The organism is Pseudomonas sp. 1D4, from assembly GCF_001728925.1.
GTDB lineage: Bacteria > Pseudomonadota > Gammaproteobacteria > Pseudomonadales > Pseudomonadaceae > Metapseudomonas > Metapseudomonas otitidis.
The window spans coordinates 1-107,917 of record NZ_LXJQ01000011.1 but is presented as its reverse complement, the minus strand read 5'-3'; the positions used below and the strand labels follow the sequence as shown (position 1 = coordinate 107,917).

General features: G+C 65.8%; 102 protein-coding genes and 1 pseudogene. 41 read left to right on the top strand and 62 right to left on the bottom strand.

What is annotated here, in order from left to right; all coding sequences use genetic code 11:
• Positions 1-292: 292 nt before the first annotated feature.
• From A7D27_RS08510 to eat, 6 genes are all read right to left on the bottom strand, one after another.
• Positions 293-760, bottom strand: a complete 468-nt coding sequence (locus A7D27_RS08510; RefSeq protein ID WP_069560838.1) for a hypothetical protein — start codon at positions 758-760, stop codon at positions 293-295.
• Between the two features lie 76 nt (positions 761-836).
• Complete coding sequence (locus tag A7D27_RS08505) at positions 837-1,214, bottom strand: response regulator (protein ID WP_069560837.1); 378 nt, start codon at positions 1,212-1,214, stop codon at positions 837-839.
• A 25-nt stretch (positions 1,215-1,239) separates the two neighbouring features.
• On the bottom strand, positions 1,240-2,673 hold the full coding sequence (locus A7D27_RS08500; protein WP_069560836.1) for an ATPase domain-containing protein: 1,434 nt from the start codon (positions 2,671-2,673) through the stop codon (positions 1,240-1,242).
• A 458-nt stretch (positions 2,674-3,131) separates the two neighbouring features.
• Positions 3,132-3,950, bottom strand: coding sequence for an ethanolamine ammonia-lyase subunit EutC (eutC, locus tag A7D27_RS08490; protein ID WP_069560834.1), 819 nt, complete (start codon positions 3,948-3,950; stop codon positions 3,132-3,134).
• Between the two features lie 11 nt (positions 3,951-3,961).
• A complete protein-coding gene (locus A7D27_RS08485) occupies positions 3,962-5,356 on the bottom strand; it encodes an ethanolamine ammonia-lyase subunit EutB (protein ID WP_069560833.1) in 1,395 nt (464 codons plus the stop codon).
• Between the two features lie 49 nt (positions 5,357-5,405).
• The gene (gene eat / locus A7D27_RS08480; protein ID WP_069560832.1) at positions 5,406-6,773 is read right to left on the bottom strand and encodes an ethanolamine permease; all 1,368 of its coding nucleotides are present in this window, start codon (positions 6,771-6,773) and stop codon (positions 5,406-5,408) included.
• 354 nt (positions 6,774-7,127) lie between these two features.
• Between eat and A7D27_RS08475 the strand changes: the two genes are divergently transcribed.
• The gene (locus tag A7D27_RS08475; RefSeq protein ID WP_069560831.1) at positions 7,128-8,180 is read left to right on the top strand and encodes an AraC family transcriptional regulator; all 1,053 of its coding nucleotides are present in this window, start codon (positions 7,128-7,130) and stop codon (positions 8,178-8,180) included.
• A 523-nt stretch (positions 8,181-8,703) separates the two neighbouring features.
• Here A7D27_RS08475 and A7D27_RS08470 read toward each other — a convergent pair.
• On the bottom strand, positions 8,704-10,224 hold the full coding sequence (locus A7D27_RS08470; RefSeq protein ID WP_069560830.1) for an aldehyde dehydrogenase family protein: 1,521 nt from the start codon (positions 10,222-10,224) through the stop codon (positions 8,704-8,706).
• A 323-nt stretch (positions 10,225-10,547) separates the two neighbouring features.
• Between A7D27_RS08470 and A7D27_RS08465 the strand changes: the two genes are divergently transcribed.
• Positions 10,548-12,452 (top strand): sigma-54-dependent Fis family transcriptional regulator, encoded by a 1,905-nt coding sequence (locus tag A7D27_RS08465; RefSeq protein WP_069560829.1) that lies wholly within the window; start codon positions 10,548-10,550, stop codon positions 12,450-12,452.
• 215 nt (positions 12,453-12,667) lie between these two features.
• Here A7D27_RS08465 and phnX read toward each other — a convergent pair whose 3' ends face one another.
• From phnX to A7D27_RS08450, 3 genes are all read right to left on the bottom strand, one after another.
• Complete coding sequence (phnX, locus tag A7D27_RS08460) at positions 12,668-13,495, bottom strand: phosphonoacetaldehyde hydrolase (RefSeq protein WP_069564607.1); 828 nt, start codon at positions 13,493-13,495, stop codon at positions 12,668-12,670.
• Between the two features lie 19 nt (positions 13,496-13,514).
• Positions 13,515-14,840, bottom strand: coding sequence for an MFS transporter (locus A7D27_RS08455; protein ID WP_069564606.1), 1,326 nt, complete (start codon positions 14,838-14,840; stop codon positions 13,515-13,517).
• Between the two features lie 188 nt (positions 14,841-15,028).
• A complete protein-coding gene (locus tag A7D27_RS08450; protein ID WP_069564605.1) occupies positions 15,029-16,198 on the bottom strand; it encodes a 2-aminoethylphosphonate--pyruvate transaminase in 1,170 nt (389 codons plus the stop codon).
• A 120-nt stretch (positions 16,199-16,318) separates the two neighbouring features.
• On the opposite strand from A7D27_RS08450, the gene A7D27_RS08445 reads away from it, so the two are divergent.
• From A7D27_RS08445 to A7D27_RS08410, 10 genes are all read left to right on the top strand, one after another.
• A complete protein-coding gene (locus A7D27_RS08445; RefSeq protein ID WP_069564604.1) occupies positions 16,319-17,185 on the top strand; it encodes a LysR substrate-binding domain-containing protein in 867 nt (288 codons plus the stop codon).
• Between the two features lie 49 nt (positions 17,186-17,234).
• Positions 17,235-17,753 carry a hypothetical protein gene (locus tag A7D27_RS27775; protein WP_139131116.1) on the top strand — a complete coding sequence of 173 codons (519 nt, stop codon included), beginning with the start codon at positions 17,235-17,237 and terminating at the stop codon, positions 17,751-17,753.
• Positions 17,750-17,992, top strand: coding sequence for a hypothetical protein (locus tag A7D27_RS08440; protein WP_069560824.1), 243 nt, complete (start codon positions 17,750-17,752; stop codon positions 17,990-17,992). The genes A7D27_RS27775 and A7D27_RS08440 overlap by 4 nt, the downstream gene beginning before the upstream one ends.
• Positions 17,993-18,264: 272 nt before the next feature.
• Entirely contained in the window at positions 18,265-19,077 is an 813-nt protein-coding gene (locus tag A7D27_RS27770; RefSeq protein WP_139131115.1) for a hypothetical protein, read from the top strand.
• Positions 19,078-19,092: 15 nt separating this feature from the next.
• Positions 19,093-19,413, top strand: coding sequence for a hypothetical protein (locus A7D27_RS08435; RefSeq protein ID WP_069560823.1), 321 nt, complete (start codon positions 19,093-19,095; stop codon positions 19,411-19,413).
• Positions 19,414-19,710: 297 nt separating this feature from the next.
• Positions 19,711-20,928 (top strand): glycosyltransferase family 4 protein, encoded by a 1,218-nt coding sequence (locus A7D27_RS08430; RefSeq protein ID WP_069560822.1) that lies wholly within the window; start codon positions 19,711-19,713, stop codon positions 20,926-20,928.
• 113 nt (positions 20,929-21,041) lie between these two features.
• Positions 21,042-26,945, top strand: a complete 5,904-nt coding sequence (locus A7D27_RS28295) for a calcium-binding protein (RefSeq protein WP_165679050.1) — start codon at positions 21,042-21,044, stop codon at positions 26,943-26,945.
• 179 nt (positions 26,946-27,124) lie between these two features.
• Positions 27,125-28,477 carry a UDP-N-acetylmuramate:L-alanyl-gamma-D-glutamyl-meso-diaminopimelate ligase gene (mpl, locus tag A7D27_RS08420; RefSeq protein WP_069560820.1) on the top strand — a complete coding sequence of 451 codons (1,353 nt, stop codon included), beginning with the start codon at positions 27,125-27,127 and terminating at the stop codon, positions 28,475-28,477.
• Between the two features lies 1 nt (position 28,478).
• Positions 28,479-29,108 (top strand): flavin prenyltransferase UbiX, encoded by a 630-nt coding sequence (gene ubiX, locus A7D27_RS08415; protein WP_044410813.1) that lies wholly within the window; start codon positions 28,479-28,481, stop codon positions 29,106-29,108.
• Positions 29,101-29,388 (top strand): YceK/YidQ family lipoprotein, encoded by a 288-nt coding sequence (locus A7D27_RS08410; RefSeq protein ID WP_069564602.1) that lies wholly within the window; start codon positions 29,101-29,103, stop codon positions 29,386-29,388. Before ubiX ends, A7D27_RS08410 begins: the two co-directional genes overlap by 8 nt.
• A 71-nt stretch (positions 29,389-29,459) precedes the next feature.
• Here A7D27_RS08410 and A7D27_RS08405 read toward each other — a convergent pair whose 3' ends face one another.
• From A7D27_RS08405 to A7D27_RS08375, 7 genes are all read right to left on the bottom strand, one after another.
• Positions 29,460-29,927, bottom strand: coding sequence for a YbaK/EbsC family protein (locus tag A7D27_RS08405; RefSeq protein WP_069564601.1), 468 nt, complete (start codon positions 29,925-29,927; stop codon positions 29,460-29,462).
• Between the two features lie 22 nt (positions 29,928-29,949).
• Entirely contained in the window at positions 29,950-30,816 is an 867-nt protein-coding gene (locus A7D27_RS08400; RefSeq protein ID WP_069564600.1) for an MBL fold metallo-hydrolase, read from the bottom strand.
• Positions 30,817-30,873: 57 nt separating this feature from the next.
• Positions 30,874-31,485, bottom strand: coding sequence for a class I SAM-dependent methyltransferase (locus A7D27_RS08395; RefSeq protein ID WP_069560816.1), 612 nt, complete (start codon positions 31,483-31,485; stop codon positions 30,874-30,876).
• Between the two features lie 91 nt (positions 31,486-31,576).
• Positions 31,577-32,218: an oxidoreductase gene (locus tag A7D27_RS08390; protein ID WP_069564599.1), complete on the bottom strand. Its 642-nt coding sequence runs from the start codon at positions 32,216-32,218 to the stop codon at positions 31,577-31,579.
• A 32-nt stretch (positions 32,219-32,250) separates the two neighbouring features.
• Positions 32,251-33,975: a C13 family peptidase gene (locus A7D27_RS08385; RefSeq protein ID WP_069560814.1), complete on the bottom strand. Its 1,725-nt coding sequence runs from the start codon at positions 33,973-33,975 to the stop codon at positions 32,251-32,253.
• Positions 33,976-34,060: 85 nt separating this feature from the next.
• Positions 34,061-34,273: a TM2 domain-containing protein gene (locus A7D27_RS08380; RefSeq protein WP_021221502.1), complete on the bottom strand. Its 213-nt coding sequence runs from the start codon at positions 34,271-34,273 to the stop codon at positions 34,061-34,063.
• Positions 34,274-34,393: 120 nt separating this feature from the next.
• Positions 34,394-34,849, bottom strand: a complete 456-nt coding sequence (locus A7D27_RS08375; RefSeq protein WP_044410793.1) for a MaoC family dehydratase — start codon at positions 34,847-34,849, stop codon at positions 34,394-34,396.
• 233 nt (positions 34,850-35,082) lie between these two features.
• Between A7D27_RS08375 and A7D27_RS08370 the strand changes: the two genes are divergently transcribed.
• Genes A7D27_RS08370 through A7D27_RS08360 form a run of 3 tightly spaced genes read left to right on the top strand, consistent with a single transcriptional unit; the run spans position 35,083 to position 36,762 of the window.
• Complete coding sequence (locus tag A7D27_RS08370) at positions 35,083-35,445, top strand: CidA/LrgA family protein (protein WP_069560813.1); 363 nt, start codon at positions 35,083-35,085, stop codon at positions 35,443-35,445.
• Positions 35,446-35,447: 2 nt separating this feature from the next.
• The gene (locus A7D27_RS08365; protein WP_139131117.1) at positions 35,448-36,158 is read left to right on the top strand and encodes an LrgB family protein; all 711 of its coding nucleotides are present in this window, start codon (positions 35,448-35,450) and stop codon (positions 36,156-36,158) included.
• A gap of 10 nt (positions 36,159-36,168) precedes the next feature.
• Entirely contained in the window at positions 36,169-36,762 is a 594-nt protein-coding gene (locus A7D27_RS08360; RefSeq protein ID WP_069560811.1) for an LON peptidase substrate-binding domain-containing protein, read from the top strand.
• Between the two features lie 44 nt (positions 36,763-36,806).
• On the opposite strand, the gene A7D27_RS08355 is transcribed toward A7D27_RS08360, so the two are convergent.
• A complete protein-coding gene (locus A7D27_RS08355) occupies positions 36,807-38,126 on the bottom strand; it encodes a bifunctional DedA family/phosphatase PAP2 family protein (protein ID WP_069564598.1) in 1,320 nt (439 codons plus the stop codon).
• Positions 38,123-38,833, bottom strand: coding sequence for a DNA-3-methyladenine glycosylase (locus A7D27_RS08350; RefSeq protein ID WP_069564597.1), 711 nt, complete (start codon positions 38,831-38,833; stop codon positions 38,123-38,125). The genes A7D27_RS08355 and A7D27_RS08350 overlap by 4 nt, the downstream gene beginning before the upstream one ends.
• 113 nt (positions 38,834-38,946) lie before the next feature.
• On the opposite strand from A7D27_RS08350, the gene A7D27_RS08345 reads away from it, so the two are divergent.
• The gene (locus A7D27_RS08345; protein WP_069564596.1) at positions 38,947-39,807 is read left to right on the top strand and encodes a class I SAM-dependent methyltransferase; all 861 of its coding nucleotides are present in this window, start codon (positions 38,947-38,949) and stop codon (positions 39,805-39,807) included.
• An 18-nt stretch (positions 39,808-39,825) separates the two neighbouring features.
• Here the strand turns inward: A7D27_RS08345 and A7D27_RS08340 are convergent, their stop codons facing one another.
• Complete coding sequence (locus A7D27_RS08340; protein ID WP_069564595.1) at positions 39,826-41,049, bottom strand: alpha/beta fold hydrolase; 1,224 nt, start codon at positions 41,047-41,049, stop codon at positions 39,826-39,828.
• 299 nt (positions 41,050-41,348) lie between these two features.
• Here A7D27_RS08340 and A7D27_RS08335 point away from each other — a divergent pair, with 299 nt between their 5' ends.
• The 11 genes from A7D27_RS08335 (at position 41,349) to lipB (ending at position 51,456) form a co-directional block, all read left to right on the top strand.
• Entirely contained in the window at positions 41,349-42,614 is a 1,266-nt protein-coding gene (locus tag A7D27_RS08335; protein ID WP_069564594.1) for a glutamate-5-semialdehyde dehydrogenase, read from the top strand.
• Positions 42,614-43,258, top strand: coding sequence for a nicotinate-nucleotide adenylyltransferase (gene nadD, locus A7D27_RS08330; RefSeq protein WP_069564593.1), 645 nt, complete (start codon positions 42,614-42,616; stop codon positions 43,256-43,258). The genes A7D27_RS08335 and nadD overlap by 1 nt, the downstream gene beginning before the upstream one ends.
• 22 nt (positions 43,259-43,280) lie before the next feature.
• Positions 43,281-43,634 (top strand): ribosome silencing factor, encoded by a 354-nt coding sequence (gene rsfS / locus A7D27_RS08325; RefSeq protein ID WP_044410769.1) that lies wholly within the window; start codon positions 43,281-43,283, stop codon positions 43,632-43,634.
• 12 nt (positions 43,635-43,646) lie between these two features.
• Positions 43,647-44,114: a 23S rRNA (pseudouridine(1915)-N(3))-methyltransferase RlmH gene (rlmH, locus tag A7D27_RS08320; RefSeq protein ID WP_044410767.1), complete on the top strand. Its 468-nt coding sequence runs from the start codon at positions 43,647-43,649 to the stop codon at positions 44,112-44,114.
• 9 nt (positions 44,115-44,123) lie between these two features.
• Positions 44,124-46,025, top strand: coding sequence for a penicillin-binding protein 2 (gene mrdA / locus A7D27_RS08315; protein WP_069560804.1), 1,902 nt, complete (start codon positions 44,124-44,126; stop codon positions 46,023-46,025).
• Between the two features lie 38 nt (positions 46,026-46,063).
• The gene (rodA, locus tag A7D27_RS08310) at positions 46,064-47,167 is read left to right on the top strand and encodes a rod shape-determining protein RodA (protein WP_170832283.1); all 1,104 of its coding nucleotides are present in this window, start codon (positions 46,064-46,066) and stop codon (positions 47,165-47,167) included.
• 14 nt (positions 47,168-47,181) lie between these two features.
• On the top strand, positions 47,182-48,192 hold the full coding sequence (mltB, locus tag A7D27_RS08305) for a lytic murein transglycosylase B (RefSeq protein WP_069560802.1): 1,011 nt from the start codon (positions 47,182-47,184) through the stop codon (positions 48,190-48,192).
• Between the two features lie 3 nt (positions 48,193-48,195).
• Positions 48,196-49,206: a septal ring lytic transglycosylase RlpA family protein gene (locus A7D27_RS08300; protein WP_069564592.1), complete on the top strand. Its 1,011-nt coding sequence runs from the start codon at positions 48,196-48,198 to the stop codon at positions 49,204-49,206.
• Positions 49,207-49,302: 96 nt separating this feature from the next.
• Positions 49,303-50,466: a D-alanyl-D-alanine carboxypeptidase family protein gene (locus tag A7D27_RS08295; RefSeq protein WP_069560800.1), complete on the top strand. Its 1,164-nt coding sequence runs from the start codon at positions 49,303-49,305 to the stop codon at positions 50,464-50,466.
• Between the two features lie 88 nt (positions 50,467-50,554).
• Positions 50,555-50,833: a DUF493 domain-containing protein gene (locus A7D27_RS08290; protein ID WP_069564591.1), complete on the top strand. Its 279-nt coding sequence runs from the start codon at positions 50,555-50,557 to the stop codon at positions 50,831-50,833.
• Positions 50,833-51,456: a lipoyl(octanoyl) transferase LipB gene (lipB, locus tag A7D27_RS08285; RefSeq protein WP_083265565.1), complete on the top strand. Its 624-nt coding sequence runs from the start codon at positions 50,833-50,835 to the stop codon at positions 51,454-51,456. The genes A7D27_RS08290 and lipB overlap by 1 nt, the downstream gene beginning before the upstream one ends.
• A gap of 67 nt (positions 51,457-51,523) precedes the next feature.
• On the opposite strand, the gene lipA is transcribed toward lipB, so the two are convergent.
• The 6 genes from lipA to leuS all read right to left on the bottom strand — a co-directional run bounded on the left by lipA (position 51,524) and on the right by leuS (position 58,681).
• The gene (gene lipA, locus A7D27_RS08280) at positions 51,524-52,576 is read right to left on the bottom strand and encodes a lipoyl synthase (protein WP_069560799.1); all 1,053 of its coding nucleotides are present in this window, start codon (positions 52,574-52,576) and stop codon (positions 51,524-51,526) included.
• Between the two features lie 124 nt (positions 52,577-52,700).
• A complete protein-coding gene (locus tag A7D27_RS08275) occupies positions 52,701-54,023 on the bottom strand; it encodes a lytic murein transglycosylase (RefSeq protein WP_069564590.1) in 1,323 nt (440 codons plus the stop codon).
• A 57-nt stretch (positions 54,024-54,080) separates the two neighbouring features.
• Positions 54,081-54,233, bottom strand: a complete 153-nt coding sequence (arfA, locus tag A7D27_RS08270; RefSeq protein ID WP_044410741.1) for an alternative ribosome rescue factor ArfA — start codon at positions 54,231-54,233, stop codon at positions 54,081-54,083.
• A 75-nt stretch (positions 54,234-54,308) separates the two neighbouring features.
• Positions 54,309-55,346: a DNA polymerase III subunit delta gene (gene holA, locus A7D27_RS08265; RefSeq protein ID WP_069560797.1), complete on the bottom strand. Its 1,038-nt coding sequence runs from the start codon at positions 55,344-55,346 to the stop codon at positions 54,309-54,311.
• 46 nt (positions 55,347-55,392) lie between these two features.
• Entirely contained in the window at positions 55,393-56,004 is a 612-nt protein-coding gene (lptE, locus tag A7D27_RS08260) for an LPS assembly lipoprotein LptE (protein WP_069560796.1), read from the bottom strand.
• A gap of 55 nt (positions 56,005-56,059) precedes the next feature.
• A complete protein-coding gene (gene leuS, locus A7D27_RS08255; RefSeq protein WP_069564589.1) occupies positions 56,060-58,681 on the bottom strand; it encodes a leucine--tRNA ligase in 2,622 nt (873 codons plus the stop codon).
• 231 nt (positions 58,682-58,912) lie between these two features.
• Here leuS and A7D27_RS08245 point away from each other — a divergent pair, with 231 nt between their 5' ends.
• Both A7D27_RS08245 and A7D27_RS08240 read left to right on the top strand, forming a co-directional pair.
• Complete coding sequence (locus A7D27_RS08245; protein ID WP_069560793.1) at positions 58,913-59,353, top strand: hypothetical protein; 441 nt, start codon at positions 58,913-58,915, stop codon at positions 59,351-59,353.
• Between the two features lie 25 nt (positions 59,354-59,378).
• A complete protein-coding gene (locus A7D27_RS08240) occupies positions 59,379-60,161 on the top strand; it encodes a YdcF family protein (RefSeq protein WP_069564587.1) in 783 nt (260 codons plus the stop codon).
• Between the two features lie 6 nt (positions 60,162-60,167).
• Here the strand turns inward: A7D27_RS08240 and lnt are convergent, their stop codons facing one another.
• The 5 genes from lnt to miaB form a co-directional block, all read right to left on the bottom strand.
• Positions 60,168-61,688: an apolipoprotein N-acyltransferase gene (lnt, locus tag A7D27_RS08235; protein WP_069564586.1), complete on the bottom strand. Its 1,521-nt coding sequence runs from the start codon at positions 61,686-61,688 to the stop codon at positions 60,168-60,170.
• A gap of 93 nt (positions 61,689-61,781) precedes the next feature.
• Positions 61,782-62,621: an HlyC/CorC family transporter gene (locus A7D27_RS08230; RefSeq protein WP_069560790.1), complete on the bottom strand. Its 840-nt coding sequence runs from the start codon at positions 62,619-62,621 to the stop codon at positions 61,782-61,784.
• A gap of 19 nt (positions 62,622-62,640) precedes the next feature.
• Positions 62,641-63,099 (bottom strand): rRNA maturation RNase YbeY, encoded by a 459-nt coding sequence (ybeY, locus tag A7D27_RS08225; protein ID WP_069560789.1) that lies wholly within the window; start codon positions 63,097-63,099, stop codon positions 62,641-62,643.
• Entirely contained in the window at positions 63,092-64,111 is a 1,020-nt protein-coding gene (locus A7D27_RS08220; protein ID WP_069564585.1) for a PhoH family protein, read from the bottom strand. The genes ybeY and A7D27_RS08220 overlap by 8 nt, the downstream gene beginning before the upstream one ends.
• Before the next feature lie 87 nt (positions 64,112-64,198).
• Entirely contained in the window at positions 64,199-65,539 is a 1,341-nt protein-coding gene (miaB, locus tag A7D27_RS08215; protein ID WP_044410879.1) for a tRNA (N6-isopentenyl adenosine(37)-C2)-methylthiotransferase MiaB, read from the bottom strand.
• A gap of 128 nt (positions 65,540-65,667) precedes the next feature.
• Between miaB and A7D27_RS08210 the strand changes: the two genes are divergently transcribed.
• Entirely contained in the window at positions 65,668-66,000 is a 333-nt protein-coding gene (locus A7D27_RS08210) for a DUF1820 family protein (protein WP_069564584.1), read from the top strand.
• Between the two features lie 12 nt (positions 66,001-66,012).
• Here A7D27_RS08210 and A7D27_RS08205 read toward each other — a convergent pair whose 3' ends face one another.
• From A7D27_RS08205 to A7D27_RS08190, 4 genes are all read right to left on the bottom strand, one after another.
• Positions 66,013-66,561: a tetratricopeptide repeat protein gene (locus tag A7D27_RS08205; protein ID WP_044410710.1), complete on the bottom strand. Its 549-nt coding sequence runs from the start codon at positions 66,559-66,561 to the stop codon at positions 66,013-66,015.
• 174 nt (positions 66,562-66,735) lie between these two features.
• The gene (gene hemL / locus A7D27_RS08200; protein WP_069564583.1) at positions 66,736-68,025 is read right to left on the bottom strand and encodes a glutamate-1-semialdehyde 2,1-aminomutase; all 1,290 of its coding nucleotides are present in this window, start codon (positions 68,023-68,025) and stop codon (positions 66,736-66,738) included.
• A gap of 32 nt (positions 68,026-68,057) precedes the next feature.
• Positions 68,058-68,687 (bottom strand): thiamine phosphate synthase, encoded by a 630-nt coding sequence (gene thiE / locus A7D27_RS08195; protein ID WP_069560785.1) that lies wholly within the window; start codon positions 68,685-68,687, stop codon positions 68,058-68,060.
• Positions 68,684-69,481 carry a hydroxymethylpyrimidine/phosphomethylpyrimidine kinase gene (locus A7D27_RS08190; RefSeq protein ID WP_069564582.1) on the bottom strand — a complete coding sequence of 266 codons (798 nt, stop codon included), beginning with the start codon at positions 69,479-69,481 and terminating at the stop codon, positions 68,684-68,686. The genes thiE and A7D27_RS08190 overlap by 4 nt, the downstream gene beginning before the upstream one ends.
• Before the next feature lie 264 nt (positions 69,482-69,745).
• On the opposite strand from A7D27_RS08190, the gene A7D27_RS08185 reads away from it, so the two are divergent.
• From A7D27_RS08185 to A7D27_RS08175, 3 genes are all read left to right on the top strand, one after another.
• On the top strand, positions 69,746-72,136 hold the full coding sequence (locus A7D27_RS08185; RefSeq protein WP_069564609.1) for a hybrid sensor histidine kinase/response regulator: 2,391 nt from the start codon (positions 69,746-69,748) through the stop codon (positions 72,134-72,136).
• A gap of 105 nt (positions 72,137-72,241) precedes the next feature.
• Positions 72,242-72,880 carry a TetR/AcrR family transcriptional regulator gene (locus tag A7D27_RS08180; RefSeq protein WP_069564581.1) on the top strand — a complete coding sequence of 213 codons (639 nt, stop codon included), beginning with the start codon at positions 72,242-72,244 and terminating at the stop codon, positions 72,878-72,880.
• A gap of 169 nt (positions 72,881-73,049) precedes the next feature.
• Positions 73,050-74,699 carry an acyl-CoA dehydrogenase family protein gene (locus tag A7D27_RS08175; protein ID WP_069564580.1) on the top strand — a complete coding sequence of 550 codons (1,650 nt, stop codon included), beginning with the start codon at positions 73,050-73,052 and terminating at the stop codon, positions 74,697-74,699.
• A gap of 263 nt (positions 74,700-74,962) precedes the next feature.
• Here A7D27_RS08175 and A7D27_RS08170 read toward each other — a convergent pair whose 3' ends face one another.
• The 3 genes from A7D27_RS08170 to A7D27_RS08165 form a co-directional block, all read right to left on the bottom strand.
• Positions 74,963-76,114: an MFS transporter gene (locus A7D27_RS08170; protein ID WP_069564579.1), complete on the bottom strand. Its 1,152-nt coding sequence runs from the start codon at positions 76,112-76,114 to the stop codon at positions 74,963-74,965.
• A 118-nt stretch (positions 76,115-76,232) separates the two neighbouring features.
• Complete coding sequence (locus A7D27_RS28290; RefSeq protein ID WP_165674844.1) at positions 76,233-76,376, bottom strand: hypothetical protein; 144 nt, start codon at positions 76,374-76,376, stop codon at positions 76,233-76,235.
• Positions 76,377-76,489: 113 nt separating this feature from the next.
• A complete protein-coding gene (locus tag A7D27_RS08165) occupies positions 76,490-77,218 on the bottom strand; it encodes a hypothetical protein (protein ID WP_069564578.1) in 729 nt (242 codons plus the stop codon).
• A gap of 123 nt (positions 77,219-77,341) precedes the next feature.
• Between A7D27_RS08165 and amn the strand changes: the two genes are divergently transcribed.
• On the top strand, positions 77,342-78,814 hold the full coding sequence (gene amn, locus A7D27_RS08160; RefSeq protein WP_371850559.1) for an AMP nucleosidase: 1,473 nt from the start codon (positions 77,342-77,344) through the stop codon (positions 78,812-78,814).
• A gap of 149 nt (positions 78,815-78,963) precedes the next feature.
• A complete protein-coding gene (locus tag A7D27_RS28915; RefSeq protein WP_069564577.1) occupies positions 78,964-79,773 on the top strand; it encodes a hypothetical protein in 810 nt (269 codons plus the stop codon).
• Between the two features lie 60 nt (positions 79,774-79,833).
• Here A7D27_RS28915 and A7D27_RS08150 read toward each other — a convergent pair whose 3' ends face one another.
• A complete protein-coding gene (locus A7D27_RS08150; RefSeq protein WP_069560769.1) occupies positions 79,834-80,916 on the bottom strand; it encodes an MBL fold metallo-hydrolase in 1,083 nt (360 codons plus the stop codon).
• Between the two features lie 145 nt (positions 80,917-81,061).
• On the opposite strand from A7D27_RS08150, the gene A7D27_RS08145 reads away from it, so the two are divergent.
• Complete coding sequence (locus A7D27_RS08145; protein WP_170832282.1) at positions 81,062-81,631, top strand: pseudouridine synthase; 570 nt, start codon at positions 81,062-81,064, stop codon at positions 81,629-81,631.
• A 32-nt stretch (positions 81,632-81,663) separates the two neighbouring features.
• Here A7D27_RS08145 and A7D27_RS08140 read toward each other — a convergent pair whose 3' ends face one another.
• From A7D27_RS08140 to A7D27_RS08115, 6 genes are all read right to left on the bottom strand, one after another.
• Entirely contained in the window at positions 81,664-82,056 is a 393-nt protein-coding gene (locus A7D27_RS08140) for a globin (protein WP_044410677.1), read from the bottom strand.
• A 78-nt stretch (positions 82,057-82,134) separates the two neighbouring features.
• Positions 82,135-82,338: a DUF2788 domain-containing protein gene (locus A7D27_RS08135; protein ID WP_069560767.1), complete on the bottom strand. Its 204-nt coding sequence runs from the start codon at positions 82,336-82,338 to the stop codon at positions 82,135-82,137.
• Positions 82,339-82,529: 191 nt separating this feature from the next.
• Positions 82,530-83,009, bottom strand: coding sequence for an Lrp/AsnC family transcriptional regulator (locus tag A7D27_RS08130; RefSeq protein ID WP_069560766.1), 480 nt, complete (start codon positions 83,007-83,009; stop codon positions 82,530-82,532).
• Between the two features lie 368 nt (positions 83,010-83,377).
• The gene (locus tag A7D27_RS08125; protein WP_069564575.1) at positions 83,378-84,265 is read right to left on the bottom strand and encodes a cation diffusion facilitator family transporter; all 888 of its coding nucleotides are present in this window, start codon (positions 84,263-84,265) and stop codon (positions 83,378-83,380) included.
• Positions 84,262-84,765: a DinB family protein gene (locus tag A7D27_RS08120; RefSeq protein WP_069564608.1), complete on the bottom strand. Its 504-nt coding sequence runs from the start codon at positions 84,763-84,765 to the stop codon at positions 84,262-84,264. Before A7D27_RS08120 ends, A7D27_RS08125 begins: the two co-directional genes overlap by 4 nt.
• A gap of 1 nt (position 84,766) precedes the next feature.
• Positions 84,767-85,186 carry a polyribonucleotide nucleotidyltransferase gene (locus tag A7D27_RS08115; RefSeq protein ID WP_069560764.1) on the bottom strand — a complete coding sequence of 140 codons (420 nt, stop codon included), beginning with the start codon at positions 85,184-85,186 and terminating at the stop codon, positions 84,767-84,769.
• A gap of 187 nt (positions 85,187-85,373) precedes the next feature.
• Between A7D27_RS08115 and hrpB the strand changes: the two genes are divergently transcribed.
• Together hrpB and A7D27_RS08105 are read left to right on the top strand one after the other, a co-directional pair.
• Positions 85,374-87,890 carry an ATP-dependent helicase HrpB gene (hrpB, locus tag A7D27_RS08110; RefSeq protein ID WP_069564574.1) on the top strand — a complete coding sequence of 839 codons (2,517 nt, stop codon included), beginning with the start codon at positions 85,374-85,376 and terminating at the stop codon, positions 87,888-87,890.
• Between the two features lie 264 nt (positions 87,891-88,154).
• Positions 88,155-88,916, top strand: coding sequence for an ABC transporter substrate-binding protein (locus A7D27_RS08105; RefSeq protein WP_069564573.1), 762 nt, complete (start codon positions 88,155-88,157; stop codon positions 88,914-88,916).
• Positions 88,917-88,920: 4 nt separating this feature from the next.
• Here A7D27_RS08105 and A7D27_RS08100 read toward each other — a convergent pair whose 3' ends face one another.
• The 4 genes from A7D27_RS08100 to A7D27_RS08085 form a co-directional block, all read right to left on the bottom strand.
• Entirely contained in the window at positions 88,921-89,340 is a 420-nt protein-coding gene (locus tag A7D27_RS08100; protein WP_069560761.1) for a VOC family protein, read from the bottom strand.
• Positions 89,341-89,514: 174 nt separating this feature from the next.
• Positions 89,515-90,177, bottom strand: coding sequence for a hypothetical protein (locus A7D27_RS08095; RefSeq protein WP_069564572.1), 663 nt, complete (start codon positions 90,175-90,177; stop codon positions 89,515-89,517).
• 57 nt (positions 90,178-90,234) lie between these two features.
• On the bottom strand, positions 90,235-90,750 hold the full coding sequence (locus A7D27_RS08090) for a metal-dependent hydrolase (protein ID WP_069564571.1): 516 nt from the start codon (positions 90,748-90,750) through the stop codon (positions 90,235-90,237).
• On the bottom strand, positions 90,747-91,301 hold the full coding sequence (locus tag A7D27_RS08085) for a cysteine hydrolase family protein (protein WP_069560758.1): 555 nt from the start codon (positions 91,299-91,301) through the stop codon (positions 90,747-90,749). The genes A7D27_RS08090 and A7D27_RS08085 overlap by 4 nt, the downstream gene beginning before the upstream one ends.
• A gap of 161 nt (positions 91,302-91,462) precedes the next feature.
• Here A7D27_RS08085 and A7D27_RS08080 point away from each other — a divergent pair, with 161 nt between their 5' ends.
• Positions 91,463-91,936 (top strand): NYN domain-containing protein, encoded by a 474-nt coding sequence (locus A7D27_RS08080; RefSeq protein ID WP_069560757.1) that lies wholly within the window; start codon positions 91,463-91,465, stop codon positions 91,934-91,936.
• On the opposite strand, the gene A7D27_RS08075 is transcribed toward A7D27_RS08080, so the two are convergent.
• A complete protein-coding gene (locus tag A7D27_RS08075) occupies positions 91,900-92,418 on the bottom strand; it encodes an Lrp/AsnC family transcriptional regulator (protein WP_069560756.1) in 519 nt (172 codons plus the stop codon). The two genes, A7D27_RS08080 and A7D27_RS08075, sit on opposite strands and share 37 nt — an antisense overlap.
• A 157-nt stretch (positions 92,419-92,575) precedes the next feature.
• Between A7D27_RS08075 and yedA the strand changes: the two genes are divergently transcribed.
• Together yedA and A7D27_RS08065 are read left to right on the top strand one after the other, a co-directional pair.
• On the top strand, positions 92,576-93,472 hold the full coding sequence (yedA, locus tag A7D27_RS08070; RefSeq protein WP_069560755.1) for a drug/metabolite exporter YedA: 897 nt from the start codon (positions 92,576-92,578) through the stop codon (positions 93,470-93,472).
• 89 nt (positions 93,473-93,561) lie between these two features.
• Entirely contained in the window at positions 93,562-94,878 is a 1,317-nt protein-coding gene (locus A7D27_RS08065) for a DEAD/DEAH box helicase (protein ID WP_069560754.1), read from the top strand.
• A 569-nt stretch (positions 94,879-95,447) separates the two neighbouring features.
• Here A7D27_RS08065 and A7D27_RS08060 read toward each other — a convergent pair.
• The 12 genes and pseudogenes from A7D27_RS08060 to A7D27_RS08035 all read right to left on the bottom strand — a co-directional run.
• A complete protein-coding gene (locus A7D27_RS08060) occupies positions 95,448-95,915 on the bottom strand; it encodes a PAS domain-containing protein (RefSeq protein ID WP_069560753.1) in 468 nt (155 codons plus the stop codon).
• A gap of 3 nt (positions 95,916-95,918) precedes the next feature.
• Complete coding sequence (locus A7D27_RS08055; RefSeq protein WP_069560752.1) at positions 95,919-96,926, bottom strand: response regulator; 1,008 nt, start codon at positions 96,924-96,926, stop codon at positions 95,919-95,921.
• 99 nt (positions 96,927-97,025) lie between these two features.
• On the bottom strand, positions 97,026-97,637 hold the full coding sequence (locus A7D27_RS08050; protein WP_069564570.1) for a GNAT family N-acetyltransferase: 612 nt from the start codon (positions 97,635-97,637) through the stop codon (positions 97,026-97,028).
• Positions 97,638-97,702: 65 nt separating this feature from the next.
• Positions 97,703-98,938: a TIGR03862 family flavoprotein gene (locus A7D27_RS08045; protein WP_069564569.1), complete on the bottom strand. Its 1,236-nt coding sequence runs from the start codon at positions 98,936-98,938 to the stop codon at positions 97,703-97,705.
• 308 nt (positions 98,939-99,246) lie between these two features.
• On the bottom strand, positions 99,247-99,654 hold the full coding sequence (locus tag A7D27_RS27030) for a lysozyme inhibitor LprI family protein (RefSeq protein ID WP_083265564.1): 408 nt from the start codon (positions 99,652-99,654) through the stop codon (positions 99,247-99,249).
• A gap of 23 nt (positions 99,655-99,677) precedes the next feature.
• Positions 99,678-100,619, bottom strand: coding sequence for a type IV pilus biogenesis/stability protein PilW (locus A7D27_RS27705; protein WP_139134067.1), 942 nt, complete (start codon positions 100,617-100,619; stop codon positions 99,678-99,680).
• Between the two features lie 114 nt (positions 100,620-100,733).
• Positions 100,734-101,270: a hypothetical protein gene (locus tag A7D27_RS27700; RefSeq protein ID WP_139134066.1), complete on the bottom strand. Its 537-nt coding sequence runs from the start codon at positions 101,268-101,270 to the stop codon at positions 100,734-100,736.
• A gap of 124 nt (positions 101,271-101,394) precedes the next feature.
• Positions 101,395-102,174: a hypothetical protein gene (locus tag A7D27_RS27695; RefSeq protein ID WP_139134065.1), complete on the bottom strand. Its 780-nt coding sequence runs from the start codon at positions 102,172-102,174 to the stop codon at positions 101,395-101,397.
• 961 nt (positions 102,175-103,135) lie between these two features.
• On the bottom strand, positions 103,136-103,843 hold the full coding sequence (locus A7D27_RS27690) for a hypothetical protein (protein WP_139131113.1): 708 nt from the start codon (positions 103,841-103,843) through the stop codon (positions 103,136-103,138).
• A gap of 142 nt (positions 103,844-103,985) precedes the next feature.
• Entirely contained in the window at positions 103,986-104,816 is an 831-nt protein-coding gene (locus A7D27_RS27025; protein ID WP_083265563.1) for a M48 family metallopeptidase, read from the bottom strand.
• A complete protein-coding gene (locus A7D27_RS28475; protein ID WP_069564568.1) occupies positions 104,800-107,502 on the bottom strand; it encodes a hypothetical protein in 2,703 nt (900 codons plus the stop codon). Before A7D27_RS28475 ends, A7D27_RS27025 begins: the two co-directional genes overlap by 17 nt.
• Positions 107,503-107,537: 35 nt before the next feature.
• Positions 107,538-107,917: pseudogene (locus A7D27_RS08035) on the bottom strand (DUF2345 domain-containing protein); the annotation flags it as partial.

Sequence of the window (107,917 nt, the reverse complement as noted above, 5' to 3'; positions counted from 1 at the left end):
TCCAGGGATGCGCCGTGGTCCCGGGCTGAAGCCCGGGCTACGTTCAGGTGCGGGGCCTTCGCGGTTGAAACCGCTCCCACGGGGGATGGACGCTGCGTGGGGTGGATGGTGCTTTTTCCATCCACCCGGGGGGCCGGTGGCGCCGCTGGTGGGCTTCATCTTCGCCACGGATCGATGCGGTTCGCCGAGCTCACCGCATCCTACGGTCCCGCTCCGTCCGTAGGATGGGCTGAGCTGTGCGAAGCCCATCGCTGGCCCAGGGATGCGCCGGGCGTTCCCGGAGGCAGGGGGGTCAGAACAGCGCGTCTTCGTCGCGGATCAGCACGCAGTGGTGGCCGTGGTCGTCTTCGAAGGCTTCGTAGAGGAAGTACATCTCCACCAGGCCGTCCGGGCGGGTTAGGGCGACCTGGTCGCCGGGTTCGGGGGTGAAGTACTGGCGGCTGGCGACGGGGGCCAGGCATTCGATGCGGGCCTGGACGAACAGGGCCGGGTCGCTGCCGTCGAAGTAGGCCTCGCGGTCGGCTTCGCTCCAGTCGGCGGGGATGACGAAGGGGCCGTCGATCAGCACGCGGGCGTCGCCCAGGTCTTCTTCCTCGGCGTCTTCGTCCTCCTCGTCGGCACGGTAGAGGGTGGCGTCCAGCGCGGCGGCATCGCCGAGCACGGCCTGGCGGGCGGTGAAGCGGGCCTGCGGGTCGAGGGCGGCGGCCTGGCAGCGGGCGAGCCAGGACGGGTCGCTGGCGAGTTCGGGGGATGTGGACACGGCGGGTCTCCGCTGGCAACTGGGAAAGCGCGCAGTTTCCGGGAGGCGGGCGACGCTGGCAATCGTGGCGTGGCGGTCAGCCGTGGCCGGGCTCGCCCGGGCCGATCAGCTCGGCCACCGTGGCCAGCACGGCGTGGATGTCGAAGGGCTTGTCGAACACGGCAACGAACAGGTCACCATGCTGGCGGCCGATGTTGCCCTGGGCGCCGCTCATGAGGATGACCGGCAGCTCGGCGTACTGGGGGCGCTCGCGGATGGCACGGGCGAATTCCAGGCCGTCCATCACCGGCATCATGAAGTCGGTGATCACCAGGGACGGTCGCTCGCGGTCGAGCACGTCCAGGCCTTTGCGGCCGTTGCCGGCCTTGACCACCATGTAGCCCTCGTCCTCCAGTGCGTAGGCGAGGATGTCGGCAATCAGATACTCGTCGTCGACTACCAGGATCGTTGTCATCAGCGGTTGGCCGGTTGTGTGCCCATCAGGCGCATGTCGCATTGCCGGAGAGCACGGAGGTCACCTGGCGGAAGTTCTTGTCCAGTCGCAGGCCGCTCGAGGTGAATTGCAGCTCCAGCAGGGCGGGGTCATACCCGCTGTCCCTCATCTTCAGAATGGCCATGGAGCGCTTGAGCTCAGCATTCACTTCCACGAACCGCATCAGCAGCAGGTTGTCCACGATGCTCGACAGCTCGGGCGCCGGGGCGTTGATGTCGGCGCTGTAGAGGTCGCGCATCTCCCAGGTGGCGACGATGGTCACGCCCATGGCCCGCAACTGGCCCAGCAGGGCGCCGAAGAACTCCACCAGCCGCGCCTGGCTGCTGGCCACCCGGGCCATGCCGCCGAAGCTGTCGATGAATAGGCGCTTGATGCCCAGTCGCTGCACCTCGGCGATCAGGTGGCCGCCCAGGGCGTCGAGCAGGCCTTCGGTGGGCGGTTGCCAGGCCAGGTGCAGGACGCCGGCCTTCTCCAGCGCTTCCAGGTCGAAGCCCAGGGCGCGGGCCTTGAGCCGCAGGCGCGCGGGGGATTCGTAGAAGCCAAAGTGCATGGCCGGCTCGTCGGCGCTGGCCTGGCCGAGAAAGCCCAGGCCGAGGCAGGTCTTGCCGACGCCGGCGGGACCCATGGCGAGGGTCACCGAGCCCACGGGCAGGCCGCCTTCGATCAGTGCGTCCAGGTCCGGCGTGCCGCTGGCGATGCGCCGTGGCGTGGCGTCCTCGGGCAGGGTCGGGCGGCTGTAGAGGGATTCCAGGCGCGGGTAGACCACCAGGCCGCTCTCGGTGATCTCGCATTCGTGCGGGCCGGACAGGGAGCCGCTGCCGCGGGTCTTGCGCAGGTGGATGCGACGCACCGAGCGGTTGCCCACCAGCTCCTCGCCCAGTTCGATGACGCCGTCGACCATGGTGTGCTCGGGGCTGCCGTCGTCGAGGCGGGCGCTGGTGAGGAAGAGCACGGTGCAGCCGGCAAAGGCGGCGTGGCCCTGCAGCTCGGAGATGAACTTCTTGGTGTCCATCGGCGTGTCCGCCTTGGAGCGGGCATTGAGCACGCCGTCGACGATCATCACCGTGGCCTTCTGCCGGCTGATCTCGCGGCGCAGCAGGCGTACCACTTCGTCGAGGCCTTCGTTCTCCAGGGTGTCGAAGGCGCTGACGAACTGGATCTCGTCACCGACCTTTGAGGCGTCGAAGAAGCTCAGGGTGGAGAGGAACTGGAACAGGCGCTCGTGGGTTTCCGCCAGGAGGGTGGCCACCAGCACACGGCCGCCGTTGCGCACGTGGTTGAAGCCGATCTGGTTGGCGAGGATGGTCTTGCCCGAGCCGGGACGGCCCTGGACGATGTAGGCCGCGCCGGCCACCAGGCCACCCTTCAACAGGGCGTCCAGGCCCTCGATCCCGCTGTGGAGGCGTTCTAGCTGTTCCAAGTTTCTGGCCTGCTTCTGTGCTGTTTCGCTCGTGGTAAGCCGCGCCGGCTGGCATGCCCCGTGTCCGGGGCGGGGGATTCTACGCGCCAGGGCGCCTGCCAGCGATAGAGTCGCCCGCCTCGGGCAAGTTCCGCCCATTTTCAGGGGGCCGGGCTGCCAGGCAGGCAGGTAGAGGGCGAGGGTGGCGCCCTGGCCCGGCAGGCTCTCCACGCGCAGGCTGCCGCCTTGCTGGCGGGTGAGGCCTCAGGCCTGGCTGAGGCCCAGGCCGGTGCCTTCGCCGAGGGGCTTGGTGGTGAAGAAGGGGGCGAAGATGCGCGGCGGGGCGGCTTCGCGGTCCTCGTCGGTGAACAGGTCCGCCAGGGGGCGGCCCAGCGCGTCGCCTGGTCGGGGTCAGCGGGCTCGCCGGCGCTGGGCGACGGGGAGGGCTCCATGGGCACCGGGCTCGTGTGAGGGCGGTGTCAGTCGCCTCCCAGCAGGAAGTTGCCGCGCGGGCCGCCTTCGGGGCCTTCCAGCACCGGCACGTCGGAGTCGTCCTTGAGGTTCACCCCGGAGAGCTGACGTCGGCAGGCTTCGCGCATCAGGTGCAACAGGCGGTGGGCGGCCAGTCCGTAGGAGAGGCCTTCCAGGCGCACGTTGGAGATGCAGTTGCGGCTGGCGTCGGTGAGGCCGACCCGGGGTGCCCAGGTGAAGTACAGGCCGAGGCTGTCCGGCGAGCTGAGGCCGGGCCGCTCGCCGATGAGGATCACCACCATGCGCGCCTTGAGCAGCTCGCCCACTTCGTCGGCCACGGCGACGCGGCCCTGTTCCACCAGGGTGATGGGGGCGAGGTGCCAGTTCTCGCTGGCGGCCTGGTCGAGGAAGCGCCGCAGGAAGGGCAGGGTGTGGCGTTGCACGGCAAGGGCGGACAGGCCGTCGGCGACCACCACGGCCAGGTCGTAGCCTTCGGGATGATTCGCGGCGTGTTCGCGCAGGCGCTCGGCGGAGGCGGCATCCAGGCGCCGGCCGAGGTCCGGGCGTTGCAGGTAGGTGTGGCGGTCGGCAGCGGCGCTGTGCAGGTGCAGGCTGGCGTGGCCGAGGCCCTCCAGTTCGGCGGCCAGGGCCGGGGTGTCCAGCGGCAGGTGCACGGCGTCGCGGGCCTGGGCGTGGGCGAACTGGAAGTCCAACTGGGCCTGGGTGGGCAGGCTGGTGCCGGCGCGCCCGAGGGCGATGCGTGCGGGGGTGAGGGCGCGCAGGGCCTGCCAGGGGTTGGCGGTGGCGGGGCGTTTCGGGTCGGTCATCGGGCCTCTCCTCAGGCGATTTTCCCCAGGGCGTGGCGGAAGGCCGGCGGTAGCTGCTCGCCGAGGCGCACGCGGCCGTCCTGCTGGCTGGCGATGCCCATGCGTTCCAGCCAGGCCTCGAACTCGGGCGCGGGCTTCAGGCCCAGGCTCTGGCGGGCGTAGAGGGCGTCGTGGAAGGAGGTGGTCTGGTAGTTGAGCATCACGTCGTCGGAGCCGGGGATGCCCATGATGAAGTTGATGCCGGCGACCCCGAGCAAGGTCAGCAGCATGTCCATGTCGTCCTGGTCGGCTTCGGCGTGGTTGGTGTAGCAGATGTCGCAGCCCATGGGCACGCCGAGCAGCTTGCCGCAGAAGTGGTCCTCCAGGCCGGCGCGGATGATCTGCTTGCCGTTGTAGAGGTACTCCGGGCCGATGAAGCCGACCACGGTGTTGACCAGGAACGGGTCGAAGTGACGGGCCACGGCGTAGGCGCGGGTCTCGCAGGTCTGCTGGTCGACGCCGTGGTGGGCGTTGGCCGAGAGGGCGCTGCCCTGGCCGGTCTCGAAGTACATGAGGTTGTTGCCGAGGGTGCCGCGCTTCTGCGACAGCCCGGCTTCGTAGCCCTCGCGGAGGATCTCCAGGCTGATGCCGAAGCTGCTGTTGGCCGCTTCGGTGCCGGCGATGGACTGGAACACCAGGTCCAGCGGCACGCCCTTTTCGATGGCCTGGATGGAGGTGGTGACGTGGGTCAGCACGCAGGCCTGGGTGGGGATCTCGTAGCGCTGGATGATGGCGTCGAGCATCTCCAGCAGGGCGCTGATGGAGGCGATGCTGTCGGTGGCCGGGTTGATGCCGATCATGGCGTCGCCGTTGCCGTAGAGCAGGCCGTCGAGGATGCTCGCGGCGATGCCGGCCGGGTCGTCGGTGGGGTGGTTCGGTTGCAGGCGGGTGGAGAGCCGGCCGCGCAGGCCCAGGGTGTTGCGGAAGCGGGTGACCACGCGGATCTTCTGCGCCACCAGCACCAGGTCCTGCACGCGCATGATCTTCGACACGGCGGCGGCCATCTCCGGGGTCAGCCCCCGCGCCAGGTTGCGCAGGGCCGCCTCGTCGGCGGACTCGCCCAGCAGCCAGTCGCGGAAGTCGCCCACGGTGAGGTGGCTGACCGGGGCGAAGGCGAGCCGGTCGTGGGTGTCGAGGATCAGCCGGGTGACCTCGTCCTGCTCGTAGGGGATCAGCGCCTCGTCGAGGAAGCGCTTGAGCGGCACCTCGGCCAGGGTCATCTGCGCCGCCACGCGCTCGGCGTCGCTGTTGGCGGCGACGCCCGCGAGGCAGTCGCCGGAGCGGGCCGGGCTGGCCTTGGCCATCACCTCGCGAAGGCTGTCGAAGCGCCAGGTCTGGCCGCCGACACTGTGGGAGTAGCTTGCCATCTCGATCTCCATCCGGGCCCCGCCCGGTTGGCTGGGCGGGGCATTGTCGTCACACGCGGCTGAGCAGGGCGTCTTCCGGGGCACTGGCGCGGTGGTGCGCGGTGAACTGGAACCAGACGAAGCCTGCCGCCATGAATCCCAGGAAGATTAGCCCGATGGTGGTATTGAACCAGGCCATGGCGACCAGGCAGACCACGGCCAGCACCAGGGCGATGGCGGGGACGACCGGGTAGCCGGGGGCGCGGAAGGTGCGTTCCAGGTTCGGTTCGCTGCGGCGCAGCTTGAACAGGCTGAGCATGCTGATGATGTACATGACGATGGCACCGAACACGCTCATGGTGATCATCGCGGCGGTCAGGCTCATGCCCTGCAGGTTCACCAGGCCGTCGCTGTAGATCGCGGCGATGCCCACCACGCCGCCGGCGATGATGGCGCGGTGCGGGGTCTGGAAGCGCGACAGCTTGGCCAGGCCACGGGGCAGGTAGCCGGCGCGGGCCAGGGCGAAGAACTGGCGGGAATAGCCGAGGATGATGCCGTGGAAGCTGGCCACCAGGCCGAACAGGCCGATCCACACCAGCATGTGCATCCAGCCGGAGTTCTCGCCGACCACAGCCTTCATGGCCTGGGGTAGCGGGTCGTTGATGTTGGACAGCTCGCGCCAGTCACCCACGCCACCGGCCATGATCATCACGCCGATGGCGAGGAACACCAGGGTCAGGATGCCGGCGATGTAGGCGCGCGGGATGGTGCGTTTCGGGTCCTTGGCTTCCTCGGCGGCCATGGCGGCGCCCTCGATGGCGAGGAAGAACCAGATGGCGAAGGGGATGGCGGCGAAGATGCCGGAGATGGCGCCGAGGTTGAACTCATTGCTGCCGGCCCAGCCGTTGAGCACGAAGTTGGAGAAGCTGAAGCCCGGCGCGACCACGCCCATGAACACCAGCAGCTCGGCCACGGCCAGCACGGTGACCACCAGCTCGAAGGTGGCGGCGATGCTGACGCCGAGGATGTTCAGGGTCATAAAGATCAGGTAGGCCCCTACGGCGGCCTGCTTCGGGTCCAGCTCCGGGTACTGCACGTTGAGGTAGGCGCCGATGGCCATGGCGATGGCCGGCGGGGCGAAGACGAATTCGATCAGGGTGGCGATGCCGGCGATCAGCCCGCCTTTCTCGCCGAAGGCCCGGCGGCTGTAGGCGAAGGGGCCGCCGGCGTGGGGAATGGCGGTGGTCAGTTCGGTGAAGCTGAAGATGAAGCAGGTGTACATGGTGGCGACCATCAGCGCCGTCACCAGGAAGCCCAGGGTACCGGCGGTGCCCCAGCCATAGCTCCAGCCGAAGTACTCGCCGGAAATCACCAGGCCCACGGCGATACCCCAGAGGTGCAGGGTGCCGAGCGTGGGTTTGAGTTGTGTCGTGCTCATCGGGACTCCTCAGCCCTCGCGGGCTTTGTTGTTGTTGGAAACCGCCTGTCCTCGGCGACGCTCGGCGCGCAAACACCCGCACAATCCATTGGGGGATGGATCGATGGTAGCCAGCGACCGGCCCCAGGACTTGACCGTGGGAAGCGCGGTGGCGCCTCTGCGGTCAAGTCGCGGCGGTGTTACCCATCGCCCCATGAAAAACGTGCTCCGGCCCGGTGCGCGCGGCCTCCAGCCTGCACAGGGAGGGTGCGAAGCCCTGGCCACGGTGCCTCCGGCAAGCCCCCTTCGGCTGCCGTGGACGAGGCATGGCTTTTGCTTGAACGGGTGATCAATTAAAGAACCCGGTACCCCGTGATGAGCCAGCCCCTGCTTTCATCCGCCAGCCTGCAGATGCCCCCCGCGAGCAACGTCGGCGTGCTGTCGGCGGCGGCCAGTGGCCTCGACCAGTTCATCACCCGCCAGGGCGGCGACCTGGACCTGGTGTTCGGCCGGTCCGGGATCGACCCCGAGCAACTGCGCCACCCGACCCTGAGCCTGGCGCTGCCCAACTACTGCGACGTGCTGGAGGAGGCCGCCCGGCAGTCGGGCTGTGACAACTTCGGGCTGCGCTACGGGCAGCAGTTCCAGCCCCGGGACCTGGGCTTGCTGGGGTATGTCGGGCTGTTCTCGGACACCCTGGAGGAGGCGCTGAAGAACTTCGCCGGCGCCTTCCCCTATCACCAGCACAGCACGCTGATCCGCCTGGTGGACTGCGGCGAGTGCTACCGCTTCGACTACCAGGTGCGCCACGGCGCCATCCTCGACCGCCGGCAGGATGCCGAGCTGACCCTGGGCATGGCGCTGAACCTGCTGCGCCACGTGCTGGGCCCGCAGTGGGCGCCGCGTGCGGTGGCCTTCGAGCATGAACGGCCGGAGGCGTGGCACGAGCATGGCGACGCCTTCGGCGCGCCGGTGCAGTTCGGCCGGCCGTGCAACTTCATGCTGGTACCCAAGGGGGACGTGCAGGGCAAGCCGATGCCGGAGCGCGACCCGAACCTGCTGTTCCTCTTCCAGGACGTGATCCACCGCCTGGGCGCCGGCGCCAATGTCCCCAGCCTGCTGGAGGAGCTGGGCACCCAGGTGCGCCTGGCCCTGTCCGAAGGCGAACCCTGCCTCGAGCGCATCGCCGAACGCCTGGAAATGACCCCCGCCGGCCTGCAGCGCCGCCTGCGGGAGCAAGGGCTGTGTTTCAGCCAGGTGGTGGAGCGTACCCGCCGCGAACTGGCGCTGCACTACCTGCGCCGCCGCCAACGCCCCATCTCCGAACTCGCCCCGCTGCTGGGCTACTCCGAGACCAGCGCCTTCTCCCGCGCCTTCCGCCGCTGGTTCGGCGTCAGCCCCCGGCAGTGGCGAGGGGACGCGCGCTAGGTCCTCGCGTACCACGCCGTTCTGTAGGGTGGGCCGGGCGGCGTTCCGCTTCAGCCCACCAGCGGTAACCAGCGTGGGCTGAAGCCCACCCTACGGGCGATGTCCCTGGTCCACCGGACAGCACCCCGTGCCCCTTTGTTTATGGCGCCTCGGCTACGGTGGTGGATCGATGAAGAGTGATCTACGCCACGGTCATGTCCGTAGGATGCGGTGAGCTGTGCGAACCGCATCGCTCCGTGCCCTGGCCCCGTAATGATGGGCTTCGCACAGCTCAGCCCATCCTACGTTTGTCGCTGCGCCCTTACCGAACAGCTCTTTGCGGTTGAAACCGCTCCCATACCTTCCCCAGGCCCCGTTGTTTATGGCGCCTCGCGTGGGGTGAATGGCGCTCTTCCCATCCACCATTTGGCGTTCGGCAATGGCTCCGGCGGTGGATCGGTGAAGCGCGATCCACCCTACGGCTGCCCGTCATTCGAAACGAAAAAACGCGGCCGAGGCCGCGTTTTTCGTGGGGCGGGTGGGGTCAGAAGAAGCCCAGGGGGTTGATGTCGTAGCTGACCAGCAGGTTCTTGGTCTGCTGGTAGTGGTCGAGCATCATCTTGTGGGTTTCGCGGCCGACGCCGGACTTCTTGTAGCCACCGAAGGCGGCGTGGGCCGGGTACAGGTGGTAGCAGTTGGTCCAGACGCGGCCGGCCTTGATGCCACGGCCCATGCGCCAGGCGCGGTTGATGTCGCGGGTCCAGAGGCCGGCGCCGAGGCCGAACTCGGTGTCGTTGGCGATGGCCAGGGCTTCGGCTTCGTCCTTGAAGGTGGTGACGCCGACCACCGGGCCGAAGATCTCTTCCTGGAAGACGCGCATCTTGTTGTGGCCCTTGAGCAGGGTCGGCTGGATGTAGTAGCCGGTGGCGAGGCTGCCTTCGAGCTTCTCGGCGGCGCCGCCAGTGAGCACTTCGGCGCCTTCCTGCTGGGCGATGTCGAGGTAGCTGAGGATCTTCTCGTACTGCTGCTGGGAGGCCTGGGCGCCGACCATGGTGTCGGTGTCCAGGGGGTCGCCGCGCTTGATGGCCTTCACCTTCTTCATCACTTCGGCCATGAAGGCCGGGTAGATGGATTCCTGCACCAGGGCGCGGGAGGGGCAGGTGCAGACTTCGCCCTGGTTGAAGAAGGCGAGGACCAGGCCTTCGGCGGCCTTTTCGATGAAGGCCGGTTCGGCCTGCATGATGTCTTCGAAGTAGATGTTGGGGCTCTTGCCGCCCAGTTCGACGGTGCTGGGGATGATGTTCTCGGCGGCGCACTTGAGGATGTGCGAGCCGACGGGGGTGGAGCCGGTGAAGGCGATCTTGGCGATGCGCTTGCTGGTGGCGAGCGCTTCGCCGGCTTCCTTGCCGAAGCCCTGGACGACGTTGAGTACGCCGGGCGGCAGCAGGTCGCCGATCAGTTCCATGAGCACGGTGATGCCCAGCGGGGTCTGTTCGGCGGGCTTGAGGACGATGCAGTTGCCGGCGGCCAGGGCCGGGGCGAGCTTCCAGGCGGCCATGAGCAGCGGGAAGTTCCAGGGGATGATCTGGCCGACCACGCCGAGGGGTTCGTGGATGTGGTAGGCGACGGTGCCGTCGTTGATCTCGGCGGCGCCGCCTTCCTGGGCGCGGATGCAGCCGGCGAAGTAGCGGAAGTGGTCGACGGCGAGCGGGATGTCGGCGTTGAGGGTTTCGCGCACGGCCTTGCCGTTGTCCCAGGTTTCGGTGACGGCGAGGACTTCGAGGTTCTGTTCGATGCGGTCGGCGATCTTCAGCAGGATGTTGGAGCGGTCCTGCACGGAGGTGCGGCCCCAGGCATCGGCGGCGGCGTGGGCGGCGTCGAGGGCCTTGTCGATGTCTTCGGCGGTGGAGCGGGGGAATTCGGCGATGGGCTGGCCGTTCACCGGGGAGGTGTTGGTGAAGTACTGGCCTTTGACCGGGGGTACGAATTCGCCGCCGATGTAGTTGCCGTAGCGGTCCTTGAAGGAAACGACGGCGCCGGGGGTGCCGGGTTGTGCGTAACGCATGGTCTATCTCCTTGGCTCTTGTGCTTGTTGGTGGAGGACGCGCCGAAGCGCTGTGAGTAGCATAGAGCAAGGGGCGGGCCAGACCAGCGCAAGCCCCGGCCGGCGTGGCTTGTGGCTATTTTCGGGGGTGTCGCGACTGTGTCGTTGTGGCAGGGCTGGTATAGGTCAGGTGACAGTTTGTCACGTATCTGGCACAGCCCGATGACCCATGGGTCATCCGGGCGTTGCAAAGGGCGTGGCGCTGGAGGATGCTGCGGCGACGTGGGTGCCCGTCCTGGGCGCCGGGCTGCCTCCCGGACCCCCGCTGCGGAGAACAACAAGACATGCACGACCACCTGAGCCGCCATGCTCAGCAAGTGCTGACCCTGGCGCAGGGCAAGGCCCAGTCGAGCGGGCCCGCTGCCGACCCTTCCATCGCCCGCTCCTGGCTGCGTTGCCTGGAGGACTACAACCTGGACCCGGCCCTGCCGCGCCCGCCCGCCGTGCTGGAGCACGCGCGGATGCTGGAGTGCCGCGAGCGCATGCAGCAGGTGCTGGAGATCGCCAACGGCGAGATGAACAGCCTCTATCACCAGCTCTCCGGTACCGGCCACGCGGTGCTGCTGACCGATGCCCGCGGTGTGATCCTCAACTGCGTGACGGCCGCGGCCGAGCGCAATGCCTTCGAGCAGGCCGGCCTGTGGCTGGGCGCCGACTGGAGCGAGGCCCGCGAGGGCACCAACGGCATCGGCACCTGCCTGGTGGAGCGCCAGGCGCTGACCATCCACCAGGACGAGCACTTCCGCAGCCTGCACACCGGGCTGACCTGCTCGGCGAGCCCGGTGTTCGACCCCCATGGCGAGCTGCTGGCGGTGCTCGACGTCTCCTCGGCGCGGCGTGCCATGTCCCGCCAGAGCCAGTTCCACACCATGGCGCTGGTCAACCTCTCGGCGAAGATGATCGAGAGCTGCTACTTCCTGCGCCGCTTCGAGGGCGAGTGGCTGCTGCGCTTCCACCTGCAGGCCGAGTACGTCGGCCTGTTCAGCGAAGGGCTGATGGCCTTCGACGGCGAGGGGCGCATCCGCGCGGTGAACCAGGGCGCCATCAACCTGCTGGACAGCAGCCGCGAGCGCCTGTTGGGCACCACGGTGGAGGCCTGCTTCGACTGCCGCCTGGACGACCTGCTGGCCCGCGCCCAGCCCCAACCCAATGCCAGTTGGCCGCTGCGGGCACGCAACGGCCGGGTGCTGCATGCGGCGCTGCGCGGCCAGGCGCCCCGGCCGATGCCGGTGGCCCCGCTGGTGGTGGAGCGCCCGGCGGCACCGGGCCTGTGCCTCGGGGATGAGGTGCTGCAGGCGGACTTCCGCCGGGCCGTGAAGGTCTACGAGCGGGACGTGCCGTTGCTGGTCAACGGCGAGACCGGCTCCGGCAAGGAGGCCTTCGCCAAGGCCGTGCACCGGGCCAGCTCGCGGGCCGAGCGGCCCTTCATCGCGCTGAACTGCGCGGCGATCCCGGAATCGCTGATCGAGAGCGAGCTGTTCGGCTATCGCGGCGGCAGCTTCACTGGCGCCCGCAAGGAAGGCATGCGCGGCAAGCTGCAGCAGGCCGACGGCGGCACGCTGTTCCTCGACGAGATCGGCGACATGCCCCTGGCCCTGCAGACCCGCCTGCTGCGGGTGCTGGAGGAGCGCCAGGTGGTGCCCATCGGCGGCGAGGCCCAGGCGGTGGACGTGCGCATCATCAGCGCCACCCACCGCGCCCTGGAGGCCCGCGTGCAGGCCGGCGACTTCCGCGAGGACCTGTACTACCGGCTCAACGGCCTGGTCATCGACCTGCCGCCGCTGCGCGAACGCAGCGACCGGGAGCCGCTGCTGGAGCACCTGCTGCGGGAGGAGGCGCGCGGCCAGGTGGTGCGCCTCGACGATGCCGCCCGCCAGGCCCTGCTGGCGCATCCCTGGCCGGGCAACGTGCGCCAGTTGCGCAACGTGCTGCGCACCCTGGTGGCGTTGTGCGAGGACGGGGTGATCCGCCTGGCCGACCTGCCCCGGGACATCCGCGAGCAGGCTGCACCGGTGACGCGGGCCGAAACGCCGGCCAACCCGCTGGACGATGCCGAGCGCGTCGCCCTGCTGGGTGCGCTGGAAAGCCAGCGCTGGCACATGACCCGCACCGCCGAGCAACTGGGCATCAGCCGCAACACGCTGTACCGCAAGCTGCGCAAGCACGCCATCGAGACGCGCAGCCTGTGACACGGCCTGCGTAGCCCGGGCTTCAGCCCAGGAACCCCAGCACGTGAAGAACCCGCCGATTGGCGGGTTCGTTCATTGCGGGGGCCCATCTGGGCGTAGGGGGGATGACGCTCTTTTCATCCACCAGCGGTGCTACCTGTGGCACCGGGCAGTGGCAGCCCTGCGGGCTGCTTGGCGACTGAAGTCGCCCCTACGGGTGCCCTCCAGCGGTTTCTTCACGCGCTCTGTGGCATTTCCCCCCGTGCCAGTCGGGCGTTGATGGCGTCGATCACCTTCGGCAGGTCGGCGATGGTGTCGATCAGGTAGTGCGGGCGGGCGCCTTCGAAGAGCTGGCCGATGCGCTGGCGCGCGCGCTCCAGTTCCGTGGGCGAGAGGGCCTTGAACTGCTCCCAGGTCAGGCCCAGGGCGTTGCCGGAGCAGGTGAGGGCCACTGTCCACATGCCGGCCCGGCGGCCTTCGAGGATGCCCGGCCAGGTGTCGTCCACCTTCACGCAGGCGGCCACGTCCTCAATGCCGAGGGCGATGACGTTGGCCAGGGCCTGGGCCGGGTGCGGGCGGCCGTTGGGCACTTCGTCGGTGGCCACCACGTGGTCGGCGATGTAGCCGTTGCCCCGGGCCAGCTCCACCACCTTGTCCATCACCGCCTTGGGGTAGCCGGAGCAGGAGCCGATCTTCAGGCCGCGCTGGCGCAGCGCGGCGATGGCCTCCAGGGCGCCGGGGATGAGCGCCGAGTGGACGCCGATCTTCTCGATCTGCAGCGGCATGAAGCGCTCGTAGATGGCCGTGACGTCGTCGTCGGTCGGCAGCCGGCCGAAGGCGGCGCGGTAGCGTTCGGCGATGGCGGGCAGGTTGCAGAGGGTGCGGATGTGGTCCCACTTGCCCATGCCCATCGGGCCACGGGCTTCTTCCAGGGAGACGGCGACGCCGAACTCGGCGAAGGCTTCGACGAAGATCTGCGTGGGGGCGAAGGAGCCGAAGTCGACCACGGTGCCGGCCCAGTCGAGCACGGCGGCCTGCAGGTGGGTGGGGTGTTGGTAGTTCATGGTGATTCTCCGTCGGGGTTCAGGTTCGGGCGTTGGCCAGGCCGCCTGGGAGCGGTATGGCAGGGGGTGTTTCGGGTTGCGGCCGGCTGTTCCAGAACGGCACCAGCAGCAGGCTGGCCAGCAGGGCGGCGAAGGTGAAGGCGAGGAACACGGTGGTGGTGTCGAAGTAGCCCGGCAGCAGGCCGCCGAGGATGGCGCCCACCGAGCCGCAGCCGTTGACGAAGCCGGCGGCGGTGCCGGCCGCTTCCTGGGTGCCGAAGTCGACGGCGGCGGAGCTGCTGATCATCGAGTCCGGGCCGTAAAGGGTCATGCCCATGAGGAACAGCAGGCCCACCACCAGGTACAGGCTGCCGCTCTGCATGGCCGGTACGAACAGCGCGAGGCACAGGGTGAGGGCCGCCAGGCTGAATACGCAGGCGGGCATGCGGCGGGCGCCGAAGAGCCTGTCCGAGGCGATGCCGATGAGGATCGGCCCCACCAGCCCGGCCACTTCGAAGGCCGTGGGGACGATGGCGGAGGCCACCTTGCCGATGGCCGGCATCCGCTCGTAGACGATCACCGGGCCCCACAGGAGGATCGCGTAGCGCGCCGGCTTGAGCAGGAAGTAGGCCAGGCCCAGTGCCAGCACCGGCCGGTTGGCCAGCACCTTGCGCAGCACCCGCCAGTGCCCGGGGCGCACGGCGGTCGGGTCGGCAGCCGGCGTGCTTTCCAGCGGTGGCAGGCCGACGTCTTCCGGGCGGTTGCGTTGCAGCAGCCAGAACAGCACGGCCACGCCCAGCACCACCAGCGCGCAGGAGACGAACGCCGCGCGCCAGTCGTGGAACACGTCAAAGGCCCACCAGCCGGCGAAGGGCGTGGCCACCAGGCCACCGAAGGCGTAGCAGGTGCTCCAGTAGCCCAGCACCCGACCGCGCTCCTGGGTGGCGAAGAAGCTGCCGATGTTCTTGCACAGCCCCGACCAGCCGGTGGACTGCGCCAGGCCCTGGACGAGCATGCAACTGACGAAGATCGGCAGGGTGGCGAAGGTGCCCATGGCCAGGGCCGCCAGGGCCGAGATCAGCAGGCCGCCGAAGACCACGACCCGTGGCCCGAAGCGATCGGCGAACAGCCCCCAGGTGAACTGGCCCACGGCGTAGGCGCCGAGGTAGAGCGCATCGAGGTTGGCCATGGCGGCCTTGTCCAGCTCGAAGGTCGGGTCCTCGGCGATGCCGAGCTTGGCCACCGAGAAGGCCTTGCGGGTGAAGTAGAAGGCGGCGTAGGCCAGCCAGGTGATGAGGAAGATCTGGACCCGCCAGCGGTGCAGCGATTGCCAGCCGCGGGCGGTGGAGCCGGGTGAGGTGTGCATGGGTTCTGACCCCTGTGGACAGTGCATGAGGAGAGGTTGTTGTTCTTGTGGTGTGTCCTGGCTGTCTAAACGCCCGGCCTGGTCAGAAGGGCAGCGGTCGGGGCGTCAGGCGTGCGTGGGCTGTGCGCTAGGCAACTCCTCGCTGGCATGGCCGGCAGTGGGCCGCGCCGGGGCGCGGCCGGTGGGGGTCAGGCCGCCTGGCCGGGGAGGGTGACCTGCATGGCGGCGAGGCTGTCGGCGATGGCGGCCAGCAACTGGCGGACGATGGCCTCGTCGATCTGGCCGATGCAGCCGATGCGGAAGCTCTCCGCCTCGGTGAGCTTGCCGGGGTAGATGACGAAGTGGCGGGCCTTGAGTTCGTCGTAGAAGCGCTTGAAGGCGAAGCGGGGGTGATCGGGGCTGAAGAAGGTGGTGATGATCGGCGACAGCCAGCGGTCCTCCAGCAGTGTGCGGAAGCCCATCTGGCGCATGCCGGCCACCAGCACGTCGCGGTTGCGGGTGTAGCGCGCCAGGCGCCCGGCCACGCCGCCTTCCGCTGCGTGCTGGGCCAGCGCGGCACGGAACGCCACCACGCTGTGGGTAGGCGGGGTGAAGCGCCACTGGCCGGTGCGCTCCATGTAGCGCCATTGCTCCAGCAGGTCGAGGCTGAGGGAGTGGGCGCGCCCGGCGGAGGCCTCCAGCAGGCTGCGGCGGATGATCACGAAGCCGAAGCCGGGGATGCCTTCGATGCACTTGTTGGCCGAGGACACCAGCACGTCGAAGTCCACCGACTGCACCGTGAGCGGCACGGCGCCGAACGAGCTCATGGCGTCGACGATCAGCACCTTGCCGTGCCGGCGTACCACAGCGGCGATCTCGGCCAGGGGGTTGAGGATGCCGGAGCTGGTCTCGCAATGGACCAGGAACACGCTGGTGACGTCCGGGTGGTCGCGCAGCAGGGCGTCCACTTCCTCCGGCTGGGGCGGCAGGTAGTCGCCCTTGTCGAGGCTGATGTGGGCACGGCCGAGGTAGTCGAGGATCTTGCCGGCACGCTGGCCGTAGGCGCCGTTCATCAGCACCAGGGCCTTGCCGTCGCGGGGGATGGCGGTGGCCAGGGCGGCCTCGACGGCGAAGGTGCCACTGCCCTGCAGCGGCACGCAGGCGTAGCGGTCGTCGTGCACGCCGGCCATCGCCAGGAGCTGCTGGCGCACCTCGGCGGTGACGCGGTTGAAGTCGGCATCCCAGGAGCCCCAGTCCTGCAGCATGGCCTCCTTGGTGGCGCGGGAGGTGGTCAGCGGGCCGGGGGTCAGCAGGTAGGGCTCGCCCAGCGCCGGAGCGGCCAGCGGGGCATGGGCAGTGGGGAATTCGGCGTGGGTCATGGTCATCTCCAGCGGATGCGGGGTGGCGGTGCTGGAGGGGATGAGACCCGTTTCAGTGCGATAACTGAAATCGATTTATGGTATTTCACTCAGAAGCTGAGCTTATTTATCGGGGGTGACATGTCGGTTTCCCAGGCCCAACTCAAGGCCTTCCATGCCGTGGCCGTGCACGGCAATTTCACCCGCGCGGCGGAGCAGCTGTTCCTCAGCCAGCCGGCGGTGTCCGACCAGGTGCGCAAGCTGGAGGAACGCTTCGGCGTGCTGCTGTTCAACCGCAACAAGCGCTCGGTGCAACTGACCGAACTGGGCGGGCAGCTGCTGGCCATCACCCAGCGCCTGTTCGCCGCTGAGCGCGAGGCACTGGAGCTGCTCACCAGCTCCCGCGCCCTGGAAAGCGGCAGCCTGACCCTGGCAGTGGACGCGCCCATGCACCTGCTGCCGCACCTGGCGCGCTTCTGCGAACGCTACCCCGGCATCCGCGTGCGGCTGGTGACGGGCAACAGCGACGAATCCCTGCGCCGCCTGTTCGACTACCAGGCCGACTTCGCCGTGCTCGGCCGCCCGGTGGACGACGAGCGGTTGATCAGCCACGTCCTCAGCAGCGGCCCCCTGGTGGCCTTCGTCGCCGACAGCCACCCCTGGGCTCCGCGCGAGTCCCTGCACCTGGCCGACCTGCACCGCACCCCGCTGGTGCTGCGGGAGGAAGGCTCCATGACCCGGCAGATGCTGGAGGACGAAATGCACCGCGCCGGCCTGGAAGTCCTCCCCGCCATCGAGGTGGAAGGCCGCGAGGCGGTGTTCGAGATGGTCATGGCCGGGCTCGGCGTCGGCATCGTCTCCGCCGCCGAACTCGGCGCCGGGCGCGGCGTGTGCGTCCTGCCCATCCTCGACTTCGAATCGCGCATGACGGAAACGCTGGTGTGCCTGAAGGAGCAGGGGGCGAGGCGGGTGATTGGGGCGTTTTTGGAGGGGGTGGGCGTAGAGTGAGCCGCCTATACGGTATGACAGTTATGCAAGAGCGTTCGGGAGACTAGATGTGGCATTCATGCTCAGCGAAATTGACCTTAGGCCAATGAGAGCAGGGGGACGGACTTTTCAAACGGCATTGGCCAACTGCAACTCGACGCAACCTCCCGAAAAAGGTGTTTATCGAGGCCAGCAAAGCGGCGCAGTCATCGAGGTCATATCTGCAGGAGGCACAGTTACGGCAGCATCGGAGGCGAAACTGGCGCTGTCGATCATCCGGCCCGTTCCAGTAGCGTTCAAGCGTATGGGAGACGGCGATGTTCCGTTGCCGGTAGACGAGATTTTCGTCCAGCAAGACAGCACCGAAAGCTTCAGGCGAATGGTGCTCAGTAATTTGTGTTTCGAAAAGGACCTGATGGGATTCTGGTTGCCTGTCGAGTTTTTCAGTTCCGGTACCCCACAAGGACCGGGCTGGGTGAGAGCGCTGGAGGATTGCATCGAGGGGGCCGTCCCAGTGACATGCGACACGGAGGCGATTTCTTTTACCGGACTTAGAGCGTTTCCATTCCTGGGAGGGCCAACAGCATGAAGAAATATAGCGAGGAAGAGCTGGTTCAGTTCCTGACTAAAGATGGTATGGAGCTTGACGGATATTTTGTTCTCGGGCCGGGTCGCACGGTGTGTGTCGTTCAGTTCAACCTGCTGTTCTTTAATCAGATATGTAATGACCTGCTTTACTTGCAGGTTGTGGATTTTCTGATGGCGAGGGGGCGCTACTTTGACGGGATGGATGCGTTAAGAAACGCTTATCCTGACGTCAAAACCTGATCTCTGTTCTTGATGGGGCTCTCTACAATGTGTGGGTAGGCGCTTTTTTCATACAAGATGTAATGTCGGGTTCTCCAGTTTTTTGTGTGCTTGCACTACGCATAAAATGATAGCGATTTTTATTGCAATTCGACTTCAAATTCTATGGGCAAGATACCTTGGTAATACAGTGGATTGATAAGGTGCTGATGGATTCAGTGTTCTTTTTTTCTGCGGGAGTGGAGTCTGGATTCATTTGGTGATGAGTGGTTCGTGGGCATGGAGTGTTGGGCGTGGAGAGTAGTTTTTTTCATGGTTTAGTCGTTCTTATGGGGCTGCATCATCAAGGTGATATGCCGGCTTGGGAGATAGTGCTCTATATAGTTAAAGAGATCGCTCAAGATGGAGGTCAAGCCGAATTTGACAACCTGCCGAGTTGGCTAAAGTTTGAGGTGGCCAATGAGTTAGAAGAATACAAGAAGGATGGATCGTGGAGAGTAATAATTAGTGGGGAGGTGAGGGATTATGGCGTATACGCGGACGCATTCATTGATAAGGTGGATTTTACGCCTTGGTCGTTTTTGAATGGCACGGGTTTCTGCCGGAACGCAGCAAGCGATGCCCGTGGCGAGTTTGAGAACAGCTACTTTCCAGAGTTGAGTGTGTATGAGCGATATATTTCGCCATATAAGCTGAGTGGGGTTCTTAACGTCGGCTGGGTCGATGTGTTTGGAGACATCCCAAGGCGACAGCCGTCGTACGCTTTGCTGGCGCGTCTTTCCGATGTACTGGAGAGCGTTTCGCCCTTCATTCCTTTTATGGGGTCAGACAGGGAGTTGCCACACTGTTTACAGTGTGGAGAGATAAAATATACAAGGAGTAGTGGTTCTTTTATTCGTAATTCTGAATTATGGATTCCGGCTGGTGACTTAATATACGCCTCTCCGCTTTCTATCGTTCACTCTATTCGTGAGCATCAGTACTGCCTTTCTGATGAATATATTGAGTGCTTGATGAGCGTTGATCTGCGACAGGCGTTCGATTCGAATAAAATATATAGAGATAGGTTGCAGAAGTCTGGCTGGCGCGGTACGCGCCTAACGTAAAGAGGGACGTGTCAAGTGGAGATGTTGTACGAGAAACACGCACCTCTGGACTTGGAACTGGTCAAGGTCCTCATTGGTGCTACGCCTGAAAGCTGGAACCAGATCGAGATGCACGCAGTACGGGTGGAGGAGGGCGAGTATCAGGGGCTAACTGTAAGGATCAGCAGCCCTGAGGGTAGACAGGACCTACTGGAGCCTGCGGATGAAGTGATCGATCTACTGTATCAACATCTGGATGTATTTCGTGAGCACGGCACACTGTGGCGAGAGCTCTTCTGTTCGGTGTTCCTGAAAGAAGACGGGAATTGGGGTTTCAAATTGAAATTTGAATATTGAGCTGTTGGATGTTTGCGTGCTGGATGTGTAAGCGTCATTTTCTATGTGGAGCTGAAAGTGGTTCGTAGGGCATTGTCCTTTAATAAAATAGGGGGTATTGAGTTTGTCCGCTGATAACCCTCTATCGACGGACTATCGCTCACCCATTCGTGAGCCGCATCACGCGCCCTGCTTTCCTTGCTCCCCCGTCCCGGTTCATCCTTCGCACCTGGCGCAATGCCATGATTTCTGGCCGGCTCGTGGTGGCAAGACCGCGAGCGGCAGCGAGGGAAGCACTGCAGAAGGAGTTGCAGCAGGATGCGTGTGTTGTTCATTCACCAGAATTTCCCGGGGCAATTCCGTCACCTCGCCGCCCACTTGGCGAGGCGGGACGATGTGGAGGTCCTGGCCATCGGTCGCGAGCAGGCGCCGGGACTGCCGGATGTGCGGTTGTTGCGCTACAAGCCCCACCGCAAGGCGAGTGCGCAGACGCACCCCTACGTGCGCAGCTTCGAGGATGGCGTGCTGCATGGGCAGCAGGTACTGCGCCTGTTGCTGGACCTGAAAGCCAAGGGCTACCGGCCGGATGTGGTGGTCGCTCACCCCGGCTGGGGCGAGAGCCTGTATGTGCGGGAGGCGTTCCCGTCGGCGCGGCTGATCCACTTCTGCGAGTACTACTACCGGGCCCAGGGGGCTGACGCGGGCTTCGACCCGGAGTTCCCGCTAGACACCCACGGGGCGGCGAGCATCCGCAGTCGCAACGCGCTGCACCTGCTGAACCTGGAGAACTGCGACCTCGCCATCACGCCCACTCGGTGGCAGCGCAGCCTGCACCCGGCGGCCTACCGTGACGGAATGCGGGTGATCCACGAGGGCATCGACACGGCCGGTTTGGGCCCGGACCCGGAGGCCACCCTGGCATTGCCCGATGGGCAGGTGCTGAGGGCCGGGCAGCCGATCCTCACCTATGTGGCGCGCAACCTGGAGCCCTACCGGGGCTTCCACAGCTTCATGCGGGCGCTACCGCGCATCCTCGCCGCGCACCCGGGGTGCCAGGTGGTGGTGGTGGGCGGGGATGAGGTCAGCTACGGCAGCCGGCCGAAGGATGCCGCCAACTGGCGCAGCAAGCTGTTGGCGGAAAACCCCATCGACCCGGCGCGCGTGCACTTCCTCGGCAAGGTGCCCTACGCCACCTACAAGCAGGTGCTGCAGGTGTCTGCCGTGCACCTCTACCTGACCTACCCCTTCGTGCTGTCGTGGTCCCTGCTGGAGGCGATGGCCAGCGGCTGCCTGGTGGTGGCGTCGGACACCGCGCCAGTGCGCGAGGTGATCGAAGACGGGCGCAATGGGCGGCTGGTGGACTTCTTCGATACCGGGGCCATCGCCGAGCGTGTCGTGCAGGCGCTGTCCGAGCCCGAGCGCTTCCAGGCCCTGCGCCAGCAAGCCCGGGCGACTGCCGCCGGCTATTCCACCCAGGCGGGGATCGCCGGGTATCTGGAGGCCCTCGGGCTCACCTCGGCTGCTGTCGGCGCCTAGGAGGGCGGGCCAAGCCCCACAGTCTTTTCACCCCGTACCTGTCGCTGGCCATGCCATGACGCCGGGTGCGGGCCTGTTCGGTCGTGGTGACCACCAAAGGAGCAGCTATGGAAATGCAGGGAACACAGGGTAACGACACGCTGATCGGCAGTGACGACAGCGATCGTATCGACGGATTGGGCGGGGACGACCGGCTGGTGGGTGGGGGCGGTAACGACACCCTGACCGGTGGCCTGGGCAATGACACCCTGGTCGGGGGCGCGGGGGAAGACGTCTATCGATTCGGTTTCGGCAGCGGGCGGGATGTGATCGAGGACGGTGGTGGCGACTGGGGCCGGAGCGTCCTCGCATTCGAGCCTGGCGTGCAGCCTGCGGACGTCACTTGCCGCCAGGTGAACGGCGATCTGGTGTTGACGCTGGCAACCGGGCGTGACCAGGTGATCCTGCGCAACTACTTCTACTCAGCCCAGCCAGGCTCCCCGGACGTCTTCGAGATCCGCTTTCCCGATGGCACCCTGTGGACGCCTTCGAGTGTGATGCAGAGGCTGGAACCCCAGGGGGCGCAGGTGGTGGGCAGCCCCGGCGCTGACACGCTGATGGGCACCGCCGGTGCCGACACGATAGAGGGCCGGGACGGCAACGACCTGCTGAACGGTGGTGCGGGTGATGACCTGCTGCTGGGCGGAGATGGCGACGACACCCTGGAAGGCAGCCTGGGTTTCGACACCCTCATGGGCGGGCTGGGCAACGACACCTACCGGCTGGTCGGGCCATGGGGGCAGGTGGTCATCGACGAACCCGCCTCGCTGGCCGGCGGCTTCGATGTGCTCGAACTCTACGACGTGGCCTCGACCGACGTGCGGGTCAATCGCGTCGGCAACGACCTGATCCTGCTGCGCCAGGGCAGCAGCGACCGGATCACCCTGAGCAACTACTTCAACGACGACGCCTTCGGACCCGAGGCCGTCGAGGAGATTCGCTTCTCCGACCAGCTCTGGCGGCCGTTGCAGGTGCTGGAAATGCTGCGCAACGGAACGCCCGGCAACGACAACCTGGTGGGAACCCCGCTCGACGATACCCTCGACGGCGGCCAGGGGGATGACCTGCTCAATGGCGGTGGCGGGAATGACCTGCTGCTGGGCGGTGCCGGCAACGACACCCTGGAAGGCAGCCAGGGGTTCGACACCCTGGTCGGTGGCACCGGGAACGACACCTATCGGATTACCGGCAGTTGGGGGCAGGTACTCATCGACGAGTTGCCTGTCCTGGAGGGCGGTTTTGACTCGATCGAGCTCGACGTACCCGCAAGCGACGTCATGTTCAGCCGTGCAGGCAATGACCTGATCCTGTCGCGTCGCGGCAGCAGCGACCAGATCATCGTCCGCAGCTACTTCAATCCGGACGTTTTCGCGGCCGAGGCCATCGAGGAGATTCGCTTCGCCGACCAGGTCCTGCGACCGCTCCAGGTCCTGCAGATGCTCGGCGGCGGCACCGCCGGCAACGATACGCTGGTGGGCAGTGATTTCTCCGACACCCTCGACGGTGGCCAGGGGGATGACCTGCTGGATGGTCGCGGTGGCAACGACCTGCTTATCGGCGGGGCTGGTAACGACATCCTGAATGGCGGCGCAGGTGATGACACCCTTGAGGGGGGCGATGGCGACGACTGGCTGGACGACGGCCAGGGCTACAACCGGCTCTCGGGCGGCCTGGGCAACGACACCTATGTGCTGGGCGAAGGCTACAGCGCCATCCTGGAAGTCGCTGGAGGCGGCATCGACACCGTGCGCAGCAGCGTGACCCATGTGCTGGGCTATGCGCTGGAGAACCTGGTGCTGACCGCCAGTGCCGATGTCGACGGCTATGGCAACGAGCTGGACAACGAACTGACCGGCAACAGCGGCAACAACCGCCTCAAGGGTGGAGCCGGCAACGACCGCCTGTACGGGCTGGACGGCAAGGACACTCTGGAGGGCGGGGCCGGTAACGACAGCCTCCACGGCGGCGCAGGCGACGACAGCCTGCTGGGTGGCGATGGCGATGATTGGCTGGACGGTGGCGAAGGCTTCGACCGGTTGGAAGGTGGGGCCGGCAACGACACCTATGTCGTCAACCAGGCTTCCGTATCGATCCATGAAGCCAGCGGAGCTGGCGTGGACACCGTGCGCAGCAGCGTCAGCCATGGCCTGGGCGCGGCGTTCGAGAATCTAGTGCTAACCGGTTCGGCGAACATCCAGGGCTTCGGCAACGAGTTGAACAACGAGCTGACCGGTAATGCGGGCAACAACAAGCTCGAGGGACGTGACGGAAATGACCGTCTCGACGGCGGTGCCGGCAACGACCAGCTCAGCGGTGGCAATGGCGATGACGTCTACTTCTTCAGTCGCGGCTGGGGTCAGGACGTGGTCACCGACTATGGCGATGGCTTCGACAGCATCCAGTTCGCTGCCGACATCCTGCCGGGTGACCTCCAATTGATACACCAGGGTGACGACCTGCTCCTGAGCCTCAAAGGCACCTCTGACAGCCTGCGCGTGGTGGGGTACTTCACCGGCAACGGCGTGGGTGCCAATGCCATCGAGGAAATCCGCTTTGCCAATGGGGATGTCTGGACGATTACCCAGGTGCGCAATCTGGTATTGCAGGGGAGCGATGGCAACGACCTCATCAATGGCTTCAACACGGCTGATACCCTCGATGGCGGACTGGGCCACGACACCCTCTATGGCGCCGACGGCAATGACCTGTTGATCGGTGGCAGCGGCAACGACCTGCTGGATGGCGGTACCGGCAATGACACGCTGATAGGTGGGCTGGGTAACGACACCTACGTGGTCGACTCCCTGGGCGACGTGATCCAGGAGAGCCCGAACCAGGGCATCGATACCCTTGAATCCAGCATCAGCATCACCTCGCCCTTGCGGGCCAACCTAGAGAACCTGCGTCTGACCGGCAGCGCCAACCTCAATGGAACCGGTAACAGTGCCAGCAACCTGATCACCGGCAACCAGGGCGCCAACTACCTCAGGGGCAATGCAGGCAACGACACGCTCAGCGGCGAAGGCGGCAATGACACCCTGGAAGGCGGCGTCGGCAATGACGTCTACCGCTTCGCCCGGGGCTGGGGGATGGACACGATCGTCAACTTCGAAGCGGGCTCCAATGGCCTGGATGCCATCGAGTTCGCGGCGGGCATCCTACCCAGTGACATTCGGGCGACCCGGACGGGCAACAACCTGGTGTTGTCGCTCATCGGTACGACGGACCGGATCACCATCACCAACTACTTCAACAGCGACGGCATCAGCTCCTACGCGGTGGATGAAATCCGCTTTGCCAGCGGCACCCGCTGGAGCCTGTCGAACATCAAGTCGATGGTGCTGCAAGGCACCAGCGGCAACGACACTCTCATTGGTTATGCCAGTGCTGACGACATCCACGGAGAGGAAGGCAACGACAGCATCGAAGGGAATGATGGTAACGATATGCTCTTTGGCGGCAGCGGTGACGACCTGCTCGATGGAGGTATTGGCGCCGACCTTCTGGCAGGGGGAAGCGGCAAAGACACTCTGCATGGGAGCTTTGGCAACGACACTCTTGAGGGGGGCGATGGTGACGACCTGCTCTACGGTGGCGCCGGTTATGACCTGCTTGATGGCTCTACCGGCGTTGACACCCTGATTGGCGGCGCGGGTGATGACCACTATCAGGTAGATGCCGGAGACAGCGTCATCGAGGCCCTGAACGAGGGGATCGATACGGTCGAGGCTCGGGTCTCCTGGACCCTGGGCGACCACCTGGAGAACCTCGTCCTTGCCGGGCCGGCAGTCGAGGGCATCGGCAACGCGCTGAACAACGACATCCTTGGCAGTGAGGGTAACAACCTGCTGCGTGGGGAGGCGGGTGACGATCGCCTCAACGGTGGGCAGGGCAATGACACCCTCATCGGTGGCTCGGGAAATGACACCTATGTGTTCAATGTCTACTGGGGGCAGGACGTTATCCACAACCAGGACGATGGTATCGGCAAGCGTGATGTCATTGAGTTCGTAGGCTTCACTCCCGCGGACATCAGCTTCCGCCGGCTCGGCGATGATCTGGTATTCGAGCGCAGCTACACACCAGAGACCCTCACCGTTGCCGGCTTTTTCCAGGGTGACGGCAAGGGGCCGGGGTCCATTGAGGAGGTCCGCTTCGGCAATGGTGTCGTCCTGACTGGCGATGCAATCCGCAGCAGCCTGCTGAAGGGCACGTCCGGCAATGACACGCTCCTGGGCTATTCCATCGACGACAGTCTTGCCGGGGAAGACGGACAGGATGAGTTGCAGGGCTTTGCCGGCAACGATGTGCTCGACGGCGGAGCCGGTCACGACCGGTTGTACGGCGGTGCCGGAGATGATCGCCTGATCGGCGGCCTGGGTGACGACACCCTGGATGGTGGTGTCGGCAACGATGTCTACCAGGTGGACTCGTTGGGCGACGTGGTGATCGAGGCTGCGAATGCGGGGATCGACACCATCGAGTCCAGCGTGACACTGGCCCTGGGTGCCAATGTGGAGAACCTTGTTCTCACCGGCAGCGCCGCGATCAGCGGTACGGGTAACGGGCTGGATAACTTGGTCATCGGCAATGAGGCTGCCAACGTCATCAGGGGTGGAGGTGGGTCTGATCGTCTGATCGGTGGAGCCGGCAACGATACGCTCAGTGGTGATGCCGGAAGCGACACTTACGTATTCGAACGAGGTTGGGGGCGCGACACCCTGTCCAACTTCGACTCAAGTGCCGGCAAGCACGATGTCATCGAATTCGGTGCAGGCATCGCGGCCAGCGATATCGTCGTGCGCAGGTCAGGCTCCGACCTGTTGTTGAGCCTCAAGGACAGCAGCGACGTGATCATCTTGCTGAACGTGCACCAGGGAGATTGGAACCGTCTGAACGTCGTGGACGAGGTGCGTTTTGCCGACGGTACGGTTTGGTCGTCAGACCAACTGCGTGCCCAGGCGATGTTGGGGGGCGATGGTAATGACTTCCTGGCGGGCTACAGCTTCGACGACATGCTGGTGGGCGGCTTGGGCAACGATTCGCTGAGCGCCGGCAATGGCAATGACACCCTCGATGGCGGGCAGGGCAACGACAACCTGCAGGGTGGCCAGGGAGATGATGTCTACCTGTTCGAGCGTGGTTGGGGGCAGGACACCATTGCCGATGTGGACGTGGCTACGGGTAGCCGTGATGCCATTGTCTTCGGTGCGGGAATTACGCCTGACGACATCGTTGCCACCCATGGCGATGGCCATCTGTACCTCAAGCTCAAGGGCTCCACCGACAGCATCAAGGTGGTTCACTATTTCCGCTATGACACCCATGTGGTCGAAGAAATACGCTTCGCTGACGGCAGCATCCTGACCCATCAGCAACTGCGTGAGTCGTTCCTGACCGGCGGTGATGGCAATGACGAGCGGATCGGCTTTCCAGTCAGCGACCTGCTCTCGGGGGGGCAGGGTAACGACAGCTTGTATGGAGGCTGGGGCAACGACACCCTGCTTGGCGGACAGGGCAACGACATGCTCTATGGCGGCGGTGACGACGACCTGCTGCAGGGCGGTGCCGGGGATGACGTGCTCAGAGGCGACGCCGGCTCCGACACCTACCTGTTTGGTCGGGGTGACGGTCGTGACCTTATCAGCAACTACGATGCGGGCGTCGGCAGTGTGGACACCCTGCTGTTCGGCGAGAACATCCCGGTAGAGGCGCTCTGGTTCCGCCAGAACGGTAACGGTCTGGAAGTGAGCGTGGTCGGCGGCTCGGAGCAGGTAACCGTCTCCAGTTGGTACAGCGGCAGCGCCTACCACCTCGACCAGTTCAAGTCGGCCGACGGCAAGACGCTGCTGGACAGCCAGGTGCAGAGCCTGGTGGATGCCATGGCCGCGTTCGGCGTACCGCCGGGCGGCGAGGGCAATCTCACGGCGGCCCAGCGCGAGGAGCTGAACCTGGTGATCGCCGCCAACTGGCAGTGATCCCCTGAGCGCGTGACGAGGAGCCCTGCCAATTGGCGGGGCTTTTTCGTTTCGGGGTGGTGAATGAATCCGCCGGCCGATGCTCTACATGCAGCGTGGGATCAGGCCCGGCACGGGCCCCTGTGCTAACCTGCGCCAAGTTTTCCCGGGCCCTGGCGGCCCGTTTCCAGAGGTCATCCATGCATATCCACATCCTCGGCATCTGCGGCACCTTCATGGGTTCGCTGGCGGTGCTGGCCAAGGAGCTGGGCCATCGCGTCACCGGCTCCGATGCGAACGTCTATCCCCCCATGAGTACCCAGCTGGAGGCCCAGGGCATCGAGCTGATGCAGGGCTATGACCCGGCTCACCTGGAGCCGGCGCCGGACCTGGTGGTGATCGGCAACGCGCTGTCCCGCGGCAACCCGGCGGTGGAGCACGTGCTGAACAAGGGGCTGCCCTACGTTTCCGGCCCGCAATGGCTGGCGGACCATGTGCTGCAGGGGCGTTGGGTGATGGCGGTGGCCGGCACCCACGGCAAGACCACCACCACCAGCATGCTGGCCTGGGTGCTGGAACACGCGGGCATGAGCCCGGGCTTCCTCATCGGCGGGGTGCCGCAGAACTTCGGCGTCTCCGCGCGCCTGGGCGGCACGCCGTTCTTCGTGGTGGAGGCGGACGAGTACGACAGCGCCTTCTTCGACAAGCGCTCGAAGTTCGTCCACTACCGCCCGCGCACCGCGATCCTCAACAACCTCGAGTTCGACCATGCGGACATCTTCCCGGACCTGGCGGCCATCGAGCGGCAGTTCCATCACCTGGTGCGGACCATCCCCGGCGAGGGGCTGATCATCCATCCCACTGCCGAAAGCGCCCTGGTGCGGGTGCTGGGCATGGGCTGCTGGACCCCGGTGCAGACCACCGGCGAGGGCGGCCAGTGGCGGGCGCGCCTGCTCAGCGAGGACGGCTCGCGCTTCGAGGTGCTGTTCGAGGGGCAGGTCGCCGGCACGGTGGACTGGAGCCTCACCGGCCAGCACAACGTGGCCAACGCCCTGGCGACCCTGGCTGCGGCGCGCCATGTGGGCGTGGTGCCGGAGCTGGGCGTGGCGGCGCTGTCGGCCTTCCAGAGCGTCAAGCGACGCATGGAGAAGGTGGCCGAGGTCAGGGGCGTGACCGTCTATGACGATTTCGCCCACCACCCCACCGCCATCGCCACCACCCTGGACGGCCTGCGCAAGCGCGTGGGCGATGCGCCGGTGATCGCGGTGATCGAGCCGCGCTCCAACTCCATGAAGCTGGGCGCCCACCGCGACGGGCTGCCCGAGTCGGTGAAGCTGGCCGACCAGGTATTCTGGTACGCGCCGCCGAACCTCGGCTGGGACCTCGCCGCCACGGTGGCCGGCTCCAGCGTACCGACCCGCGTGTGCGATTCGCTGGAAACCATCATCGAGGGCGTGAAGGCCCTCGCGGTGCCGGGCACCCAGGTGGTGATCATGAGCAACGGTGGCTTCGGCGGCTTGCACGGCAAGCTGGCCCAGGCGCTGGAGGGCTGACATGAGCGGCCCTGAACGCGTCACCCTGGCGATGACCGGCGCCTCCGGCGCCCAGTACGGCCTGCGCCTGCTGGACTGCCTGGTGCGGGAGGATCGCGAGGTGCACTTCCTCATCTCCAAGGCCGCGCAGTTGGTGATGGCGACGGAGACCGACGTCACCCTGCCGGCCAAGCCCCAGGCGATGCAGGCGTTCCTCAACGAGTACACCGGCGCCACGCCGGGGCAGATCCGTGTGTACGGCAAGGAGGACTGGATGGCCCCGGTGGCCTCCGGCTCCGGCGCACCGGCGGCTATGGTGGTGGTGCCCTGTTCCACCGGCACCCTCTCGGCCATCGCCACCGGGGCCTGCAACAACCTGATCGAGCGGGCGGCCGATGTGGCCCTGAAGGAGCGCCGCCAACTGATCCTGGTCCCCCGCGAGGCGCCGTACTCCAGCATCCACCTGGAGAACATGCTCAAGCTGTCCAACCTCGGCGCGGTGATCCTGCCGGCGTCGCCGGGCTTCTACCATCAGCCGCAGACCCTCGATGACCTGGTGGACTTCGTGGTCGCGCGCATCCTCAACCTGCTGGACATCCCCCAGGACATGCTGCCGCGCTGGGGCGAGCACCACCGGGTGAGCGATGAATAAAAGCGCACTCGCGCTTTGGCTGGCGCTGGCCCTGCCGGGCTGCGCCAGCGTCACCACCCTCAACGCCGCCAAGCCCGGCGCGCCGATCATCTATTCCGGCACCCGGCTCGATTGGTACGCCCTCCATGACGGTTGTTGCCCCATCGACCGTTTCGGCACCGAACCTCCGACCTGTCCGGCCGTCGACCTGCCCGCCAGCGCGTTGCTGGACACCCTGCTGCTGCCGCTCTCCGTGGCGGCGGAGCTGGGGATAGGGCTGGGGATTCGCGGCGGCAACTGATTGGGCGTGATGCGTGCTCCCGGGCTGAAGCCCGGGCTAGGTCACGGTGTGGCGCCGGAATGAGCCGAGGCTCAGGCCAGTTCCTGGCACACGTCCACCCATTGGGCGGCGACGAGGTCGGCCAGGCGTTCGGGGGTGATGCGCACGGCGCTGTGGATGGCGCCGGCGGCGGGGACGACTTCTTCGAAGGCTTGCAGCGAGCGGTCGCAGTAGACCGGCAGCGGGGTGGCCAGGCCGAAGGGGCAGACGCCACCCACCGGGTGGCTGGTGAGGGCTTCGACGGTTTCGGCATCGAGCATCCGCGCCTTGGCGCCGAAGGTTTCCTTGAACTTGCGGTTGTCGATGCGGGCATCGCCGCGGGCCACCACCAGCACGGCATCCTCGCCAACGCGGAACGCCAGGGTCTTGGCGATGCGGCCGGGCTCGACGCCGTGGGCCTCGGCGGCCAGGGCGACGGTGGCGGTGCTGGTTTCGAGTTCGATGATGGCGATGTCCGGCGCCTTGCTGGCGAAGAAGGCGCGCACGGAGTCCAGGCTCATGGGATCGGTCCTTGGTCGGGGGTCAGCACGCCAGGTCGCGGACGTCGGGCAGGCTGTCGGCGAGCCCGTAGCGACCCTTGGCGTCGCGGGTCACCCGGCCGATGGCGACGGCCGGGTCGTGGGTGAAGACCAGGCGGCCATTGCGGGCCAGGAGGTCGGCCAGCAGGGCTTCCTTCTCTTCGATCAGGCCCTCGGGGAAGCGGTCGTAGCCCATGGTGATGGGCAGGTGGACCCAGGGGGCGCCGGGGATCAGGTCGCCGCTGAACACCACCGGGCCGTCGGGCATCTGCACTTCCGGCAGGAGCTGGCCGGGGGTGTGGCCATCGCTCCAGTGGAAGCGCCAGTCGGCGCCGAGGGTGGCGCTCTGTTCGCCGTCTTCCAGCAGCTCCAGTCGCTCGCTGGCCTGCAGCAGCTCCAGCAGTTCGGGAATGTAGGAGGCGCGGTCACGGGCGTGGGGTGTGCAGGCGCGCTGCCATTGGCGGCGGCCGGTGATGAAGCGGGCATTGGGGAACAGCAGGCGCAGCGGCTGGCCTTCTTCCCAGGGGGCGAGCAGGCCGCCGGCGTGGTCGAAGTGCAGGTGGGTGAGCAGCACCACGTCGATGTCGGCATGGCCGAGGCCCACAGCCGCCAGGCTGTCGAGCAATACGTGGTGGCTCTCCTGCACGCCGTAGCGCTGCTTCAGGTCCGGGGAGAAGAAGGCGCCGATGCCGGTTTCCACCAGCACGTTGCGTTCGCTTTCACGCACCAGCAGGGCGCGGCAACCGAGGTCGATGCGGTTGAGGGCATCCGGGGCCATCCAGCGCTCCCAGAGGGCGCGCGGGGCGTTGCCGAACATGGCGCCGCCGTCGAGTTTCTGGCTGTTGCCGGTGAGGGTGGTGAGGGTGCGCATGTCGGTCCCTGTCTGCGTGCGGAGCGGGCAAGGCTAACCCGAATGCCGGGGCGCCGGTCAATCCGCCCAGCCGCTGTAGACGAAGGTCATGGGGCGCGGGCCGGGCAGGTAGCGGGTGTTCAGGTCGCCGATGCGGAAGCCGCCGGCCTCGATCAGGCGGGGGATGTCTCGGTCCAGGTGGCAGCCCCCGGCCAGCGGTTTCCACAGCGGCGTGAGGCGTTGCTGCCAGCGCACCACGCCGGGGTCCGGGGCCAGGCCGTGCTCGGCGAAATGCAGGCGGCCGCCGGGCTTGAGCACGCGGCGCATTTCCCGCAGGGCGGCGACGGCGTCGGGGATGGTGCAGAGGGTGAAGGTGCAGACGATGCTGTCGAAGCGGCCGTCGTCGGCGCGGATCTCGCCCAACTCCAGGGCGATGGTTTCCACCGGGATGGCGATGGCGGCGGCGCGCTGCCGGGCCAGGGCCTGCATCTGCGCGGCGGGATCGACGCCGGTCACCCGGCTGACCCGCTGCGGGTCGTAGAAGGCGAGGTTGAGGCCGGTGCCGATACCGATCTCCAGCACCTCGCCCTCGGCGTTGGGCACCACCTGGGAGCGGGTCTTCATGACGTGGCCCATGCCGCAGGCGTAGTCGATCAGGCGCGGCAGGATGTGGCGGTCGTAGAACTGCATGGGCGTTCCCTTCCTGGGGCTGCGGAGCTGTCCACCCTACAGGCGCGGTCGGTTGGGTGTCGCGGGCGTTCCGGCCAAGGCCTGGGGCGCTTCAGCGGCCCAGGCGGCGCAGTTCGTCCGATTCCACCACGCGGGTGCCTTCGCCGGTCTCCAGAGCCAGGCGCCAGAGCGCGCGGGCCAGGGTGCAGGCTTCGATGCCCCGGTACTTGCCGGGGATCAGGCGCATCAGCGGGGCGGCGAGGCGTTCGCCGAGGCGGAATTCCTGGCGCGGGCCGAGCAGCAGGGAGGGGCGGGCGAGGGTGAGTTGCGGCCAGCCCTGGTCGCGCAGGGCGTCTTCCATCTCGCCCTTGACGCGGTTGTAGAAGACCGAGGAGCCCCGGTCCGCGCCAAGGGCGCTGATGACCAGGTAGTGCCGTGCCCCCAGTTCAAGGGCGCGGCGGCCGACGGCCATCACCAGGTCGAGGTCGATGGCGCGGAAGGCCTCCTGGGAGCCGGCCTGGCGGATGGTGCTGCCCAGGCAGCAGAAGGCGGTGTCGATGGGGCCGCCGAGCTGGGGCAGCAGGTCGGCCAGCTCGCCCACCGGGTTTTCCAGGCGCGGATGGGTGGCGAGCGGGCGGCGCGAGGGGGCGAGCACGCGCTCGACGGTGCGCTCGTTGAGCAGGCGGTCGAGCAGGTGCTCGCCGGTGAGGCCGGTGGCGCCGGCGAGCAGGATGTGCTGGGGCGTCAGGTGCATGGTGGCTGTCTCTCTGCTGACACAGGTTCAGCTTAGTGGCTGGCCGGGGTTTTGGCCCCGTCTGCCGGCTTGTCGGCCAGTGCCTGCAGGGCCTGGTTGGCGCGCAGGCGCTTCCAGTGGGCGAGCACGGCCTTGGGGGCCCAGATCTGCGGTTCGGATGGTTCGAAGTCGTCCTCCTTCTCCCATTTGGCGACTGCCTCGCGGGCGAGCTTGAAGGCGCGCTGGAGGTCGTCGGTCTGGTTCAGGGCGTCGGCCAGCAGGGCGCGGCCGAAGTAGGTGAAGTCGTTGTCGTCGGAGCAGCCGAAGGACACGCGATCGGCACGGGCGGCGGTCATCACCAGGGTCTTGTCGTCCTTCAGGGCGGGGATGAAGCCGCCGGAATAGCAGGCGGAGATCACCAGCACCTTGTGACGGTCGCGCAGGGGGGCGAGGAGGGTGGCCAGGTCGGCGGCGGCGAGGTCGGACAGTTGCAGGCCGGGTTGCTCCAGGGCGAGCTGGTGGTCGGCGGAGCCGTGGCTGGTGAGGTAGAGGAACACCAGGTCTTCCGGGCCGCTGCGCGTGGCCAGGGTCTCGACGGCGCGGGCGAGGCTCTCGCGGGTGGCCAGGGGGCGGTCGGCCATGTGGTCGCGGTGGTTCACCAGGGTGATGTGGCCACGGGCGGCGAAGCGGTCGCTCATCAGCTTGGCGGCGTAGTCGGCTTCCCGCAGGAACACGCTCTGGCGGCCATCGCCGCCCAGGCTCAGGCTGTACAGCTCGGGGGCCGGGGTGGACGGCGGGACGGCGCTGAGGGCCTCGTCCAGCAGGCGCCCCTGTTGCAGCAGGCCGACCTCCAGCGGGTCGGGCAGTGCCTGGCCGGCGGCATCGCGCACGCGGCGGCCGTTGCGCCAGGTGCCGCGCTCCTGCTCGCCGCTGGCCAGGGTGAGGGTGCCGTCGCCGGCGTAGCGACCGTTGGCGAAGCCGCCGACGTAGTGGCTGCCGTCGGCCAGGTGCAGGTCGCCCTGGCCGTGGTAGCGCCAGGTGCGGAAGGCGCCCTGGTAGTGCTCGCCGTCGGCACCCTTGTATTCGCCCTTGCCGGTCAGCGTGCCGTTGCGGAACTCGCCACTCCACACCGCGCCTTCGGCGTTCTGGTAGCGGCCCTTGCCGTTGAAGCGGTTGCTGGCGAAGCCGCCGCTGTAGCGGTCGCCGTCGCTGCCCTGGTAGTCGCCTTCGCCGTTCAGTTGGCCCTGCTTGAAGGTGCCGCTGAAGCGGTTGCCTTCGCTGTCGGTGAGCACGCCGGGGCCGTCGGGCTGGCCGTTGCGGAAGCGGCCCTGGTGCTCGCTGCCGTCGGGCATGCGCAGGGTGCCGAGGCCGTGGTACTGGTCGTTGCGAAAGCCGCCCTGGTAGACCATCTCGCCTTGCGCGAGGCGGCCTTCGCCGTCGAAACGGTTGCCCTTGAAACCGCCTTCATAGACGGTGCCGTCGCGGTAGGTCATGCGGCCCTTGCCGTCGAACAGGCCGTCGCGGAACTCGCCTTCGTACGCCACGCCTTCCGGGCCGTGCCAGCGGCCCTGGCCATTGGCCTGGCCGTCCTTGAAGCGGCCTTCGAACCAGGTGCCATTGGTGTAGTCGAGGCGGCCGGGGCCTTGCAGCAGGCCGTCGACCACCTCGCCCCGGTAGCGGGCGCCATCGGGCAGTCGGGCGTCGGGCGGGGTGATGGGCTCGCCCTCGCCGCAGGCGGCGAGCAACACGGCAAGGCTGAGGGGAAGAAGGGCTTTCATCGGCAGTCCCTGGCTGAATGGCTGCCCTAGTGTGGCGTAAAAAAGCCCGCGTGAGCGGGCTTTTGTAGCGGACGTGTGAGGCCGATCAGGTCCACTGGGTGATCTTGTTGCCCTGTTTGTCGGTGAAGGCGCCGACGATGATCATGATGAAGTCGATCAGGGTCCAGATGCCCAGGCCACCGAGGGTGAGGATCTGCAGGATGGCGGTGCCGATCTTGCCGGCGTAGAAACGGTGGGCGCCAAAGGTGCCGAGGAAGAAGCAGAGCAGGAAGGCGGGCAGGATGCGCTTTTCGGTCATGGAACTGTCCTTGTAGACGGTGCGGTTGGAGAGTCCCCTGGGCGGGGTGGGCGGCATTCTAGCGAGACGAGACGCTCGGGGCGAGAGGCGCCGGCTGCTTTCGCAGCGGCGCCGGGGGCGTCAGACGAAGCAGAGGCTGAGGGACTCGGCGACGTAGGCCGGCTTGGCCTGGCCTTCGATCTCGAGGGTGGCGCGGGCCTTGATCAGCCACTGGCCGGGGTTCTTCTCGGTGACGTCGAGCACGGTGAGGGCCAGGCGTACCCGCGAGTTAACCGGCACCGGCTGGATGAAGCGGACGCTGTCCAGGCCGTAGTTGATGCCCATCTTCAGACCTTCGGGGAGCACCAGTAGTTTTTCCGACAGCACCGGGATCAGCGACAGGCTGAGGAAGCCGTGGGCGATGGTGGTGCCGAAGGGGGTGCGCTTGGCCTTCTCCGGGTCGACATGGATGAACTGGTGGTCGCCGGTGCATTCGGCGAACTGGTTGATGCGTTCCTGATCGATGGTCAGCCACTCGGAGTGGCCCAGGTCCTTGCCAATGTAGCTTTTCAGTTCTGCAACGGGTACGAACGGCATGCTTCATCCTCCGTGGACGGTTTTTTTCTTCTTCTTGTGGCGGGCTGGCTCGCCCGACGCGTTGGCGTAGATCAGCACGGGGTTCGGGCCTGGTCAAGCCGGCATGGTCTCTGCGAATGGCGGGTTATAGCGGGCAGGGCAGGCGTGCCTATAATGGCCCACCCTGGTTCCGGCCCGTCTGCGACGGGCCTGCGGAGACGGAGCAGGGACGGAAGACTGTCTGGAGACCCCTCATGCTGCTGCGTGGCTTGACCTGGCTGGTGCTGTTCCAGTTGCTCGGCACCGGGCTGAACGCCCTGTTCCTGCACATGCTGCCCGGCCCCATCATCGGGCTGGTGCTGTTGTTCGTGTTCCTCGTCGTTCGGGGCGAGGTCGGGGAGCCGTTGACGGTGGCGTCCGGCGCCCTGTTGCGTTACCTGCCGCTGCTGCTGGTGCCGCCGGCGGTGGGGGTGATGGTCTACGCGCAGGCGATCTGGGAGGACGCCTGGGCGGTGGTCGGTGCGCTGGCGTTGTCGGCGTTCTTCACCCTGCTGTTCGTGGGTTGGCTGATGCAACGGTTGATCGACCGCCGCGACAGCGGGGAGGGCAAGGCATGAGCCTGGCATGGCAACCGGCCTGGCAGGCCGTGGTGCACCACCCGTTGTTCGGCGTGGGCCTGACCCTGGCTGCCTACCAGCTGGCCAGTTCGTTGTACGAGCGCTCCCGGCTGATGTTCCTGCAGCCGGTGCTGGTGTCGATGGCGCTGGTGATCGCGGTGCTGGTGCCGCTGGGCGTCGGCTATGACGAGTACCGCCAGAGCACCACGCTGCTCAACCTGCTGCTGGGCCCTGCCACGGTGGCGCTCGCAGTGCCGCTGTTCCTCAACCTCAAGCGCATTCGCCTGTTGTTCTGGCCGACGCTGCTGACCCTGGCCCTCGGCGGGCTGGTGGCCACGGCGATGGGCGTCGGCCTGGCCTGGGTGTTCGGGGCTGAGCACATGGTGTTGATGACCATGGCGCCCAAGTCGGTCACTTCGCCCATCGCCATGCTGGTGGCCGAGCAGATCGGCGGTGTGGCGGCGCTGGCGGCGGTGTTCGTGCTCATCACCGGGGTGGCCGGGGCCATGCTCGGGCCGGAGATGCTGCGCCGTGTCGGCGTCCACCACCCGGCCGCGCAAGGCATGGCGCTGGGTATTACCGCCCATGCGGTGGGCACCGCCCGTGCGCTGCAGGAGGGCGAGGAGTGCGGCGCCTTCGCGGCGTTGGCGATGAGCCTGATGGGGGTGGCGACGGCGGTGCTGCTGCCGTTGGCCGTGGCGATGATTGTGTGAGGGACGAGTGATGGAACTGCCGCTGTTTCCTTTGAATACCGTGTTGTTCCCCGGCTGCATGCTCGACCTGCAGTTGTTCGAGGCGCGCTACCTGGACATGATCGGGCGCTGCATGAAGCAGGGTGCCGGCTTTGGCGTGGTGGGCATCCTCGAAGGTGAGGAGGTCGGCAGCGCCGCCCATCGCATTGCGCCCCTGGGGTGCGAGGCGCTGATCCGTGACTGGCAGCAACTGCCCAACGGGCTGCTGGGCATCCGGGTCGAGGGCGCTCGACGCTTCACGGTCGAAAGCACGCGTGTGCAGGCCGACCAGCTCACCCTGGGGGATATCGCCTGGCTGGACGACGATGATGCCGACCGGCCGTTGCTGCCGGAGCACGCTGACCTGGCCGCGCTGCTCAATGCCCTGGCCGAGCACCCGCTGGTGAAGGGGCTGGGCATGGGCGGCCTGGCCCACGGCCAGCAGGAGCTGGCCAACCAGTTGGCCTACCTGCTGCCGTTCTCCCTCGATGAGAAGCTGGAGTTGCTGGCCCTGGGCAGCCCGGATGCGCGGCTCGACCACCTGCAGACGCTGCTGAACCGCCTGCAGGGCGACGTCATCGCCTGATCACGCCGGGCGTGGCCCTTCTTCCGCCACGCCCAGGCACCTTCCTATTTGTAGCGATACAGGCTGAAGGCCTCTGGCAGCGCCCAGGTGGCGAAGCCGCCGAGCAGAGCCAGCGCGGCCGGCAGCAACAGCCACCAGACCCGTGGACTCAGTGCCGGCAGCGAGGCCTGGCGCTGGATCAGTGCCAGCCACCCGGCACACACGCAACTGGCCAGCAGGGCGCCGGCGATGATGTCGGTCGGCCAGTGCACCCCGAGGTAGACCCGCGACAGCGCGATGCTGGCAGCCGGCAGGCAGGCCAGCAGCATCCAGGTCAGGCGCAGGCGCGGCGGCTGGCCACGCCCAGCCAGCACCCCCAGCACGAGGAGGAATGCGAAGGCGGCGGAGCTGTGGCCGCTGGGGAAGCTGAAGCTGCTCAGCGGTTCGGCCAGCACGTCGGGTCGGGCCCGTGCGAACAGGTGCTTGAGAGCGCCATTGGCCAGGGCGGTGGTGATCAGCGTGCCGCCGGCAAACAGTGCGTGGCGCCATTGACGGGTCAGCAGCAGCAGGCCGGTGATCAGCGCGCCGGCGAAGAACTGGGTGCGGAAATCGCCGAGGCGCGTGACCAGCACCGCCAGGCTGTCGAGGGTGGCCTGACGTTGCTCCTGCACCAGTGCCATCAGGCCCTGATCGAAGTCATGTAGGGACGACCAGCCGAAGAACAGCGCCACCAGCAGCACCAGGCTCAGGCCAGCGGCGAGCGAGGTGGCCCAGCGCTTGTGCCGCAGGCTGCCCTGGACGATCAGGCCGATCATCACCAGCACCGCGACCACCACCACGGCGGCCTCGCTCCAGAACCCCTCCGGCAACGGCAGGCGCAAGGCTGCTCCGGTGGCCCAGCCGGGCAGCAGGTAGGCCACGGACCAGCCGGCCGCCGCCACCAGGCTGACGACGGTGAAACGCAGCAGCGGCATGTCCAGCATGCCGGCCACCATGGGCAGCATGGGCCGCAGCGGGCCGATGAAGCGGCCCACCAGCAGACTGGCCACGCCGTAGCGCTGGAAGTAGGTCTCGGCCCCGGCCAGCCACTCCGGGTGGTGGCGCAACCCGGGCAGCCGGCGGATGTTCTGGTGGAAGCGCCGCCCCAGCCCGTAGGAGATCGCGTCCCCCAGCAGGCCGCCGAGGTAGCCCAGCAGCAGGGTCTCGCCCAGGCCCAGGGCGCCGCTACCGGCCATGGCCGCCACGGCGAACAGCAGCACAGTGCCGGGCACGATGATGCCGGCGATGGCCAGGCATTCGACGCAGGCGATGGTGAAGATGGCCAGGCCCAGCCACTGGGGGTTGGCGCTGAGCCATTCGGTGATGGCGTGCAGCCATTCGGTCATGCGGGCGTTCCTTCGATCAGGTGGTAGTGCTCGCCTTCGAGCTGCCCCCGGCGCAACGGGTTGTGCGTGCAGTGGCGGGCGTAGGTGGCGTCGACGAAGCGATAGGGCAGGTGCTCGTCGCGGCCGCTGGGGATGCCGAGGCGGGTGGTCTGGATGATGGCGGTGGGACGTGCGCCGATGTCGTCGACGAACAGCCGGGCGGGGTCGAAGCGTTGCGCGTCCCAGTCCGGCACCTTCAGCCCCAGCGCCTTGCACAGCAGCGTCTGGCCGTTGCAGAGGCGCTCGGGCGGGCGCGGGCGACCCTGGGCATCGGGGTTGTTGGTCTGCATGACGGCCAGGGCCTCGGGGCCGGACACGGCATCCACCCAGGGGTAGGCGGACTTGATCAGCACGGCGTTGCCGGGCCCCTGGGCGCTGAAGTTCAGCGAGTCGCCGCCCCGCGCGTAATACATGTAGATGTGACCGCCATCGAGGAACAGCGCCCGGCGCTTCTCGGTGTAGCCGAGGGAGGCGTGGCTGCCCTTCTCGGCCAGGTAATAGGCCTCGGTCTCGATGATGCGGGCTGACAGCCAGCGCCCCTGGAAGCGGTGGCGGATGACCTTGCCCAGCAGCTCGCGGGCCAGCACCTGGGCGTCGCGGTCGAAGAACCCGTCCGCCAGGGGGCGGGCGCCGGGCCAGGGCAAACTTAGGGTGGGATCGTCGGGCATGGGCTGTTGGTGGGCTATGGCTCGGAATAGGCTGGCGATTATACGGAAGCCCCGCTTGATCGAAGCTGAACGGCGGGGCGGGAACACACTCAGAAAAACAATAAGAGCCCGCCATGACCCGAGCCGTTCGCGCCGACAGCACCCACATCACCCCCAGTGCCCACTACACCGGCTATGTCTGGTACCGCCATCGCCTGGCCGAGGCGCCCTTCGCCACGGCGTTCGGGCGTTGGGTCCACGGCGCGCTCAGCCCTATCGCCTGGGGCGCGCGGGCGCTGTTCGGGCTGGACATCGAGCAGTTCCTGCTGCAGCGCCACCTGCTGATCGACGCCCGCCTGGAGCAGGCGATCCGTGATGAGGGCGTTGTGCAGGTGGTGGAAATCGCCTGTGGGCTCTCGCCTCGGGGGCGGCGCTTCTGCCTGCGCCATCCGCAGTTGCGCTATCTGGAGGCGGACCTGCCGCCGATGGCTGCGCGCAAGCGCCTGTTGCTGCACGCCGAGGGTTGGTTGAGCAGTCGCCATCAGGTGCGTGCGGTGGACATCCTCGCCGGGGAGGGCGCCCAGGGGCTGGAGGCGCTGTTCTCCGGCCTGGATACCGGGCTGCCGGTGGTGGTGATCACCGAGGGGCTGGTGAACTACTTCCAGTTGCCGGTGATCGAGGGCTTCTGGCGGCGCCTGGCCGAGCAGATGCGCCGCTTTCCCAGCGCGACCTACCTCACCGACCTCTACCCCGACCTGCGCGAGCACCCGCGCTACCGCCAGGTGCGCTGGGGCGTCGGGTTGGTGGGGCGGCTCACGCGCGGGCATTACCCGCTGCACTACCGCAGTGCCGAGGCCATCGTCGATGGCTTTTCCGCCTGCGGCTTCGACCGGGTCTCGGTGCTTGACCCAAGCGAGCCAGGGGCCGGGCTCGGCCTGGCACCCGGGCGCTGGCCCGCCCTTGTGCGGGTGGTGGAGGCCCGCACCGGGGCCTGAGCCCCGGTGGCCTGCCGATCAGGCGGCGGCTGCCAGTTGCGCCGGGCGGACGTGCTCGGCAAGGGCGGCGCTGGCGGCGGCGTCCATGTGGGTGAACACCAGGGACAGCGCGTCACCGGTCTGGCGCAGGGGCAGCAGGTTTAGCGCTGGCAGGCCCTCCATTGCCAGTTGCCAGCCTCGGACCGGCAACCCTGTCGGGAGCGCGCCCTGCAGGCGGGCACCGAAGAAGCCCAGTTCCTGAACCTCTACCGGGAAGCTGCCCAGCTCGGCGTGATGCAGCCGGGCGGCGCGCTGTGCCGGCGCGAGCCGGAGCTCCTGGCGGCGCTCCATCTCATTGAGGCGGCTGCGGGCCAGGCGGGTCGCGCCGATGGGCGTGGCTGGCAGCGCCTGGTCGAGGAAGAAGGGGCGGTAAAGCTGGGCGCAGGCGTTGCGTCGCTCGAACTGAGCAAGGTGGTCGCCGTCGTGGATCAGCGCGCAATCGGCCTGGGTGCAGGCGGTGGTGAAGGCGGCGTGCTCCCAGGGCTGGGTGAAGTGGTCGAACTCGCCGGCCAGCACCAGGGTCGGGCAACTGGGGTAGTGCGTGAACCCGGCGAAGTCCAGCAGGCGGCGGCTGTTCTGCCGGTAGCGCTCGCGCTCGGCGCTGGTCAGGCGTTGCAGTTGGCGCAGCATGGCCTTGCGAAAGCCGGGGCTGATACCGGTGCGTTCCAGTCGCAATGGGTTGATCAGGCCGGTCAGCGAACCCTGGGCGAATTCCGCCAGGCGCTCCTCTTCCAGCAGGTGCAGGCTCTCCTCCAGCAGGGCGCGGGCGCCGGGGCGGCCGAAGGTGGTCACGCCCGCCAGCAGCAGGCGTGCGCAGCGCTGGGGGTGGCGGCTGGCGAACAGCGCCGCCAGGGCCGAGCCGTAGGACAGGCCGATGGGCATCAGCGGCGGCAGCGCGAGGGCCTCGGCGAAGTCGGCGATCAGGTCGGCCAGCGCCTCCAGCCCCAGTTCCGGGGCCAGTTGCAGGTTGCCGCCCTGGCCGGGCAGGTCGAGGAGGATCACCGGGTGGTGCTCCAGCAGGTCCTCCACCTCGGCGGCGAAGGAGCGAAAGCTCTGGAATGCGCCCCCCAGCATCAGGATGGGGAGACGGGTGTCGTGGGCATGGCGGGACCAGGCCTGGTAATGCAGGCGCCAGGGCCCTGTTTCGAGGACGGACGGGGGCGTGCCGAGCTGGTCGGCGTGGTAACCGGTGCGGTAATGCATGGCGATTCTCCGGCGCTCGGGCGCCTTGTTGTTGTTCTCGCCGCGGTTCGGGGCGCGGGGGCACGCTTTGAAGGTAAACACCGGTGACGATTTTGTTTACCCATCCTTCGGGCGGGGGCGGTGAGGTGGGGTGTGGGCGGGTGTCACCGTCTCGCCCCGGCCTGCGTGGCCTGGGCGTTCGGACGGGATTCGCCGATGCGCTGGAACGGGCTGTCTACCATCCGCCCGGCGCTGCTGGGCGGCGGGCGCACGCGCGGGCTATAATCGCCCACTTTTCCCAACCGCCAGACGCCGAGACCATGACCGAGTCCGTTCTCGATTACATGACCCGCCTGGGCCGCGCTGCGCGCGCCGCCTCGCGCGTGGCCGCCCGTGCCAGCACTGCGCAGAAGAACCGCGCCCTGCTGGCCGCCGCCGATGCCCTGGACGCCGCCCGTGCGGAGCTGTCCGCTGCCAACGAGCTGGATCTGGCCAGCGGCCGGGCCAATGGCTTGGAGCCAGCGATGCTGGACCGCCTGGCGCTCACCCCGGCACGCATCGACGACATGATCGAGGGCTTGCGCCAGGTGGCCGGACTGCCGGACCCGATCGGCGAGATCCGCGACATGCGCTACCTGCCCTCCGGCATCCAGGTGGGCAAGATGCGTGTGCCGCTGGGGGTGATCGGCATCATCTACGAGTCGCGCCCGAACGTGACCATCGACGCGGCCAGCCTGTGCCTGAAGTCGGGCAACGCCACCATCCTGCGCGGCGGTTCCGAGGCCATCCATTCCAACCAGGCCATTGCCCGCTGCATCCAGCAGGGCCTGGCTGACGCCGGCCTGCCCGCCGAACTGGTGCAGGTGGTGGAAACCACCGACCGCGCCGCCGTGGGCGCGCTGATCAGCATGCCAGAGTACGTGGACGTGATCGTCCCCCGTGGCGGCAAGGGCCTGATCGAGCGCATCAGCCGCGACGCCAAGGTGCCGGTGATCAAGCACCTGGACGGCATCTGCCACGTCTACATCGACATCGCCGCCGACCTCGACAAAGCCATCCGCGTGGCGGACAACGCCAAGACCCAGCGCTACGCGCCGTGCAACACCATGGAAACCCTGCTGGTACACCGTGGCATCGCCGAGCGTGTGCTGCCGCCGCTGGCCGCCATCTACCGCGACAAGGGCGTCGAGCTGCGTGGCGATGCGACCACCCGCGCGCTGCTGGGCAGCGACGTGCTGGAGGCGACCGAGGACGATTGGCGCACCGAGTACAACGCGCCGATCCTGTCCATTCGCATCGTCGATGGGCTGGAGCAGGCCATCGAGCACATCAACACCTACGGCTCGCAACACACCGACGCGATCATCACCGAGAACTTCAGTGATGCGCGGCGCTTCCTCACCGAGGTGGATTCCGCCTCGGTGATGGTGAACGCCTCCACCCGCTTCGCCGATGGCTTCGAGTACGGTCTGGGCGCGGAGATCGGCATCTCCACCGACAAGCTGCACGCACGCGGCCCGGTCGGCCTGGAAGGGCTGACCAGCGAGAAGTACGTGGTCTTCGGCGACGGGCACATCCGCACCTGATGATCCAGCGTATCGGCCTCTTCGGCGGCACCTTCGACCCGGTCCACATCGGCCATCTGCGGGGCGCCCTCGAGGTGGCCGAGCTGATGGCGTTCGACCAGCTGCGCCTGATCCCCAGCGCCCGCCCGCCGCACCGCGAGGCACCGCAGGTGTCGGCGGCCGACCGGCTGGCGATGGTGGAACTGGCGGTGGCCGACCTGCCGCCGCTGCGGGTGGACGACCGCGAGCTGCGCCGCGAGCGGCCGTCCTGGACCATCGACACCCTGGAGTCGCTGCGGGCCGAAGTGGGCGAGTCCGACCAGTTGTTCCTGATGCTTGGCTGGGACGCCTTCTGCGGCCTGCCGGGCTGGCACCGCTGGGACGAGTTGCTGAACCACTGCCACATCCTGGTGCTGCAGCGTCCGGATGCGGACACCGAGCCGCCGGAGGAGCTGCGCGACCTGCTGGCGGCACGCAGCGTGGCCGATCCGCTGGGCCTGAGCGGGCCTGGCGGACAGATTTCATTCGTCTGGCAGTCCCCGCTGGCGGTTTCCGCCACGCAGGTCCGCCAGTTGCTGGCCGACGGGCGCTCGGTGCGCTTCCTTGTGCCCGACGCGGTGCTGGCCTATATCCACGCGCACGGTCTGTACCGTGCGGCGAACTGATTCATCCGAGGTAATTGAACCGATGCAAAACGAAGAACTGGTCAAGATCGCCCTCGCGGCGCTTGAAGACATGAAGGCCCAGGACATCACCACCATCGATGTACGCGGCAAGACCAGCGTCACCGACTTCATGGTGATCGCCAGCGGCTCCTCCAGCCGCCACGTCAAGTCCCTGGCGGAGAACGTGCTGGAGAAGGTCAAGGAAAACGGCGTCCGCGCCCTGGGCAGCGAAGGCCTGGACGGCGGCGAGTGGGCCCTGCTGGACCTGGGGGATGTGGTCGTGCATGTGATGCAGGTCGCCACCCGCCAGTTCTACGACCTGGAGCGCCTGTGGCAGGGCGCCGAGCAGAGCCGCGCCCAGCATCCCCAGGAATAACGGAGCACCGCCTTGCGTCTGCGTCTGATCGCCGTCGGCTCGCGCATGCCCCGCTGGGTGGAGGAGGGCTGGAACGAGTACGCCAAGCGCCTGCCGTCCGAGCTGTCCCTCGATCTGGTGGAAATCCCCCTGACCACGCGCGGCAAGAACGCCGACGTGGCGCGGATGATCCGCCAGGAGGGCGAGGCGATGCTGGCCAAGGTCCAGCCTGGGGAACGCATCGTCACCCTGGAAGTCGAAGGGCGTGCCTGGAGCACCGAGCAACTGGCTGCCGAGCTCGACCGCTGGCGCCTCGACGCGCGTACCGTGAACCTCATGGTGGGTGGCCCCGAGGGGCTGGCGCCGGAGGTGTGCGCGCGCAGCGAGCAGCGCTGGTCGCTGTCGCCGCTGACCCTGCCGCACCCGCTGGTGCGGATTCTGGTGGGCGAGCAGATCTACCGCGCCTGGACCGTGCTCTCCGGGCACCCCTACCACAAGTAAGCCGTACCGATGCCGCAACCGATCCGCCTGAAGGACCACGAGAAGGATGCCCGCCTGGTGCGTCGGCGCGTCGTGGTGGGTGCCGTTGCGGTGTTGCTGCTGACCTGCGCATTGATTGCCCGCCTGTATTACCTGCAGGTGATCCAGTACGAGTACCACTCCACGCTCTCGGAAAATAACCGGGTGCATGTGCAGCCGATCCCGCCGACACGGGGGCTGATCTTCGACCGCAACGGCCTGATCATCGCGGACAACCGCCCCAGCTTCAGCCTGACGGTGACCCGCGAGCGCGCTGGCGACTGGAAGAGCGTGCTGGACGTGATCGTCGAGGTGCTTGAGCTGACGCCGGACGACCGCGCGCTGTTCGAGAAGCGCATGAAGCAGGGGCGACGCCCTTTCGAGCCGGTGCCGGTGCTGTTCGAGCTGACCGAGGAGCAGATCGCCCGCATCGCGGTGAACCAGTTCCGCCTGCCCGGTGTGGAGGTGGCTGCCCAACTGGTACGCCACTACCCGCAGGGCGCGCACTTCGCTCACTCGGTGGGCTACGTCGGGCGGATCAACGAGAAGGAGCTCAAGGAGCTCGACCCGATCAACTACAGCGGCACCCACCACATCGGCAAGACCGGCATCGAGCGCTTCTACGAGGACACGCTGCACGGCGAGGTGGGGTACGAGGAAGTCGAGACCAACGCCCGTGGCCGTGTGCTGCGGGTGCTCAAGCGCACCGACCCGAAGCCCGGCAAGGACCTGGTGCTGACCCTGGATGCGCACCTGCAGGAAGCGGCAGAGGACGCCCTGGGTGGGCGCCGGGGCGCCATCGTGGCCATCGAGCCATCCAGCGGCGATGTGCTGGCCATGGTCAGTCAGCCGAGCTTCGACCCGAACCCCTTTGTCACCGGCATCAGCTTCAAGCAGTACGCCGAGCTGCGCGACTCCATCGACCGGCCGCTGTACAACCGCGTGCTGCGCGGGCTCTATCCGCCGGGTTCGACGGTCAAGCCGATGGTGGCGGTGTCCGGTCTCGAAGCCGGGGTGGTGACGCCGGATTCACGGGTGTTCGACCCGGGCTACTACCAACTGCCCAACTACGATCACAAGTACCGCAACTGGAACCGCTCCGGTGACGGCTGGGTGAACCTGGAGGCCGCGATCATGCGGTCCAACGACACCTACTTCTACGACCTTGCCCACAAGATGGGCATCGATCGCCTGCACCAGTCCATGAGCCGCTTCGGCTTCGGCCAGAAGGTGGCGCTGGACATGTTCGAGGAAACGCCGGGTCTGATGCCCTCCCGCGACTGGAAGCGTTCCCGTTACCGCCAGGCCTGGTTCCCGGGGGAGACGCTGATCCTCGGCATCGGCCAGGGCTACATGCAGGCCACGCCGTTGCAACTGGCCCAGGCCACCGCGCTGATGGCCAACCGTGGCAGGTGGGTCCGCCCGCACCTGGCCAAGAGCATCGGCGGCGAGCCGCCGGTGGACGAGAACCCGATGCCCGACATCACCCTGCGCGACCCGAAGTTCTGGGACTACGCGCGCTCCGGCATGGAGCAGGTGGTGCACGGTGCGCGGGGCACCGCCCGCAAGGTGGGCGCCGCCTCCGTTTACCGCATTGCCGGCAAGTCCGGTACGGCCCAGGTGGTCGCCATCAAGCAGGGCGAGCGCTACGACCGCTCGAAGGTCCAGGAGCGCCACCGCGACCACGCGCTGTTCATCGCCTTCGCCCCGGCCGACGATCCGAAGATCGCCGTGGCGGTGATGGTGGAGAACGGCGAGTCCGGCTCCGGGGTGGCGGCGCCGGTGGTCAAGCAGGTGATGGACGCCTGGCTGCTTGGACCGGACGGCCAGCTCAAGCCCGAATTCCGCCCTGCAGGCGCGCCTGCGACCGCTGATGCGAGTATTCGCCGATGAACAGCAACTTCGACCGCACCCTGTCCAATGAAGACGTGATGCGCCGCCGGGCCAGCCTGCTGCAGCGCCTGCACATCGATGGCCAGTTGCTGCTGCTGCTGCTGTTGCTGGCGGTGGGCAGCCTGTTCGTCCTCTATTCCGCCAGTGGCAAGCACTGGGACCTGCTGATGAAGCAAGCCTCGTCCTTCGGCATCGGCCTGGCGGCCATGTGCGCCATCGCCCAGTTCGAGCCACGCTTCCTGGCCCGCTGGGTGCCCCTGGGCTACGCCGGCGGGGTGCTGCTGCTGGTGGTGGTGGACGTGATGGGCCACAACGCGATGGGCGCGACCCGCTGGATCAACATTCCCGGGGTGATCCGCTTCCAGCCGGCGGAGTTCATGAAGATCCTGATGCCGGCGATGATCGCCTGGTACCTGTCCAAACGGACCTTGCCTCCCAAGCTCAAGCACATCGTGGTCAGCCTGGCGCTGATCGTCGTGCCCTTCGTGCTGGTGGTGCGCCAGCCTGACCTGGGCACGGCGTTGCTGATCCTGGCCTCCGGCGCCTTCGTGCTGTTCATGGCCGGTCTGCAGTGGCGCTGGATCCTCGGTGCGGTGGCGGCGGTGGTCCCGGTGGCGGTGGGCATGTGGTACTTCGTGATGCACGACTACCAGAAGCAGCGCGTGCTGACCTTCCTCGACCCCGAGAGCGACCCGCTGGGCACGGGCTGGAACATCATCCAGTCCAAGGCGGCCATCGGTTCCGGCGGGGTATTCGGCAAGGGCTGGCTGCTGGGCACCCAGTCGCACCTGGATTTTTTGCCCGAAAGCCACACGGACTTTATCATTGCCGTCCTCGGCGAAGAGTTCGGGCTCGTGGGCATCTGCATCCTGCTGCTGGTCTACCTGCTGCTGATCGGGCGCGGGCTGGTCATCACCGCCCAGGCCCAGACGCTGTTCGGCAAGCTGCTGGCTGGCAGCCTGACCATGACCTTCTTCGTCTACGTGTTCGTCAACATCGGTATGGTCAGCGGTCTGCTGCCAGTCGTGGGGGTACCCCTTCCCTTCATCAGCTACGGTGGCACCCACCTGGTGACGCTGTTGTCGGGCTTCGGGGTTTTGATGGCGGTCCACACCCATCGCAAATGGATCGCCCAGGTTTGAAACGAGTGGAAGCATTGAACGTACTGCGTAGCTGGATGGTGCAAGGCGCCGCCGGGATCGGCCTGGCAGGCCTGCTGGGCCTCGCCGGCCCGGCCTTGGCAGGGGATTACGACGGCAGCCCGCAGGTGGCCGAATTCGTTTCGGAGATGACCCGCGATTATGGCTTCGCCGGGGAGCAACTGGTCGCCCTGTTCCGTGAGGTGCAGCGCAAGCAGGCCATCCTCGATGCGATCTCGCGCCCGGCCGAACGGGTCAAGCCGTGGAAGGAATACCGGCCGATCTTCATCACCGATGCACGCATCCAGAAGGGCGTGGCGTTCTGGAACCAGCACGCCGAGGCCCTGGCCCGTGCGGAGCAGGAGTACGGCGTGCCGGCCCAGGTGATCGTCGCCATCATCGGTGTCGAGACCTTCTACGGCGGCAACACCGGCAGCTACCGGGTGATGGATGCGCTGTCCACCCTGGGCTTCGACTACCCGCCGCGCGCGGACTTCTTCCGCAAGCAGCTCAAGGAGTTCCTGCTGCTGGCCCGCGAAGAGCAGATCGACCCACTCAGCGTTAAGGGGTCCTACGCCGGCGCCATGGGTCTGCCGCAGTTCATGCCGGGCAGCTTCCGTGCCTATGCCGTGGATTTCGACGGCGACGGTCATATCGACATCTGGGGCAACCCGGTGGACGCCATCGGCAGCGTCGCCAGCTACTTCAAGCGCCATGGCTGGGCCGCCGGTGCACAGGTGGTCAGCCGCGCCCAGGTGCGTGGCGAGCAGGCCGACGAGGGCCTCAGCGAAGGCCTTGAACCGACGAAAAGCGTGGGTGAACTGCGTGCCCTGGGCTGGGCAAGCGGCGATGCCTTGCGCGATGATCTCGCCGTCACTGCGTTCAAGCTCGACGGCGCCGATGGCCTGGAGTACTGGATGGGGCTTCCCAACTTCTACGTGATCACCCGCTACAATCGCAGCGTGATGTACGCCATGGCCGTGCATCAGCTTTCCGAATCCCTGGTCAAAGCGCGGGGCGGGCGTTAATCCATGCGGTCTCTTCCGATTCGAATTGCCACCTACGGCACCCTGGCCCTGTTGCTGGCCAGTTGCTCCAGCAGTCGCAGCCCCCAGTACACCCAGCCGGGTGGCCCGATCTCCGGGCCGGGCGACTACTCCCGTCCGCACAAGGATGGCGCGCCCTGGTGGGATGTGGACGTCTCGCGCATTCCCGATGCGGTGCCGATGCCCCACTACGGCAGCTTCAAGGCCAACCCCTACACCGTGATGGGCAAGACCTACTACCCGATGGCCGACGCCCGCCGCTACCAGGCCGTGGGCACCGCCTCCTGGTACGGCACCAAGTTCCACGGCCAGGCCACTGCCAACGGCGAGGCCTACGACCTCTATGGCATGACCGCCGCCCACAAGACCCTGCCGTTGCCCAGCTACGTGCGGGTGACCAACCTGGAGAACGGCCGCAGCGTGATCCTGCGGGTCAACGACCGCGGGCCGTTCTATTCCGACCGCATCATCGATCTGTCCTTCGCTGCGGCAAAGAAACTCGGCTATGCCGAGGTCGGCACCGCGCGTGTGAAGGTCGAGGGCATCGACCCCCATGAGTGGTGGGCTGCCCAGGGGCGTCCGGTGCCCATGGTGCTGGCCCAGCCGCAGCAGGTAGCCAAGCCCCAGCCGGCGCCTGCCACGCAAGCACCCATCGTGGCCGCCTCCACGGTCGAACAGTACACCCCGCCGCCTGAGCAGCACGCCGCTCCCGTGCTGCCGGTGCAGATCGACTCAAAAAAAAACGCTTCACTCGGAGCCTCTGGCCTGTATCTCCAGGTTGGCGCCTTCGCCAATCCGGACGCTGCGGAACTCCTGAAGGACAAGCTCAGCTCGATGGTGGCTGCCCCGGTGTTCATCAGCTCGGTGGCCCGCAACCAGCAGATCTTGCATCGGGTGCGTCTGGGGCCGATCGACACTCAGGGTGAAGCCCTGCAGCTCCAGGACAGCATCAGGCTGGCGAACCTGGGTCAGCCGACCCTGGTCAAACCGGACTGACGCCGGACGGCGGACCCGGAGCAGTGCGCGGTTCCGGGGTCGCCCTCCTTCTTCCCGCAAGGGACTGTTTCACCTTCAACCAATTCAGAGAGACGGATGAACATCATCAGCTTCGCGAAACGCCTCCTACTGCCAGCCGCTCTGCTCATCGCCATGCCGGTGTCGCAGGCCGCCGAGCAGATTATTCCCGCCCCCCCGCAACTGGCTGCCAAGTCCTATGTACTGATGGACGCACAGAGCGGCCAGGTGCTGGTGGAGAACAATGGTGACGAGCGCCTGCCGCCTGCCAGCCTGACCAAGCTGATGACCGCCTACATCGCCACCTTGGAGATCCGCAAGGGCCAGATCGGCGAGAACGACCCGGTCACCATCAGCGAGCACGCCTGGCGCACCGGCGGCTCGCGCATGTTCGTCAAGGTCAACACCCAGGTGGCCCTGGGCGACCTGCTTCACGGCATCATCATCCAGTCCGGCAACGACGCCAGCGTGGCGGTGGCCGAGCACATCGCCGGCAGTGAGGACGCCTTCGCCGACATGATGAACACCACGGCCGAGAAGCTGGGCATGAAGAACAGCCACTTCATGAACGCCACCGGCCTGCCCAACCCGGAGCACTATTCTTCCGCCCACGACATGGCACTGCTGGCCCGCGCGATCATCTACGAGGACCCGGCCCATTACGCCATCTACTCGCAGAAGGAGTTCCTCTGGAACAACATCAAGCAGCCCAACCGCAACCTGCTGCTGTGGCGTGACAAGACCGTCGACGGCCTGAAGACCGGCCACACCGACGAGGCCGGCTACTGCCTGGTGGCTTCCGCCGTGCGTGACAACCAGCGCCTGATCGCCGTGGTGTTCGGCACCAACAGCGAACAGGCCCGCGCCGCCGAGACCCAGAAGCTGCTGACCTACGGTTTCCGTTTCTTCGAGACCAAGACCTTCTATCAGAAGGGCGCCGAGCTGGCCAAAGCCCAGGTCTGGAAAGGTACCGCCCGCGAAGTGAAGGCCGGCCTGGCCAACGACCTGACCCTGACCCTGCCGAAGGGCCAGTTGCAGAAACTGCAGGCCGCCATGACCCTGTCGCCCCAACTGGTCGCTCCGATCAAGCAGGGTGACGTGATCGGCAAGGTCGAAGTGAAGCTGGACGACAAGGTGGTGCACAGCGCCGACCTGGTTGCCCTGGAAGCTGTCGAGGAGGGTGGTTTCTTCCGCCGCCTGTGGGATAGCATCCGCCTGTTCTTCTTCGGCCTGTTCAACTGAGCCGATCCCACCACTGACCCACTGCCGAAGCCCCGTACTCCACAGGAGACGGGGCTTCCGCCTCGCGGACTACGGGTCCGCCGCCGCCATGACCGATACCGACGTACAAGCCCCGAAAATCGAATTCCCCTGCGAGCGCTACCCGATCAAGGTGATCGGCGATGCCGGTGAAGGTTTCGCCGACCTGGTGATCGAAGTGATCCAGCGCCACGCCCCCGACCTCGATGTCACCACCCTGGTGGTCCGCGACAGCCGCAACGGTCGCTTTCTCTCCGTACAGGTGCTGATCACCGCCACCAGCGTCGACCAGTTGCAGGCGATCCACGTCGACCTGCGCGCCACCGGCCGTGTGCACATGGTGCTGTAGTGGCGCCCGAGCTGATCGTGCGTCGCCTCGGGCTGGTCGAGTACCTGCCCACCTTCGAGGCGATGCGCCGCCTGACGGCTGAGCGTAACGAGCAGACGCCCGACGAGATCTGGCTGCTGCAGCATCCCCAGGTATTCACCCAGGGTCAGGCCGGCAAGGCCGAGCACCTGCTGGCGCCAGGGGATATCCCGGTGATCCAGGTGGACCGGGGAGGGCAGGTGACCTACCACGGTCCCGGTCAGTTGGTGGCCTACCTGATGCTGGACCTGCGCCGCCTCGGTCTGGGCGTGCGCGAGTTGGTCACCGCCATGGAGCAGAGCCTGGTGGACGTGCTGGCCACCTATGGCATCGAAGCGGCGCCCAAGGCCGATGCGCCGGGCGTCTACGTGAACGGCGACAAGATCGCTTCACTGGGCCTGCGTGTCAGCCGTGGCTGTTCGTTCCACGGCCTGGCGCTGAATGTCGACATGGACATGTCGCCCTTCTGGCGCATCAACCCCTGTGGCTATGCCGGGCTGAAGATGGTCCAACTGAAGGACCTGCTGGCGCAGCCCGCGCCCCTCGACGAGGTGGCGGAGCGCCTGGAGCAGGCCCTGCGGGTGCGGCTCGGCTACGCCGGCTGACCTCATTGCCGCTGACATGAAAAAGCCCCCGCCGGCCTGCCGACGGGGGCTTTTCACTGTGAGCGGATCAGTTCAGGTTGAGGGCCGGGATCAGGCTCTCGTCGGTGGACTGGCCGGGAACCGGCACCGGCGCAGCGAGGCCCAGGTTGTTCTTTTCGAATACGCGGTCGGCGCGGTAGCTGGAGCGTACCAGCGGGCCGGCGGCGACCTCCATGAAGCCCTTCTCCAGGCCGATGTCGCGGAAACGGTTGAACTCTTCCGGGCTGACCCAGCGTTGTACCGGCAGGTGGTTGCGGGTCGGTTGCAGGTACTGGCCGAGGGTGAGGATGTCGACGCCGATGGCGCGCAGGTCGTCCATGGTCTCGATGATCTCCTCGTCGGTCTCGCCCAGGCCCAGCATCAGGCTGGTCTTGGTCAGGACCGACGGGCGATGGCGTTTGGCGTGGGCCAGCACGCCGAGGGTCTTCTCGTAGCCGGCTCGGGGGTCGCGGACGATGTGGGTGAGGCGTTTCACCGTTTCGACGTTCTGGGCGAACACTTCCAGCCCCGAATCCACCACGCGCTCGATGGAAGGCAGGTCGCCGTCGAAGTCCGGCGTCAGCGCTTCGACCACCACCTGCGGGGTGCGCTCCTTGATGGCACGCACACAGGCGGCGTAGTGACTGGCGCCACCGTCGTCGAGGTCATCGCGGTCCACCGAGGTCAGTACGATATAGCGCAGGGCCATCAGCTCGACGGATTTGGCGGTGTTCTGCGGCTCTTCCAGATCCAGCCAGCCGTTGGGGTTGCCGGTGTCCACGGCGCAGAAGCGGCAGGCCCGGGTGCACACCGAGCCCATCAGCATGATGGTGGCGGTGCCGTTGGACCAGCACTCGCCCATGTTCGGGCAGTGGGACTCCTGGCACACGGTGCTCAGGCGGTGTTCGCCGACGTTGCGCTTGACCGCCTCGAAGCGGCTGCCACCGGGCGCCTTGACCCGCAGCCACTTGGGCTTGGGTTCGAACACCTGGGGCTCGGCGGAGTTGCGGCGCTTCTGGCCGTCCTTGATTGCGGTGATCCCCTGGGCCGTACGGAACTTCTCGCCACTGGCGACGGGTTTGGACGGACTGGTATCGGACATCGGACGGGCTCCGCTAGAGGCTGATCAGGCTGCCGCAGGGGGCAAGGAGGGTGGCGGATTCTACCACAAAGGTGGTGCCGTTCTGGCAGTCGCCGGGCCGCTCGGACCCGGCGAAAGGAAGGTGTCAGCGGCCGTTGCGCAACTGCAGCAGCAGGGCTGGAGTGGGGTAGCCGTCGGCGGGCCAACCCAGGCGCTGCTGGTAGCCGCGGATGGCCTTGCGGGTGTTGGCACCGATGATGCCGTCGGCAGCACCTGGGCTGTAGCCGGTGCTGGCGAGGGCTTCTTGTAGTTCGATGCGCTCGGTGCGGCTGAGGGGACGGTCTTCCTTCGGCCAGGCGCCGGTGATCTGCCCCGCACCGTCGAAGCGCTGGGCCAGCAGGCCCACGGCCAGGGCATAGGAAGAGGAGTTGTTGTAGCGCAGGATGGCGCGGAAGTTGTCCAGCACCAGGAAGGCCGGACCGCGATGGCCGGCGGGGACCAGCAGCGCGGCGCGGTCCTGGTCGAGGCCCGGTGCCAGGGGCACCTGGACCCCGAGCTGGCGCCACTCACCGACTGTCTTGCGGATGTCCGCGTCGGCTTGGGCGTAGTCGAAGCCGGCCGGCAGCCGCACCTCGGCGCCCCACGGTTTGCCCATCTGCCAACCGGAGGCCTTGAGGTAATGGGCGGTGGAGGCCAGGGCATCGGCGGTGGAGTTCCAGATGTCGCGGCGACCGTCGCCGTCGAAGTCCACGGCATGGCTGTTGTAGGTGGTGGGGATGAACTGGGTCTGGCCCATGGCGCCGGCCCAGGAGCCGCGCATGCCGCTGGGCTGGATGTCGCCATGCTGGATGATGCCGAGGGCGGCGATCAGTTGTTCGTGGGCGAAGGTCGGGCGACGCCCCTCATAAGCCAGGGTGGCGAGGGAGCGGATCACCGACTTTTCGCCCATGAACTGGCCGAAGCTGCTTTCCATGCCCCACACCGCCACCAGGACCTGGCGGTCGACGCCGTAGCGGGCCTCGATGGCACTGAGCAGGGTGGCGTGCTGTTTCAGCAGGCCCTGGCCCTTGCGAACGCGGTAGGGAGACAGCGCGCCGTCGAGGTATTCCCAGACGGGGCGGGTGAATTCGGGTTGGCTCCGGTCGGCGGCGACCACGCTCGGGTCGGGGGTGACGCCGACGAAGGCCTGGTCGAGGATGGTGGCGCGGATGCCGGCTGCCAGCGCTTCCTGGCGGAAACGATCACGCCATTGCTCGAAGCTCTCGCCGGGCTGTGCGATCAGCGGGGACGGGGTGGTGGCCGTGCTCGACGGGCCGGGCGTGGTCAGCACGGCGGTGGCCGTGGCGGTACTGGACTGGGAAGCGGGCGCGGTGGCGGTGGGTGTTTCGGCGCAGGCGCTCAGGGCTGCGAGGGTGGAAGCCACGGCCAGGCTGCGGAGCATGGGGCCGGGGGCTGGTGCGCGGAACATGGACAGGTCTCGACGGCAGGCCAAACAAGCCGCGACCTTAGCACGGATGCCGGGTTTTCAGGCGGCCAGAAGCGAAGAAGCCTCCCAGTTACGGGAGGCTTCTCTGCGGTAGCTGCCTTTGCCTTTAAGTGGCTGTTCCTGGCGGCTGCGGAACAGGGGTTGGGCGACGATGCTCTTCGCCTTGTTGGGTTTCTTGCGTTGCTTGGCCATGGCCGGCTCTCCACTGGGCGCCTGCGGATTTGCAGGCGCGCGCATCTTGCGCCCGCGTGCGGGCGATGTCCAGTGTCAGGCGGCGGGTATGGGCAGGCGCTGGCCGGCAAGGCTGAGGGCCAGGTGTGCCAGGCCGATCCACGGATCACCTGGGGCCTGCCCCTTGATCTGCGCATCGATGCGTTGGGCATCGCTGAGCAGTTGGTTCCAGCGAGAAGCCGGGTGACGTTGCAGGGCGCGGCTGACCAGTGGGCGGCGCTTGTCCCAGACCGGGGGGCGGGCCGAGGCGAAGGCTTTCTCCAGTGGCACGCCCTGGGCGTATTGCTGGGCGATGCCGGCCAGCTGACGCAGCTCACGAGCAAGGGCCCAGAGGATCACCGGGGTTTCCACCCCTTCGCCCCGCAGGCCTTCGAGGGTGCGCAGGGTGTGTGCGGGTTCGCCGTTGAGTGCGGCGTCGATCAGGCCGAAGACATCGAAACGGGCGCTGTCGGCAACGGCCGCCTGGACCGTGGCGGCGTCCACCTGAGCGCCTTCGGCAAGCAGCTTGAGCTTCTCGATCTCCTGGGCGGCGGCCAGCAGATTGCCTTCCACCCGGGCGGCGATCAGGTCCACCGCTTCCTGGCTCGCGGCCAGGCCGGCCTGGGCCATGCGCTGGCGGATCCACTGCGGCAGCTGGTGGGCGTCCACCGGCCAGATCTGGATGAACTGGGCGTCCGCGCCGTCGATCAGGGCCTTGGCCCATTTGGTTTTCTGCGTGCTGCCATCCAGCTTGGGCAGGCTGACCAGCAGGACGGTGTCTTCCGGCGGTCGGGCCAGGTATTCCATCAGGGCTGCTGCGCCCTTGTCGCCGGGTTTGCCGGAGGGCAGGCGCAGCTCGATCAGGCGGCGCTCGGCGAACAGCGACAGGCTGGCTCCGGCCTCCAGCAGCAGGCCCCAGTCGAAGTTGTTCTCGGCGTTGAACACCTGGCGCTCGCTGAAGTCGCGGGTTCGGCAGGCGCTTCGGATAGCGTCGCAGGCTTCCTGGCAGAGCAGAGGCTCGTCACCGCTGACGACATAGACGGGGGCGAGATTGCCTTGCAGGTGTTTGCTGAGCTGGGCGGCGTTGAGCTTCATGGAGGAGGGCTGCCCGGCTGCGCGATCACGCAACCGGGCGGAGCACTTACTTGATGGGCAACTGCAGCGGGGACTGCTGCGGCTGCTGCGCTTCTTCCGCGCGGCGGGCGGCTTCCAGCGCATCGGCTTCGGCCTGGGCTTTGGCTTCCGCCTGGGCCTGCAGCGTGTCCAACTGCTCAGGGGTGATCAGCTGCAGGCGCATGGCCACCTGCTGGATCATGTCGCGGCGCATTTCCTGGCGCAGTTGCGCGGATTCCTGATCGGAAGCGATCAGGTTGTTGCTGTCGTGGGTGTAGTAGCGCTGCACATCGACACGGTCCTGCATCAGCAGCAGGTCTTTCTGACCACCGCGGATCTCGTAGTCCAGGGTGTTGCTCAGCTGGTACTCGGAGGTGCGCGAGTTTCCGCTGTAGCTGGCGGAGCGGCTTTCTTCCTGTTCGCGGGTCAGGACGATGCGGTAGGGCGCACCGGCGTGCACCTTGACGTGGCTGCGCTTGAGCAACTGGCGCAGTTGCTTGACGGTTTCGCCGTAGGTGTTGCGGGCGGTGACGTCCACTTCCTTGAGGGCGAACTGGGTGTCGCCGGTGCCGCGCAGCTGGAAGCCGCAGGCGCCGAGTGTCAGCGTCAGGCCCAGGACCAGCAGATTCCGTTTCTTCATCGTTGGTTTTCCCCTTGGCGAATCGCCGGGGCTGCGCGGCAGCCCCGGTGTGAAGTCAGTTGGCGACAATGTTGACCAGCTTGCCTGGGACCACGATCACCTTGCGGATGGTCAGGCCTTCGGTGAAGCGCAGCACGTTCTCGTTGGCGCGGGCGGTCGCCTCGACGGCCTCGCGGCTGGCGTCGGCCGCCACCTCGATCTGGCCACGGAGCTTGCCGTTGACCTGCACCACCAGTTGCAGGGTGTCCTGCACCAGGGCGCTTTCGTCGACCTTCGGCCAGGCAGCGTCGATGACGGCATCGGCATGGCCCAGTTCGCGCCAGATCTCATGGCAGATGTGCGGGGTGATCGGGGCCAGCAGCAGGGCCACGGTCTCCAGGCCTTCCTGGAGCAGGGCGCGGTCCTGGGCGTCCGCCTGCGGGGCCTTCTCCAGCACGTTCATCAGGGTCATCACGGCGGCGATGGCGGTGTTGAACTTGTGGTGCTGGCCGACGTCCTGGCTGGCCTGCTTGATGGCCAGATGGATGGCGCGGCGCACCTCCTTCTGGGCATCGGAGAGGGCGCTGGTGTCCAGCGCAGCCGGCAGGCCGGCATTGACGTGGGCCTGGGCCAGGCGCCAGACGCGGCGCAGGAAGCGACTGGCGCCTTCGACGCCAGCGTCGGACCACTCCAGGCTCATGTCCGGCGGCGAGGCGAACATCATGAACAGGCGGCAGGTGTCGGCGCCGTAGGCGTCGATCATGGCCTGCGGGTCCACACCGTTGTTCTTCGACTTGGACATCTTCTCGGTGCCGCCGATTTCCACCGGCAGGCCGTCGGTCTTCAGGCGTGCGCCGATGACCTTGGCCTTGGCGTCACGCTCGACCTCGACATCGGCCGGGTTGAACCAGTCCTTGCCACCGTTGGAGGCGGTGCGGTAGTAGGTCTCGGCGACCACCATGCCCTGGGTCAGTAGGTTCTTGAATGGCTCGTTGGAGCTGACCAGGCCTTCGTCACGCATCAGCTTGTGGAAGAAACGCGCGTAGAGCAGGTGCAGGATGGCGTGCTCGATGCCGCCGATGTACTGGTCCACCGGCAGCCAGTGGTTGGCAGCAGCCGGGTCGACCATGCCCTTGTCGTAGGTGGGCGAGGCGTAGCGGGCGAAGTACCAGGAGCTTTCCACGAAGGTGTCCATGGTGTCGGTTTCGCGCTTGGCCGCCGTGCCGCATTTCGGGCAGGTGCATTCGTAGAATTCGGGCATCTTCGCCAGCGGGCTGCCGGCGCCGTCCGGCACCACGTCTTCGGGCAGCACGACGGGCAGTTGGTCCTCGGGGACCGGCACGTCGCCGCAGTTCGGGCAATGGATGATCGGGATCGGGCAGCCCCAGTAACGCTGGCGGCTGATGCCCCAGTCGCGCAGGCGGAACTGGGTGCGCGACTGGCCGAGGCCTTTCTTCTGCAGGGCCACTTCGATGGCGTCGAAGGCGCCCTGGAAGTCCAGGCCGTCGAACGCGCCGGAGTTGATCAGCTGGCCGTGCTCGCCGTAGGCGTCCTGCCAGGGAGCGGGGGTCTCGTCACCGGCGCTGGTGCGCACCACCGGCTTGACCGGCAGGTTGTACTTGGCGGCAAAGGCGAAGTCGCGTTCGTCGTGGGCCGGGACGGCCATCACGGCGCCTTCGCCATAGTTCATCAGCACGTAGTTGGCGACCCACACCGGAAGCTTCTCGCCGGTCAGCGGGTGCTCGACGAACAGTGGGGTGGCCAGGCCTTTCTTCTCCTGGGTGGCGATGTCGGCTTCGGCGACGCCGCCGCGCTTGCACTCGTCGATGAAGGCCTGCAGCTCGGCGGCCTGGTCGGCCGGCAGCTTGGTCAGGGCGATGGCGGCCAGCGGGTGCTCGGCGGCCACGGCCACGTAAGTGGCGCCCATCAGGGTGTCGGGGCGGGTGGTGAAGACCTTCAGTACGCCGTCCTGGCCGATGCTGTCGGCGTCATAGGGGAAGCTGACCTCCATCCCGCGGGACTTGCCGATCCAGTTACGCTGCATGGTCTTGACCTGCTCGGGCCAGCCCGGCAGGTCGTCGAGGCTGCTGAGCAGCTCTTCGGCGTAGGCGGTGATCTTGAAGTAGTACATCGGGATTTCGCGCTTCTCGATCAGCGCGCCCGAACGCCAGCCACGGCCGTCGATGACCTGCTCGTTGGCCAGTACGGTCTGGTCCGCGGGGTCCCAGTTCACGGTGCCGTTCTTGCGGTAGATCACGCCCTTCTCGAACAGGCGGGTGAACAGCCACTGTTCCCAGCGGTAGTAGTCCGGCTTGCAGGTGGTGACCTCGCGGGACCAGTCGATCGCCAGGCCCAGGCTCTTCAGCTGGGCCTTCATGTAGGCGATGTTCTCGTAGGTCCACTTGGCGGGGGCGACGTTGTTCTTCATGGCGGCGTTTTCCGCCGGCATGCCGAAGGCGTCCCAGCCCATGGGCTGCAGCACGTTCTTGCCCTGCATGCGTTGGTAGCGGGCAATCACGTCGCCGATGGTGTAGTTGCGCACGTGCCCCATGTGTAGCTTGCCGCTCGGGTAGGGGAACATGGACAGGCAATAGAAGGTGTCCTTGCCGGCCTGCTCGCTCACTTCAAAGGATTTATGCGCGTCCCAATGGGCCTGCGCGGCGGCTTCGATATCACGGGGCTGGTAGTTTTCGTGCATGGCTACTTGCGCTGATAAATGGGCATCGGATCGCGGCCGTGAAGGGCGCTGAACCGCTTGCGAAACGTAAATTCAAGCGCCGTAGCATACATGAGCGCCGTTGGCAGAGGGAAACCCTGATTGTGCGGCGCGCGCCCCCCGCCGCCGTTTGTCGCGGCCATCCTGCGCGGGCTCTGGCGACCGCTAAGCTTCTGTTTCATGAGGGCGCTGCAGGGCGTGTCGAGGTGCTGCATGGTGGAGACGAGGCGGGCAGAAACGGCGGGTGGGCTGTATGAGCGTCTGCTGCATCGCCTGGCCCTGGCGCTGGACGAGGCGGATACGGCCGAACGGTTGCGCAACGAACACCCGAGCGAGCTGGAGCTCAAGGGGCTGACCCCCGCCGAGCTGGCGCTGATCCGGGCCTACCTCGACAAGGACCTCCATTGGTTGCGCGGTTGGCACGCTGCCGCCGAGGAGCTCGCCCTCATCGAGCAGCAACCCACCCGTGCGGCCAAGCCCGTGCGCAATTCCAAGAGCAGTCCGCCGCCGCGCGCGGCCAAGCCGCTGTTCAAGCGGCGGCAGCAACTGTTGTGCGCACTCTGTGGCGCGCCGGCCAATTGGCAGCGTGGCCAGGGCGTCCAGGCCTGCGCCACCTGCGGGTCCCAGCTTTTCCGCGCCGGCAATCCCCGTTAGGCTTCGCGCACCTTTGGAGGTGCCGATGCCGATCCGCTATCTGTTCAAACAACTGCTGATGCCGCCAGGCATCCTTTTGGTCCTGCTGTTGCTGGCCTGGTGGTGGCGCGTGCGTCGCCCCCGCCTGGCGCTCGCCTGTTTCCTGATGGGGTTCGGTGGCCTGTGGACGATGAGCCTGCCGGTGGCAGTGGAAACCCTGGCCGGCTGGCTGGAGACCGAACCGCCCTTGCAGGAGGCGCGTTGGGCCGAGCTGCCCGGGCGCGCCCAGGCCATCGTTGTGCTGGGGGCCGGGCGGGTGCGCGACGACCCTGCCTGGGAGGGCGACCAGCCCAGCCTGCTGGCTATGGAACGCATGCGTTATGCCGCGCGGATCGCCAAGGCCACTCAACTACCGGTGCTGGTCACTGGCGGTTTCCACTACGGCCAGCCGCCCAGCGAGGCGGCGATCATGGCCGAGTCGTTCGAGCGTGATCTGGGCGTGCCGGTGCGCTGGCGGGAAGAGGCGAGCCGGACCACCTGGGAGAACGCCGTGGAGTCGGCGCGTATCCTCAAGGCCGAAGGTGTCGAGCGGGTAGTGCTGGTGACCCAGGCCTTCCACATGCAGCGCGCACGCTGGTGCTTCGAGCAGGCGGGGTTGGAGGTGGTCACAGCGCCGTCGTCGTTCCTGTCCTCTCCCAATTCACGGCCGTTCGGCGGTTGGCTGCCGGAGACGGTGGCGGTGTGGCACAGCGGGATGTTGCTCAACGAGGCGCTGGGCCTGCTGGCCTACCCGCTGGCGTACCGCTCGGGAGCGGTTGCCAGCGAGTGAGTCGGGTCAGACCGTCTTGGCGATGCGGCTGGCCAGCAGGGCCCAGCCGAACAGCAGGCCGCAGAGGATGGCCAGCGGCCAGGAGCGCCATTTCAGGTATGGGGTGAGGCCCTGCATGGGCTCCACCTGGCCGTAGAGCGAGGCCTTCTCGAACTGCGGGATGGCGGTTTCGATGCGGCCGAAGGGGTCGATCAACACAGTGACGCCGTTGTTGGTGGCGCGGATCATCCAGCGCCCGGCCTCCAGCGCCCGCATCTGCGCCATCTGCAGGTGCTGCAGCGGGCCGATGGAGGTGCCGAACCAGGTGTCGTTGGACACTGTCAGCAGCAGGTCGCTCTGAGCGGCCAGGTCGGCGGCGAACTCGGGGTAGACCACTTCGTAGCAGATGTACGGCGCGATCCTGTAGCCCTTGGCCAGCAGCGGCGGCTGGTCGGCGGGGCCGCGGGCGAAGTCGGACATGGGCAGGTCGAAGAAGGCGATCAGCCCGCGCAGCACATCCTGCAGCGGTACGTATTCGCCGAACGGCACCAGTTGCTGCTTGAGGTAGGTGCCCTGGCCGTCGCCGACCACGGTGATGCCGTTGTAGTAGCGCTTCTCGCCCCGCTCGTTGGCCTGGCGGATCGGTACGCCGGTGATCAGCGCGGCCTGGCGGTCGTGGGCGACGCGGCCCATGACGGAGAGGAAGCCTTCGGCGTGTTCCTTCAATACCGGTACGGCGGTTTCCGGCCAGATGATCAGGTCGGTGCGGCGCGCCGCCAGGGTCATGTCGCGGTAGAGCGCCAACTGGGCTTCCAGCTGCGCCGGGTCCCATTTCAGGTTCTGCTCCACGTTGCCCTGCAGGGCGACCACGTCGAGCTTCTCGCCCAGCGGTCGGGTCCAGGCGTGGTCCTTGAGGGCCAGCCCGGTGATCCAGGGGGCCGCCAGCAGACCCAAGGCGGCGATCAGGAACGCCGGGGCCCGGCGCAGGCGCACCAGGTTGACCAGCAGGGCAGCGCTCAGGGCGAGGGCGAACGACACCAGCCAGACACCGCCGAGCGGGGCCAGGCCCGCCAGGGGACCATCCAGCTGGCTGTAGCCGGCGTAGAGCCAGGGGAAACCGGTGAGGAACCAGCCGCGGAAGGTCTCCTGGGCCAGCCACAGCGCGGCGAAGGCCAGGGCGTCGGCCAGCGGGGCCTCGTTGCGGCGGAACCAGCGTGCCCAGAGCGCGGCGGGAATGGCGAAGAACAAGGCCACGCCAGCGCAGAAGCCAGCGGTGAGGAAGGCAGCCAGCGGCGCCGAGGCGCCGCCGTAGTCGTGGATGCTGACGTAGATCCAGCTGGTGCCGGCGATGAACAGGCCGAAGCCGTAGCACCAGCCCCGGCCGAAGGCGGCCTTGGGGCCGAGTCCGCGCAGGCCTAGGTAGAACAGGGCGAGGGACAGTAGCGACAGCGGCCAGTAGTCGAAGGGCGCCATGGCCAGCGGAGTGAGGGCGCCGGCGGCCAGGGCCAGCAGGTTGCCCGGCCAGCCGGGGCGGGTGATCCAGTTCATGCGCAATCCTTGGGCGGGGCAGTGGAGGGCCCGGAACGCCGCGCAGTCTAGCCGGGCCACGCCCGCGCCGGGAAGCGACGGGCGTGGGGGCGGTCAGCGGTTGATCGGGCTGAGGCGCAGCAGGTGCAGGCGCCGGCTGTCGGCGTTGAGCACGCGGAAGCGGAAGCCGCCGAACTCCGTGGTCTCGTTGCGCTTGGGCAGGTGTCCGAAGGCACCCATGACCAGGCCGCCGATGGTGTCGAACTCGTCTTCGGAGAAGTCGGTTTCGAAGAAGCTGTTGAAGGTATCCACCGGGGTCAGCGCCTTGACGATGAAGTCGCCGCTGGGGAGCGGCTTGATGTAGCTGTCTTCCTCGACGTCGTGCTCGTCCTCGATGTCACCGACGATCTGCTCCAGCACGTCCTCGATGGTCACCAGGCCTGCCACGCCGCCGTATTCGTCGATGACCACGGCCATGTGGTTGTGGTTGGCGCGGAACTCGCGGAGCAGCACGTTGAGGCGCTTGGATTCGGGCACGAAGGTGGCCGGACGCAGCAGCTCCTTGATGTTGAAGGGGCGGTCGGGGTCCTGGAGGATCAGAGGCAGCAGGTCCTTGGCCAGGAGGATGCCCATGACGTCGTCCAGGCCTTCGCCGATCACCGGGTAGCGCGAGTGTGCGGCATCGATGATGGCGGGGAGGAACTCGCGGGGTGTCTGGGTGGCCTTGATGCTGATCATCTGCGAGCGCGGCACCATGATGTCGCGCACCTGCAGGTCAGCCACCTGGATGGCACCCTCGACGATGGACAGCGCCTCGCTGTCCAGCAGTTTGTTCTGGTGGGCTTCGCGCAGCAGCTCCAGCAGCTCCTGGCGGCTTTTCGGCTCATGGGCAAAGGCCTGGGTCAGCTTTTCCAGCCAGGACCTGTGCCCGTTGCTCGATCGATCTTCGCTCATATGTCCTTGCTCGGGTTTCTCACTCGTCGTCGCGGTACGGGTCGGGGTGGCCGAGTTCGGCCAGCAGTTCCCGTTCCAGCGCTTCCATTTCTTCGGCTTCCTCGTCCTCGATGTGGTCGTAACCCAGGAGGTGCAGGCAGCCGTGAATCACCAGGTGCGCCCAGTGGGCATCGAGGGCCTTGCTCTGCTCGGCGGCCTCGCGGGCCACCACCGGGGCGCAGATCACCAGGTCGCCCAGCAGCGGGATGTCGAGGAACTCCTCGGGTACGTCGGCGGGGAAGGACAGCACGTTGGTGGCGTAGTCCTTGTGCCGCCAGGTGCGGTTCAGCTCGCGGCCCTCGGGCTCGTCCACCAGGCGGATGGTCAGCTCCGAGTCGCCCTGGCGCTGGCGCAGGGCCAGGGTGCACCAGCGGCGGAAGTCGGCTTCGCCGGGCAGGTCACTGGCCTCGCTGGCCAGTTGCAGGTCGAGTTCAAGCATCGGGGTTGATCGCACCCGGATCGTTGTCTGCAGGACGCGGCTTGGCCTGGGCGCGGTTGTCGTAGCGGTCATAGGCTTCGACGATGCGCTGCACCAGCGGGTGGCGGACCACGTCGTGGGATTTGAAGTGGGTGAAGGCGATGCCGGGCACGTCACGCAGCACGTCGATCACATGAGCCAGGCCGGAGCGGGTGCCCCGGGGCAGGTCGACCTGGGTGATGTCGCCGGTGATGACGGCCGTGGAGCCGAAGCCGATACGGGTCAGGAACATCTTCATCTGCTCGAGGGTGGTGTTCTGACTCTCGTCGAGAATGATGAAGCTGTTGTTAAGCGTGCGGCCACGCATGTAGGCCAGCGGGGCGACCTCGATCACCTGCTTTTCGATCAGCTTGGCCACCTGCTCGAAGCCGAGCATCTCGTAGAGAGCGTCATAGAGTGGGCGCAGGTAGGGGTCGATCTTCTGGGTCAGGTCGCCGGGGAGGAAACCCAGCTTCTCGCCGGCTTCCACCGCCGGGCGTACCAGCAGGATGCGGCGCACCTGCTCGCGCTCCAGGGCGTCGACGGCGCAGGCGACGGCCAGGTAGGTCTTGCCGGTGCCGGCCGGTCCGATGCCGAAGTTGATGTCGTGGTCGAGGATGGACTTCACGTAGCGCTGTTGGTTGATGCCGCGCGGACGGATCATGCCCTTGCGGGTGCGCAGGGCGACGCTGGCTTCCATCTTGGGGTTGGCCAGCTCGTCCATGCCGGTTTCCCGGAGGAACAGGTGGACCATGTCCGGGGACAGCTCGGTGGCTTCGGTCTCACGGTAGAGGCGGCGCAGCAGGTGCTCGGTGGCCTGGGTGCGCTGGGGATCGCCCACCAGCTCGAACTGGTTGCCGCGGTTGCGGATCTCGATGGCCATGCGCTGCTCGATCAGCCGCAGGTGTTCGTCGAACTGGCCACAGAGGTTGGCGAATCGACGTGCCTCGAAGGGCTCCAGGGTGAAGCGGTGCAAATCCAGGGGTGCGTTCAATGTCGTGGGTTCTTGGTCGCCGTTGGCAGGTCAGGAAATGGAGCATAAACCCAGGTGCCCGGCTGCGGAAGCACGGGCACCGGGATTTCAGTGCAGTGTGTCCTCGATCAGCGTGCCGCGCAGGGAGTGGGGCAGGGCGTCGTCGATGTGCACGTCGACGAACTGGCCGATCAGGCGCGGATTGGCGCTGCGGAAGTTGACGATGCGGTTGTTCTCGGTGCGGCCCTGGAGCATGCCCGGGTCCTTCTTGGAGAAGTCGCTCACCAGGATGCGCTGGACGGTGCCGACCATGCGGCGGCTGTTCTCGAAGCCCTGCTGGTGGATGCGGGCCTGGAGGATCTGCAGACGCTGCTTCTTCACCTCTTCCGGGGTGTCGTCGGGCAGGTCGGCGGCCGGGGTGCCTGGGCGCGAGCTGTAGACGAAGGAGAAGGAGAAGTCGAAGCCGACGTCTTCCACCAGCTTCATGGTGGCCTCGAAGTCCTTGTCGGTCTCGCCGGGGAAACCGACGATGAAGTCGGAGCTGATGCAGATATCCGGTACCGCCGCCTTGAGCTTGCGGATGCGCGACTTGTATTCCAGCGCGGTGTGGTTGCGCTTCATCGCCGCGAGGATGCGGTCCGAGCCGGCCTGTACCGGCAGGTGGACGAACTTCACCAGCTCCGGCACTTCGGCGTGGGCCTGGATCAGCGCGTCGGAGAACTCCAGCGGGTGCGAGGTGGTGTAGCGGATGCGGTCGATGCCGTCGACGGCGGCCACCACGCGGATCAGCTCGGCGAAGTCGGCGATGCGCCCGTCGTGGGTCTGGCCGCGGTAGCCGTTGACGTTCTGGCCCAGCAGGGTGACCTCGCGCACGCCGTTCTCGGCCAGGTGGATCACCTCGGCCAGCACGTCGTCGAAGGGCCGGCTGACTTCCTCGCCACGGGTGTAGGGCACCACGCAGAAGGTGCAGTACTTGCTGCAGCCTTCCATCACCGAGACGAAGGCACTGGGGCCGTCGACGCGGGGCTCGGGCAGACGGTCGAACTTCTCGATCTCGGGGAAGCTGATGTCCACCTGGGGCGCGCGGGTGGTGCGCGCGGCGTCGATCATCTCCGGCAGGCGGTGCAGGGTCTGCGGGCCGAAGACCACGTCGACGTAAGGCGCGCGCTCACGGATGGCGGCGCCTTCCTGGCTGGCCACGCAGCCACCGACGCCGATCACCAGCTCGGGGTTCTGGCGTTTCAGCTCCCGCCAGCGACCGAGTTGCGAGAACACCTTCTCCTGCGCCTTCTCGCGTATGGAACAGGTATTGAGCAGGATGACGTCGGCCTCCTCGGCACGTTCGGTCATTTCCAGCGCCTGGTGTTCGCCCAGCAGGTCGGCCATGCGCGAGGAGTCGTACTCGTTCATCTGGCAGCCGTGGGTTTCGATATAGAGCTTCTTGGCCATGCACGTCAGGGTCGGGTGGTTCGAAGAACCGCGCATTATAGTCGCGGCCTGCCCGCGTTCCTAGGGTGGCGCGACCGGTCGCCGTGTTATGCTTCGCGCCCCATTTTTACCGCCGTACCGACCTTTACATGAGCAAGCACGAACCGATCTTCAAGGTGATCTTCCTCAACCAGGGCCAGGTCTACGAGATTTATGCCCGGCAGATCTTCCAGAGCGAGTTGTGGGGGTTCCTGGAGATCGAGGAGTTGGTCTTCGGCGAGCGCAACCAACTGGTGGTGGACCCCAGTGAGGAGAAGCTCAAGGCGCAGTTCGAGGGCGTGGTACGCAGCTTCGTGCCTATGCACGCGATCATCCGCATCGACGAGGTGGAGCGCCTGGGCACGGCAAAGATCAGCGAGGCCAAGGGCACGGGCAACGTCATGCCGTTCCCCATGCCGCCCATGCCGGACAAGCACAGCTAGGCGGCGCGGTATTCAGGGCAGGGGGGCGAAGGGCGATCCGCCGTCGGCGGTCTGCAGTTCGATGAGGTAGTTGCGGAAGATCTGCCCCAGCACCTGGGTGGCGATCTCCAGCTCGTCGGCGCGCATCTGGCCGGCCACCACGTCCGCCGAGTCCATCGCCTCGTCCGAGCCGTTCACTGCCGCCATCTTCAGCACGATGTAGGCCTGCACGTTGCTGGCCGGCACGCCTTCACCCCGGAAGAACATGTTGCCCAGGCGGAATTGCGCCTGGGCGTTGCCTTTCAGCGAGGCCTGCTCGAACCAGTTCAGGGCTTGCTGCAGGTCGCGTGGGGCGCGTTTGCCGTCGTAGTAGAACTCGCCCAGCTCGTACTGTGCGCCCGTGTCGCCGGCCTTGGCGGCCTGCTGGCAGTTGGACAGGGCTTCCTGGAGGTCTTCGGGGCGAGTGTTGAGGTTGCAGCGGCCGGACGCCGGGATCAGCAGCGAGTTGCCGCCGGCTTCGGCCAGCAGGGGAGAAAGGAGCAACAGGCTGCCCAATGTCAGGATGCGGCCGGTGCGGTTCATCAGATCACAGCGCCTCGGAAAGCAGAGCGGGCTCCCGCCCGGTCGGCGAAACGCGCCGACCGTCACATTATGAAATAAGCCGGGTGCTACTTACAAAGTCTTTGCACGCTTTTCCCGCACCCAAGCGGCAAGGCCGGTGGCCTGCACACCCGGGTGTAGGGATGGCGTAACGAATCAGCGCTTTTTCAGCTCGGCGAAGGCGCGTTCTGCGGCGTCCAGGGTGATGGCCAGTTCCTTGTCGCCGTGGGCGATGGAGGTGAAGCCGGCCTCGAAGGCGCTGGGGGCGAGGTAGACGCCGCCGTCCAGCATCAGGTGGAAGAAGCGCTTGAAGCGCTCCACGTCGCTGGCCATCACATCGTCAAAGGTGACGATGTCGTCGGCGCCGCTGAAGTACAGGCCGAACATGCCACCCGCCTGAGTGGTCACGAAGGGAATGCCGGCAGCGTCGGCGCGCTGCTGCAGGCCGTCGAGCATGCGGGTGGTGTAGTCGGTCAGCTCGGCGTGGAAGCCCGGGCGGCTGATCAGCTTCAGGGTGGTCAGGCCGGCGGCCATGGCCAGCGGGTTACCGGACAGGGTGCCGGCCTGGTAGACCGGGCCCAGCGGCGCGATGCAGGACATGATCTCGCGCTTGCCGCCGAAGCAGCCTACCGGCATGCCGCCGCCGACGATCTTGCCGAAGGTGGAGAGGTCCGGGGTGACGCCGTAGTGGGCCTGAGCGCCACCCAGGGCGACGCGGAAGCCGGTCATCACCTCGTCGAAGATCAGCACCACGCCGTGCTGGTCGCACAGGCGACGCAGGCCTTCGAGGAAACCGGGAGCCGGCGGTACGCAGTTCATGTTGCCGGCGACCGGCTCGACGATGATGCAGGCCACGTTCTGGCCGACTTCACCGAGGGTCTTCTCCACCGCGCCGATGTCGTTGAAGGGCAGCGTCAGGGTGTGCTTGGCGAAGTCTGCTGGTACGCCGGCCGAACTGGGCACGCCCTGGGTCAGCAGACCGGAGCCGGCCTTGACCAGCAGGCTGTCGGAGTGACCGTGGTAGCAGCCTTCAAACTTGATGATCGCGTCGCGACCGGTGAAGCCGCGGGCCAGGCGGATGGCGCTCATGGTCGCCTCGGTGCCGGAGCTGACCATGCGCACCATCTCCATGGACGGCACCAAGGCGCAGACCAGGTCGGCCATCTCGGTTTCCATGGCGGTGGGCGCACCGTAGGAGAGGCCGTGCTGCAGTTGGCGGCGCACCGCGTCGAGCACGTCCGGGTGGCCATGGCCGAGGATCATCGGGCCCCAGGAGCCGACGTAGTCCACGTAGCGCTTGTCGTCCTCGTCCGTCACGTAGGCGCCTTCCGCGTGCTTGAAGAACAGCGGCGTGCCGCCAACGCTCCGGAAGGCGCGGACCGGCGAGTTGACTCCGCCGGGGATGTGTTTCTGGGCGTTGGCGAACAGGGTTTCGGAACGGGACATGTCGAACTCTCTATGCAAGCGGTTGAAAGGGCTCAGGCCGGCGTGAACAGCGCACTGAAGGCGCGGGCGCGGCGTTCCACCTCGGCGGGGCCGTCGGCGGCGAACAGGGCGTGGATCACCGCCACCATGCTCGCGCCACGGGCGATCAGCGCGGGTGCGGTGTCCAGGGTCACGCCGCCGATGGCGACGATGGGCTGCTGGAAACGCTGGCGCGCCTCGTCCAGCAGTTCCGCCGTGGCGGCCGGCGCGCCGGGTTTGGTCTGGGAGTTGAAGAAGCGACCGAAGGCCACGTAGCTGGCGCCTTCGGCCAGGGCCGACTCGGCCAGGTCCAGGCGCGCATGGCAGGTGGCACCGATGACCGCGTGACGACCCAGCAGGGCGCGCGCTGCTGCGATGGAGCCATCGGTCTGACCCAGGTGTACGCCCACGCCCAGGCGGGCAGCCAGCTCGGCGTCATCGTTGATCAGCAACTGCGCGCCGTAGCGGGTACACAGCTCACGCAGCGCCTCGGCCTCACGCAGGCGACGGGCCTCGTCGGAGGACTTGTCGCGGTACTGCAGCAAACGGGCGCCGCCCTTCAGGGCCGCTTCCACGTAGGGCAGCAGCCGGCCATCGGCGAGCAGCTGGCTGTCGGTGATGGCGTAGAGGCCGCGCAGCTTCATGAGCAGAAGTCCAGCGGCAGGCGGCGGGGCACGAACTGGCCGTGGCCCGGTTGCTCGGCGTCACGCAGGGTGCGCCAGGTGTAGTCCAGTGCCGAGCGCACCGCACCGGGCAGGGCCTCGCCCAGGGCCAGGCGACCGGCCAGGGTGCTGGCCAGGGTGCAGCCGGAGCCGTGGTAGCTGCCGGGCAGGCGCTGGCAGGTGAAGGTGTGGCGTTCGCCATCTTCGGTGTAGAGGCGGTTGTGGACCTCGGCCTCGTCGCCGTGGCCACCGGTGATCAGCAGGTTGCGGCAGAAGGGCAGCAGCTTCTCGGCGCATTCGTCGGCCGTGCCTTCGGGGAGTTCGGCGAGGATGCGCGCTTCCGGCAGGTTCGGCGTGGCGATGAGCGCCACCGGCAGCAGGCGCTCGCGCATCGCGTAGCCCACTTCGTCCTTGCCCAATTCGCCGCCACCGCCGGCACGCAGCACCGGATCGCAGACCAGCGGTACGCCCGGCAGGCCCTGCATGATTTCCAGCACGGTCTCCACCATCTCCACCGAGCCCAGCATGCCCAGCTTCACGGCAGAGACCGGCAGATCGGCGATCACCGCACGGGCCTGGGCCAGCACCCATTCGCGGTCGAGCACGCGGAAGTCGGAAACGTTGACGGTGTCCTGAACGGTCAGGGCGGTCACGGCGGGAGCCGCGTGGCAGCCTTGGGCGATCAGGGCTTCAATGTCCGCCTGCAGACCGGCGCCGCCACTGGGGTCGTGGCCGGAAAGACAGAGGACGATAGGGCGAGAGGGGGTCGTTTTCATGGTGCGCGAGCTTACCACCTTTCCGCCGCCGGGTCGGCCCGCCGGACAGGGGCCCCGCCATCCGTCGAAAAGCGCTGAAAGGTCCGTTTGGGTGTGCCCGTAATGCCCATTCCAGAGCGGTTGAAGGGGATGGCAGAGTGCCTCCTATGGCGCCCCGATGCTGTGCTAGAGTGTGCGCATTCGAACAACCAGGCCCTGCGTGACGCTTCGGCTCCGGGAAGGAAAGGGACTTCCCGAGGCGTGCGACGGCCTTTGCGGGGCTTCATGCGTCACGTTCTCCTTTTCCTGTCCCTGTTCCTCTCCACCGCCGTGTTCGCAGTGGAGTTCGACGAGCACACCCGCCAACTGCCCCTCGGGTTGCACATGGACGTCTTCGAAGACGTCCGCGGCGATGCCACACTCGCCGACATCACCTCCCCCGCGCTGGATCGCAGCTTCCGCCGCAGCGACAAGCCCGTGCTCAATGCCGGCTATTCGCGCTCGGTGTTCTGGATCAGGCTCGACCTCAGCTATCGCCCGCGTGATCTCGGTGGCCAGCAGCCCTGGCTGCTGGAGCTGGCCTACCCGCCGCTGGACCACATCGAGCTCTACCTGCCCGACAGCGAAGGCGGCTACCGGCTCGCCCAGCGCACCGGCGACGGGTTGCCGTTCGCCAGCCGCGAGATCAAGCAGAACAACTACCTGTTCAACCTCAACCTGCAGCCCAACCAGCCTCAACGGCTTTATCTGCGGGTGAACAGCCAGGGCTCGATCCAGGTCCCGCTTACCCTCTGGTCGCCCCAGGCCTACATGGAAGAGCAGCCCGGGCGCATCTACGTGCTCGGCATCATCTACGGCGTGCTGCTGGTGATGCTCATCTACAACCTCTTCATCTACCTCAGCGTTCGCGACACCAGCTACCTCTACTACATCCTCTATATCGCCTCGTTCGGCCTCTACCAGATCTCCGTCAACGGCGCCGGCATCCAGTACTTCTGGCCCAACAGCCCCTGGTGGGCCAACGCCTCCACCCCGTTCCTGATCGGCTCCGCCGGGCTGTTCGGCTGCCAGTTCGCCCGCAGCTTCCTGCACACCGCCGACCACAGCCCCTGGATCGACCGCAGCCTGCTGGTGCTGATGGCCATCGGCGTGCTCGCCATGCTCCTGTCCCTGGTCGCCAGCTACGGCATCGCCCTGCGCCTGGCCACCACCCTGGCGCTGGTCTTCACCGTGGTCATCTTTGCCGCCGGCATCCTCGCCTGGCTGCGCGGCATGCGTGTGGCGCGCTATTTCATATTCGCCTGGAGCGCCTTCCTCGCCGGTGGGGTGATCAACACCCTCATGGTGCTCGGCTACCTGCCCAACCTCTTCATCACCATGTACGCCAGCCAGATCGGCTCCGCGCTGGAGGTGAGCCTGCTGTCCCTTGCCCTGGCCGACCGCATCAACGCCATGAAGGAAGAGCGCACCCGCATTCTCCAGGAGTCCGGGCGCAAGCTGGAGACGCTGAACCGCGAACTGGCCGAGAGCAATCGCCTCAAGGACGAGTTCCTCGCCACCGTCACCCACGAGCTGCGTACCCCCATGAACGGCGTGATCGGCTCCCTCGAACTGATGCAGACCCTCCCGCTCGACGTCGAGCTGGAGCAGTACCAGAAGACCGCCGCCAGCTCCGCCAAGGACATGATGCGGCTGGTCAACGACATCCTCGCCATGACCGAGCTGCAGGCCGGCAAGCTCTACCCCCGTCGCGAGACCTTCAGCCTGCGCGGCCTGTTCGACAGCCTGCGCGCCCAGTACGCCCCGCGCGCCGAAGAGAAGGGCCTGACCTTCGCCCTGGAGCTGGACGAAAGCCTGCCCGACACCCTCGAAGGCGATGCCGGCAAGCTTGGGCAGATCCTCGGCCACCTGCTGGACAACGCCGTCAAGTTCACCGCCCGGGGTGGCGTCATGCTGCGGGTCACCGGCCAAGGCCAGGAGCCCGGCGGCGTTCTGCGCCTGATGGTTGCGGTGGAAGACACCGGCATCGGCTTCTCCACCCCGCCCGATGGCAGCCTCTACAGCGGTTTCCGCCAGCTTGACGGCTCCATGACCCGTGCCTACGGCGGCCTTGGCATCGGCCTGGCCCTGGCGCGGCAACTGGTCGAGCTGCTCGGCGGTCAGCTCACCCACCGCTCCGAACCCGGCCAGGGCAGTTGCTTCCAACTGGCCCTCACCCTGACTCGCCCCGCCCAGCGCGAGGCGGCCCCGATACGCCGCGCCGTCGCCCAGGCCCAGCGCCGCCCCGAGCAATGCACCGTGCTGGTGGTGGAGGACAACACCATCAACCAACTGGTGACCCGCGGCATGTTACTCAAGCTCGGCTACCGCGTGCGTACCGCCGACAACGGCGCCGAAGCCCTCGAACTGCTGCGCCGCGAGCGCATCGACGGCGTTCTGCTCGACTGCCAGATGCCGGTCATGGACGGCTTCGCCACCTGCCGCGCCCTGCGCAGCCTGCCCGAATGCGCCGAACTGCCGGTGCTCGCCGTCACCGCCCACAGCCACAGCGGCGACCGCGAACGCTGCCTGGCGGCGGGCATGAGCGACTACCTCGCCAAGCCGGTGAAGTTCGAAGAGCTGCGCACCCTGCTGCACGACTGGGTGCTTTGCCGCGCCGGCGAACATCCCGCCTGATCGGTCACCCACCGGCCGGAATGCCGCCTTCATCGTCGGGTTCCCCGCTTTCATCCAAAGTCTGAATCCTGATTCACTCACTGCCAGTGAATCAGGATTCAGACCATGTCCTACCGCGTCACCGCCCAACGAATCGACCGCGACCAGGCCCTGCGCCAACGCATCCTCGACTGCGCCCTGGCGCGGGTTGCCGAAGGCGGCTTCGCCGTTCTCACCATGCAGGCCCTGGCCGATGACGTCGGCATCGCCACCGGCAGCCTCTACCGCCACTTCCGCAACAAGGGCGAGCTGGCTGCCGAAGTCTTCGCCCGCGCCAGCCAGGTTGAGGTGGACGTGCTCAGCGAGCACCTGCGCGGCCCCGGCAGTGCCACCGAGCGCCTTGCCAGCGGCCTGCAACGCTTCGCCGAACGCGCCTGGCACAGCCGCCAACTGGCCTTCGCCCTGATCGCCGAACCGGTGGAGCCGGAAGTGGACGAACAGCGCCTGCGCTTCCGCGAGGCCTATGCCGAGCGTTTTATCGAACTGCTCGAATCCGGCATCGCCAGCGGCGAATTCCAGGTCGAAGCCCCCGCCCTGGTCGCCGCCTGCCTGGTGGGCGCCATCTCCGAATCCCTGGTCGGACCGCTCTCGCCAGCCGCCCGTGCCGCCCGTGATGCCGACCAGTCGCGCAGCGAACTCGAAGCGGTCTGCCGGCACCTCGTCATCTTCTGCCTGCGTGCCGTTGGTGCGCACCCGCCTGCTTAGCAGGCCGTTGAACAACGTTAACGAGGCAGGCGATGCAAGGCGAAAACGGCCGAAAAAGCGGAGTTTACGTGCTGTAAATGAGCATTTTGATCGGACTCGCGCACGAGGGCGTTTTCAACGCCGCAGCGGCAACGCAGTTAGTTTTTCAACAGCTTGCTAGGAGGATTCCATGAGCCAGTCCCAATACGCCGAAACCCACGACGTGTTCAACCAGGTGCCCACCCTCGACGGCGCCAACCTCTACCGCCTCGACCTGCCCCTGCAGGAATGGACCCGCCGCTACGGCGCCGGCTGGGCCGAATCACGCCTCGACGTCTATGGTGCCCTTGCCGGCGGCCCGCTGATGCAGGCGGGCTTTCTCGCCAACGAACACAAGCCGGTGTTCAAGAGCCATGACCGCTACGGCCATCGCGTCGACCTGGTGGAGTTCCACCCGGCCTACCACGAACTGATGCGCACCGCCGTCGAACACGGCCTCACCTCGCTGCCCTGGCAGGACCCGCGCACCGGCGCCCATGTCGCCCGCGCCGGCCTCACCTACCTGCACAGCCAGGCCGAGGCCGCCAGTGGCTGCCCGCTGACCATGACCTTCGCCGCCGTGCCCGCCATCCGCCTGCAGCCCAACCTCGCCGAGCGCTGGCTGCCGAAAATCCTCGCCACCGAATACGACCCACGCAACGTACCCATGGAGCAGAAGCCCGGCGTCACCATCGGCATGGCCATGACCGAGAAGCAGGGCGGCACCGACGTCCGCGCCAACACCACCCGCGCCCACCCCATCGGCCTCGGCGGCCCGGGGGAGGCCTACGAACTGGTGGGCCACAAGTGGTTCTGTTCCGCGCCCATGTGCGACGCCTTCCTCACCCTCGCCTACACCGACAAGGGCCTGTCCTGCTTCCTCCTGCCGCGCCACCGCCCGGACGGCAGCCGCAACGCCTTCTACGTCCAGCGCCTGAAGAACAAGCTGGGCAACTGGGCCAACGCCTCCAGTGAAGTGGAATACCGCGGCGCCCTGGCCTGGATGGTCGGCGAGGAAGGGCGCGGCGTGCCCACCATCATCGAAATGGTCGCCATGACCCGCTTCGACTGCATGGTCGGCTCCAGCTCCCTCATGCGTCAGGCGCTCACCCAGGCCGCCCACCACTGCGCCCACCGCAAGGTCGGCGGCAAGGTCCTGGCCGACCAGCCGCTGATGCAGAACGTCCTCGCCGACCTCGCCCTGGAGAGCGAAGCCGCCCTGGCCCTCAGCCTGCGCATGGGCCGCGCCCTCGACAACCTGCACGACGAGCAGGAAGACCGCTTCGCCCGCCTGGTCACCGCCGTCGGCAAGTACTGGATCTGCAAGCGCGCCCCCGAGATGGTCTACGAGGCCAGCGAATGCATGGGCGGCGCCGGCTACGTCGAAGAGACCATCCTCCCGCGCCTATACCGCGAAGCCCCGGTCAACTCCATCTGGGAAGGCTCCGGCAACGTCCAGTGCCTGGACGTCCTCCGCGCCCTGTCCAAGGAGCCCGGCGTGCTCGATGCCCTGTTCAGCGAACTGGGCGACGGCCACGGCGACGCCCGCCTCGCCGCACAGATCAACAACCTCAAGGCCGCCTTCCACGACACCGCCGACATCCAGTACCGCGCCCGCCAGCTCACCGAAGACGTCGCCGTCGCCCTCCAGGCCAAGCTCCTGCTGGAGGCCGGCAACGCCACCGTCTCCGACGCCTTCATCGCCAGCCGCCTCGGCGGCAGCGGCCGGGTCTACGGCACCCTCCCGCGCGGCATCGACGTCGAAGCCCTGGTCGCCCGCAGCACCCCGCACCTGGCCTGACGCCACCCTGGCAACAAGGGAAAACAGCCGGTAGATTTTCCGCTGCCGGCTTTTCCCTCTGGGATCAGCGGGTTACGGGAAGTGTGTTCCCCACGGGGGTGGGGATGAACCGCACTTCGCTGCCTTGAACTACAGCGCGCAGCGGTGTTCCCCACGGGTGTGGGGATGAACCCACCCCAAACCGGAATGGCCAGGCCCCACTGCGGGGCCTGCGTAGGATGGGGTGAGCTCGGCGAACCCCATCACCCAGCCGCGCCCCGGCCCTAGGCCGCCCGCTCCGCCAGCCGGCGCTGGCCGGTCAGCGCCGTGACCACGAACAGCGCCGCTGCCAGGCTCAGCGCCAGGGGCAGACCGTGGGGGCCGGTGCCCATCAACGCGCCGCTCAGCAGCGGCCCCACCAGGCTGCCGATGCCCCACAACATGCCCACGCAGGCGTTGGCCGTGACCAGGTCCTGCCCGCTGAAGCGCTCGCCGATGCGCACCAGCGCCAGGGTGTAGACGCCCCCCGCCACCGCCCCCAGCAACACCAGCACCGGCCACAGCAGCGTGGGCCGGGTGATCAGCCAGGGCAGCGCCATGCCGATGCCCAGCGCCGCCACCCCGCAGACCAGGTGCAGGCGGCCGCGCTCGGTGCGGTCCGACAGCCAGCCCAGCGGCACCTGGCAAACCATGTCGCCGGCCAGGATCACCGTCACCATCAGCGCCGCGATGCCCACCGCATAGCCATGGGCACTGGCGTAGACCGGGAACAGCGACAGCACCACCGCATCGAAGAAGGCGAAGAACAGCACCCCCGTACACAGCGCCGGGGCCACCCGCAGGAAGCCCGCCAGGGAGAAGGTGCGCACCTCATCCTCGGCGGCCTGGCCCCAGCCGCCCGGCAGCCCCCAGGCCACCGCCGCCAGGGCCAGCAGGTTGGCCAGCACCACCAGCGCCACCAGCCAGGGGCTCTGCGCCCCGAGCAGGCCGATCAGCGCCGGCCCGCCCAACTGGCAGCCGGTGAAGCAGGCGGCATAGAAGGCCACCACCTGGCCCCGCCTGGCCTCGTCGCACAGCACGTTGACCCAGGATTCCCCGAGGATCACCACCACCCCCATCGCCACCCCCAGCAGCAGCCGCGCCGCCACCAGCAGGGGCGTGGAGGTCGGCAGCTCCAGCGCCGCCACCGCCAGGGCGCAGAGCACGAAGCAGCCGAGGTACAGCCCACGCCCCGACAGGCGCCGGCACAGCGGCGCCACCAGAAACGCGGCCAGGATCATCCCCGCCGCCGGCATCGCACTCAGTACCCCGATCTCCAGGCTCGACGCACCGGCCTCCATCAGCCGCAGCGACACCAGGGGCAGCGTCGCCCCCATGCTCAGCCCGACTACCGACACGGCGAAGATCAGCACCAGCAGCAACACACGATGGTTCATTTCGACTCCCGCCCGCAGGTAACCGGCCCGGGCCTGGCCATGGATCAACGACAGAACGACACGCGCACGGACGCATGCCGGGAATGAGCGAAGGGAGCGACGCGCGACAGCGCAGGGCTCAGGCGGGGAGGGCGGGAGGCGAGAAGGTGAAGGCGAACAGCACGCTGCGGCGACGCTTCAGCAGGGCATCACGCGGCCAGGCATTGGCCGCCAGCGCCGGATCGGGCTGGGCAACAAGGGCCGGGTGCAGGGGCGTGAACATCGCAGCGGTCTTCGGTGGATAACGCGGGGCGCGCAGTCTATGCGGGGGCGGGAAAAGGGTCAATCGAGCGGCCTGTACGGCGAATTTCCCTACCGTAGGGAACATCCCCAGCTCTACCGCCGCTGCCAGATCTTCCGGCCGCCCTGGTCTTCGGTCACCAGGTAGGGGGCGCTGAAGCGGTAGCGGGTGGCGGGCTGGTAGTCGGTGCCGCCGTCGGGGCGGACGAGGAGGATGCCGTCGGTGGTCTGCCATTGGCCGGCGTACTGGAGGGTGCCGTCGCTGTCGTAGCTCCAGTCGGAGCCGCCGCCGACGGAGCGGCTCCATTGCTCGACGCGGCCGTCGGGGGCGAGGTGCAGGGTGAGCACCGTGTTGAAGGAGGCGAAGCTGGCGCCACCGCTGTTGATGATGTCTTCGTGGACCCAGGTGCCGACCAGCGCCGGGTCCAGGGTGCCGGCGCCGGTGCGGGTGGCGCCTGTGGCGTGTGAGGGGCTGCGCTGGAACAGCGCCTGGCGCTCCAGCACCTGGCCGCTGACGGGGTCACGGGCGGCGAGACGGGCGTTGAGCTGGTCGTTGCCGTAGGTGGCGGCGAGGGTGGCGATCACCTGGTTGGTTTGCGGCAGGACGATCTCGGCGTTGAGTACCTGGCCGTCGTACTGGCCGCGCAGGTCCAGTTGCAGGGTGCCGTTCTCGGAATAGCGGCCGGTGACGACCTGGCCCTGCTGCTGCAGGTCGAGCACCGTGTTGGCGCCCGCCAGGTCGGCCTGGAAGCGGCCATCCAGCTCGCCGGCGAACAGTGGGGTGCTGGTGGCAACGGCGAACAGCAGGCTGGTCAGGCGGTGCATGGCGGCGGGCCTCGCGGGGGCGGTCGGGCAAGCATAGACGCAGCGGCACGCGCTGCTCGGCTTGGCCGCCGAAGGGTGATGGGCGCAAGATAGCCCCCTGTACGCCCAGACAGGATGCACCTCGTGACCCCGGATTCCGTCGAGTTTCTCGTTGTCCACACCGCCGAAGAGGCGGTCGACCGCCTGACCGCCCTGCATCAGCGGGCCACCACGGCCCTCAGCCAGGCCCTCAAGCTCTTTCTCAAGTCCCGCACCGAGCCGAGCGCCGAGCAGCGCGCGCTGTTCCGCTACCCGGAGCTGCGGGTCACCTACCGTTGCCAGGGCGAGGTGCCGTCCACGGTGCGCGCCTACGCGAAGATCCAGGTGCCGGGCACCTACAGCGTCACCGTCACCCACCCCGATGCCTTCCGCAAATACCTGCTGGAGCAACTGCGCCCGCTGATGAGCGACTTCACCGTGCAGGTGGAGGTGGGCATGAGCCAGCGGAACATCCCCTATCCCTACGTGGTGGAGAGCGGCGATGAGCTGGCCGGCACCGATGTGACCGCTGCAGCGCTGGCGCGGGTGTTCCCCAGCACGGACCTGTCCGCCGCCACCGATGGCGTGGCCGACGGGCTGTACGACTGGGAGAGCGCCGAGGAGCTGCCCCTGGCGCTGTTCGATGCGGCGCGGGTGGACTTCTCCCTGCGCCGGCTGGTGCATTACACCGGCAGCGACTGGCGCCATGTGCAGCCGTGGATTCTGCTGACCAACTACCACCGTTACGTCGACCAGTTCATCCAGCACGGGGTGACCCTGCTGCGCGAGGACCCGCGCTTCGTGAGCATGGTGCTGCCCGGCAACGTGCGGGTGGACCGGGACATGGACGAGGCGACGGTGCAGGCGATGATCGACGGCGTGGTGTGGCACCGCTACCAGATGCCGGCCTACCACCTGATCGCCAACGACGGCCACGGGGTGACGCTGGTGAACATCGGCGTCGGTCCGTCCAACGCGAAGAACATCACCGACCACCTGGCGGTGCTGCGCCCGCACTGCTGGCTGATGATCGGACACTGCGGCGGGCTGCGGCAGTCGCAGACCATCGGCGACTACGTGCTGGCCCACGCCTACATGCGCCGCGACGGCATCCTCGACCGGGTGCTGCCGCCGCACATCCCGCTGCCGGCCCTGGCCGAGGTGCAGCAGGCCCTGCAGGACGCGGCGGCGCTGGTCACCGGCGAGCGCGGCGAGGACCTCAAGCGGCGCCTGCGCACCGGTACGGTGCTGACCTACGACGACCGCAACTGGGAGCTGCGCTGGGCCCAGGAGCGCCCGCTGATCAACCTCTCGCGGGCAGTGGCGGTGGACATGGAGAGCGGCACCATCGCTGCCCAGGGCTATCGCCTGCGGGTGCCCTACGGGACGCTGCTGTGCGTCTCCGACAAGCCGCTGCACAGCGAGATCAAGCTGCCCGGCTCGGCGAGCGCCTTCTACCAGCGTGCGGTCAGCCAGCACCTGCGCATCGGCATCGCCGCGCTGGACCTGCTGCGCAACCAGCTCACTTCGCTGCACTCGCGCAAGCTGCGCAGCTTCGATGAGCCGCCGTTCCGCTGAGCCGCTCCTGATGACACAGGGCCGCATGATGCGGCCCTTTTTCTGTCCGTACTGAAAAGTCGGACGACCTTCAGTGAACGGCTCGCCAGTCGCGTGCTCGGGTTTCGATTTAAGCTGCGGCCCCCCCAAGGACGAACGAGGTGACACCGATGGAACAGGCCCAACACTTACTTGCAGCATTCTGGGAGCCCTTCAGTTTTCTCAGCCTGTTTGCCTGGATCAGCGGTGCGCTGCTGCTGGGTACGGTCGCCGGCCTGGTGCTGGCGATCCTGCTGCAGCGTGGTGGTTGGCTGGCCCGTAGCAAGCGCTGGCACCACTGGACGCTCAAGTTGTACTTCCTGCTGCTGCCGCTGGCCGGGGGCATGCTGGGGTTCCAGGGCGGGCTGCTGTACAGCGGCCAGCAGCAGATCAACCGGCACCTGGACAGTTACACGCCGGCAGTGCAGCGACTGGCCGATGACACCTGGCAGGACTTCCAGGCCTATGTGGCAGCCCAGGACGAGCGCCAGCTCCAGGCTCTGCGCGGTTCCAGCGTGCAAGCGGCGCTCAATCAACTGGCGCTGGAGTACCTGCGCGGCGAGCAGCAGGAGGAGGCCGATGCCCGGGCCGAGGCGTCGCTGGCCGAGCGCCTGGCCCTGGACCTGCTCGATCGCCTGCGGGCGAGCCTGATCGGCAAGGCCGTGGGCCAGATGGCGGTGAGCGAGGCGGCAAACTACAGCGGGCTCAATAAACAGGTGCTGGCCGGGGTGCTCGATGCGCGTGTGGAGCAACTGTTTCAGGCCGATTTCCTGCTGGACCTGCTGAAGCGCCAGGTCGGCCATGTGTTCAAACCGTTCTACATCGCGCTGCTGCTGCAGCTCGGCCTGCTCCTGGCCTTCATCGCAGGGGAGTGGGCGGTTTCACGCTGGCTCCGCCAGATTCCCTCCGCTGCCCAGGTGCAGCCGGCTGCCCTGGCCTGAGGCTGGGTGGGCTTCAAGCAAACGGGCCGCGTGATGCGGCCCGTTTCGTTGGGGGATGGCTTAGCTGCCGCTGGCCTGGGCGAGGCCGGTTGCGGTATCGCGGTCCAGCGCTGGCACCTGCCACTGGTAGCCGGGGCTGGGGACGCGGAAGCGATCCGGGTCCACTTGCCAGTATTCGAGGGCCTTGGCCAGCTCGCGGGGCGGGTCGAACTGCCCTTCGTCGGTGAGCTGGAAGGTGCCGAAGTGGATGGCCAGGCTGTGCTGGGAGTCCAGTTGCTTGTGGGCCTGCACGGCGTCGTCCGGGTTCATGTGGTTGTCGCGCATGAACCAGCGCGGGGCGTAGGCGCCGATGGGCAGGGCGGCGAAGCGCAGCGGCCCGAAGCGCTGGTGGATGAGGCGGAATTCCGGCCCCAGCCCGGTGTCGCCAGGGAACAGCAGTGGCCCGTCCGGGGACTCCAGCACGAAGCCCAGCCACAGGGTGCGGTTGGTGTCGCTGCGGGTGCGCGCCGACCAGTGCTGCACTGGCACGCCGTTGAGGGTCAGCCCGTCGCCCAGGGGCAGGGCCTGCCACCAATCGATCTCGTCGACGCGGGCGAAGCCGGTCTCGCGGATCAGCGGGCCGTTGCCCAGGCCGGTGACCACGCGGGCCAGGGGGAAGCGCTCGGCGAGGCTGCGCAGGGTGTCCAGGTCGAGGTGGTCGTAGTGGTTGTGGCTGACCAGGATCAGGTCGATGGGTGGCAACTGGTCCATGGTCAGGCCGGCGGCCTGGTGCCGGCGCGGGCCGATGAAGCTGAACGGGCTGACCCGTTCGGACCACACCGGGTCGGTGAGGATGTTCAACCCGCGATGCTGGATCAGCAGCGTGGCGTGGTTGATGTAGGTGACGCGCAGCTCGTCGCCCTCTACGCGGGCGGGCACTTCGGGGGTGAAGGCCGGGGTTGGCTGCTCGACCCAGTCGGGGCTCTTCTCGCGGTTGAGCTGCCAGCGCATGAAGGACCAGAAGTCCTTGTGCGGCTTGGGTTCGATGTTCTGGAAACGCTGGCCGTCGAAATGATCGCTGACGGGGCCCTGGTAGGGCGTGCCGGCACAGCCGGCGAGGGTCATGAGGCTGATCAGCCAGGTGGGGCGCAACGCGCGGGGCATGGTGTCCTTACTCTTGCGGCGGGGAGGGGCACAACCTAGCATGCGCCTCCGCTCCCCTGTCCATTTCCGCTGGTAACCAGGCATGTCGCGCCCGCCCCGTCCTTCCCGCTCTGCTTCCCGTCGCCCTCAGGCCGCTCCGCGCCGGGTGGCCAAGGCGCCGCCGGTGGAGCCGCGCCTGGTGCTGCTGAACAAGCCGTTCGACGTGCTCACCCAGTTCAGCGACGACCAGGGCCGGGCGACCCTGAAGGACTTCATCGACCAGCCCGGCATCTACCCCGCCGGGCGCCTGGACCGTGACAGCGAGGGGCTGCTGTTGCTGACCAATGACGGCCGCCTGCAGGCGCGCATCGCCGACCCCAAGCACAAGCTGGCCAAGACCTACTGGGTGCAGGTGGAGGGCACGCCCGACGCGGCGCAGTTGGAGCGCCTGCGCAACGGGGTGGAGCTGAACGATGGGCCGACGCTGCCGGCCGAGGCCCGGCTGATCGAGGAGCCGGCGCTGTGGCCGCGCAACCCGCCGGTGCGCTTTCGCAAGAGCGTGCCGACGGCCTGGCTGGAGCTGGTGATCCGTGAGGGGCGTAACCGCCAGGTGCGGCGGATGACGGCGGCGGTGGGCTTGCCGACCCTGCGTCTGGTGCGGGTTCGCATCGGCCTCTTCGGCCTCGATGGCCTGGAGCCGGGGCAATGGCGCGAGGTGCCGGCGCGGCTGGACTGACACCCGCCGCAGCGCGGCGGGCCGTCGGTGGATCAGTAGTGGGACTTGATGACGTTGATGCCCTTGGTGAGCACTTCGCGCCAGGCGGCGCGCACGCCGTCATCGGCCTGCTTGTCATGCTCGCTGATGGTGCTCAGCAGGGCGTCGACCCAGAGGTCGTAGTACTCGGGGCGGATGTCGAAGCCTTCCCGGGAGTGGCTGGCGCCCAGGGCGCGCAGCTTGGTGTCCGGCATGCCACGGGCATACATCACCAGGTTGAGGATGCCGTGGCGCAGCAGGTGCTTCTGCGCGGCCATGTCGGTGTTGGCGAACTTCGCGCGGATCATCGGTGAGCTGGCGAGGAACAGTTTGTAGAACGTGTCGAAAAAACCGGAACTGGCACAGCAGCGTCCATAGCTCTGCATGACGCGATCGGTGGCGTTCATGTGTTCTCCTGGGCAACGGTGAACGAAACCGCCCGAGCCCCCGCCATCAGGCGGTCCGGACGGATCGGGTGAGGTTGGCTACACGCCTTCGAGGCCGCCGATCACCAGCGACTTGATCACGAAGCCCAGCACGCCGAGGCCGAGGGCGAGGAACAGGATGAAGGTGCCGAACCGTCCGGCCTTGGACTTCTTGGCCAGGTCCCAGACGATGAACGCCATGAACAGCACCAGGCCGGCGATCATCGCCGTCATCATCCATTCTTCGAATTTTTCGGGGCTCATTGGTCAACCTCGTACAGCGAAACGATTCAGACCCGGCCGCGAGCGACCAGGCTTGGATGCCGTGGAGGGCGAGGGATGCGGTTAGTCGTTATACGAGCCGGCAGGCTCTTATGGGCGAAACCACGCGGGGCACAGCAAAGGCGGGGCGCATTATACGCGATGCCCGCCGTTGCGCGCTGCCACTCATTGGTTCAATTGCGCAGATGTTCCAGGGGCAGCTCGGTGCTGCTCAGCACCTGGTTGAGTACGAAGCTGGAGCGCACGCTGGTGACGCCTTCGATGCGGGTGAGCTGGCCCAGCAGGAACTGCTGGTAGTGGTCCATGTCCGGTACCACCACCTTGAGCTGATAGTCCGCCTCCATGCCGGTGACCAGGCAGCATTCCAGCACCTCGGGGCATTGGCGGATCACCGACTGGAAGTGCTCGAAGCGTTCCGGGGTGTGGCGGTCCATGCCGATCAGCACGTAGGCGGTCAGGCTGAGGCCCAGCTTCTTGCGGTCCAGCAGGGCGACCTGGCGGATGATGTAGCCGTCGTCCTCCAACTGCTTCACCCGGCGCGAGCAGGGTGAGGGTGACAGGCCGATGCGCTCGGCCAGCTCCTGGTTGGAGATGCGGGCGTCGCGCTGCAATTCGGCGAGGATCTTCAGGTCGTAGCGATCGAGTTTTTCCATTTCTGGCGCCTTTTTATTTTTAGTTGCTGATTATCTGATGATTTTAGTGAATCGTTGCGCAAATGATAGTTCAGTCAGCAATCTTCGCAATCCTCTGTCGCGCTGCCCGACGTAAGATTCTTTCCAGTTTCACGGCCCGGACTCATGTCCAACCGACCCGCCCAATCAGGTGCGTCGGCGCCGCCGAATCCACCGGTTCGAGCAGGCCCCCGGGTCCGCACTGCCCAACCAGGCAGGCGACGAAAGCAGCGACACAATCGCCAGCACAGGACGAATTACCCCGCGAGGAGGCCCATGGAACGGGCCTCCTTTTTTTATGCCTGCAGTTTGGGGAGCGCGGAGAGGGGCCGCCGGCGCAGCGAAGCCGCCTAGTTGCCCTTGACCACCTCGATGGGGTCGGCGTGGACCAGCACATCGGCGCGGGGGTAGGTCTGGCGGATGGCCTCCTCCACCTGTACGCACAGCGCGTGGGCTTCGGACAGCGGCATCTCGCCGGGCAGCTCCAGGTGCAACTGCACGTACCAGTAGTGGCCGGAGACGCGGGTGCGCAGGTCATGGGCGCCAAGCACGCCGGGCACTCCACAGGCCAGTTGGTGCATGTGTTCGCCCACCTTGGGGTCGATCTCCTGGTCCATCAGCACGCCGATGGATTCGCGGGCGATGCCGATGGCGCTCCACAGGATGTAGGCGGCGATGCCCAGACCGAACAGCCCGTCCACCTGGTCCCAGCCCAGGCTGTTGAGGACCAGGGCCAGCAGGATGCTGCTGTTGAGCAGCAGGTCCGAGCGGTAGTGCAGGGAGTCGGCGCGCACCGCCGTGGAGTGGGTGATGCGGATGACGCGCCGCTGGAAGGCCAGCAGGGCCATGGTCAGCACCAGCGACAGCAGCATCACCGCAATCCCCAGCGCCTGGGCACCGAGGGGTTGCGGGTCGCGGATCTGCTCCACCGCCTGCAGGCCCACCAGTACGGCGCTGGCGGCGATGAACAGCGCCTGGGCCAGGCCCGCCAGGGATTCCGCCTTGCCGTGGCCGAAACGGTGGTCGTCGTCCGCCGGCTTCAGGGCGAAGCGCACTGCCAGCAGGTTGAGGAGCGAGGCAGCGCTGTCCAGCAGCGAGTCGGTCAGGCCGGCCAGCAGGCTGACCGAGCCGCTCAGCCACCAGGCCACGGCCTTGGCCAACACCAGGGTGAGGGCGACCGAGAGCGAGGCAGCGGTGACCTGGCGCAGCAGGCGGGCGTGGTGTTCCAGCGCGGTCATGGCTGCTTCGGCGCGTAGTAGAGAAGGTCCAGGACCGGGGTTTCCAGGCCGAGGGCGCTCATGGCTGCGGTGACCTGGCCGCGGTGGTGGGTCCCGTGGTTGACCAGGTGGGAGAGGATCTCGGTGTGGCTGCGCTGGAAGCGGTCGCCAGCCATGTTGCGGTACTCCAGGGGCGCCAGCAGGGCCTCGTCGTCCTGCCCGGCCAGCCAGGCGCGCCACAGGCCCACGCCTTCGGCCAGCACGGCGGCCAGTCCGGCGCGGTCGGGCGCGGCCTCGGCATCCAGGCGCTCGAATGGGCGTGGCAGGTGCAGCACCCGGGCGAACCAGATGCGGTCGGCCACGGCGATGTGGTTCAGGGTGGTGTGGATGGAGCCGAAGAACAGCCCGCAATCCGCGCGATAGCGCGCCTCGTCGAGACCCTCCAGGCTCGCCAGCAGGCGCCGGTTGGCCCACCCGTGGTAGGCCAGGAGCCGGTCGTGGTGGCTGGCGAGGGCACGCATGTCAGGCGGCCGGGGCCAGGCCATAGGCAGCCAGTTGTTCCAGGCTGCCGGTGTGGCGGATCAGGCGCGGGTCGTCCAGCGGCAGGCTGCGGCCGGTGTCCTGCTCGATGATCGCCTTCAGACGGGCGTTATCGATCTGGCCGTCGCTGCCGATGGCTTCGCGCAGACGCTCGGGGGCAACGTGGGCGGTCTCGTTGCCCGGCAGGTAGATGGCGCCGGTGGCGAAGTCCACGCCGAAGGCGATCAGGCCGGGGATCACGTAGAACAGCACACCGATGGCGTTCAGCGCGGCCACCACCGGGTCGATCTTGCCTTCGATCTGGCCACGGCGATCCGGGAAGAACAGCGTGCCGCAGGCGGTCAACTGGGTCAGCAGCGCGGCGGCGACGGCGCCGCCGATCAGGCGGGATTTCAGGCGCATAAACGGCTCCATTGAGAAAAATGGCGTCACTATACCAAGGCGTTCGGGGCAAAACCCCGAAGCACACCTGAGACCACACGAAAGGGCTGGCGGTTCGCCCCTGGGGCGCCGCTGAAAACGCAGGCGATGACAGCGCAGATAGTTTTTGGCGGTGCCCTATAATCGCCGCCCTGCGTTGGAGCCACCCATGAAATCACTCCCCATCGATGCCGTACTGCCCGCCCTGCGCGAGGCACTGGCCGGTCGCCATGAGGCGGTGCTCGAAGCCCCGCCCGGCGCGGGCAAGACCACCCGCGTCCCCCTTGCCCTGCTGGACGAGCCCTGGCTCGCCGGGCAGACCATCCTCATGCTGGAGCCGCGCCGGCTGGCCGCCCGCGCCGCTGCCGAGCGTCTGGCCGCCGAGCTGGGCGAGGGCGTTGGCGAGCGGGTGGGCTACCGCATCCGCCTGGAGTCGAAGGTCGGCCCGCGCACCCGCATCGAGGTGGTGACCGAAGGCATCCTCGCCCGGCGCCTGCAGGACGACCCGGCGCTGGAGGGCGTCGGCCTGGTGATCTTCGACGAATTCCACGAGCGCAGCCTGGATGCCGATCTGGCCCTGGCGCTGACCCTCAACGGCCGCGCGCTGCTGCGCGATGAGCCGCTGAAAGTGCTGCTGATGTCCGCCACCCTGGAGGGCGAGCGCCTGTCGCGGCTGCTCGACGACGCCCCGGTGGTGCGCAGCGAAGGCCGCATGCACCCGGTGGAGGTGCGCTGGGGGCGCGCCAGCCAGCCGGGCGAGCATCTGGAGCCCCGGGTGGTGCAGACCGTGTTGCAGGCCCTGGCCGACGAGCCCGGCAGTCTGCTGGTGTTCCTCCCCGGGCAGAGCGAGATCCGCCGGGTGGCCGAGCAGCTCGGCGAGGCCCTGGCCGGGCGTGACGACATCCGCCTCTGCCCGCTGCACGGCGAGCTGGACCTGGCCGCCCAGCGCGCCGCCATCGAGCCGGCGCCGGCCGGCACGCGCAAGGTGGTGCTGGCCACCAACATCGCCGAGACCAGCCTGACCATCGACGGCGTGCGCGTGGTGGTGGACGCCGGCCTGGAACGGGTGCCGCGCTTTGACCCGTCCAGCGGCATGACCCGCCTCGACACCCAGCGCATCGCCCGCGCCTCTGCCATTCAGCGTGCCGGTCGTGCCGGCCGCCTGGAGCCTGGCGTGTGCTACCGGCTGTGGTCGGAGACCCAGCACGATCAACTGCCGGCCTATGGCACGGCGGAAATCCTCCAGGCCGACCTCACCGGCCTGGCCCTGCAACTGGCGCGCTGGGGCGTGGAGCCCGGCGAGCTGGCCTGGCTCGACCTGCCGCCGGCGGCGGCCTACGCCCAGGGCTGCGACCTGTTGCAGCGGCTGGGCGCGCTGGACGGGCAGGGCAGCCTGACCCGCCACGGCCAGGCCATGGCCGAGCTGCCGGCCCACCCGCGCATCGCCCACCTGCTGCTGCGCGGCCAGGCCCTCGGCCTGGGCGCCCTGGCGTGCGACGTGGCGGCGTTGCTGGGGGAGCGCGACATCCTCCGTGGCGGCGGTGCCGATCTGCACAGCCGCCTGGCCCTGCTGGCCGGCGAAAGCCCGGCCGCACGTGGCGCCCGGGGCGGTGTGCAACGTGCCCGGCAACTGGCCCGGCAGTTCCGCAGCTACCTGCGCGGGCAGTCCGGCGAGGCCGTGGCCGACCCCGAGCACCCGCGCTGGCTGGGCTGCCTGCTGGCCTTCGCCTACCCCGACCGCGTGGCCCAGCAGCGTCGCGCGGGCGGCGGTGAATACCGCCTGGCCAACGGCCGCGCGGCGCTGTTCACCGAGCCCGATGCGCTGATGAAGTGCCCCTGGCTGGTGATCGCCGACCTGGGCAGCCGCCAGGGGCAGCGCGAGGAGCGCATCTACCTGGCCGCCGAGCTGGACCCGCTGCTGTTCGAGGGGCCGCTGGCCGAACAGGTCGACACCCTGGACGTGCTGGACTGGGACGAGCGCGAGGGTGCGATGCGCGCCGAACGCCAGCGCCGGGTCGGCGAACTGGTGCTGGCCCGCGAGCCCCTGGCCGCGCTGGACGAAGCCGCCCGCACCCGCGCCCTGGTGGCCCTGGTGCGGCGCAAGGGCCTGGAGCTGCTGCCCTGGACTCCGGAGCTGCGCCAATGGCAGGCGCGCATCGCCCTGTTGCGCCGGCTGGACCTGGCCGAGCGCGGCAGCAGCGACTGGCCGGATGTCAGCGATGCCGCCTTGCTGGCGAGCCTGGACGACTGGCTCGGCCCCTGGCTGGGCAAGGTCAACCGCCTGGCCCACTTCGCCAACCTGGACCTGGCCGGCATCCTCACCGGCCTGCTGCCCTGGCCGTTGCCCCAACGCCTGGACGAACTGGCCCCGCGCACCCTGGCGGTGCCCTCGGGCTCGTCGATCCGCCTGGACTACAACGAGGAACCGCCGGTGCTCGCCGTGCGCCTGCAGGAGCTGTTCGGCCTGGCCGACACCCCGCGCATCGCCGGTGGCCGCCAGGTGGTGAAGCTGCACCTGCTGTCCCCGGCGCACCGCCCGGTGCAGGTCACCCAGGACCTGGCGAGCTTCTGGCGCACCACCTACGCGGACGTGAAGAAGGACCTCAAGGGGCGCTACCCCAAGCACTACTGGCCGGACGACCCGCTGGTGGCCGAGCCGACCGCCCGCGCCAAGCCCAGGCGCTGATCGGGGCGCAGCGGGTGGCAGCAGCACCCGCTCTGCGCCGTCCAGACGACCCCGGCGGGGTATCACCAACTGGGTGCCGACGACCAGCAGGCAGAGCAGGAGACGGTCCAGCGAAGCGAGGGGCAGCGGCTATGCTTCAGGGGGCCCAGGCCGCTGCGCAGCGGCCTATCGGGCCGGTCGGAGGTTGTGCTCCAGCATTCGAGGCCGAGCCGAACGGCAAGGGAATTGCAGGCTTTGCCGCTGCGTTCGTTCCCGGGAGCCGGCATGCGCAAGTTCGCTTTTTCTTTCATCCTCACGAGCCTGGCCCTGTTGCAGGGCAGCCCGCTACGGGCCGATGACCCGCCACCGCTGCGGGTAATGACCGATTACTGGCCGCCCTTTCGCATGGAGGGCGAGAACGGGCGCATCACCGGTCTGGACATGGACCTGCTGGCCGAGTTGCAGCGGCGCACCGGGCTGCGCTTCGAGGTGCAGCGCGCCCCCTGGGCCCGGGGCCTGGCGGCGCTGGAGGGTGGCACTGCCGACCTGATGACCGGGCTGGCGCGCACCCCGGAGCGCGAGCGCTACATCGACTACCTGGCCCAGCCCTACTACGCCTGTGCGCCGCGCCTCTACGCCTCGCCGGAAACGGCACCGCGCATCCGCCGCTATGCGGACCTCAAGGGGCCCACCATCGGTTTCGTGCTGGAATCCGCCTATTTCGAGCCCTTCGATTCGGACCGGAACCTGGTCAAGTTCGGCGTCAACAACGAAGTGCAACTGCTGCAGATGCTCGCCCTCGGGCGCTTGCAGGTGGTGATCGGCTCTGATTGCCAGGTGGACTACGCATTGCGCGACCCACACCTGGCCGGGCGCATCCAGCGCACGGGCTACCAGCCCGACGCGCGCACCGACCTGTACATCGGCTTCTCTCGCCAGCGACCGCTGACGGCTGAGCGCCAGCGCATTGCCAAGGCGCTGGAGCAGATGCAGGCGGAGGGCTGGGTACAACGGGCGGCGGCGCGTTACCAGCCACCCTGGGAATGAAGGCTCAGTCCACCACCAGCTCGAAGTCCTGGCTGAGGTCCCAGAACGTCGCTTCCACCTTGTGCCCGTCCAGGTCACGGACGAAGCAGCCGTAGTAGGGCGCGCCGTATTCCTCGCGCGGGCCCGGCGCGCCGTCGGGGCGGGCTCCGGCAGCGACGGCGGCCTTGTAGAAGGCGTCCACCGCTTCACGGTCCGGGGCGAAGAAGCCGATGTGGGTGCCGTTGCCGACGCTGGCCGGGGCACCGTTGAAGGGGCGCTGAATCCAGAACTCCGGGTACTCGCGGCCGTAAGCCACTGCGCCGGGGTGTTCGAGGACGCGGCGACAGCCGAGGGTGGCCAGCACCCGGTCGTAGAAGGCGACGGCGCGGTCGAAGTCGTTGCTGCCCAGGGATATGTGGGAAAGGATGCTCGGGTTGCTTTCCATGGCGGGTTCTCCTTCAGGGGACCCACCGAGCCTAGCAGGCTGTGGAAAACCTGACGGGATTGCCGCTGCGGGGTCGAAAGCGCCCTCAAATGCTCATTCACCTCACCGCAAGCTGCGCTCCGGGGCTGTGTCGCCTTGCCCGTCCCGGGATATCGATAGCCTGCGAGCCGCTTTTCAGCGCTCCGCCGCCGGTTCCGCCAGGAGGCTGAACAGCCGGTACATCAATACGCTGGCGAACAGTTGGAGGCCCGCATCGAGGCAGCCGGCCAGCAAGCTGCCGAGGGGGTCGGGGGGCTCGCCGAGCTGTTCGCCGACCCACCACTCGAAGCCCCACATCGGCCCCACCGCCAGCAGCAGGCAGCAGAAGACGGTGACGAAGTGGCCGCCGGTCATGCGGTAGCTCTCCTTCATCGCCTCCATGGGGGCGAGGCCGTTGATCACCAGGAGCAGCTCGGCAAAGGCCAGGCGGCCCATGATCCACAGGCCCGGCAGGATCATCAGCGATAGCCCGAGCATCACCAGCAACGTGGTGAAGGCCGCCAGTACCGCGTAGCTCGGCCAGCGCCACAGGGCCATGGCCCAGAGCTGCTGGCGGCGCAGGCGCAGACCGCAGCTGCGGCTGTCGACGAAGAGGATCAGTGCGCCGGTGTACATCGGGTAGAAGAACAGCCGGATCAGCAGTTGCACCGCCGCCGGCGTGGGGCCTTCGAACCACAGCGCGGCCAGTTGCTGGACCAGCGCCTCAAGGAGGATGAACGGCAGGCAGAGCAGGGCGATCTGACTGGCATGCCGGCTGAAGAAGTAGCAGGAGTCGCGCAGCAGGAGGACGGGATTCATCGACGGGCGCCAGAATTCAGGGCTGTAAACGAACTCTAGACGATGCCCGGCAACGTCTCAAAAACGCACTGGCACGCTGCTTTGGCGCTGCCGTCGACAGGCCAGCCAGAGGGCGCTCGCCAGCAGCCCGAGCTCCAGCAGGAAGGACGGGTGGAGGATGAAGTTCAGCCACCAGGGCGAGTAGCGCGCGGTGACGGTGGCCAGGGCGAAGGGCTGGTCGACCCAGGGCGCCAGCCACCAGATGTCGCCCACCACGCTGTCCAGCATCAGGTGCACGCAACCGTTGAGGCTGAACAGCACCGCCAGGGCCGGCCAGCGAGCCTGGCGGGCGCGGCTCCAGGCGAGCAGTGCCAGCGCCAGCAGGCTGAACCAGACCACCGGCCAGTGGCTCCAGTAGCGGTGGTGGTGCTGCTGGCCGCCGTCCACCAGGTGGAAATAGACCATGTCCAGATCGGGGGCGAAGGCCCCCAGCAGGGCGGTGCCCAGCCACAGGCGCGGGCTGCAGGCGAGGGGGCGCAGGCGCTCCAGGGCGACGCCCAGCAGGTAGCCGGTGGGCAGGTGGGCGACGATCATGCGTCCAGTTCCGCCAGCAGCGTGGCGCAGTCCAGCACCCGGCCGTATTCCCCGGCGAGGTTGGCCATCGCCATGTCGTGCACCTCCTCGGCGGTGCGCAGCCGGCCGCACCAGTCGGGCTTGGCGAAGGTGTAGCAGGCGTCGCTGACCACCGTGGTGGCGAAACCCAGGCAACTGGCGCTGCGGGCCGTGGCTTCCACCGAGTTCTCGCTGGCGACGCCGACCACCACCACTGCGCGCAGCCCGCGCACATGCAGCCAGCGCTCCAATTGGCTGTGGGCAAAGGCATCGGTGACGTTCTTTTCCAGCACGGCTTCCTCCGCGCGGGGCTCGAAGGCGTCCTGGAAGCGCGCGCCGTCCTGGCCCGGTGCAAACACCGAGGCGGGGTCGCGGGACATGTGGCGGATGTGCACCAGTGGCCAACCGCGTTGGCGCCACAGGGCCAGGAGCTCGGCCATGCGGGTTTCGGCCTCAGGGTGGTTGCGGGGCGTGGCGACCCGCTGGATACCGCGTTGCTGGTCGATGATGAGCAGGGCTGCCGGGGTGTGCATGTGCGTGCCGTCCTTTGCGTGGCGAGAGGGGCGATTCTGCCCGCGCCCGTGGACGCCGTCAGCCCCCGGTGGACAGATTGGGGCCAACTCGGCAGGCGCGAGGGCACCTTGGGCTGGCATACTGCCGCCCTTGCCGCTGTTCACCGCTCCCGAGGTTCCCCGTGAAGAAGATCGCCCTGTTCGCCGATGTGCAGAACCTCTACTACACGGTGCGCCACGTCTACGGTTGCCACTTCAACTACAGCGCGTTGTGGCGCAGCCTGTCGGAGCAGGGCTGCCTGGTGGAGGCCACCGCCTACGCCATCGACCGGGGCGACCCGCGCCAGCGGCAGTTCCAGCAGATCCTCCGCAATCTGGGCTTCCAGGTCCGGCTCAAGCCGTTCATCCAGCGCGCCGACGGGTCGGCCAAGGGCGACTGGGACGTGGGCATCACCATCGACGTGCTGGACGCCTGCGACAGGGCGGACTGCATCGTGCTCGCCTCCGGCGATGGCGACTTCGACCTGTTGCTGGAGCGTGTCCGCAGTCGCGGCCTGGAGGCCATCGCCTATGGCGTGCCCGGCCTCACCGCCCAGTCACTGGTGCGTGCCGCCAGTCATTACGTGCCGATCGACGGCGATTTGCTGCTGCGCTGAGCCTCCGTCGCCTTGCGCCGGACCGGTTCGGCGCGGGGGGCCTGCACCTGGAGGGGCGCGGGGATGCGCTGCTCGAAAGGGGTGGAGAGGATCAGCGAGGTCTTGCTGGCGCCGTACTGGCTGAGGTGGTCGAGCAGGTCCTGCAGCTCCGGCATCGAGGCCACGGCGGCCTTCATCAGCACGCAGGCATCCCCGGTGATGCGGTGGCACAGGGCGATCTGCGGGATGCGCGCCAGGGCTTCGAGGGTGCGCTTGGAGTCGTGGTCGGTCAGGCGCAGCTCGATGACGCACTCGATGGGTAGGCCGATCTTCGCCAGATCCACCGAGGCGTGGTAGCCGGTGATCACCCCGGCGCTTTCCAGCTTGGCCACCCGGTCCGCGACGGCGGGGGCGGAGAGGTTCACCCGCCGGCCCAGCTCGGCGAAGGTGGCGCGGCCGTTCTCCATCAGGGCGGCGAGCAGCAGGCGGTCGTACTTGTCCATGAGGGCTCCGGGGGCTTCTGTGGAAAACAAGGTTGGTTCGTTTAATTGCCTTTTTTTCAAAGGCTCATGCCCATAACAAGAAGGTTTTTCTTCTTATTGAGGCAGTGGAGCCTTGCATAGAATAGTTGACCCTGTCACCGGAACGACGAGTCCTGCCATGTCTTCGCGCGCATCGCCGCTGTTGCTGATCGCCTCCTTCTTCGCCCTCTACGTCATCTGGGGCTCCACCTACCTGGCTATCCGCATCGGCGTGGAATCCTGGCCGCCGCTGCTGATGGCCGGCGTGCGCTTCGTCATCGCCGGCGGGCTGCTGTTCGCCTGGCTGCGCTGGCGCGGTGCGCCGATGCCGAGCCGGCGCGAGTGGAAGGCCGGTGCAGTGATCGGTGTGCTGCTGCTGAGCTGCGGTAACGGTGGCGTGACCCTGGCCGAGCACCTGGGCGTGGCCTCCGGCGTGGCGGCGTTGGCGGTGGCGACGGTGCCGCTGTTCGCCCTGGTGTTCGGGCTGATCTGGGGCCAGCGCACCAGTGGCCTGGAATGGGCCGGCATCGCCCTGGGCCTGGTGGGCATCGCCCTGCTCAACCTGGGGTCCAACCTGCAGGCGAGCCCTCTGGGGGCTGCGCTGATCCTCTTCGCGGCGGCCAGTTGGTCTTTCGGTTCGATGTGGAGCAAGCAACTGCCGCTGCCCGCCGGCCCCATGGCCAGCGCGGTGGAGATGCTCGCCGGTGGCGTCGTCCTGCTGCTGGGCAGCGCGCTGAGCGGCGAGCGCATGACCAGCCTGCCCACGCCGGCCGGCTGGGGGGCACTGGCTTACCTGGTGGTGTTCGGCTCGATCATCGCCTTCAGCGCCTACCTCTACCTGCTCAAGCACGTGCGCCCGGCTGCGGCCACCAGCTACGCCTACGTCAACCCGGTGGTGGCGGTGCTGCTGGGGGTGAGCTTCGCCGGCGAGCACATCGGCGCCGAGGAGGGGCTGGCGATGCTGGTGATCATCAGCGCGGTGGTGCTCATCGGCCTGCCCCAGTGGCGTCCGTCCCGCGCCAGCGCCCGGGCCTGAGTGCTGCGGCACGCCGGGCGCCAGCCCAGCGTGCCGGCGAGGCCGCAAGGCCCTAGAATGTCGGCTTTCCATCCTGCCGGCTGTTTTCCATGACCTTTGCATCCCTTGGCCTGATCGAACCCCTGCTGCGCGCCCTCGACGGGCTCGGCTACCAGACCCCCTCACCGGTCCAGGCCGAGGCGATACCCGCCGTGCTCAAGGGGCGCGACCTGATGGCCGCGGCCCAGACCGGCACCGGCAAGACCGCCGGCTTCGCCTTGCCGCTGCTGCAGAAGCTCACCCAGGAAGGCCCCCAGGTGGCGGCCAACTCGGTGCGCGCCCTGGTGCTGGTGCCCACCCGCGAGCTGGCCGAGCAGGTTCACCAGAGCCTCCAGGCCTACGGCCAGCATCTGCCCCTGCGCACCTACGCGGTGTACGGCGGGGTCAGCATCAACCCGCAGATGATGAAGCTGCGCAAGGGCATCGACCTGCTGGTGGCCACCCCGGGCCGCCTGCTCGACCTGTACCGGCAGAACGCGGTGAAGTTCAGCCAGTTGCAGGCGCTGGTGCTGGACGAGGCCGATCGTATGCTCGACCTGGGCTTCGCCCGTGAGCTGGACGAACTCTTCGTTGCCCTGCCGCGCCGCCGGCAGACCCTGCTGTTCTCCGCGACCTTCTCCGATGCCATCCGCCAGATGGCCCGCCACCTGCTGCGTGACCCGCTGAGCATCGAGGTCAGCCCGCGCAACGCGGCGGCCCGCAGCGTGCGCCAGTGGCTGGTGCCGGTGGACAAGAAGCGCAAGACCGAACTCTTCCTGCACCTGCTGGAGCAGCACCGCTGGCGCCAGGTGCTGGTGTTCGCCAAGACCCGCAAGGGTGTCGACCAGTTGGTGGAGGTGCTGCACGCGCGCGGCATCGCCGCCGACTCGATCCACGGCGACAAGCCTCAGCCCTCGCGCCTGCGGGCTCTGGAGCGGTTCAAGGCCGGGGAGGTGGACGTGCTGGTGGCCACCGACGTGGCGGCCCGTGGCCTGGATATCCACGACCTGCCCCAGGTGGTGAACCTGGACCTGCCCATCGTCGCCGAGGACTACGTCCACCGCATCGGCCGTACCGGGCGTGCCGGGGCCACCGGTGAGGCGGTGTCGCTGGTGTGCGCCGACGAGGTGGAGCTGCTCTCGGCCATCGAGGTGCTGATCCGCCAGACCCTGGAGCGCCGCGAGGAGCCGGGTTTCGAGCCGGACCACCGGGTGCCGGTCACCGACGCCAGCGGTGCCATCCTGAAGAAGCCGAAGAAACCCAAGAAGCCCAAGGAGCCGGCGGCCGGTGGCAAGCCTGCGCGCCTGGGCAACTGGATCGACAGCGAGAAGCCCAAGGTCAAGGCGGTGCGCAAGAGTCCCGGCTTCTCCCGTGGCAAGAAGGGCTGACCCGCTTTGGCGCGCCCCGGTTCGCCGGGGCTGGCGTTATTGCCAATTGGAATTTGCGCGCGCCGCTCAATAACCGATCAACCTGCTCCAGCCCCCGCCGCGCTTGGCCCCGCTAGGCCTTTCCACGAGTTATCCACAATCCGTTCCACAGAAAATGGGGGCAGAAAACCCACCCTGCGGCATCCCGCCGCTCTGGCTCGCGGCCTCGAAACGCAGCGCTGGGTATTGCCTTTTCCCGCGTCTGATGGCAGGCACCAGTTCGTCGCCAATCCCTTGGGAAATTTCCCTTTTTCGTGCGCTGTACGAATTCTGCTCGCTGGCTAGAAAGCCAGTATCCATGGGGCTTTAAGGCGGTTCTCTACGAGTTGTCCACAGGCTCCTCCACAGTTTTTGTGGGCAGCTTCGGGCTTGCCTGGAGCCGGTTGATCTGGTAGCCGGCAGGTGGTTTCGATGTTTCGGATTTGTACGAAAAATGATCAGTTCGAGCGGGGGCCGGTCCCTGCTGGGGTCGAGGCCGGCATCCACCCGCTGTCCACATGGTTATCCACAGGTTCTGTGAATAGTCGGAGTCAGGCTTCGCCACCTTTGCTGGCACGCAGGGCGGCGGCCTGGCGCTTGTAGCGGGCCACTTCGGTGACGTCGTAGATGACGATGCACAGGTGATCCACCTGGCCGTTGGCGCCCCCCAGGGGGAGCAGGGTGACGTTCTGGTACATGAAGGCTTCCTCGCCGGTGATCGGCTGGTAGTTGTCGAAGCGCATCAGGTACGGGCGTTGCTCCCACAGGCTGAAGGCCCGGGTGCCCAGTTGCACCACGCTGTCCACCTTGCGTCGCAACCAGGCTTCGTCGATCTCGGCGAACAGCTCGAACAGCGGCTTGCCGTGGACCTCGTCGGGGCCGAGGCCGGAGTGGTTCTCCATGAAGCTGTTCCACACCTCGACGCGGTACTGGCGATCCACCACCACCACGCCGACGTCGATGCATTGGACGATGTCCAGCAGCCAGTGGATTTCCTTGATATCGATCTGTGCTGGCATGGGTCAGTCCATCAGGTAGCGGATCTTGTGGGTGAGGCGCGGAATGGCCTCTTCGGTGAACAGCACCAGCAGGTCGAAGTGGATGTCGTGGCCCTCCAGGCTGTAGCTGATCTCCACCGCCAGGGTTTTCTTCCAGCGACTGCGGTTGAGCTGGATCAGCCGTTCGATGGAGGCGTGCTGGCCCAGCAGCTGCGGGTGGCCCTGGGAGAAACGCACGTCGATCTGCTCGGCGATGCCCGCCAGGCAGGCGCCGATGAGGATACTGGCGAGGTCCAGCAGCATCTCCGAGGTTTCGTTGTCGTCCGCCGGCTGCCAGCGCAGCAGGCGCGCCATGTCGGCGATCTCCGAGTCGTGGAACAACAGCAGCGCCTCGCCAGCGATGGCATCGCCGATGAAGCCCTGGCACACCGCGCTCAGGCGCTCGCCGCGCTGGGCATCGGCCAGGGTCATGTGCAGTTCGCTGACTTCGAAGATGTTCACGTTGGGCACCGGCAGTTGCACGAACACACCGAGTACCTTGGCCAGCAGCGCGGCGGCGCGGCCCATGGCGACGTTGGTCACCTCGCGCAGGGCGTCGCGGAAGTTGACCTTCAGCGACAGCTCCTCGCGGGGCGGCAGGTCCACCGGCGGGGCGTCGTCGGCCGGCGGGCGCATCAGCCCCAGGCGCAGCAGGGTGGCGCGCAGTTCGTCGGGGTCGGCAGGCTTCTTGATGAAGGCCAGCGCACCGAGCTCCATCACCCGGCGCTGGGCTTCGTCCTGAATATCGCCGGACACCACCACCACGCGGGCCTTGAGGCCCTCGGCGCGGATCTGGGCGAGTACCTGGTAGCCGTCCATCACCGGCATCGTCAGGTCGAGCAGCACCACCAGGCCGAGGCCCTGGCGGATTGCGGCCATGGCTTCTTCCCCGTGGTTGGCCTGGGTGATGGACACCGGCCATTCCGGGGGCAGCGCGCGGATCAGTTGCTTGCGCGCCATCATCGAGTCGTCGCAGACGAGAAGGGGGATCACTGAGCGGTTCCGCCGTGGACTGCTGGGAGGTGAAAACAAGCATAGACGCTGTGACGAGCGCCCCGGAAGCCGTCTTGTACCTTCCGTGTGGGGTGTTCTTCAGCGCGCGTCGAGGGGGCGCACCATGAAGCGGTGGGCAGCGATGCCGGGCACGCCGGACGGGCGCTCCAGCATCACCCGAAAGCCCAGGCGCTCGTACAGTGCCTGGGCGCGTGGGTTGGCGGCGGAAACATCCAGCGCCGCGCGGTGGTGGCCCTCCAGACGGCCCAGGTGCAGCAGGTGATCGATCAGTTGGCAGCCGATGCCCTGGCCGGCCAGGTCCTCGGCCACGCCAATGTGGGTGAGGTAGCAGGCATCGCGCGGTGGCGGCTGGATCACCTGCTCCAGTTGCAGGCCCCGACGGATCACCGCTGGGGCGCCGAGGTGGTAGAAGCCGAGGATCTGGCCCAGCGCCGCCAGGCTGTTGGCCAGGTTGCGGGCACCGCTGAAGGTCGCGCCGGTGGCGACGATGCGCCCGTCCAGCTCGCCGACCCAGTGCACGTCATGGCCGAACTCGCCGGCCGGGCGGGCCAGCGTCCAGCGCAGGAAGTCGAGCGCGTGGCGTTTGCCACGGCTGAAGGCGTAGTCGAAGGCAGCCGGGCCGGAGTGGTAGACCAGCGGGGCGATGGCGGGGGCATCAGTGGCGACGGCGGGGCGGAAGGTCAACGGCATGGTGACTTCGACTGCGCGGGGGAGAGGCGAAATCTAGCACGATGGTTCCGTTTTCCAAGTGGCCGTTACGTCGGCGCGTCGATCCCCAGCCAGTCCAGCATGCCGAGGCCAGCACGTCGGCCACTGGCGAAGCAGGCGGTGAGCAGGTAGCCGCCCGTGGGGGCCTCCCAGTCGAGCATCTCCCCGGCGCAGAAGACCCCGGGCAGGTCCTTCAGCATCAGGCCCTCGGTCAGCGCCTCGAACGGCACGCCGCCGGCGGAGCTGATGGCCTCGTCCAGCGGGCGCGGGCGCACCAGGGTGAGGGGCAGGCGCTTGATCACGGCGGCCAGGCGCGCCGGGTCCTGGAAATCCGCCTGGCTGGACAGCTCCCGCAGCAGGCCGGCACGGGCGCCATCCAGGCCCAGTTGGCTGTGCAGGTGCTTGGCCATGGAGCGTGAACCCCGGGGGCGGGCGAGGGCGGCGCGGACTTTTTCCACAGGCTGGTTGGGCAGCAGGTCGAGGTACACCGTGGCCTGGCCATCCCGGTTGATGCGTTCGCGGATCGCGGCAGACAGGGCATAGACCAGGCTGCCCTCGACGCCCTGCTCGGTCAGCACGAATTCGCCCTGGCGCGGCGGCGCGTCATCCAGGGCCATGGCCACCGGCTTGATCGGTGCGCCGGCGAACTTCTCCTTCAGCAGCGCGCTCCAGCCCGCCACCTCGAAGCCACAATTGCTCGGCTGCAGGCGCCGCACCGGCACGCCACGGGCTTCCAGCAGCGGCACCCAGGCTCCGTCCGACCCCAGCCGTGCCCAACTGCCGCCCCCCAGGGCCAGCAGGCAGGCGCTGGCCTCGACGCGGACTTCCCCGTCCGGCGTGGCCAGGCGCAGCGCACCGCCCTCGGCCCAGCCGAGCCAGCGGTGCCGGGTGCGGACCTGCACCCCCAGCTCGCGCAGTCGCTTGAGCCAGGCCCGCAGCAGCGGCGCGGCCTTCATGTCCGTGGGGAACACCCGCCCGGACGTCCCGACGAAGGTGTCGATCCCCAGGCCATGGATCCACCCCCGCAACGCTTCGGCATCGAACCCTTCCAGCAGGGCGGCCACCTCGTCCCGCCGCTCGCCATAACGCCCCAGGAAGGGGGCCAGCGGCTCGGAGTGGGTGATGTTCATCCCGCCAACACCGGCCAACAGGAACTTGCGCCCCACCGAGGGCATGGCGTCGTAGAGATCGACATGCACACCGGCACGGGCCAGGACTTCAGCGGCCATCAGGCCGGCAGGGCCGCCGCCGACAACGGCGACGCAGGGGAGGGGCTGGGTCATGAAAGGCAGGGGCTGGTTGGAGTGGCGCGCATTCTAGCAGGGGTGATGGCTGGGGCGGTGGGGAGGGATGTCAGGGGCTAGTTCGAACAGCCCAGCGCGTTTTCTTCGTCACAGTTCAATACTTGAAACAAGGGGGTGAGATTGATGGTTATATCTTTCACGCACTCGATGTGTGCTTCTTTGTTTGGTTTTAGCTTTGGTTGCGGGGACGGTAATGTCCGATCTTTCTGTGTCGTGTTTGTTGTGGGTGTGGCAATAATATTTTTGTAAATATTGAGCCTGATGAGTTTGCTTCGAGCTTCGCCTTGTTAGATGTTGGCAGTTACTTCGTCTAGAAATTTTATCCTGTCGTAATTAAGTTTTGTTGTGCAGTTGTCTAGCGTTGTTTGATAGGCCTCTGCCGCCTCCTCTATTTGAAAAGCCTCAAGCTTGCAATCTGCATCGCGTAGTCTCAACCACGCTCGTTGCGCGGTTTTCAGTGTCTCGGTGTACTGTATTGAAAGTTTGGGGTGATTGATATATTGGATTTTTATTTTCTCGAAAGTGTTTTTGTACGTTAGATTCAGGAGGGTGTCGGATTTGTCTTTTCTATATTTTGCGCATTGCGCGACCTGCTGAGAGACTTTAATTTCTGTGCATGGATTTTCAGTGGCTTGCCCAAGCAGTGGCAGTGCCAGAATTAATAGCGCGATTGAGGTTTTTTCTTTTGTGTTCATGGTTGGTCTGGTCTGAGTGGGGGTTATTTTTGTGTTTTGCAGTCAGCTCTTCTTTTTGCGCGTAAGGGGATTTTTGCTGACCTTCCAGTGTTCTCCATGTCTTCTATGTATTCGTGATAGAAGTGACATGCGGTGTCTTTCATGTCTAACTCCCAATAACCATCAGCAAGATTTATTTTGGTGACTATTCGATCAGGGAATTTTTGGTGGATTTTTTCCAACAGCATTGTCGAGAGTACAGTGTTGCCGGCTTCTTGCATGTAAAAGGCGTAATTGTTCAGGAGCTCTACGTTTTGAGTTTTCAGGGCGGTACTTAGTTCGTAGACAAAATCCGGTGGGATGGGTTTTCTGTTGTCTTCGTCTGTTTTTGATGCTGTCTTGTAGAATAAGGAGTCTTTTTTTTCTAAGGTTAGTGCTTTTTTTAAGAATGCTATGTCTTCATCTATCGCTGCCGCCTGTTGTTGTTTGCCCTGTGCTTGATAGGTGGGGGCTTTTTCTTTGAAGTCCGACAGCAAAACACAACACTGAATGCGCTGAACGTGAAAGTTGGTAGGGAATTTATTTTCTTTAGGGATTGGTTCTTGCTTCAGTGCATAAATTTCATCTCGATAAGGCTCATCCCAAGATGACTCTTTGATAAGAATCCAGTTCTCTGCCTGATTGCTCCAGCGAAATGTATAGGTTCTTTGCTCTATGGTCTTTGGCGAATAAAAATCTAGTGGAATTACGATCTCGCCTGGGAAGTAGCCGGGGGCTATTCCGGCGGAGGTCATATTAAATGCCCCGGAGATTTCTTTGCCATTTCCTAGTGATATTTTTAATGAGTTTAGTCCGTCATAGTCCTCTATGGGAGTTATGGTGAAAGAGTCGCGTAGGGTGTCTTGGTTGAAGTCGTATATGCAGGCGCTTGCTGTTGCATAGATTGATAAGTTTGAAAGTATCACGAATGATATGTGTTTGAGCATTTTGGTTTTTTGATTTTATGGTTTTTTCGAATTTATGATTCAGTATTTAATGGCTTGCGAATACTCTAGTTGTAGGCGGTAGAATCTCATTTTTGCGTTTGGAATGGCGTGTTTCTACGGATGGTTTAGATGGCGATCTATATAAGCTTTTACGTCCTTTGCTGTTTTTAGTTTGAAATGAGTTTCCTCACCTTCATGATACCCCTCCATTCCAATTGTTTCGGGGTTTCGATTTATTAGGTCATTGCCAGCGAGTCCATGCTTTCCATTTTCATAAGCATAGACGTGATAGCTTTTTCCGTAGGTTCCGAGTCCGCGACTGTTTATGTTCCAAGAAATAATAGCTATGGCGTTGGTTTTGTGGCCTATTTTATAAAAGAATAGTGATTCAATGATCGGAGGGCCTCCTGCATAATCATATTTGTCGATAACTATTTCTTTCTCGCACTGTCCATTATTTTTTATCGAGGCGATCATGTAAATGGGGTAGTGTTCTTCTTGTGATTCGGAGAAGTAAATTTCAGAATTTCTAATTAATTGATTCTTGAAAGGGCCATGCACAATGCTATCGCTGTAATGGCATGGAGTTGTTTCTGATAAAGCGCTCGATGAAAATATGAACGGAATTGTTGCTATAAAAATCCGGCGCACCTATGCCTCCTCGCTAAAATAAAGAAAGATTATCTTGATAAGAAATTCAGAGTGCCTCAGTTCTCTATAAGGTGTTCTTTTTTGCATGTTTTTTACTGGCTTTACTATGGTTTCGTAAAAGCCTCTAATTATTGAAAAGATTTTTTATGTCTTGACAGTTGATCCATCCCTGAATAAGTCCGCGTCTTGGGTTTTTGTACCCAGCTAAGCACCATCCGGATGTTTGATTGCTTAATTCAACTAAGTCGCCTTCGACCAAATATTTATTTGTACTTTTGCTCTCTAGGGGTTCTGTGTGTAAGTGGGTTTTTTTAAGTATTTCTTTTTTGATGGTTTTTCCAGAAACTAAATCGAAATAATCTCTGGTGGTGATTGTTTTTCTTATTGTTGCGGTATCTTTATAGGGGAAGCGGTAGGTTATTGTGTTCTCTTTTTCGTTGTATATATCCCCGCCTGCGCCGAAGAAATTTGTTTGAGCATGTTCCAGTTTAAATTCTAGGTTGTGTCTTCTGTATGCGCGAACGCTATAGTAGTCACTTGAATAGTTCACTCCTGTCGCTGTGTTGCTTATTTCTGTGGCTTGAATGATAAATAAAAATTCCCCTTTCTTGCTGGGGGTGTTTATAAAAGTAGCCCCGGCGATTCGTCCAGGGTTTGCTAGATAGTGCAGTCGGTCGAACTCTATAAGTTTTTTTGTGATGCAGTTATAAGTGGATAGGGTGATTTGATAGTTTTCTTCAGAAGGTCCTTCTTCTGGTAGCTGCGCTTTGCCAAAGACAACATATAAGGACTCGGATATTTTTATGGGATTGCTTATTTTTTCATCGTTTACTAGCTTGCACTGTGCTTTACATGTGGTAGAGAAAAATAGCACTGCTATTAAGAGTGATTTGGAAATGCTCATTCGCAGGTGGCTCCATATAGCTCTGAAAATGTAATCGAGATTTCATTAATGAATTGTCTCAATCCGCGAAGTAGGGCTTTAGCGCTGGTTCAATGGAGTGCCGTTGATTGAGATATAACACGATACACATAGATCACTCAGAAAGCCGGTGTAGAGATTACTCATTCGATCCGGGAGTCCTTGGCAGCGCGCCGGATGAACGCACCTGAAAAATACTCGCGTCCTGCAAATACTTATAACCACTATCGAATATGACTAAAGATCACTTGGCTATTTATCTTGGTCCGCAAGATATTTTTTGATGGCGCCTGCGTTCTTATAAGCGCAGTGGGTTGCTTTTTTTGTCTCTAGATAGATGCCCTCATAGCAGCTTTGGAGTTTTGGGTCCTGAGGGTCGCCAGGAAAGAAAATGAGTGACAATGTGTCTCCCTCCGAAATGATAGGTATCGCTAATGTTGAATATAAAACGCCATTGAAGTGATTGCTTGAAATGGGGTTTCTAGTTAGAACGTACATTGTTTTCCCTGCTCTGCTGGGTGTTTTCCAATCGTAAAAGAATACTGAGGTAATTTCTTCGCCCTCAATCTTCCAAATGTATTTAAGGTCGGCCTTTAGGGGGTGGACTTGGACGTAAAAAATTTCGCCTGCTGCTATGTGTGCTTCTGAAATGCTGTTTTTGAAATTGCTCTTCAAAAAATATACGATCATTTTTTTGTTGTCTTCAGATACCACTACCGGAGGGTGAAGCTCTCCGATGTAACGTGGGGCGGGTGCAGTCGCAGTTAGTGCTAGCGCTTTGTTTGTTAAGGTTAAGGATAGAGTTAGTATGCGGAATAGTGTCTTTAGATGTATTTTCATCCGTAAGTGTTTTCGAGGTTATTGGTAAGTATGCGGAGCCAAAATTTTTTAGCTTTCGATTTTAATGGTGGGTAGTGCTGGTTTGAAGATGTTGTTGTTATTGCTAAAAATTAATTTTCCTTAAGTAACGCTCTGCAGCTTTCGTGGAAAGCTCTTTCTGAAAAAGCAATGCCATAATAAGTTGGGGTGTTATGCATTTTTTCTCAAATATCCACCTATTTGGGTCGGTGCTTTCTAGTTCATTAACTATTACGCTAATTGGGTCGCCTGCAATGCTTGATAGGCATGAGCCATAATATTCTTTGAACGAATTTCTCGCGAGATCATTGCTTTCTAGCAACTCTTTGTAATTAATTGATTTTATCGGCACAGGTGGGCTTTTAAAGAAAACGCCCCTTACAGCTAATTCTCCAGAAAATGCTATCGTTTCTTCGCGAGAAATATCGAGGGTGTCACTTAAAAGATTTATGAAAATTTTCCGATCAACACAAATTGCCGTATCAGGGCTGCAGAAGTAAAAATTCAATAAAAGATGCTCATTTGCAATTGCTGCGCCACGAAATACTTTCAGCCCTCCCTTGTTGTGAACAGATTTATTTGGGATTAGTTCGTTGTTGTGGCTTTTGCGTATTCCATTAATTTTTATGTCAAGCTCGTAGAAGTCTTGTCCTGTGTCTATTAAGTTTGCTTCTATTATTTTATTTTCTAGTCTGGATTTTATGGATAGTTCTTCTTCTGCATGACTGTTCAGGGTGAGGGTGGCAACTACAAATATAAAAATTAATCGCTTAATTAAGTGTTCTCTCTTCATCCTATGTTTTCTTGAATTGATCGCTGTCATTAATGGCTGTCATTGGTGGAGAGCTATTGCTTTTTCAAGGTCTTAATTAAAAATTACAATATGTCGGATATTTTTATCCAGGGCTGGTTTTTTGATTGTATCTTGTTGGGGGTTATGGTGAGCGCTCGTAAACTCTTTGGGGTATGGTTTTTTCTCTTTTCTCAGTTGACATGAGAATTCTGTATTTTCTATAGCTCTCACGTGCTTCTTTGAATTTTTTTGCACTCCAGTAAGTGTCGGCTAAATTCAGCCATGCGGCCGTTCTCTCTGGTCTTTCTTCTAATATTTTTCTTAGAAAGTTAATGGCAGTTTCTGGTTGGCCTGAAAGCTGTAAAAAAGAAGCATATTTCTCTATGAAGTCACATATTTCATTGCCGCTAGCTGAATTTTCTATCCAGTGCATGGGCATATTTTCTGCGTAGGGCTTCATTATTGTTATCGCACCCTGTTTGTCACCCTTCTGATATAGGTTTTGGGCTATCTCATGAGTTATTTTAAGCGTTTCAAGAAAATTTTCTTTGTAGCTTCTGGTGTGTGCTTCTTGTAAAGAATATATATCTGTAAATGTAACTCCTAAGCCGCATATTCCAAATGTGTCAACTTCTATGAATATGGTTGATTTGCTTCTTTTTTCTAGGGTTATGGGTGGGGTATTGGATGAGGCTTCCTCATAGCTAAAATATGATGACTTGAACGGATAGAGTTTGCCTTTAATTGCTTTTCCAGTGTCTTTGAGTTTAGCCATGATTATGCAGTTTCCTGCAGTGGCACCTCCTGCAGGTCGGCCTCCCGCTATTGCGAGTAGCGTATATGTGTTTTCGGTTTTTGATAAGCTTATTATGCCTTGATTTGACTCGTACAAATTTATGGATGTGTGTGCGAGTGAGGTGTTTGTGTAGGCTATTATTATAAGGGTGATAATTTTTTTAATAATTTTCTTCATTTTTTAGAAGCTCCTGAGCTTTGAGATTTTCGGATATGAATCTCTCGGCTACACCTTCCTGCTGAGCGATTGAGTTTTTGGAGAAATAAAATAGTTGGCCAGCCTTCTCGCCTTCTAGAATTCGTCGTCCTCTTTCTTTGTAAATGGCATCTATTAGAGTTGAATCATAGGTTTTTGTCTCTTCGTGGGGGATGGTTAGTGAGTTTATGGCATTTATTATTATCGATGAGCCAGGGCCCTGCTGGACAGCAGTAGACCAAACTACGTCGTTCATAGTGTGTGAGTGATACCTTAAATCTATCTGTGTGGTATTGAGTACTTTCTCTATTTGAATGTCATAATGAGTGATTTTTATGAATTCGTGCTCAACGCTTTTGAATTCACTTGGGTAAAGATTAACTAGGTTTTTCCATTTTTGTGTAAAAATCTCTGACCCTGGTGTAAGTCCTTCAAATTCTGATGACCAAGGGAACTGAGACCAGTTAATAAATTTTTTTACAGTCCCGCCGACAATTGCACTGCCATCGGTGAGAGTAACTTTGCTAGTCATTTGATAAGAGCCATAAGAGACGCCCCCAGCATCTCCAATACCACCTGAAACAGTTTGTGAGCCTCTGCCTCCTGTTTCGTAGGAACTGGATAGTCCGCCTAGGTCATAGTCCCTTCTCTTTCTCCTGTTCACTTTATTGAAGTTCCCAACTATTCCTGGCGCTTGAAAATGCCAAGCCTTCCCATCGTCACTAATCCCATGCTTGCCCGCCATCTCCGCCCACCAACAAAGTTCCTTGATGCGCTCCTTCTCACTTGCCCAATTGAGATTCGGATCAATACCCGGGAGATGCCCCATCAGGGGATCCAGTTCGTCCCATTTATCGGGTTTCCAGTACCACTCGCTTTCATAGTGAGTCACCAGTTGTGCGATGGATTGGGCGTGCCAGGGTTTTGCCAGGGCGGGGCCTATTTCCTGGGCGGTCAGCAGGCCCTTGGCGCCGCCGGGACGAATGATGTCGTACAGGCGCGCCTTGATCGGGCCCTGGTCTTCCTGGCTGACCAGGGCGCGGTAGTTGGCGCTTTCCTCGTTGGTAAGCCAGCGCAAGGCTTCGTAGAAGTAGGTGGCTTTGCCAACGGGACTGCCGGTTTCCTGGATGAAGTCGTAGCCCTCCCACTCCCAGGGGCTGTGGCGGGTGGTGATGAGGTCCTGTTCGGCCAGCCAGCCGCTGATGGGGTTGCCGTTGTTGTCGGCAAGCAGGTTGTCCAGCCGCCACCAACGGGTCGTTGTGGGCGTGGCACTGCCCGGTAAGGTGGTGTTCTCTTGCAGCTTGCTGTCGGCAGGGAGTCCGTCCAGCAGGCTTTGCGGGATGATCAGGTCGACGCCCACGGTCGTTCCGGCGTCGCTGATCTTCGGGGGATTGCTGGCGTTGATGTCGTCGCGGTAGGGGATGAGTTTGCTCGCGTTCTTGTGGACCTTGAGCAAGGTCTTCTGCTCATCGGGAAGGCCGGCAGCCCAGGCTTGGCTTTTGGCGATGAAGGCAGGGACGTCTTCGCAACTGAACACTTCCAGGTGCAGCAGCCGTTGTGGACTGCGGTCGTTTTCGTTCTGGTAGTGGCCCAGGTGCCCGATCAGCTCACCAGCCTTGATCGGGTGGGGCGTCGGCAGGGCGTACACCTTGTTCGGCTCGGGCGCCGAGCGCGTGCTTTCAAGCGAGCCGAGATGCACGAAGCCCTGGATGTTCCCTGCGCTGTCGGGCGAGAGGGGGGCTATGTCCTTGCCATCCACGATCTCTTTCAGCTTGCAGTAGGTTCCCGTGGAGGACTCCAGGCGGAATGTCGCACCCAGGGGCAGTACGCCGACGATGGGGTCATCACGGCGACCGTTGCCGTTCTTGCGTACGTTGAGCCCTTTTTCCGGCGCCAATGTGGGCTCCAGGTCGTTGGCCCGCTCGCCGACCAGGAAGGTGCCGGCCTCGGCTGTCTGCTCCATCTCCCCGGGGAAGACCCACATGTTCTCCGTGATCGCCACGGCGGGCAGGGTGCGGCCTTCCACGACCGCCAGGAGCCTGTACCACCCACTGTGGATGGGGTGGGCGTCGCCGACCCTGACCTTGCTGCCCTTGGGGATCAGTGCGACGACCCGGCCGGTGCGTGGCTCGGCCCTGATGCGCAGCCCCTTTACAGGGTCCGTGGCCTTGTCTGCCTTCACCTTGTAGAGGGTTTCCCCCATGAAGGCTGGAGGGGGCGGGGCGTTTGCGCCGGTGTAGCCCTCCCAGTTCAGCAGGTGCATGTAGAGGCTGAAGAAGGTCAGGGACGGCGGCGGTTCGGGGGCCGTGCCGGCTGCTGTCGGTTTTGCCGGCGCTTCCAGGTGATGCTTGACCAGCACGAAGCTTCGGGAAAAGACCGCATTGAAGGATGCGCCAGCGGAGGTGAAGTACTGGCTTTCGGGGTGGCGCGTGTCGATCCGGTAGGCGATCACTTCGCCGTCGGCGATGCAGCACACCTGGGATTGATCGAATACCGCCTCGGTCTCGCCATCGAAGTGAACCCCACCGTGCCATTGGCCGTTCGCGCCGACCGGGTAATAGCCGCCACTTGCCTGGGCCATTGCCGTCAGGTGCTGGATGGGGTCGAGTTTCCCGGCCTTGGGCTTGAAGGGAAAACTCCAGTTCTTGACCTTCGTTGTGTCGCTCATGTCTACCGGTCCTTGAGTCATTGCGTCCTGAGCGCTCAGCTCGAGAAGTTGAACATCCGCTTTGGCTTCTGGGGCTCTGTGGGTGTGTTCTGCAGGGCTTTCTCCAGTTCATCGCCTGCCTTGGCTCGATCTGCCTTGCCCGGCAGCACCGGTGGCTTGATGCCGATACCCGAGCCCTTGCCCGGTGCCCCGCCGGCGTTGAGCTTGGCCAGCGGGCCGCTGACGGTGACGCCGCCGGGGTCGAGCTTGATGAAGCTGCCGCCGGCCTGGAGGGTCAGTTCCATGCCGGCTTCGATCACCAGCTTCTGCCCGGCCTTGAGGTGGATTTCCTGCCCGGCTTCCACGAGCCGGTTGCTGCCGATGCGGATGTGCTGCTCGTTGCCGATGGTGAGGTGGTCGTCCTGCTTCAGTTCCG

Bases quoted from the DNA above. Each gene is read 5' to 3' on its own strand.
- A7D27_RS08335 (WP_069564594.1), top strand. From the start codon at position 41,349: ATGACCGAGTCCGTTCTCGATTACATGACCCGCCTGGGCCGCGCTGCG.
- A7D27_RS08410 (WP_069564602.1), top strand. From the start codon at position 29,101: ATGAATAAAAGCGCACTCGCGCTTTGGCTGGCGCTGGCCCTGCCGGGC.
- A7D27_RS08230 (WP_069560790.1), bottom strand. From the start codon at position 62,621: ATGAGCGAAGATCGATCGAGCAACGGGCACAGGTCCTGGCTGGAAAAG.
- A7D27_RS08340 (WP_069564595.1), bottom strand. From the start codon at position 41,049: ATGCATTACCGCACCGGTTACCACGCCGACCAGCTCGGCACGCCCCCG.
- eat (WP_069560832.1), bottom strand. From the start codon at position 6,773: ATGAGCACGACACAACTCAAACCCACGCTCGGCACCCTGCACCTCTGG.
- A7D27_RS08150 (WP_069560769.1), bottom strand. From the start codon at position 80,916: ATGCCCCGCGCGTTGCGCCCCACCTGGCTGATCAGCCTCATGACCCTC.
- A7D27_RS08120 (WP_069564608.1), bottom strand. From the start codon at position 84,765: ATGCGTGCCCTCGCCAGCCACCACGACCGGCTCCTGGCCTACCACGGG.
- A7D27_RS08185 (WP_069564609.1), top strand. From the start codon at position 69,746: ATGCGTCACGTTCTCCTTTTCCTGTCCCTGTTCCTCTCCACCGCCGTG.
- A7D27_RS08455 (WP_069564606.1), bottom strand. From the start codon at position 14,840: ATGCACACCTCACCCGGCTCCACCGCCCGCGGCTGGCAATCGCTGCAC.
- A7D27_RS08300 (WP_069564592.1), top strand. From the start codon at position 48,196: ATGCGGTCTCTTCCGATTCGAATTGCCACCTACGGCACCCTGGCCCTG.
- A7D27_RS08090 (WP_069564571.1), bottom strand. From the start codon at position 90,750: ATGATCGTCGCCCACCTGCCCACCGGCTACCTGCTGGGCGTCGCCCTG.
- A7D27_RS08065 (WP_069560754.1), top strand. From the start codon at position 93,562: ATGACCTTTGCATCCCTTGGCCTGATCGAACCCCTGCTGCGCGCCCTC.
- A7D27_RS08360 (WP_069560811.1), top strand. From the start codon at position 36,169: ATGGAACTGCCGCTGTTTCCTTTGAATACCGTGTTGTTCCCCGGCTGC.
- lipA (WP_069560799.1), bottom strand. From the start codon at position 52,576: ATGTCCGATACCAGTCCGTCCAAACCCGTCGCCAGTGGCGAGAAGTTC.
- A7D27_RS08045 (WP_069564569.1), bottom strand. From the start codon at position 98,938: ATGACCCAGCCCCTCCCCTGCGTCGCCGTTGTCGGCGGCGGCCCTGCC.
- A7D27_RS08470 (WP_069560830.1), bottom strand. From the start codon at position 10,224: ATGCGTTACGCACAACCCGGCACCCCCGGCGCCGTCGTTTCCTTCAAG.
- A7D27_RS08165 (WP_069564578.1), bottom strand. From the start codon at position 77,218: ATGCACCGCCTGACCAGCCTGCTGTTCGCCGTTGCCACCAGCACCCCA.
- A7D27_RS08380 (WP_021221502.1), bottom strand. From the start codon at position 34,273: ATGACCGAAAAGCGCATCCTGCCCGCCTTCCTGCTCTGCTTCTTCCTC.
- A7D27_RS28290 (WP_165674844.1), bottom strand. From the start codon at position 76,376: ATGTTCACGCCCCTGCACCCGGCCCTTGTTGCCCAGCCCGATCCGGCG.
- A7D27_RS08245 (WP_069560793.1), top strand. From the start codon at position 58,913: ATGGTGGAGACGAGGCGGGCAGAAACGGCGGGTGGGCTGTATGAGCGT.
- ybeY (WP_069560789.1), bottom strand. From the start codon at position 63,099: ATGCTTGAACTCGACCTGCAACTGGCCAGCGAGGCCAGTGACCTGCCC.
- thiE (WP_069560785.1), bottom strand. From the start codon at position 68,687: ATGAAGCTGCGCGGCCTCTACGCCATCACCGACAGCCAGCTGCTCGCC.
- A7D27_RS27025 (WP_083265563.1), bottom strand. From the start codon at position 104,816: ATGAAGAAAATTATTAAAAAAATTATCACCCTTATAATAATAGCCTAC.
- hemL (WP_069564583.1), bottom strand. From the start codon at position 68,025: ATGTCCCGTTCCGAAACCCTGTTCGCCAACGCCCAGAAACACATCCCC.
- lptE (WP_069560796.1), bottom strand. From the start codon at position 56,004: ATGAAGAAACGGAATCTGCTGGTCCTGGGCCTGACGCTGACACTCGGC.
- A7D27_RS08295 (WP_069560800.1), top strand. From the start codon at position 49,303: ATGAACATCATCAGCTTCGCGAAACGCCTCCTACTGCCAGCCGCTCTG.
- A7D27_RS08370 (WP_069560813.1), top strand. From the start codon at position 35,083: ATGCTGCTGCGTGGCTTGACCTGGCTGGTGCTGTTCCAGTTGCTCGGC.
- A7D27_RS08375 (WP_044410793.1), bottom strand. From the start codon at position 34,849: ATGCCGTTCGTACCCGTTGCAGAACTGAAAAGCTACATTGGCAAGGAC.
- phnX (WP_069564607.1), bottom strand. From the start codon at position 13,495: ATGAACTACCAACACCCCACCCACCTGCAGGCCGCCGTGCTCGACTGG.
- A7D27_RS08445 (WP_069564604.1), top strand. From the start codon at position 16,319: ATGTCGGTTTCCCAGGCCCAACTCAAGGCCTTCCATGCCGTGGCCGTG.
- A7D27_RS08095 (WP_069564572.1), bottom strand. From the start codon at position 90,177: ATGAATCCCGTCCTCCTGCTGCGCGACTCCTGCTACTTCTTCAGCCGG.
- A7D27_RS08475 (WP_069560831.1), top strand. From the start codon at position 7,128: ATGAGCCAGCCCCTGCTTTCATCCGCCAGCCTGCAGATGCCCCCCGCG.
- A7D27_RS08275 (WP_069564590.1), bottom strand. From the start codon at position 54,023: ATGTTCCGCGCACCAGCCCCCGGCCCCATGCTCCGCAGCCTGGCCGTG.
- A7D27_RS08075 (WP_069560756.1), bottom strand. From the start codon at position 92,418: ATGGACAAGTACGACCGCCTGCTGCTCGCCGCCCTGATGGAGAACGGC.
- A7D27_RS08190 (WP_069564582.1), bottom strand. From the start codon at position 69,481: ATGAAAACGACCCCCTCTCGCCCTATCGTCCTCTGTCTTTCCGGCCAC.
- A7D27_RS08390 (WP_069564599.1), bottom strand. From the start codon at position 32,218: ATGCACCTGACGCCCCAGCACATCCTGCTCGCCGGCGCCACCGGCCTC.
- A7D27_RS08170 (WP_069564579.1), bottom strand. From the start codon at position 76,114: ATGAACCATCGTGTGTTGCTGCTGGTGCTGATCTTCGCCGTGTCGGTA.
- A7D27_RS08205 (WP_044410710.1), bottom strand. From the start codon at position 66,561: ATGAACCGCACCGGCCGCATCCTGACATTGGGCAGCCTGTTGCTCCTT.
- A7D27_RS27690 (WP_139131113.1), bottom strand. From the start codon at position 103,843: ATGAAGAGAGAACACTTAATTAAGCGATTAATTTTTATATTTGTAGTT.
- A7D27_RS08485 (WP_069560833.1), bottom strand. From the start codon at position 5,356: ATGGCAAGCTACTCCCACAGTGTCGGCGGCCAGACCTGGCGCTTCGAC.
- eutC (WP_069560834.1), bottom strand. From the start codon at position 3,950: ATGACCGACCCGAAACGCCCCGCCACCGCCAACCCCTGGCAGGCCCTG.
- leuS (WP_069564589.1), bottom strand. From the start codon at position 58,681: ATGCACGAAAACTACCAGCCCCGTGATATCGAAGCCGCCGCGCAGGCC.
- A7D27_RS08240 (WP_069564587.1), top strand. From the start codon at position 59,379: ATGCCGATCCGCTATCTGTTCAAACAACTGCTGATGCCGCCAGGCATC.
- A7D27_RS08100 (WP_069560761.1), bottom strand. From the start codon at position 89,340: ATGGAAAGCAACCCGAGCATCCTTTCCCACATATCCCTGGGCAGCAAC.
- A7D27_RS08350 (WP_069564597.1), bottom strand. From the start codon at position 38,833: ATGCCCGACGATCCCACCCTAAGTTTGCCCTGGCCCGGCGCCCGCCCC.
- A7D27_RS08180 (WP_069564581.1), top strand. From the start codon at position 72,242: ATGTCCTACCGCGTCACCGCCCAACGAATCGACCGCGACCAGGCCCTG.
- A7D27_RS28915 (WP_069564577.1), top strand. From the start codon at position 78,964: ATGGAACAGGCCCAACACTTACTTGCAGCATTCTGGGAGCCCTTCAGT.
- A7D27_RS08395 (WP_069560816.1), bottom strand. From the start codon at position 31,485: ATGCAGTTCTACGACCGCCACATCCTGCCGCGCCTGATCGACTACGCC.
- A7D27_RS08385 (WP_069560814.1), bottom strand. From the start codon at position 33,975: ATGAAAGCCCTTCTTCCCCTCAGCCTTGCCGTGTTGCTCGCCGCCTGC.
- A7D27_RS08050 (WP_069564570.1), bottom strand. From the start codon at position 97,637: ATGCCGTTGACCTTCCGCCCCGCCGTCGCCACTGATGCCCCCGCCATC.
- rodA (WP_170832283.1), top strand. From the start codon at position 46,064: ATGCGCCGCCGGGCCAGCCTGCTGCAGCGCCTGCACATCGATGGCCAG.
- A7D27_RS08140 (WP_044410677.1), bottom strand. From the start codon at position 82,056: ATGAACGCCACCGATCGCGTCATGCAGAGCTATGGACGCTGCTGTGCC.
- A7D27_RS08210 (WP_069564584.1), top strand. From the start codon at position 65,668: ATGAGCAAGCACGAACCGATCTTCAAGGTGATCTTCCTCAACCAGGGC.
- yedA (WP_069560755.1), top strand. From the start codon at position 92,576: ATGTCTTCGCGCGCATCGCCGCTGTTGCTGATCGCCTCCTTCTTCGCC.
- holA (WP_069560797.1), bottom strand. From the start codon at position 55,346: ATGAAGCTCAACGCCGCCCAGCTCAGCAAACACCTGCAAGGCAATCTC.
- A7D27_RS28295 (WP_165679050.1), top strand. From the start codon at position 21,042: ATGCAGGGAACACAGGGTAACGACACGCTGATCGGCAGTGACGACAGC.
- A7D27_RS08060 (WP_069560753.1), bottom strand. From the start codon at position 95,915: ATGCCAGCACAGATCGATATCAAGGAAATCCACTGGCTGCTGGACATC.
- A7D27_RS08175 (WP_069564580.1), top strand. From the start codon at position 73,050: ATGAGCCAGTCCCAATACGCCGAAACCCACGACGTGTTCAACCAGGTG.
- lnt (WP_069564586.1), bottom strand. From the start codon at position 61,688: ATGAACTGGATCACCCGCCCCGGCTGGCCGGGCAACCTGCTGGCCCTG.
- A7D27_RS08125 (WP_069564575.1), bottom strand. From the start codon at position 84,265: ATGACCGCGCTGGAACACCACGCCCGCCTGCTGCGCCAGGTCACCGCT.
- A7D27_RS08290 (WP_069564591.1), top strand. From the start codon at position 50,555: ATGACCGATACCGACGTACAAGCCCCGAAAATCGAATTCCCCTGCGAG.
- mrdA (WP_069560804.1), top strand. From the start codon at position 44,124: ATGCCGCAACCGATCCGCCTGAAGGACCACGAGAAGGATGCCCGCCTG.
- A7D27_RS08355 (WP_069564598.1), bottom strand. From the start codon at position 38,126: ATGACCGAATGGCTGCACGCCATCACCGAATGGCTCAGCGCCAACCCC.
- A7D27_RS08115 (WP_069560764.1), bottom strand. From the start codon at position 85,186: ATGCGCCTGAAATCCCGCCTGATCGGCGGCGCCGTCGCCGCCGCGCTG.
- A7D27_RS27695 (WP_139134065.1), bottom strand. From the start codon at position 102,174: ATGAGCATTTCCAAATCACTCTTAATAGCAGTGCTATTTTTCTCTACC.
- ubiX (WP_044410813.1), top strand. From the start codon at position 28,479: ATGAGCGGCCCTGAACGCGTCACCCTGGCGATGACCGGCGCCTCCGGC.
- A7D27_RS08405 (WP_069564601.1), bottom strand. From the start codon at position 29,927: ATGAGCCTGGACTCCGTGCGCGCCTTCTTCGCCAGCAAGGCGCCGGAC.
- mpl (WP_069560820.1), top strand. From the start codon at position 27,125: ATGCATATCCACATCCTCGGCATCTGCGGCACCTTCATGGGTTCGCTG.
- A7D27_RS08105 (WP_069564573.1), top strand. From the start codon at position 88,155: ATGCGCAAGTTCGCTTTTTCTTTCATCCTCACGAGCCTGGCCCTGTTG.
- A7D27_RS08465 (WP_069560829.1), top strand. From the start codon at position 10,548: ATGCACGACCACCTGAGCCGCCATGCTCAGCAAGTGCTGACCCTGGCG.
- A7D27_RS28475 (WP_069564568.1), bottom strand. From the start codon at position 107,502: ATGAGCGACACAACGAAGGTCAAGAACTGGAGTTTTCCCTTCAAGCCC.
- nadD (WP_069564593.1), top strand. From the start codon at position 42,614: ATGATCCAGCGTATCGGCCTCTTCGGCGGCACCTTCGACCCGGTCCAC.
- miaB (WP_044410879.1), bottom strand. From the start codon at position 65,539: ATGGCCAAGAAGCTCTATATCGAAACCCACGGCTGCCAGATGAACGAG.
- A7D27_RS27705 (WP_139134067.1), bottom strand. From the start codon at position 100,619: ATGCTCAAACACATATCATTCGTGATACTTTCAAACTTATCAATCTAT.
- A7D27_RS08440 (WP_069560824.1), top strand. From the start codon at position 17,750: ATGAAGAAATATAGCGAGGAAGAGCTGGTTCAGTTCCTGACTAAAGAT.
- A7D27_RS08505 (WP_069560837.1), bottom strand. From the start codon at position 1,214: ATGACAACGATCCTGGTAGTCGACGACGAGTATCTGATTGCCGACATC.
- arfA (WP_044410741.1), bottom strand. From the start codon at position 54,233: ATGGCCAAGCAACGCAAGAAACCCAACAAGGCGAAGAGCATCGTCGCC.
- A7D27_RS08400 (WP_069564600.1), bottom strand. From the start codon at position 30,816: ATGCGCACCCTCACCACCCTCACCGGCAACAGCCAGAAACTCGACGGC.
- A7D27_RS27030 (WP_083265564.1), bottom strand. From the start codon at position 99,654: ATGAACACAAAAGAAAAAACCTCAATCGCGCTATTAATTCTGGCACTG.
- A7D27_RS08345 (WP_069564596.1), top strand. From the start codon at position 38,947: ATGACCCGAGCCGTTCGCGCCGACAGCACCCACATCACCCCCAGTGCC.
- A7D27_RS08450 (WP_069564605.1), bottom strand. From the start codon at position 16,198: ATGACCCACGCCGAATTCCCCACTGCCCATGCCCCGCTGGCCGCTCCG.
- rsfS (WP_044410769.1), top strand. From the start codon at position 43,281: ATGCAAAACGAAGAACTGGTCAAGATCGCCCTCGCGGCGCTTGAAGAC.
- A7D27_RS08430 (WP_069560822.1), top strand. From the start codon at position 19,711: ATGCGTGTGTTGTTCATTCACCAGAATTTCCCGGGGCAATTCCGTCAC.
- A7D27_RS08085 (WP_069560758.1), bottom strand. From the start codon at position 91,301: ATGCACACCCCGGCAGCCCTGCTCATCATCGACCAGCAACGCGGTATC.
- A7D27_RS08135 (WP_069560767.1), bottom strand. From the start codon at position 82,338: ATGAGCCCCGAAAAATTCGAAGAATGGATGATGACGGCGATGATCGCC.
- A7D27_RS08130 (WP_069560766.1), bottom strand. From the start codon at position 83,009: ATGGAAAAACTCGATCGCTACGACCTGAAGATCCTCGCCGAATTGCAG.
- hrpB (WP_069564574.1), top strand. From the start codon at position 85,374: ATGAAATCACTCCCCATCGATGCCGTACTGCCCGCCCTGCGCGAGGCA.